This window comes from Sphaerisporangium fuscum (genome assembly GCF_018531465.1).
Classification (GTDB): Bacteria; Actinomycetota; Actinomycetes; order Streptosporangiales; family Streptosporangiaceae; genus Sphaerisporangium; species Sphaerisporangium fuscum.
The window spans coordinates 1-113,848 of the sequence record NZ_JAHDTF010000034.1; the positions used below are offsets into that span (position 1 = coordinate 1).

100 protein-coding genes and 3 pseudogenes (1 of these 103 cut by a window edge) are annotated in these 113,848 nt (G+C 72.2%); 57 read left to right on the forward strand and 46 right to left on the reverse strand.

Annotated features, from left to right (window positions below):
* Together KIK05_RS36215 and KIK05_RS36220 are read right to left on the reverse strand one after the other, a co-directional pair.
* Nucleotides 1–745: pseudogene (locus KIK05_RS36215) on the reverse strand (hypothetical protein); the annotation flags it as partial.
* 183 nt (nt 746–928) lie between these two features.
* Nucleotides 929–1,486, reverse strand: a complete 558-nt coding sequence (locus tag KIK05_RS36220) for a YbhB/YbcL family Raf kinase inhibitor-like protein (RefSeq protein WP_308250251.1) — start codon at nt 1,484–1,486, stop codon at nt 929–931.
* A gap of 113 nt (nt 1,487–1,599) precedes the next feature.
* Between KIK05_RS36220 and KIK05_RS36225 the strand changes: the two genes are divergently transcribed.
* Nucleotides 1,600–5,211 (forward strand): AfsR/SARP family transcriptional regulator, encoded by a 3,612-nt coding sequence (locus KIK05_RS36225; protein ID WP_214415374.1) that lies wholly within the window; start codon nt 1,600–1,602, stop codon nt 5,209–5,211.
* A 270-nt stretch (nt 5,212–5,481) separates the two neighbouring features.
* Here the strand turns inward: KIK05_RS36225 and KIK05_RS36230 are convergent, their stop codons facing one another.
* Together KIK05_RS36230 and KIK05_RS36235 are read right to left on the reverse strand one after the other, a co-directional pair.
* A complete protein-coding gene (locus KIK05_RS36230) occupies nt 5,482–6,294 on the reverse strand; it encodes an ABC transporter permease (protein WP_308250252.1) in 813 nt (270 codons plus the stop codon).
* The gene (locus KIK05_RS36235) at nt 6,291–7,268 is read right to left on the reverse strand and encodes an ATP-binding cassette domain-containing protein (protein ID WP_214415375.1); all 978 of its coding nucleotides are present in this window, start codon (nt 7,266–7,268) and stop codon (nt 6,291–6,293) included. Before KIK05_RS36235 ends, KIK05_RS36230 begins: the two co-directional genes overlap by 4 nt.
* 349 nt (nt 7,269–7,617) lie before the next feature.
* Here KIK05_RS36235 and KIK05_RS36240 point away from each other — a divergent pair, with 349 nt between their 5' ends.
* Both KIK05_RS36240 and KIK05_RS47520 read left to right on the forward strand, forming a co-directional pair.
* A complete protein-coding gene (locus KIK05_RS36240) occupies nt 7,618–8,130 on the forward strand; it encodes a PH domain-containing protein (protein ID WP_308250253.1) in 513 nt (170 codons plus the stop codon).
* On the forward strand, nt 8,127–10,136 hold the full coding sequence (locus tag KIK05_RS47520) for a PH domain-containing protein (protein WP_250564032.1): 2,010 nt from the start codon (nt 8,127–8,129) through the stop codon (nt 10,134–10,136). The genes KIK05_RS36240 and KIK05_RS47520 overlap by 4 nt, the downstream gene beginning before the upstream one ends.
* Before the next feature lie 458 nt (nt 10,137–10,594).
* Here the strand turns inward: KIK05_RS47520 and sepH are convergent, their stop codons facing one another.
* The 3 genes from sepH to KIK05_RS36260 form a co-directional block, all read right to left on the reverse strand.
* A complete protein-coding gene (sepH, locus tag KIK05_RS36250; protein ID WP_214415376.1) occupies nt 10,595–13,144 on the reverse strand; it encodes a septation protein SepH in 2,550 nt (849 codons plus the stop codon).
* Between the two features lie 324 nt (nt 13,145–13,468).
* Nucleotides 13,469–14,749 (reverse strand): D-arabinono-1,4-lactone oxidase, encoded by a 1,281-nt coding sequence (locus KIK05_RS36255; protein WP_214415377.1) that lies wholly within the window; start codon nt 14,747–14,749, stop codon nt 13,469–13,471.
* A gap of 64 nt (nt 14,750–14,813) precedes the next feature.
* Nucleotides 14,814–15,998 carry an MFS transporter gene (locus KIK05_RS36260; RefSeq protein WP_250564033.1) on the reverse strand — a complete coding sequence of 395 codons (1,185 nt, stop codon included), beginning with the start codon at nt 15,996–15,998 and terminating at the stop codon, nt 14,814–14,816.
* 164 nt (nt 15,999–16,162) lie between these two features.
* Between KIK05_RS36260 and KIK05_RS36265 the strand changes: the two genes are divergently transcribed.
* On the forward strand, nt 16,163–17,461 hold the full coding sequence (locus tag KIK05_RS36265; RefSeq protein WP_308250254.1) for a lytic murein transglycosylase: 1,299 nt from the start codon (nt 16,163–16,165) through the stop codon (nt 17,459–17,461).
* Nucleotides 17,462–17,505: 44 nt separating this feature from the next.
* On the opposite strand, the gene KIK05_RS36270 is transcribed toward KIK05_RS36265, so the two are convergent.
* Nucleotides 17,506–18,468, reverse strand: a complete 963-nt coding sequence (locus KIK05_RS36270; protein WP_214415379.1) for a ferrochelatase — start codon at nt 18,466–18,468, stop codon at nt 17,506–17,508.
* A gap of 73 nt (nt 18,469–18,541) precedes the next feature.
* On the opposite strand from KIK05_RS36270, the gene KIK05_RS36275 reads away from it, so the two are divergent.
* Nucleotides 18,542–20,518: a S9 family peptidase gene (locus tag KIK05_RS36275; RefSeq protein WP_214415380.1), complete on the forward strand. Its 1,977-nt coding sequence runs from the start codon at nt 18,542–18,544 to the stop codon at nt 20,516–20,518.
* Entirely contained in the window at nt 20,515–21,315 is an 801-nt protein-coding gene (locus KIK05_RS36280) for an inositol monophosphatase family protein (RefSeq protein ID WP_214415381.1), read from the forward strand. Before KIK05_RS36275 ends, KIK05_RS36280 begins: the two co-directional genes overlap by 4 nt.
* Nucleotides 21,316–21,379: 64 nt before the next feature.
* Here KIK05_RS36280 and KIK05_RS36285 read toward each other — a convergent pair whose 3' ends face one another.
* Nucleotides 21,380–21,541, reverse strand: coding sequence for a hypothetical protein (locus KIK05_RS36285; RefSeq protein WP_214415382.1), 162 nt, complete (start codon nt 21,539–21,541; stop codon nt 21,380–21,382).
* Nucleotides 21,542–21,854: 313 nt separating this feature from the next.
* Between KIK05_RS36285 and KIK05_RS36290 the strand changes: the two genes are divergently transcribed.
* From KIK05_RS36290 to KIK05_RS36310, 5 genes are all read left to right on the forward strand, one after another.
* Entirely contained in the window at nt 21,855–22,508 is a 654-nt protein-coding gene (locus KIK05_RS36290) for a response regulator transcription factor (RefSeq protein WP_214415383.1), read from the forward strand.
* Nucleotides 22,505–23,977: a sensor histidine kinase gene (locus tag KIK05_RS36295; RefSeq protein WP_308250255.1), complete on the forward strand. Its 1,473-nt coding sequence runs from the start codon at nt 22,505–22,507 to the stop codon at nt 23,975–23,977. The genes KIK05_RS36290 and KIK05_RS36295 overlap by 4 nt, the downstream gene beginning before the upstream one ends.
* Before the next feature lie 273 nt (nt 23,978–24,250).
* Nucleotides 24,251–24,550, forward strand: coding sequence for a DUF4193 domain-containing protein (locus tag KIK05_RS36300; RefSeq protein WP_214415384.1), 300 nt, complete (start codon nt 24,251–24,253; stop codon nt 24,548–24,550).
* 136 nt (nt 24,551–24,686) lie between these two features.
* A complete protein-coding gene (locus KIK05_RS36305; protein ID WP_308250256.1) occupies nt 24,687–25,370 on the forward strand; it encodes a hypothetical protein in 684 nt (227 codons plus the stop codon).
* A gap of 205 nt (nt 25,371–25,575) precedes the next feature.
* Nucleotides 25,576–26,955 (forward strand): alpha,alpha-trehalose-phosphate synthase (UDP-forming), encoded by a 1,380-nt coding sequence (locus KIK05_RS36310; RefSeq protein WP_308250257.1) that lies wholly within the window; start codon nt 25,576–25,578, stop codon nt 26,953–26,955.
* A gap of 24 nt (nt 26,956–26,979) precedes the next feature.
* Here the strand turns inward: KIK05_RS36310 and KIK05_RS36315 are convergent, their stop codons facing one another.
* Complete coding sequence (locus KIK05_RS36315; RefSeq protein ID WP_214415385.1) at nt 26,980–27,288, reverse strand: DUF4235 domain-containing protein; 309 nt, start codon at nt 27,286–27,288, stop codon at nt 26,980–26,982.
* A 78-nt stretch (nt 27,289–27,366) separates the two neighbouring features.
* Here KIK05_RS36315 and valS point away from each other — a divergent pair, with 78 nt between their 5' ends.
* From valS to KIK05_RS36345, 6 genes are all read left to right on the forward strand, one after another.
* Nucleotides 27,367–29,916 (forward strand): valine--tRNA ligase, encoded by a 2,550-nt coding sequence (gene valS / locus KIK05_RS36320; protein WP_214415386.1) that lies wholly within the window; start codon nt 27,367–27,369, stop codon nt 29,914–29,916.
* 147 nt (nt 29,917–30,063) lie between these two features.
* Nucleotides 30,064–31,263, forward strand: coding sequence for an AI-2E family transporter (locus KIK05_RS36325; protein ID WP_214415387.1), 1,200 nt, complete (start codon nt 30,064–30,066; stop codon nt 31,261–31,263).
* 85 nt (nt 31,264–31,348) lie between these two features.
* The gene (dut, locus tag KIK05_RS36330) at nt 31,349–31,783 is read left to right on the forward strand and encodes a dUTP diphosphatase (protein ID WP_214415388.1); all 435 of its coding nucleotides are present in this window, start codon (nt 31,349–31,351) and stop codon (nt 31,781–31,783) included.
* A gap of 58 nt (nt 31,784–31,841) precedes the next feature.
* Nucleotides 31,842–32,513: a DUF3710 domain-containing protein gene (locus KIK05_RS36335; RefSeq protein ID WP_214415389.1), complete on the forward strand. Its 672-nt coding sequence runs from the start codon at nt 31,842–31,844 to the stop codon at nt 32,511–32,513.
* A gap of 60 nt (nt 32,514–32,573) precedes the next feature.
* The gene (locus KIK05_RS36340) at nt 32,574–32,966 is read left to right on the forward strand and encodes an OB-fold nucleic acid binding domain-containing protein (protein WP_214415390.1); all 393 of its coding nucleotides are present in this window, start codon (nt 32,574–32,576) and stop codon (nt 32,964–32,966) included.
* 104 nt (nt 32,967–33,070) lie between these two features.
* Nucleotides 33,071–33,754: a DUF3159 domain-containing protein gene (locus KIK05_RS36345; RefSeq protein WP_214415466.1), complete on the forward strand. Its 684-nt coding sequence runs from the start codon at nt 33,071–33,073 to the stop codon at nt 33,752–33,754.
* 60 nt (nt 33,755–33,814) lie between these two features.
* Here KIK05_RS36345 and KIK05_RS36350 read toward each other — a convergent pair whose 3' ends face one another.
* Entirely contained in the window at nt 33,815–34,507 is a 693-nt protein-coding gene (locus KIK05_RS36350) for a potassium channel family protein (protein WP_214415391.1), read from the reverse strand.
* Entirely contained in the window at nt 34,507–35,175 is a 669-nt protein-coding gene (locus KIK05_RS36355) for a potassium channel family protein (RefSeq protein WP_214415392.1), read from the reverse strand. Before KIK05_RS36355 ends, KIK05_RS36350 begins: the two co-directional genes overlap by 1 nt.
* 265 nt (nt 35,176–35,440) lie before the next feature.
* Between KIK05_RS36355 and KIK05_RS36360 the strand changes: the two genes are divergently transcribed.
* On the forward strand, nt 35,441–37,453 hold the full coding sequence (locus tag KIK05_RS36360) for an APC family permease (protein ID WP_214415393.1): 2,013 nt from the start codon (nt 35,441–35,443) through the stop codon (nt 37,451–37,453).
* Between the two features lie 14 nt (nt 37,454–37,467).
* Nucleotides 37,468–38,715, forward strand: a complete 1,248-nt coding sequence (locus KIK05_RS36365; protein ID WP_214415467.1) for a class I SAM-dependent RNA methyltransferase — start codon at nt 37,468–37,470, stop codon at nt 38,713–38,715.
* 170 nt (nt 38,716–38,885) lie between these two features.
* Here KIK05_RS36365 and KIK05_RS36370 read toward each other — a convergent pair.
* Both KIK05_RS36370 and KIK05_RS36375 read right to left on the reverse strand, forming a co-directional pair.
* Nucleotides 38,886–39,143: pseudogene (locus tag KIK05_RS36370) on the reverse strand (IS481 family transposase); the annotation flags it as partial.
* A gap of 238 nt (nt 39,144–39,381) precedes the next feature.
* Nucleotides 39,382–40,383: a LysR family transcriptional regulator gene (locus KIK05_RS36375; protein WP_214415394.1), complete on the reverse strand. Its 1,002-nt coding sequence runs from the start codon at nt 40,381–40,383 to the stop codon at nt 39,382–39,384.
* Nucleotides 40,384–40,454: 71 nt separating this feature from the next.
* Between KIK05_RS36375 and KIK05_RS36380 the strand changes: the two genes are divergently transcribed.
* From KIK05_RS36380 to KIK05_RS36390, 4 genes and pseudogenes are all read left to right on the forward strand, one after another.
* Nucleotides 40,455–41,348, forward strand: coding sequence for an NAD-dependent epimerase/dehydratase family protein (locus KIK05_RS36380; protein WP_214415395.1), 894 nt, complete (start codon nt 40,455–40,457; stop codon nt 41,346–41,348).
* Complete coding sequence (locus KIK05_RS36385; RefSeq protein ID WP_214415396.1) at nt 41,339–42,220, forward strand: aldo/keto reductase; 882 nt, start codon at nt 41,339–41,341, stop codon at nt 42,218–42,220. Before KIK05_RS36380 ends, KIK05_RS36385 begins: the two co-directional genes overlap by 10 nt.
* A gap of 144 nt (nt 42,221–42,364) precedes the next feature.
* Nucleotides 42,365–42,421, forward strand: a pseudogene (locus tag KIK05_RS49570) (pentapeptide repeat-containing protein); the annotation flags it as partial.
* Entirely contained in the window at nt 42,422–42,571 is a 150-nt protein-coding gene (locus tag KIK05_RS36390) for a hypothetical protein (protein WP_250564034.1), read from the forward strand.
* Here the strand turns inward: KIK05_RS36390 and KIK05_RS36395 are convergent.
* Complete coding sequence (locus tag KIK05_RS36395; protein ID WP_250564035.1) at nt 42,546–43,427, reverse strand: NAD(P)-dependent oxidoreductase; 882 nt, start codon at nt 43,425–43,427, stop codon at nt 42,546–42,548. The genes KIK05_RS36390 and KIK05_RS36395 overlap by 26 nt on opposite strands.
* A 29-nt stretch (nt 43,428–43,456) precedes the next feature.
* On the opposite strand from KIK05_RS36395, the gene KIK05_RS36400 reads away from it, so the two are divergent.
* The gene (locus tag KIK05_RS36400; RefSeq protein ID WP_214415398.1) at nt 43,457–43,807 is read left to right on the forward strand and encodes a winged helix-turn-helix transcriptional regulator; all 351 of its coding nucleotides are present in this window, start codon (nt 43,457–43,459) and stop codon (nt 43,805–43,807) included.
* Between the two features lie 636 nt (nt 43,808–44,443).
* Here KIK05_RS36400 and KIK05_RS36405 read toward each other — a convergent pair.
* From KIK05_RS36405 to KIK05_RS36415, 3 genes are all read right to left on the reverse strand, one after another.
* Nucleotides 44,444–45,121, reverse strand: coding sequence for a hypothetical protein (locus KIK05_RS36405; RefSeq protein ID WP_214415399.1), 678 nt, complete (start codon nt 45,119–45,121; stop codon nt 44,444–44,446).
* Between the two features lie 145 nt (nt 45,122–45,266).
* Nucleotides 45,267–46,346: a serine hydrolase domain-containing protein gene (locus KIK05_RS36410; protein WP_214415400.1), complete on the reverse strand. Its 1,080-nt coding sequence runs from the start codon at nt 46,344–46,346 to the stop codon at nt 45,267–45,269.
* A 111-nt stretch (nt 46,347–46,457) separates the two neighbouring features.
* A complete protein-coding gene (locus KIK05_RS36415) occupies nt 46,458–47,411 on the reverse strand; it encodes a helix-turn-helix transcriptional regulator (protein WP_308250258.1) in 954 nt (317 codons plus the stop codon).
* Between the two features lie 115 nt (nt 47,412–47,526).
* Between KIK05_RS36415 and KIK05_RS36420 the strand changes: the two genes are divergently transcribed.
* Nucleotides 47,527–49,206 (forward strand): AMP-binding protein, encoded by a 1,680-nt coding sequence (locus KIK05_RS36420; RefSeq protein WP_214415402.1) that lies wholly within the window; start codon nt 47,527–47,529, stop codon nt 49,204–49,206.
* Between the two features lie 54 nt (nt 49,207–49,260).
* Entirely contained in the window at nt 49,261–49,449 is a 189-nt protein-coding gene (locus tag KIK05_RS36425; RefSeq protein WP_214415403.1) for a transposase, read from the forward strand.
* Between the two features lie 21 nt (nt 49,450–49,470).
* Here KIK05_RS36425 and KIK05_RS36430 read toward each other — a convergent pair whose 3' ends face one another.
* Nucleotides 49,471–49,857, reverse strand: coding sequence for a DoxX family protein (locus KIK05_RS36430; protein ID WP_214415404.1), 387 nt, complete (start codon nt 49,855–49,857; stop codon nt 49,471–49,473).
* A gap of 203 nt (nt 49,858–50,060) precedes the next feature.
* Nucleotides 50,061–51,053, reverse strand: coding sequence for a non-homologous end-joining DNA ligase (ligD, locus tag KIK05_RS36435; RefSeq protein ID WP_214415405.1), 993 nt, complete (start codon nt 51,051–51,053; stop codon nt 50,061–50,063).
* A gap of 85 nt (nt 51,054–51,138) precedes the next feature.
* Here ligD (KIK05_RS36435) and KIK05_RS36440 point away from each other — a divergent pair, with 85 nt between their 5' ends.
* The 3 genes from KIK05_RS36440 to KIK05_RS36450 all read left to right on the forward strand — a co-directional run bounded on the left by KIK05_RS36440 (nt 51,139) and on the right by KIK05_RS36450 (nt 56,160).
* On the forward strand, nt 51,139–52,062 hold the full coding sequence (locus KIK05_RS36440; RefSeq protein WP_214415406.1) for an LLM class F420-dependent oxidoreductase: 924 nt from the start codon (nt 51,139–51,141) through the stop codon (nt 52,060–52,062).
* A gap of 113 nt (nt 52,063–52,175) precedes the next feature.
* A complete protein-coding gene (locus KIK05_RS36445) occupies nt 52,176–53,651 on the forward strand; it encodes a 3' terminal RNA ribose 2'-O-methyltransferase Hen1 (protein WP_214415407.1) in 1,476 nt (491 codons plus the stop codon).
* On the forward strand, nt 53,599–56,160 hold the full coding sequence (locus KIK05_RS36450; RefSeq protein ID WP_214415408.1) for a polynucleotide kinase-phosphatase: 2,562 nt from the start codon (nt 53,599–53,601) through the stop codon (nt 56,158–56,160). Before KIK05_RS36445 ends, KIK05_RS36450 begins: the two co-directional genes overlap by 53 nt.
* 40 nt (nt 56,161–56,200) lie before the next feature.
* Here the strand turns inward: KIK05_RS36450 and KIK05_RS36455 are convergent, their stop codons facing one another.
* From KIK05_RS36455 to KIK05_RS36465, 3 genes are all read right to left on the reverse strand, one after another.
* Nucleotides 56,201–56,881 carry a DUF6879 family protein gene (locus KIK05_RS36455; RefSeq protein ID WP_214415409.1) on the reverse strand — a complete coding sequence of 227 codons (681 nt, stop codon included), beginning with the start codon at nt 56,879–56,881 and terminating at the stop codon, nt 56,201–56,203.
* A gap of 220 nt (nt 56,882–57,101) precedes the next feature.
* On the reverse strand, nt 57,102–57,605 hold the full coding sequence (locus KIK05_RS36460; protein ID WP_214415410.1) for a DUF1707 SHOCT-like domain-containing protein: 504 nt from the start codon (nt 57,603–57,605) through the stop codon (nt 57,102–57,104).
* A gap of 6 nt (nt 57,606–57,611) precedes the next feature.
* Nucleotides 57,612–58,358: a PadR family transcriptional regulator gene (locus KIK05_RS36465; protein ID WP_250564036.1), complete on the reverse strand. Its 747-nt coding sequence runs from the start codon at nt 58,356–58,358 to the stop codon at nt 57,612–57,614.
* Between the two features lie 286 nt (nt 58,359–58,644).
* Here KIK05_RS36465 and KIK05_RS36470 point away from each other — a divergent pair, with 286 nt between their 5' ends.
* From KIK05_RS36470 to KIK05_RS36485, 4 genes are all read left to right on the forward strand, one after another.
* Entirely contained in the window at nt 58,645–60,087 is a 1,443-nt protein-coding gene (locus KIK05_RS36470) for an MFS transporter (RefSeq protein ID WP_308250259.1), read from the forward strand.
* A gap of 66 nt (nt 60,088–60,153) precedes the next feature.
* Nucleotides 60,154–60,948 (forward strand): class I SAM-dependent methyltransferase, encoded by a 795-nt coding sequence (locus tag KIK05_RS36475; protein WP_214415411.1) that lies wholly within the window; start codon nt 60,154–60,156, stop codon nt 60,946–60,948.
* A 322-nt stretch (nt 60,949–61,270) separates the two neighbouring features.
* Entirely contained in the window at nt 61,271–62,002 is a 732-nt protein-coding gene (locus tag KIK05_RS36480) for a metal-dependent hydrolase (RefSeq protein ID WP_214415412.1), read from the forward strand.
* A gap of 213 nt (nt 62,003–62,215) precedes the next feature.
* The gene (locus KIK05_RS36485; protein ID WP_214415413.1) at nt 62,216–65,002 is read left to right on the forward strand and encodes an aconitate hydratase; all 2,787 of its coding nucleotides are present in this window, start codon (nt 62,216–62,218) and stop codon (nt 65,000–65,002) included.
* A 212-nt stretch (nt 65,003–65,214) separates the two neighbouring features.
* Here KIK05_RS36485 and KIK05_RS36490 read toward each other — a convergent pair whose 3' ends face one another.
* Genes KIK05_RS36490 through KIK05_RS36500 form a run of 3 tightly spaced genes read right to left on the reverse strand, consistent with a single transcriptional unit; the run spans nt 65,215 to nt 67,693 of the window.
* Nucleotides 65,215–66,228 carry a phosphotransferase gene (locus KIK05_RS36490; RefSeq protein WP_214415414.1) on the reverse strand — a complete coding sequence of 338 codons (1,014 nt, stop codon included), beginning with the start codon at nt 66,226–66,228 and terminating at the stop codon, nt 65,215–65,217.
* Nucleotides 66,229–66,269: 41 nt separating this feature from the next.
* A complete protein-coding gene (locus KIK05_RS36495) occupies nt 66,270–67,232 on the reverse strand; it encodes a hypothetical protein (protein WP_214415415.1) in 963 nt (320 codons plus the stop codon).
* Nucleotides 67,229–67,693, reverse strand: coding sequence for an RNA polymerase sigma factor (locus tag KIK05_RS36500; RefSeq protein WP_214415471.1), 465 nt, complete (start codon nt 67,691–67,693; stop codon nt 67,229–67,231). The genes KIK05_RS36495 and KIK05_RS36500 overlap by 4 nt, the downstream gene beginning before the upstream one ends.
* A gap of 242 nt (nt 67,694–67,935) precedes the next feature.
* On the opposite strand from KIK05_RS36500, the gene KIK05_RS36505 reads away from it, so the two are divergent.
* The gene (locus KIK05_RS36505; RefSeq protein ID WP_214415416.1) at nt 67,936–68,922 is read left to right on the forward strand and encodes an alpha/beta fold hydrolase; all 987 of its coding nucleotides are present in this window, start codon (nt 67,936–67,938) and stop codon (nt 68,920–68,922) included.
* A gap of 37 nt (nt 68,923–68,959) precedes the next feature.
* On the opposite strand, the gene KIK05_RS36510 is transcribed toward KIK05_RS36505, so the two are convergent.
* Genes KIK05_RS36510 through KIK05_RS36525 form a run of 4 tightly spaced genes read right to left on the reverse strand, consistent with a single transcriptional unit; the run spans nt 68,960 to nt 72,557 of the window.
* Complete coding sequence (locus KIK05_RS36510) at nt 68,960–70,531, reverse strand: ABC transporter permease (RefSeq protein WP_214415417.1); 1,572 nt, start codon at nt 70,529–70,531, stop codon at nt 68,960–68,962.
* On the reverse strand, nt 70,528–71,400 hold the full coding sequence (locus KIK05_RS36515; protein WP_214415472.1) for an ABC transporter ATP-binding protein: 873 nt from the start codon (nt 71,398–71,400) through the stop codon (nt 70,528–70,530). The genes KIK05_RS36510 and KIK05_RS36515 overlap by 4 nt, the downstream gene beginning before the upstream one ends.
* Before the next feature lie 14 nt (nt 71,401–71,414).
* Nucleotides 71,415–72,041, reverse strand: coding sequence for a TetR/AcrR family transcriptional regulator (locus KIK05_RS36520; protein ID WP_214415418.1), 627 nt, complete (start codon nt 72,039–72,041; stop codon nt 71,415–71,417).
* 60 nt (nt 72,042–72,101) lie between these two features.
* The gene (locus KIK05_RS36525) at nt 72,102–72,557 is read right to left on the reverse strand and encodes a winged helix-turn-helix transcriptional regulator (RefSeq protein WP_214415419.1); all 456 of its coding nucleotides are present in this window, start codon (nt 72,555–72,557) and stop codon (nt 72,102–72,104) included.
* A gap of 94 nt (nt 72,558–72,651) precedes the next feature.
* Between KIK05_RS36525 and KIK05_RS36530 the strand changes: the two genes are divergently transcribed.
* The 3 genes from KIK05_RS36530 to KIK05_RS36540 all read left to right on the forward strand — a co-directional run bounded on the left by KIK05_RS36530 (nt 72,652) and on the right by KIK05_RS36540 (nt 75,659).
* Nucleotides 72,652–73,884 (forward strand): MFS transporter, encoded by a 1,233-nt coding sequence (locus KIK05_RS36530; protein WP_250564037.1) that lies wholly within the window; start codon nt 72,652–72,654, stop codon nt 73,882–73,884.
* Nucleotides 73,885–74,055: 171 nt separating this feature from the next.
* Nucleotides 74,056–75,252: a cytochrome P450 gene (locus tag KIK05_RS36535; RefSeq protein WP_214415420.1), complete on the forward strand. Its 1,197-nt coding sequence runs from the start codon at nt 74,056–74,058 to the stop codon at nt 75,250–75,252.
* Between the two features lie 35 nt (nt 75,253–75,287).
* The gene (locus KIK05_RS36540) at nt 75,288–75,659 is read left to right on the forward strand and encodes a winged helix-turn-helix transcriptional regulator (RefSeq protein ID WP_214415421.1); all 372 of its coding nucleotides are present in this window, start codon (nt 75,288–75,290) and stop codon (nt 75,657–75,659) included.
* Nucleotides 75,660–75,699: 40 nt separating this feature from the next.
* Here the strand turns inward: KIK05_RS36540 and KIK05_RS48430 are convergent, their stop codons facing one another.
* Complete coding sequence (locus KIK05_RS48430) at nt 75,700–75,831, reverse strand: hypothetical protein (protein ID WP_284681534.1); 132 nt, start codon at nt 75,829–75,831, stop codon at nt 75,700–75,702.
* 511 nt (nt 75,832–76,342) lie between these two features.
* Here KIK05_RS48430 and KIK05_RS36545 point away from each other — a divergent pair.
* The 5 genes from KIK05_RS36545 (at nt 76,343) to KIK05_RS36565 (ending at nt 81,891) form a co-directional block, all read left to right on the forward strand.
* Nucleotides 76,343–77,032 (forward strand): sulfite exporter TauE/SafE family protein, encoded by a 690-nt coding sequence (locus KIK05_RS36545; protein ID WP_250564038.1) that lies wholly within the window; start codon nt 76,343–76,345, stop codon nt 77,030–77,032.
* Between the two features lie 230 nt (nt 77,033–77,262).
* The gene (locus tag KIK05_RS36550; protein WP_214415423.1) at nt 77,263–78,384 is read left to right on the forward strand and encodes a sugar ABC transporter substrate-binding protein; all 1,122 of its coding nucleotides are present in this window, start codon (nt 77,263–77,265) and stop codon (nt 78,382–78,384) included.
* A gap of 97 nt (nt 78,385–78,481) precedes the next feature.
* On the forward strand, nt 78,482–79,258 hold the full coding sequence (locus KIK05_RS36555; protein WP_214415424.1) for an ATP-binding cassette domain-containing protein: 777 nt from the start codon (nt 78,482–78,484) through the stop codon (nt 79,256–79,258).
* Complete coding sequence (locus KIK05_RS36560; protein ID WP_214415425.1) at nt 79,255–80,508, forward strand: sugar ABC transporter permease; 1,254 nt, start codon at nt 79,255–79,257, stop codon at nt 80,506–80,508. The genes KIK05_RS36555 and KIK05_RS36560 overlap by 4 nt, the downstream gene beginning before the upstream one ends.
* A 180-nt stretch (nt 80,509–80,688) precedes the next feature.
* Entirely contained in the window at nt 80,689–81,891 is a 1,203-nt protein-coding gene (locus tag KIK05_RS36565; RefSeq protein WP_214415474.1) for an ROK family transcriptional regulator, read from the forward strand.
* Nucleotides 81,892–81,955: 64 nt separating this feature from the next.
* Here the strand turns inward: KIK05_RS36565 and KIK05_RS36570 are convergent, their stop codons facing one another.
* Both KIK05_RS36570 and KIK05_RS36575 read right to left on the reverse strand, forming a co-directional pair.
* Complete coding sequence (locus KIK05_RS36570) at nt 81,956–82,771, reverse strand: neutral zinc metallopeptidase (RefSeq protein WP_214415426.1); 816 nt, start codon at nt 82,769–82,771, stop codon at nt 81,956–81,958.
* A gap of 234 nt (nt 82,772–83,005) precedes the next feature.
* Nucleotides 83,006–83,794, reverse strand: coding sequence for a neutral zinc metallopeptidase (locus KIK05_RS36575; protein WP_214415427.1), 789 nt, complete (start codon nt 83,792–83,794; stop codon nt 83,006–83,008).
* Between the two features lie 172 nt (nt 83,795–83,966).
* Between KIK05_RS36575 and dxs the strand changes: the two genes are divergently transcribed.
* From dxs to KIK05_RS36590, 3 genes are all read left to right on the forward strand, one after another.
* Nucleotides 83,967–85,922 carry a 1-deoxy-D-xylulose-5-phosphate synthase gene (dxs, locus tag KIK05_RS36580; RefSeq protein WP_372455641.1) on the forward strand — a complete coding sequence of 652 codons (1,956 nt, stop codon included), beginning with the start codon at nt 83,967–83,969 and terminating at the stop codon, nt 85,920–85,922.
* Nucleotides 85,923–86,140: 218 nt separating this feature from the next.
* A complete protein-coding gene (locus tag KIK05_RS36585; RefSeq protein WP_250564039.1) occupies nt 86,141–87,613 on the forward strand; it encodes an amino acid permease in 1,473 nt (490 codons plus the stop codon).
* 88 nt (nt 87,614–87,701) lie between these two features.
* Complete coding sequence (locus KIK05_RS36590; RefSeq protein ID WP_214415429.1) at nt 87,702–88,712, forward strand: LacI family DNA-binding transcriptional regulator; 1,011 nt, start codon at nt 87,702–87,704, stop codon at nt 88,710–88,712.
* A gap of 130 nt (nt 88,713–88,842) precedes the next feature.
* On the opposite strand, the gene KIK05_RS36595 is transcribed toward KIK05_RS36590, so the two are convergent.
* On the reverse strand, nt 88,843–90,090 hold the full coding sequence (locus KIK05_RS36595; RefSeq protein WP_308250261.1) for an HRDC domain-containing protein: 1,248 nt from the start codon (nt 90,088–90,090) through the stop codon (nt 88,843–88,845).
* The gene (locus KIK05_RS36600; protein ID WP_214415430.1) at nt 90,087–90,689 is read right to left on the reverse strand and encodes a DUF3000 domain-containing protein; all 603 of its coding nucleotides are present in this window, start codon (nt 90,687–90,689) and stop codon (nt 90,087–90,089) included. The genes KIK05_RS36595 and KIK05_RS36600 overlap by 4 nt, the downstream gene beginning before the upstream one ends.
* 797 nt (nt 90,690–91,486) lie before the next feature.
* On the opposite strand from KIK05_RS36600, the gene hemE reads away from it, so the two are divergent.
* Entirely contained in the window at nt 91,487–92,524 is a 1,038-nt protein-coding gene (gene hemE, locus KIK05_RS36605; RefSeq protein ID WP_214415431.1) for a uroporphyrinogen decarboxylase, read from the forward strand.
* 99 nt (nt 92,525–92,623) lie between these two features.
* Here hemE and KIK05_RS36610 read toward each other — a convergent pair whose 3' ends face one another.
* The gene (locus KIK05_RS36610) at nt 92,624–93,610 is read right to left on the reverse strand and encodes a DUF4349 domain-containing protein (protein WP_214415432.1); all 987 of its coding nucleotides are present in this window, start codon (nt 93,608–93,610) and stop codon (nt 92,624–92,626) included.
* A 125-nt stretch (nt 93,611–93,735) separates the two neighbouring features.
* Here KIK05_RS36610 and hemG point away from each other — a divergent pair, with 125 nt between their 5' ends.
* The 3 genes from hemG to KIK05_RS36625 all read left to right on the forward strand — a co-directional run bounded on the left by hemG (nt 93,736) and on the right by KIK05_RS36625 (nt 96,728).
* On the forward strand, nt 93,736–95,184 hold the full coding sequence (hemG, locus tag KIK05_RS36615; protein ID WP_214415433.1) for a protoporphyrinogen oxidase: 1,449 nt from the start codon (nt 93,736–93,738) through the stop codon (nt 95,182–95,184).
* Between the two features lie 115 nt (nt 95,185–95,299).
* Nucleotides 95,300–95,941: a hydrogen peroxide-dependent heme synthase gene (gene hemQ, locus KIK05_RS36620; RefSeq protein WP_214415477.1), complete on the forward strand. Its 642-nt coding sequence runs from the start codon at nt 95,300–95,302 to the stop codon at nt 95,939–95,941.
* 226 nt (nt 95,942–96,167) lie between these two features.
* Entirely contained in the window at nt 96,168–96,728 is a 561-nt protein-coding gene (locus KIK05_RS36625; protein WP_214415434.1) for a hypothetical protein, read from the forward strand.
* A gap of 444 nt (nt 96,729–97,172) precedes the next feature.
* On the opposite strand, the gene msrB is transcribed toward KIK05_RS36625, so the two are convergent.
* The gene (gene msrB, locus KIK05_RS36630) at nt 97,173–97,574 is read right to left on the reverse strand and encodes a peptide-methionine (R)-S-oxide reductase MsrB (protein WP_214415435.1); all 402 of its coding nucleotides are present in this window, start codon (nt 97,572–97,574) and stop codon (nt 97,173–97,175) included.
* A gap of 360 nt (nt 97,575–97,934) precedes the next feature.
* On the opposite strand from msrB, the gene ligD (KIK05_RS36635) reads away from it, so the two are divergent.
* On the forward strand, nt 97,935–98,939 hold the full coding sequence (ligD, locus tag KIK05_RS36635; RefSeq protein ID WP_214415436.1) for a non-homologous end-joining DNA ligase: 1,005 nt from the start codon (nt 97,935–97,937) through the stop codon (nt 98,937–98,939).
* A 21-nt stretch (nt 98,940–98,960) separates the two neighbouring features.
* Here ligD (KIK05_RS36635) and KIK05_RS48435 read toward each other — a convergent pair whose 3' ends face one another.
* From KIK05_RS48435 to KIK05_RS36660, 5 genes are all read right to left on the reverse strand, one after another.
* Complete coding sequence (locus KIK05_RS48435; RefSeq protein WP_214415437.1) at nt 98,961–100,223, reverse strand: C39 family peptidase; 1,263 nt, start codon at nt 100,221–100,223, stop codon at nt 98,961–98,963.
* A gap of 86 nt (nt 100,224–100,309) precedes the next feature.
* On the reverse strand, nt 100,310–101,113 hold the full coding sequence (locus KIK05_RS36645; RefSeq protein WP_214415438.1) for a carbohydrate ABC transporter permease: 804 nt from the start codon (nt 101,111–101,113) through the stop codon (nt 100,310–100,312).
* The gene (locus KIK05_RS36650) at nt 101,110–102,027 is read right to left on the reverse strand and encodes a carbohydrate ABC transporter permease (protein WP_214415439.1); all 918 of its coding nucleotides are present in this window, start codon (nt 102,025–102,027) and stop codon (nt 101,110–101,112) included. Before KIK05_RS36650 ends, KIK05_RS36645 begins: the two co-directional genes overlap by 4 nt.
* A gap of 9 nt (nt 102,028–102,036) precedes the next feature.
* Nucleotides 102,037–103,401 (reverse strand): ABC transporter substrate-binding protein, encoded by a 1,365-nt coding sequence (locus tag KIK05_RS36655; RefSeq protein WP_214415440.1) that lies wholly within the window; start codon nt 103,399–103,401, stop codon nt 102,037–102,039.
* Between the two features lie 60 nt (nt 103,402–103,461).
* Nucleotides 103,462–104,601, reverse strand: a complete 1,140-nt coding sequence (locus KIK05_RS36660) for a carbohydrate kinase family protein (protein ID WP_214415441.1) — start codon at nt 104,599–104,601, stop codon at nt 103,462–103,464.
* A gap of 177 nt (nt 104,602–104,778) precedes the next feature.
* Between KIK05_RS36660 and KIK05_RS36665 the strand changes: the two genes are divergently transcribed.
* On the forward strand, nt 104,779–106,143 hold the full coding sequence (locus KIK05_RS36665; protein WP_214415442.1) for a 6-phospho-beta-glucosidase: 1,365 nt from the start codon (nt 104,779–104,781) through the stop codon (nt 106,141–106,143).
* Nucleotides 106,144–106,156: 13 nt separating this feature from the next.
* On the opposite strand, the gene KIK05_RS36670 is transcribed toward KIK05_RS36665, so the two are convergent.
* Nucleotides 106,157–107,608, reverse strand: a complete 1,452-nt coding sequence (locus KIK05_RS36670) for an aldehyde dehydrogenase family protein (protein ID WP_250564040.1) — start codon at nt 107,606–107,608, stop codon at nt 106,157–106,159.
* Nucleotides 107,609–107,806: 198 nt separating this feature from the next.
* Here KIK05_RS36670 and KIK05_RS36675 point away from each other — a divergent pair, with 198 nt between their 5' ends.
* Nucleotides 107,807–108,541: an AfsR/SARP family transcriptional regulator gene (locus KIK05_RS36675; protein ID WP_214415443.1), complete on the forward strand. Its 735-nt coding sequence runs from the start codon at nt 107,807–107,809 to the stop codon at nt 108,539–108,541.
* A gap of 137 nt (nt 108,542–108,678) precedes the next feature.
* On the forward strand, nt 108,679–109,092 hold the full coding sequence (locus tag KIK05_RS36680) for a hypothetical protein (protein ID WP_214415444.1): 414 nt from the start codon (nt 108,679–108,681) through the stop codon (nt 109,090–109,092).
* A gap of 97 nt (nt 109,093–109,189) precedes the next feature.
* Here KIK05_RS36680 and KIK05_RS36685 read toward each other — a convergent pair whose 3' ends face one another.
* Both KIK05_RS36685 and KIK05_RS36690 read right to left on the reverse strand, forming a co-directional pair.
* Complete coding sequence (locus KIK05_RS36685; protein WP_250564041.1) at nt 109,190–110,293, reverse strand: ATP-dependent DNA ligase; 1,104 nt, start codon at nt 110,291–110,293, stop codon at nt 109,190–109,192.
* Entirely contained in the window at nt 110,290–111,012 is a 723-nt protein-coding gene (locus KIK05_RS36690; RefSeq protein ID WP_214415445.1) for a pyrimidine reductase family protein, read from the reverse strand. The genes KIK05_RS36685 and KIK05_RS36690 overlap by 4 nt, the downstream gene beginning before the upstream one ends.
* A 188-nt stretch (nt 111,013–111,200) precedes the next feature.
* On the opposite strand from KIK05_RS36690, the gene KIK05_RS36695 reads away from it, so the two are divergent.
* From KIK05_RS36695 to KIK05_RS36710, 4 genes are all read left to right on the forward strand, one after another.
* Complete coding sequence (locus tag KIK05_RS36695) at nt 111,201–111,581, forward strand: hypothetical protein (protein WP_308250262.1); 381 nt, start codon at nt 111,201–111,203, stop codon at nt 111,579–111,581.
* Nucleotides 111,582–111,769: 188 nt separating this feature from the next.
* Nucleotides 111,770–112,099: a helix-turn-helix transcriptional regulator gene (locus KIK05_RS36700; protein ID WP_214415447.1), complete on the forward strand. Its 330-nt coding sequence runs from the start codon at nt 111,770–111,772 to the stop codon at nt 112,097–112,099.
* A complete protein-coding gene (locus KIK05_RS36705) occupies nt 112,099–112,554 on the forward strand; it encodes a response regulator (RefSeq protein WP_214415448.1) in 456 nt (151 codons plus the stop codon). The genes KIK05_RS36700 and KIK05_RS36705 overlap by 1 nt, the downstream gene beginning before the upstream one ends.
* Nucleotides 112,555–112,650: 96 nt before the next feature.
* The gene (locus KIK05_RS36710; RefSeq protein WP_214415449.1) at nt 112,651–113,109 is read left to right on the forward strand and encodes a nuclear transport factor 2 family protein; all 459 of its coding nucleotides are present in this window, start codon (nt 112,651–112,653) and stop codon (nt 113,107–113,109) included.
* A gap of 4 nt (nt 113,110–113,113) precedes the next feature.
* Here KIK05_RS36710 and glgX read toward each other — a convergent pair whose 3' ends face one another.
* Nucleotides 113,114–113,848, reverse strand: partial view of a glycogen debranching protein GlgX gene (gene glgX, locus KIK05_RS36715; protein ID WP_214415450.1) — the final stretch only. It continues 1,398 nt past the right edge of the window; only the last 735 of its 2,133 coding nucleotides appear in the window; its start codon lies beyond the right edge, outside the window — the gene reads right to left on this strand; it ends in the stop codon at nt 113,114–113,116.

A 113,848-nucleotide genomic window follows, 5' to 3' on the forward strand; every position in this document is an offset into this window, starting at 1 on the left:
AGGAAGCCTGGGAGGCGCCGATGGCGCCGAGCACGTCGGCGGCGGAGGCGGCGGGCGCGGGCTGCGCCGGGGGCGTGGCGGGCGCCGCCGGGGCCGGCGGGATCGGAGCGGAGAAGGTGACGGTGCGGTCGGTGGCCGCCGCCGCGGAGGGGGTGGTGTTGGGGGCGGGCTCCACCAGGTCGGCGAGGCCGGACGGGCGCGTGGGAAGCGGTGCCTGGATCGTGGTGGCCGTCGCGTCGGCGTCGTCCGTCCTGCCCTTGTCCTCGGCGGGGGCGCCGGGGCCGGAGGACGAGGGGAGGTCGGGGCGGCTCGCCCCCACGCGCGCCGCGATCGTGCCCCCGAACGCGCCGTCGTCCTCGCGGACGCGGGTCCAGTACTCGTCGTCGTAGTCGTCGGCGCCCCACTCGTCGACGCCGCGCCGGCCGCGCGAGGACCCCTGCCTGCTGCTGCTGCGAGGGCCCGGCTTGCCGGCCGTGGCGGGCTTGCCGCCCCCCGGACGCAGGCGGGCGGTCACCCTCTCGGGCTCCTGGAAGGCGTCGAACCCCTCGGGGAAGCTGCGGAAGAAGGTCTCCTCGGCGGGACGACCGGGCTTCTTGGCGTTGGGGTCATCCGCCTGCTCGGCCATCTTGCGGATCCGCTCGGGGGGCAGGTTGCTCTCCCGGCGGCTCATCGAACGCATGCCGACGGCAACGACGCCCAGCACGAGCAGCACTACGGCCACAAGGCCGAAAATGACCGCTGTCATTGCACCACCTTCATGGCCATGGCCTTCCAGTGGCGCTGGTGAGACCGCGCGGCCATCGACGCGGTCTGCCCCCGTTGTCCACCTGCGCTCCGGGATTGCATCTGATTGTGTCCGACCACTATGACCGTTGTCACACCCTACGAGAAGATCCGGTATCGACTACTACCTCTGGTGCTCAGCATGTCACTCGATGTGGGTCGCCGAGAGGCGTCCGCGAGCGATCGTGTGCTGGGCGATGGCTTCCAGGGTCTCGCGAAGATCGCGGCCCTTGTTGCGCTCGAGCTTGGCGTTCAGGGCGTAGACGCTGAAACGGTAGGTGTCGTCGCGGCCGCACGGGGGCGAGTAGCCCGGCTTGCCGGTCGACGTGACGCCCTCCACGGCCCCCCTCGGCACGCTGTCCTGCGCCAGCTCCGTGGTGAGGGGGTCGATGTTGTACAGCACCCAGTGCACCTGCGCGGCTCCCTGGGCGTTGTTGGCGTCGACCACCAGGGCGATCGACTTGGCCAGCTTCTGCGGCACACCCGACCAGCGCAGGGGAGGGTTCCCGGACTTGCCGGCGCAGGAGTAGTCGGCCGGGAGCGGAGCCTCGTCGCGGAAGCGGGGGCTGGAGACGCTGAGCTGGTCGAGCGACTGGGCCGTGGGGGAGATCTGGCCGATGATGCCGCAGCCCGACACCGCCGCCGCGGCCACGGCGGCGGCCGTCGCCGCCCGCACGCCACGCCCCGCACGTCCAACGCGCACGGATATTCTCGCCTGCCCCATGGTCGCTGATGCTACGCGGATCTGGAGGGTGCGCCGACCTCATCGACGGAATGCGCAGCTCCGGAAAGCGGGAAATCAGCCAGAATCTAGGCATGGACGGGGCGAAGTCGGATAGGCAGGCGAGTTTCGCCGTCCTGGGTCCTCTGGAGGCCCGTCTCGGCGGCGGCCCCGTCGCGCTCGGCGGGCGGCGGCTGCGGGCGCTGCTCGCGTCCTTGCTGCTCACCCCGGGTCGTACGCTGCCCGTGGAGACGCTGGTGTCGGCGGTGTGGGAGGACGATCCCCCCTCCGGGGTCGGCAACGCCCTGCAGGCTCTGGTCTCCCGGCTGCGGGCCTGTCTCGGCCGCGATCTGGTGGCCGCGGACGCCACGGGTTACCGGTTGGTTATATCTCCGGATCAGGTCGACGCCCATCGCTTCGCCCGCCTCGCGGCGGCCGGCCGTGCGCAGCTGACCCGGGGGCACCCGGCCCCCGCCGCCGACACCCTCGGGCAGGCGCTGTCGCTGTGGCGGGGCGCGGCCTTCGCCGACCTCGGCGGCACGGGACCGTCCGCCGTCCCGGCCACCGGCGGCCGTGACCCCGCCGCCGTACCGAGCGCGGCCCCCGGCGCGGAGATCGTGCGGCTCGAACTGCTCCGCCTGGTCGCCATCGAGGACCGGGTCGACGCCGAGCTCCTCCTGGGGCGCCATCCCCAGGTCGCCGCCGAGCTCCCCGCGCTGATCGCCGCCCACCCCTTCAGGGAACGGCTACGCGGGCAGCTGATGCGGGCGCTGTACGAAGCGGGCCGGACGGTCGAGGCGCTCGCCGCCTACGAGGACGCCCGCCGGTACTTCGCCGGGGAACTCGGCGCCGACCCCTCACCCGGACTAGCCCGGCTCCACCTCACCATCCTCCGCGGAGAACCTCTCCCCCCACCGTCCCCGGCTCCGTCACCGGTTTCGGCTCCGTCACCGTCTCCGGCGCCGTTACCCGTTTCGGCGGCGGCGGCGCCGCCGGCCGGGGACGGGGCCGGGCCCTCCTCGCCGGACCAGGCGGGCGCGGGGGAGGGCCGGCGGAAGGGCGACCTGCGCGCCCGGCTGACCAGCTTCGTCGGCCGGGACAAGGACGTCCGGCGGACCGGGGAACTGCTGGCCCGGCACCGTCTGGTCACCATGCTCGGCCCGGGAGGCGCGGGCAAGACCAGGCTCGCCGTCGAGGCCGCCGAGGCCCTGCTGGACGGGGCCGGGGAGAGCGGCGCGGGCGGGGCGGCGGGTGGCGGGTGGCTCGACGACGGTGTCCGGCTGGTCGAACTGGCGCCCGTCGCCGAGCCGGACGACGTGCCGCAGGCCGTGCTGGCCGCGCTCGGCCTGCGCGACAGCGGTCGCGCGTCCGTACGCCCGGCCGGCGCCGCGCCCGCGGACCCCGTCGACCTCACCGACCGCATCGTGGCGGGACTCCGCGCGCGGCGGCAGCTCGTCATCATGGACAACTGCGAACACCTGATCGACGCGGCCGCGCTGCTGTCGGAGCGGATCCTGGCCGAATGTCCCGGAGTGCGCATCCTGGCCACCAGCCGCGAACCCCTCGGGATCACCGGCGAGCTGCTCTGGCCGGTGCAGCCCCTCGACCACGACCACGCCCGCAGCCTGTTCGCCGAGCGCGCCGCCACGGCCCGCCCCGGGTACGCCGCCGACCGGGACGCGGAGGCGATCGAGCGCATCTGCCGGGAGCTGGACGGCATGCCGCTCGCCATCGAACTGGCCGCCGCCAGGCTGCGCACCCTTTCCGCCAAGCAGATCGCCGATCGTCTGGACGACCGGTTCCGCCTGCTCACCGGCGGCAGCCGGACGGCGCTGCCCCGCCACCAGACGCTGCGCGCGGTCGTCGAGTGGAGCTGGGACCTGCTGGACGAGCGGGAGAAGGTGCTGGCGCGCAGGTTCGCCGTCTTCGCCGGCGGGGCCGCGCTGGAGGCGGTGGAGACCGTCTGCTCCTCGCCGGGCCTGCCTCCCGAGGACGTGCTGGAGGTGCTCGGCCGGCTCGTCGACAAGTCGCTGGTGATCTGCGAGAACGAGCGCTACCGCATGCTCGAGACCATCAGGGCGTACGCCGCCGGAAGGCTCGCCGAGTCGGGTGAGGAGGAGCCTCTGCGGCTCGCGCACGCCGAATTCTTCACCGGTCTGGCCGAGACCGCCGAACCGGAACTGCGCCGGGCGGATCAGGTCACCTGGCTCGCCGTCCTGGCCGACGAGCGCGACAACCTGACGGCGGCGCTGCGCTGGGCCGCCGGACGGGGGGATCGCGACCTCGGCCCGCGGCTGGTCGGAGCGCTCGGCTGGTACTGGTACCTCGCCGGGCGCCGCGCCGAGGGCGCCCAGCGCGCCGCCGAGGTCATCACCGTGCTGGAGGCGGGCGCGCCGGGGGTGGGGCGGGAGGAGGGCGGGGCCGGGGAGCCGGCGGTGGTGCTGGGTGCCGAGGGCGCCGCTGAGGTGGTCGCCGTGCTGGAGGCGGGTGCGCCGGGGGTGGGGCGGGAGAAGGGCGGGGCCGGGGAGCCGGCGGTGGTGCTGGGCGTCGAGCGCGCGGCCGAGGTGGTCACCGTGCTGGAGGCGGGTGCGCCGGGGGTGGGGCGGGAGGAGGACGAGGCCCGGAAGCTGGCGGTGGCGCTCTCGGTCCGCGGAATCCTCCTGGCGGCCGGCGCCGACCAGTGGGGGGAGGCCGAAGAGGTGCTGAACGAGGCGATGCGCCTGGCGAAGTCGTCGGTGCCGCGCCCCTGGCCCGCCATCATGACACTGGCCGAGCCTCTGCAGATGTTCTTCGCCGGCCCCACGCCGGACCCGGAGGGCTTCCTGACCGAACTGTTCGAGGACCCCGACCGGTGGGTCGTCGCCTGCGCCCACCTCCTGCGCGCCCACCTGCACTACTACAACGCCGGCCGGATCGCCGAAGGCGAGGCGGACGTCCGGACCGCGCTCGAACACTTCCGGGCGGTGGGAGACAGATGGGGCGTCGCCACCGCGATGGGGGCGCTCGGCGAGATGAGCATGCTGCACGGGGACGACGCCACGACCGTCGCGGTCATCGAGGAGGCCCTCACCCTGGCGGGCGAGATCGGCGCGGTGGAGGACACGCAGTACATGCGGACCCGGCTGGCCACGGCCCTGGGCGCCCTGGGCGACTGGGCCCGCGCCGAGGTGGTGCTGGACGAGGCGCTCGGCATCTGCCGGAGCACGGGGGACCGCATGGCGGAGTCGGGGGTGCTCGCCGTGTGCGGGGACCTGGCCCGCGAGCGGGGGGAGTTCGACATCGCGCGAGATCACTACGAGCACTCCCTCCGCCTGGCCGGGACGCCGCCGGTGATGCCGGGTCACTATCTGGCCATGCTGCATTCGTCCGTGGGCCTGCTCGCCGAGCAGGAGGGCCGCCTCGGCGCGTCGCGCGAGGCGCACGCCGAGGCGCTGAGGCTGGGGCGGGACACCGTCGACGGCCCGGCGTTCGGCCTCACCCTCATCGCCCTGGCCGGGCTGGTCGTGCGCGAGGGCGATCCGGCGCGGGCGGCGGCCCTGCTGGGCGCCGCCGCCGGCCTGCGCGGGATCGACAAGCCCGTGGGGTACGACCACGTGCGCATCACCGAGGCCACGACCGCCGCGCTGCCTCCGCAGGAGTACGCCCGGTGGTTCCGGCACGGCCGCTCGCTCTCCCGCGACGAGATCATCGCCCTCGCCGACCAATGACCCCGGCCCGCACGCCCCCCGGCGCGGTCCCCGGCTGGACGCCCTCCGCGCCGTCCCGCACGTCCTCCGCGCCGTCCCGGCCCGCACGCCCCCCCGCGCGGTCCCCGGCCGCACGCCCCCCCGCGCGGTCCCCGGCCGCACGCCCCCCGCGCCGTCCCGCACGTCCTCCGCGCCGTCCCGTCCCGCACGCCCCCCGCGCCGTCCCCGGCCGGACGCCCTCCGCGCCGGGGGATCCTATGACCGTCATGTGGGAGCCGGGCATGGGGGTGGTCAGACGCGGTTGCGGAAGGCGCGCAGGGACAGGGGGGCGAAGACCAGCGCGATGCCGAGGGCCCAGGCCAGGGAGATCGTGGCGTTCCCCGCGACCGGGCCGCCGCTCAGCAGGCCGCGAACCGCGTCGGCGAGGTGGGTGACCGGGTTGATCTCCACCCACTTCTGCAGCCACCCCGGCATCGTCCTGGTCGGGACGAAGGCGTTGGAGGTGAACGTCAGCGGCATCATCAGCGAGAAGGCCATGATCTGCACCTTCTCGGGATCGGAGGCGACCAGGCCGATCAGCACCGACAGCCAGGACATGGCGAGGGCGAACCCGACCAGCAGGGCCAGCGCGCCGAGCAGCCCGGCGATCCCGTTGTGGATGCGGAACCCGAGCACGGTGCCGAGCCCCATGAACAGGGCGAACGCCCACACCTGCTTGAGGGTGTCGGCCACGATGCGCCCGGCGAGCGGGGCGGAACGGGCGATCGGCAGGCTGCGCAGCCGGTCGAACACCCCCTTGGTGATGTCGGTGCTCAGGCCGATGGCGGTGGTCAGCGTGGCGAACAGCATGTTCTGCACGACCAGGCCGGGCAGCGAGAACTGGAGATACTGCCCGGTGGACCCGGCGATCGCCCCGCCGAAGACGTAGGTGAACAGCAGCAGGAACATGATGGGCTGCACCGACAGGTCGAGCAGCTCCATGGGGTTGTGCTTGATCTGGACGAGGCTGCGCCAGGCCAGCGTCATGGTGTGCCGCAGCGCGGCGACCGGGCCGACGCGGCCGGGGACGGTGGCCGCCGGCACGGATCCGGTGAGGGCGGTCACGCGGACACCTCCTGCTTCTCGGCCGTCTCGGCGGCGGCCGGCTCTTCGGCACGGTGGCCCGTCAGGGCCAGGAAGACCTCGTCGAGGCTGGACTTGCGCAGGCTCAGCTCCGCGGCCACCACCCCGAGGTCGTCGAGGCGCCGTACGATCGCGGGGACCACGGCGGGATCCTTGATGTTGACCGTCGCCTCACCTCCGGACAGCTGGGGACGGTCGCCGACGATCTCGGCGATGACCTCGCCCACCAGCGTGAGATGGCCCTCCCGCGTCGGGCGCACCTGCAGGACCTGCGCCCCGGTGGTGGCCTTCAGCTCGTCGGAGGTGCCCGCGGCGATGACCCGGCCGTGGTCGAAGACGACGATGTCGTCGGCCAGCTCGTCGGCCTCCTGGAGATACTGCGTGGTCAGCAGCACGGTGACGCCGTCGGCCTGCAGGTCGCGCACCACCTGCCACAGCTCGGTGCGGCTGCGCGGGTCGAGACCGGTGGTGGGCTCGTCGAGGAACAGCACCTGGGGACGGCCGACCAGGCTCGCCGCCAGGTCGAGGCGGCGGCGCATGCCCCCCGAATAGGTCTTGGCGGCCCGCCCTCCGGCGCCGGTGAGGTCGAACCGCGACAGCAGCTCCGCCGCCCGCGCCTTGGCGGCGGCACGCGACAGGCCGAGCAGCCGGCCGATCATCACGAGGTTCTCGACGCCGGTGAGCGTCTCGTCCACCGCGGCGTACTGCCCTGTGAGGCCGATCAGCGTGCGCACCTTGTGGGCCTCTCGGGCGACGTCGAAGCCGCCGACCGTCGCGCGCCCGCCGTCGGCCCTGAGCAGGGTCGCCAGGATGCGCACCGCGGTGGTCTTGCCCGCGCCGTTCGGCCCGAGAACCCCGAGCAGGCGCCCCTCGGGGACGACCAGATCGACGCCGTCGAGCGCCCGCGTCTCGCCATATCTCTTCACCAGGCCTTCGGCCTGGATCGCGTATCGCATCGTTTCGACTCCTCGGAGAGGGGGGTGACCGTGCACGCCCGACCCACGACCGAACGTGACACCCCGAGTCTGGCGGACGGCACTGACATTTTCCTGAGCCCGCGTCCGCGCGGTCCGTCAGCCGCTGACAGACCGCTGATACCGAGCGCGGCGGCCGCGTCCGGACGGCCCCGGAAGTCGAGGGAGTGGCGGTACGGGCGGCTGATGCTGAGCGCGGCGGCCGCGTCCGTGATGGGCGCGAAAGTCGAGGGAGTGGCGGCGCGGGCGGCTGATGCTGAGTGCGGTGGGTGCGTCTGGACGGGCCCTGAAGTCGAGGGAGTGGCGGCGCGGACGGCACTAGGCTGGTGGGGTGACTGTCCTGCGGGACCCCGCCCACCGGGTGTCACGCCGTGCGATCACCTTGTGGTCGCTGGAGGCGCTCTTCGGGCTCGCGCTCCTCGTGGGAGGGGCCGCCCTGGTGGCCGCGTGGGCGAGCGGCTCGGGCCGGGCCTGGCTGCCGGCGTGGGTCTCCCAGCACATCTGGTGGCTGCCGGTCGCGGTCGCCGTCGTGGAGCTCCCCTTCGTGGTCATCGAGCCGTTGTGGCGCTATGCCGTCCACCGGTGGGAGCTTTCCGGAGACGTCGTCTACGCCCGTTCCGGCTGGTTCAGCAGGCAGTGGGTCTTCGTGCCGGTGAGCCGCATCCAGACGGTCGACAACGAACAGGGCTGGTTCGAGCGCCTCCTGGGGCTCGCCACCCTCGAGATCCGCACCGCCTCGTACGCCGGCTCGTCGTCCATCAGGGGCCTGGACGCCGGCGTCGCGGCCCGCCTCGCCCAGGACCTCGCCCACCGGGCCCACCAGCTGCGGGACGACGCCACATGAGCGAGCCGGCGGACCCCGCCGGACCCGCGGCCCGGCCGGAGGGGATCGGGCCGTCGCGGCTGAGTCCGCTGGTGCTGCTGATCGACCCGGTCCGGATGCTGCCCTCGCTCTTCCTGCCCCTCGTCGGAGTGCTGTTCGTGGGCGGGTTCTCGCCGTCGTCGTTCCTCTGGGCGCTGCTCGGCGTGATCGGCTCGGTCGGGTACTCGGCGCTGCGGTGGGTCACGTCCACCTACCAGGTCACCGGTTACCACCTGGAGATCACCAGGTCGCTGATCCGCCGTTCGTCCCGCGCCGTCCCCCTCGATCGCATCCGGGGGGTGGACGTCACCACACCACCCCTGCACCGCCTGTTCGGCCTGGCGGTGGTGCGCGTCGACACGGGGGCGAACGCCGGTGACAAGCAGGAGGGTGAGCTCGACGGCGTCCCTCTCGCCGAGGCCGAGCACTTGAGGGAGCTCCTCCTGCGCCGCAGCCGTACCGTCCGGCGGCAGACGGGCCACCCCACCCCCGCCCCGGCCGCCCCGGAAGCACTCCCCCCGGCCGAGCCGGAGGTGCCGGGCACGCGGGTCGCCCCGGCCGTGCCGGAGGGGCTCACGCCTGCCGGTCCGGCGACGCCGGGCACACGGGTCGCCCCGGCGAAGCCAGAGGGGGTCGCCCCTGTCGGTACGGAAGCTCCGGGCACGTGGGTCGTCCCGGCCGAGCCGGCGGCGCCGGGCACGCCGGCCGAGCCGGGAGGACTCGCCGCTGCCGGTCCGGCGGTGCCGGTCGCCGGTGTGGGGCCTCCCGCACATGAAGACCTGGACGTACGGGTCCCCGCCCGCTGGCTCGTGTACGGGCCGCTGTCGGGTGCGTTCCTGTTCGCCCCGTTCGCCCTGCTGGGCGGCGCGATCGGCCTGGCCTTCCAGTGGGGCGGCCAGTTCGGCCTCGACGAGAGCGCGGCCATCACGCTGGGCGAGTGGCTGTGGCACCGCCCCGTCCTGCTGGTCGTCGCCGGGGTCGCGCTGCTGGCGGCCATGCCGGTGGCGGGCGTGATCATGTACGCCGTCTTCAACTGGGATTTCCGGCTCCACCGCCACGGCCCCTCGCTGGTCGCCGAAAGAGGCCTCGTCACGCGGCGCAGTGTGGCGCTGGAGCACGGCCGGATACGTGGGTACGAGTTCGCCGAGGGGATCCTGGAGCGCCGGGTGAACGTCGGGAGGCTGTGGGCGCTCGTCACCGGCCTCGGCGACTCCAGGACCAGGGGGCAGCTGCTGCCCGACACCCCGCGGGACTTCGCCCTTCGCGTGGCGGCCCAGGCGATCGGCCCCCTCGACGCCGCGCTTCGGCCGCATCCGCCCGCGGCCCGGCGCAGGCGGCTGTTCCGGGCCGTCGCGCCCGCCGTCGCCGTGGCCGCCGCCGCCCTGCTGCTCGGCTGGGCCTGGATCGCCCTGCTCGCGCTGGTCGCCGCCGCGCTCGGCGTCCCTCTCGGCCTCGACCGTTACCGTTCGCTGGGGCACACCTACGACGGCGCGCGGCTGTCGGTGCGGTCGGGGTCGCTGCCGCGTGCCCAGGCCGTGGTGGAACGCCGTGCCGTGGTCGGCTGGACGGTGCGCCAGACGTGGTTCCAGCGCCGTGCGCGGGTGCTGACGGTGATCGCGGGCGTCGGCGCCGGCAGCGGCGGCTACGCCGCCATCGACACGGGTGAGGAGCAGGGCGTGTGTTTCGCCGCCGAGGTCACCCCAGAGTGGATCACACCGTTCCTGCACCGGGAGAACCAGCCGGTTGCCGGAGCGGAGGATCGGCTGGTTGCGGGACGGGAGGATCGACCGGCTGCGAGACGGGAGGACCTGCTGGTGCCGGAACGGGAGGACCTGCCCGTTCCGGGACAGGAGGGGCGACCGGTTCCGGGAGGGGAGGACCTGTCGGTTCCGGGACAGGAGGGGCGACCGGTTCCGGAACGGAAGGATCGACCGGCTGCGGGACGGGAGGATCGGCCGGTTCCGGGACAGGAGGAGTGCTCAGGTTAGCCCGGCGGGGGGACGGGCAGGGGACTGGGCACCTTGGTGGTTCATGAGGGCGCCGGTGCGGCGGGATGACCGCCGCACCGGCGCCCTTTCTGTTTTGGGGCTGACCCTTCACAGGCGCCCCCTCCGTTTCGGGGGGCCGCCTCACGGGTGCCCTTTCGTCTCCGGGATGGCCGCCTTGCGGACAATCCCGATTGAGGGGACCGCCTTACGGGCGCCTCGGGATGGCCGCCTTATCGGCGTTCCCTCCCTTTGGGGGACTGCCTCACCCGCGCCCCTTCCGTTTCCGGATGGCCGCCTTGTGGGCGTTCCCTCCCTTTGGGGGACCGCCGCACTGGCGCCCTTGTCTGTTTTCGGGCTGACCGCTTTAGAGGCGCCCCTCTGTTCAGGGAGGACCGCCTCAGCGGTGCCTCTTCCGTTTTCAGTGGGCCGCCTTGCGGACCGGCTGGGTCCTTCGCTGATCAGTCCTGGCGGCGGGCTCCGAACATGATCTCGTCCCACGTCGGGACCGACGCGCGGCGGCCGCGGGACTTACGGGCCGGGCGGGCGGGTTTCGGCGGGGCCTGCGGTGGAACGGCGGGCTCGGCCGGCTTGGCCGGTTCCTTTTCGGGCTGCTCGGCCTTCTCGGGCTCGGCCGCCGCGGCGGGACGCTCGGCCGTCTCGCCGCTGGTGCGGGCCGCGGGGACGGCCACCGCCGCCTCCTCGGCTGCCTTCTTCGCGGCGGCGAACGCCGTCATCCTGACCGGCGCGGCTGCCGGAGCGGGCGCGGCTGCCGGAGCGGGCGCGGCTGCCGGAGCAGGCGTGGTGGCCGGGGCCGGAACAGACGCGGCTGCCGGGGCCGGGGCGGGCGTGGCAACCGGACGCGCGGGCTCCGCCGGAGGCGCCTGCGCCTCTTCGGCCACGGCGGGTGCGGAGGCGGCCGTGTCGGCGGAGGACGTGCCGTCGGCGGCGGAGGGCGCGGCCTCGGGGGCCGGGGCGCCTGCCGCCCGTACTTCCGCCGCGCTCTCGGCCGCCTGCCCCTGGGCCTCGGCCACGGTCGCCGTGCCGGAGGCGGGCCGGGTGGTCGTCCCGGTCTCGGGGGACGCGGGCTGGGCGTCCGCGGGCGCATGAGGCCGCACGGCGGCCTCGTCCGCGGAGCCGTCGGCCTGGACGGCGGGGGCCGCTGAGGCGTCCGCGGCCGCCTCGCGTGCCGCCCGTTCCGTGGCGTCCGGGGCCGTCTCGGCGGTGGCCTGCTCTGTGGCTGCCGGGGCGGTCTCGGCGGTGGTGGCCTCTGCGGCGGGGGCTTCGACGGCGTCCGAGGTCGCCTCGGGGGCGGTGGCCTGCTCTGTGGCTGCTGGGATCGTCTCGGCGGTGGCGGCGTGTGCGGCCGGGGCTTCGACGGCGTCCGGGGTCGCCTCAGGGGCGGTGGTCCGCTCTGTGGCTGCCGGGGTCGTCTCGGTGCCGGCTGCCTGAGCGGCCGGGACCTCCGCGGTGACCGAGGCGGCCTCGGCGGTGGCCGCGGCCGGGGCCTCCGGCTGTACGGCCGGGGCCTCTGCGACTGCCGAGACCTCCGCGACGGCCGAGACCGGCGGGGCTGCCGGAACCTCGGAGGTGGCCGGCTGGGCGGCAGCGGTCTCGTGAGAGGCCGCTTCGACCGCCGGGGCTTCCTCCGGAGCGGGCGCGCTGGTCCGGGTGAGGGCGGCGCTCGCCTCGTCCCCGGACGCCTGCTCGGCGCCCACGGCGGCAGGCGACCCGTCCGCGGCGGGGGCGGCCTGGGGTGCGGTCGGCGAGGTCTCCGCGGGGGCGGCGACCGGGGATACGGGCCCACCGGCCGGCTGAAGGGCGGGCGCGGGTTCGAACGCCGGCCGCGCGTCCCGGTCGGACGGCGGTTGCGAGACTGGCCGCGCGTCCCGGCCGGAGGGCGATTGCGAGACTGGCCGCGCGTCCCGGCCGGAGGGCGATTGCGGGACCGGTTGCGCGTCCCCGCCGGAGAGCGGCTGAGAGGCAGGGCGTGCGTCGCGGTCGGACGGCGGTTGTGAGACCGGCTGCGCGTCCAGGGCGGACGGTGGCTGGAAGGCCGGGCGTGCGTCGCGGTCGGACGGTGGCTGCGGGATCGGTCGTACGCCCTGGTCGGACGGGGCGTGTGCGACGCGTTCGAACGACGGCTGGGCGACGCCCTGCGGCGCCGCCTCGGAGTCGCCCCGGTAGGCCGGCGGGAGATCGCGCTCGAACGCCTGGGGAGCCGGAGCGTGCTGCCGCGCCGCGGGCTCGGCCTCCGGCCGCTCGACGGGCTCGGCGGCGCGCAGGGGCGTCGGCTGGGCGTAGGCGGCCGGCTCGGAGCCGGACAGGCCGGTGGGGCCCGACAGGGTCGTGGGGGGCTCCGCCAGGACGGGGGCGAGCTTGGCGGCGAGCCTCGGCACGAACGGCGTCACCGTCGAGTCCTCCTCGGGCTCGACGTACTCGGAGGCCGACAGGCGCATCGCCTCGTCGTCGTGCGGGGTGACGTGGCGGCGCCTGAGGTCGAACAGCCACTCCGCGTTACGCGTGTGACCGTTCCACACGAAACCGAGCTTGATGCGCCACAGGCCGTCGTCGCGCTTGCAGGAGTCCCAGTCGATCTCGTCGGCGGGGACGCCACGGCGGCTGAGCCGCTCGGCGACGAGCTCGCCGAGGGTGGGACCGGGGGTGGACTCACCGGGCAGGCGGACGGCGACCCGCTGGGCCTGCTGGGCGGTGTATTCACGTTCCTGGAGGACGGGTCCCTCGAACCAGCGGACACGCTCCACCGGGATACCCGCGGTGGCGGCGATCTCCTCCGCGGTCTCCCCGGCACGGATGCGGGCCTGGATCTCCTTGGGGCGCAACGGACTCTCCACTTCGATCTCGTACTGGCCGAGACGGGAGAAGTTGCCGCGGACCGCCGCTCGGAGCCGTTCGTCGACGGGAAGCGTGAACCGTGTGCCCCGGCCGGCCGTAGCCAGCACGAGGTATGTGCCGTCCTCGCTCACCGCGACGAGTCGGAGCTCCTGCATGCGAGTCCCTTCGTCGTCGTGCTCAACATTCCCCCGGACCCTTGAGTCTCTCGCGTGAGCCGGTTGCCTGCCAGCACCGTACCCGGCATGTCCGAACATCGCCTTCCTCAGGGGCGCGGGGACCGATGAGGGGCGGTTATGTATGTCGCATTCACCCTATCTAGCGCCTGGTCGATATGCAGCAAACGGGTTAGGCGTCCTTCCCGGATTCTCGCGAATCACGCGCGCTCGCGCCTCCGACTTACCCCAAGAGGTCCGGAAAACCGTCCGCGCGACCCCTCGGTCGCCCGGCGTCACCGGCCTCCGCCACGTCGTTCCCGGAAGTCAGCCGAGCACCGTGTCCAGGTAGTCGTTGGCGAACAGGCGGTGCGGGTCGAGTTCGTCGCGCAGGGCGGTGAAGTCCCCGAACCGGGGGTAGACGGTGGACAGGTAGGCGGCGTCCCGGGTGTGGAGCTTGCCCCAGTGCGGCCGGCCGGACAGCCGGGTCATGATCTCCTCGACGCCCTCGAAGTAGGCCGGGTTCGGGGTGGGCCGGTAGATGTGGCAGGCGATGTAGGCCGAGTCCCTGCCGTGGGCCGTGGAGAGCCAGGCGTCGCTGGGCGGGGTGACCCGCACCTCGATCGGGAAGGTGATCCGCCAGTCGTTCAGCTCGATCAGGTCGCGGGTCTCGCGCAGCGCCTGGCCGAGCCGCTCGCGCGGGACGGCGTACTCCATCTCCAGGAAGCGCACCGTGCGGACGCTGGTGAAGACCTTGTAGGCCGTGTCGGTGTGCGTGGACGCCGACAGCGCGCTCGCCGAGATCGCGTTCAGCGTCGGGATGGCGGCAGGGACGCGGCCGCCGACGGCGCACAGGGCGCCGAAGAGGGTGTTCTCCAGGAAGACGTTGTCGAGCCAGTGCTTGAACGCCCCCGGCGGGTCGGCGGGCCCGGGGGAGCGGTTGTTGGTCTTGGCCAGGCAGGTGTCGGTGTGCGGGAGCCAGAAGAAGTCGAGGTGCTCGTTGTCCGCGGTCAGCTCGTCGAGGGTGGAGAGGATCTCGCTGAGCGCCATCGGCCGCCGTACGCTGCGCAGCAGGAACGCCGGCTCGACGCGGAAGGTCACCGCGGTGAGGACGCCGAGCGCGCCGAGGCCCACGCGGGCGGCGTCGAACAGGTCCCCTTCCGACGCCGTGACGATCGACCCGTCGGCCAGGACCATCTCCAGTTCGACCACCTGGTCGGCCAGCCCGCCGACGTCCCGGCCGGTGCCGTGGGTGCCGGTCTGGATGGCGCCGGCCACGGTCTGCTCGGTGATGTCGCCCATGTTCGCCAGGGCCAGCCCGCGCCGGTCCAGTTCCTCGTTGAGCACGCGCAGCGGGGTGCCCGCCGCCACCCGTACGCGGCCGTCCCCGATCTCCTGGACGCCGGTCAGCGCCTCGGGGCGCAGCAGGATGCCGTCGGTGAGGGCGACCCCGGTGAAGGAGTGCCCGGTGCCCACCATGCGGACCCGCTGACCGCGCGCGGCGGCGTCGCGTACGGCCTGGGCGACCTCCGCGGCCGAGGAGGGCGAGCGGACCTCGGCGGGCGTGACGGACTGGTTGCCCGCCCAGTTCCGGAAGACGGGTTTCATGGTGGAGCACGATAAATGAGGAACCGGCCGATGACCAGAGACATGAGCCCGGCTCACGAAAATGTCAGGCGGCCGTGGAGGGGGCCTGGGAGGAGCCGGTCTCGGGGGTGCGGAGCCAGGAGTTGCCGGCGACCCCGACCGCCACGGCCAGCAGAGCGCAGGCGAACGAGAACGCGTAGGCGTTCGAGGGGCCGAACGCGTCGGTGAGCCGTCCGCCGGCCCAGGCGCCGAGCGCCACGCCGAACCCCACGGAGGTGGACACCCACGCCATGCCCTCGGTGAGCAGGTGCCCGGGCACGAGCCGCTCGATGAGGGAGTACCCCGTGATGATCGTGGGCGAGATGGCGAGACCCGCGCAGAACAGCGCCACGGCCATGACGCGGGCGTCCCCGATCAACAGGATGGGGACCAGCCCGACGGCGAACACGCCGAGCGCCCGGACGAACCGGTGACGCAGCGAGATCCGCCAGCGGTGGAAGCCGTACCAGATGCCCGACACCATGCTGCCGCCGGCGAACGACCCGAGCAGCAGGCCCGCCGCGCTCTTGGCGTCGTGGGCCTCGGCGAACGCGACGGTGATCAGGTCGACGGAGCCGAACACGGCGCCCATCGCCAGGAAGACGCACGACAGCAGCGCCACTCCGGGGATGGTGATGGGGCTGCCCGAGTGGGTCTCCGCCCGGCGCACGGGCGGCGCGCTGCCCCGCTGCAGTGCGAACGACACCGTGCCGATGACCGTGCACACCAGCGCCAGCACGAGCCCCGCGTAGAGGTTCACCGTCGTCGACAGCGCCGTGACCAGGGCCGGGCCGGCGACGAAGATCACCTCGTCGGCCACGGACTCGAACGAGAACGCCGCGTGCAGCTTCTCGGAGCCGCCGAGCAGGTGCGACCAGCGGGCGCGCACCATCGAGCCGAGCGAGGTCGAGGCGCCGCCGACGACCACGCCGCTCGCGAACAACGTCCAGGTCGGCGCGCCGTACCTGGCGCACAGCATCAGGGTCACCAGCGCGGCGCCGTGCAGGAGCACCAGCGGGATGAGTACTGTGGCCTGGCCGAAGCGGTCCACCAGCCGTCCCGAGAGCGGGGCTGCGACCGCGAAGGCCAGCGAGACGGTGGCCGAGATCGCCCCGGCGGTCGCGTACGAGCCCGTGAGGGCGGAGATGAGCAGCACGATGCCGATGCCCAGCATCGACATCGGCATACGCCCGAAGAATCCCGCGATCACGAAGCCTTTGACGCCGGGCATGCTGAAGAGCCCTCGATACGGCCCGACCACTTTTCCGCCCCTTTCGTGCGCCCCCCGGCGCACGTCGCACTGTCCCGCCTCACCTTTGCTCACGGCTCGCGGCCGGGCAAGTGATTTTCCGGCAACGTACCCGAATCCGGATTCCTAGGTTTAACGTGGGTCAAGTGTCCCAGCGTCCTCGGCTCGCGCCGACGCGTGCCGCCGTGGCCGGACTTGCCCTCGTCATCGTCCTCGGCGTCGCGGTCGGCGGCACCCTTCTGATCACCCGCGCGGCGGCCGACGACCCGGGCGGTGCGGCCCGTACGCCGCTCGCGGAGGTCCGTGACCTGACCTCGAAGGTCACCCCCTTCCCGGCCCTCACGCCGGGCGCCTCGCAACCGCCCGGTCAGCAGTCCGCACAGCCCCCGCAGGGGTCCCCGTCGCCCACGGCGCCGCCGCTCGCCCAGGCGACCGCCGAAGGACAAGTCGTGCTCGCCACGCCGCCCCGGCTGATCGCCGTCACCCGCCAGAGCGTGAGCCAGGACACCTTGCTGAAGGTCGCGGCGCTGAAGGATGTGACGAAGGTCACCCTCGCCGACGGCGGCGCCGTCCGCTTCTCCGCCGCCACGCTGAACCTCCTCGCGGTCGACCCCATGGAGTTCCGCACCTGGGCCCCGAAGGCCGTCGCCGAGGAGCCCGCGGTGTGGGACGCCCTGGCGCGCGGGGAGTTCGTCGCCGAGTCCGCGACCGCCGGGCGCTACATGCTGCAACTCGGCGGCGAGTACGACGCGGGCACGGGCTCCCGGCTGCGGGTCGCCGCCTCCGCGCCGTTCGGCCTGCCCGGAGTGGACGGGCTCGTGAGCAGGGAGGTCGGGCGCGCCCTCGGCCTGGTCCCGGGCGTCGCGGTCCTGGTCCACACCCCGCGGGCCAAGGCCTCCGACGTGGGCGCGCGGGTCAAGCGACTGCTCGGCAAGGGCGCGCAGATCATCACGATCGGTGCGAACCGGGTGACCAGGCCCCCGGTGCCCGTGCCGTCGGCCTCGCCGACCGCCGCGCCGGTGCCCGTGGCGGCGCGGGAGCGCAGCGGCACCTCGCTGGTGGGACGGCCGGGCAGCTACCTCGACCTCTACAAGATCTCCGCAGGGGTGTGCCCGGGGCTGTCGTGGACCGTCCTGGCCGCGATCGGGCAGGTGGAGAGCGGCCACGGGCGCAACAACGGCCCCTCGTCGGCGGGGGCGCTCGGCCCGATGCAGTTCATGCCCGCCACCTGGAAGGCCTACGGGGTGGACGGCGACGGCGACGGCAAGGCGGACATCTGGAGCCCGTACGACGCCGTGCCCTCCGCGGCGCACTACCTGTGCGCCAACGGCGGGGGCCAGGGCGGCGCCAAGCTGCGCTCGGCGGTCTTCCGCTACAACCACTCGTGGGACTACGTGAACAGGGTGCTCGGCATAGCCGAGGCCTACGCCCGCGCCTACCCCTGAGACCCGCACGCCCCCGGTGCCCCGCCGCTGGTGGTGCGGGACGGTCACTTGCCGCCGGGACGGCGGGGGGCGGGGCAGCAGGTGCCGGGACAGGGGGCGGGCTCGGGCTCGTCCAGGAGCTCGCGGACCATGGAGACGAAGCGCGGGTGGGTGCCCGCCGTGGCCGCCCGGGTCATGTGCATGCCGAGCTCGCGGGCGACGGCCGCCGCCTCGGTGTCGAGGTCGTAGACGACCTCCATGTGGTCGGAGACGAACCCGATCGGCACCAGCACCACCGCCTCGGTGCCGGCCTGGTGGAGCGCCCTGAGGTGGTCGCACACGTCGGGCTCCAGCCACGGCACCTGAGGGGGGCCGCTGCGGCTCTGCCAGACCAGGTCCCACGACCGGTCGCCCGCCACCAGCGCGGCCGTGGCGCGGAGCTGGGCCTCGTACGCCCCGCCGGACGGCCCCGCGGAGGCGGCCATCGACACCGGGATGCTGTGGGCGGTGAACACCAGCCGGGCGTGCTCGCGCCGCTCCTCGGGGAGCCGGTCGAGCGCCTCGCGGGTGTGGTCGGCCATGGCCGCGACGAACCCGGGGTGGTCGAAGTAGTGGCGCAGCCGGACGATCTCGGGGGCGCCGGGGACCTGCGCCCGCGCCCGCGCGATGTCGTCGAGGTACTGGCGGCAGCTCGAATAGGAGCTGTAGGCCGCGGTGATGAACGCCGCCGCGCGGCCGACCCCGTCGGCCGCCATCTTCTGCAGGGTGTCGGCCAAGAAGGGATGCCAGTTGCGGTTGCCCCAGTAGATGGGCAGGTCGATCTCGGGCCGCAGCGCGGCGATCAGGTCGCGGCACTGCTGGTTGATCGGGCTGACCCCGCCGAACCCCTGGTAGTGGGCCTCGACCTCGAGCAGCCGCTCGCGGGGCACCCCTCGCCCGCGGACGACGTTCTCGAGGAAGGGCATCACGTCCTCGGGCTTCTCGGGCCCGCCGAAGGAGACGACCAGCAACGCGTCGTAACGTGCCATGCCACCATCCAACCGCATGTTCCCGGGTGTGGGAGCTGTGGGACCGCCCGGTGCGGGGGGTAGGTTCGGGTAAGTGAGCCTCTTTAAGGACATTCGCCAATATGTCGGTGTGCCGCGGCTGCTGTCCCTGCGGCTGTCCCCGGACGGATCGCGGTTGATCTCCGTCGTCCAGTCGCTCAACCCCGACGGCAAGTCGTACGGCACCTCGATCTGGGAGATCCCCACCGAGCCCGGCGGCGAGCCGCACCGGCTGACCCGCTCGGCGAAGGGGGAGACGGGCGCGACGTTCACCAAGGACGGTGACGTGCTGTTCTTCTCCCGCCGGCCGGATCCCACCGTCAAGGAGCAGGACGACGAGGTGGCGGCCCTGTGGCTGCTGCCCCGCAGGGGCGGGGAGGCCCGGCGGGTGGCCGAGCGGCCCGGAGGCGTCACCGGCGTGGAGACCGGCGGCGGCACCGTCGTCTTCATGGCCGACGTGCTGCCCGGCGACGCCGCCACCGAGGCCGACAGGCGCAAGGCCCGCAAGGAGGCCGGGATCAGCGCGATCCTGCACGAGGGCTCCCCGATCCGGTACTGGGATCACGACCTCGGCCCCGGTCAGCCCCGGTTGTTCGCCGCCTCGCTGCCCGGGCTCGACGAGCCCCGCGACCTGACCCCCGGCGCCGGAGGCGCCCTGGAGGTGGGGTCCTACACGGTGAGCCCCGACGGCGCCACGGTGGTCGCGACCTGGCGGGTGCCGCTGCCCGGCGGCGAACAGCACTCCGAGCTGGTGGCGATCGACGTGGCGACCGGGGAGCGGCGGACGATCGCCTCCTCCCCAGGGCACGACTTCGGCGGCCCGCTCGCGATCTCCCCGGACGGCCGGTACGTCGCCTTCTCCCGCGAGTCGCACGGCGACCATGAGAAGGCCGCCGCGTACTGCCTGTGCGTCGCCGACCTCGCCACGGGCGAGAACACCGAGCACATGAACGGCCACGTGCCCGTGGAGGCCGTCTGGGCGCCCGACTCCCGCTCGGTCTATGTCATCGCCGACCTCGAGGGGCGCCGTCCGATCTTCCAGGTCCCGCTGGCGGGCGAGCCGGCGCGGCTCACGCGGGACGACCACGCCTACCTGTGGACCTGCCCCTCGCCCGACGGGCGCCATCTGTACGCGCTGCGCAGCTCCATCGCCGGGGCCGCCGCCCCGGTGCGCATCACGCTCGACGGCGGGGAGACCACCGAGCTGCCCTCGCCGGCCCCCGCGATGGAGGTCCCCGGGACGCTCACCGAGATCACCGCCGTCGCGGACGACGGCGTGGAGATCCGCTCCTGGCTGGTGCTGCCCGCCGGCGCCTCCGAGGCCGCTCCGGCGCCGCTGCTGGTGTGGGTGCACGGCGGCCCGAACAGCAGCTGGAACGACTGGTCCTGGCGGTGGAACCCGTGGATCATGGCCGAGCACGGTTACGCCGTCCTGCTGCCCGACCCCGCCCTGTCCACCGGCTACGGGCAGGAGATGCTGCAGCGCGGCTGGGGCGACTGGGGCCCGCGCACCCACGCCGACGTGATGGCGATCACCGACGCCTGTGTCGCCCGTCCCGACATCGACGCCGGGCGCACCGGCATGATGGGCGGGTCGTTCGGCGGGTACATGGCCAACTGGATCGCCGGGCACACCGACCGGTTCCGGGCGATCGTCACCCACGCCTCCCTGTGGTACCTGGACCAGTTCGCGGGCACCACCGACTTCCCGCCCTTCTGGATGCGTCAGTTCGGCCCGCCCGGCTCCGAGCGCCTCGAGCGGCTCTCCCCGCACCGGTCCCTGGACCGGATCAGTACGCCGATGCTCGTCATCCACGGCGACAGGGACTACCGGGTGCCGATCGGCGAGGCGCTGCGCCTGTGGTGGGACCTGGACAGATCGTCGGTGGAGGCGAAGTTCCTCTACTTCCCGGACGAGAACCACTGGATCCTCAAGCCGGGCAACGTCGTCGTCTGGTACGAGACGGTCCTGGCCTTCCTCGCCCAGCACGTGCTCGGCGAGGAGTGGGAGCGTCCGGAGTCCCTGGGATGAGCGACCTTCTCGAACTCGCGGTGGGCATCGCCCGCGAGGCGGGCGAGATGCTGCTGGCCAAGCGTCCCGCCCGTCCCGAGGTCGTGCAGACCAAGTCCAGCGGCACCGACGTCGTCACGGCGCTGGACCGCGCCTCCGAGGACCTGATCAGGCAGCGGATCCGGGCCGCCAGGCCCGGGGACGCCATCCTCGGCGAGGAGGGCGGCGAGACCGGGGAGGGGCGTGTCCGCTGGGTCGTCGACCCCATCGACGGCACCGTCAACTTCCTGTACGGCCTGCCCGAGTGGGCGGTGAGCATCGCCGTCGAGGTGGACGGCGAGGTCGTCGCCGGCGTCGTCAACGCCGTGCCGCGAGGGGAGCTGTTCGCCGCCGAGAAGGGCGGCGGCGCGGAGCTGCTCAGGGACGGCGCGCCCGCCGAGAGGCTGCGGTGCAACGGCGAGGTGCCGCTGTCCGAGGCGCTGATCGCCACCGGGTTCGGCTACCTGCCCGCCCGCCGCGCCGTGCAGGCGCAGGTGCTCGCGCACGTGCTGCCGAAGGTCCGCGACATCCGGCGGGGCGGCTCGGCGGCGTGCGACCTGTGCTCGGTGGCCGCCGGGCGGGTGGACGGCTACTACGAGCGGGGCGTCAACCACTGGGACGTGGCGGCGGGCGGGCTGATCGCCGCCGAGGCGGGGGCGCGGCTCGGCGGCCTGCGCGGCCGTCCCGCCGGTTCGGACATGACGGTGTGCGCCGCGCCCGCCCTGTTCGAGGAGCTGTGCGACCTGCTCGAACCCCTCGACCCCGAGCGCGACGCCTGATCGGGGACATGAAAAGGGCCCACCCTTCAGGGTGGGCCCGAGGTCGTGGCGGAAGAGATCGTGACTACTGGATCGCGACGCCGTTGTCGACCGCGATCCGCCGCAGGTCCTCTATCTCGGCGGTGAGAGTGTCGGCGAGGAAGTCGTCGCCGCTGGTGCGCGCCTCCTGGAGACCCTTGTAGGCCTGGTCGAGCCGGTGTTCGATCGTGGAAGTGAACTCGCCCATCTCACCTTCTTTCTCGAGGGGCGAAGGAATGTTCGGTCTGCCACACGGAGCCTGGGGAGGGGCCGAAACCTTCCCCGGCCGCGGGTCTTGCGGGTCTACCCACCGTCCTGTCGGCCTTAAACCACCTATCCCGAATGTCCGGGGTGTGCTTTATGTCACCTGTCGGACGCATCGTTGGCGGGTGCTTACCATGCGCTTAAGCCGAATATGGCAACAATGACCTGCGAGCTGTGACGCCGGGGCGTGCGCCGCCGAGGGCCGGGGAACAGAGCTGATCGCGTGATGGGTCGGGACTACGGGAGGTGCAGGGGCCGTGCGGGTGCTTGTTGTTGAGGACGAGCGGGTGCTCGCGGACGCGATCGCGACGGGGCTACGCCGGGAGGCCATGGCCGTCGACGTCGCCTACGACGGCGCGGGGGCGCTGGAGCGCACCGGGTACATCGACTACGACGTGATCGTGCTCGACCGTGACCTGCCCAAGGTCCACGGCGACGAGGTGTGCCGCCGGCTGGTCGCCGACCGCACCGCCTCGCGCATCCTCATGCTGACCGCCTCCGGCGAGGTGGACGACAAGGTCGAGGGCCTGGAGCTCGGCGCCGACGACTACCTGGCCAAGCCCTTCGCGTTCATGGAGCTCGTGGCCCGGGTGCGGGCCCTCGGCCGCCGCTCGGCGCCCGCGCTCCCGCCGGTGCTGGAGAGGGCGGGCATCCGCCTCGACCCCGGCAAGCGGCTGGTCACCAGGGACGGCACCGAGATCGCCCTCACCAAGAAGGAGTTCGCCGTCCTGGAGGAGCTGATGCGCGCCGAGGGCGCCGTGGTCAGCCAGGAGGATCTCCTGGACAAGGCCTGGGACGAGAACATCGACCCGTTCACCAACGTGGTGCGGGTGACGATGATGACGCTGCGCAAAAAGCTCGGTGAGCCGCCGGTGATCGAGACCGTGCCCGGAGTGGGATACAAACTGTGAGCGGCGAACCCGAGGCGCGTGGCACCGGGCGCCCGTCCTTCTCCTCACCCCCGCCCCTGATCGTCCCCCCGGAGGCCGCTCCGCAGGAGGCCGCGCCCTCCCGATCGGAAGGACCGGCGGCAGCGCCCGCCGCGCCCGCGGGCACCTCCGGACCGTCCGGCGCGCCGGACACCGGTTGGCGCAGCGAACAGCTCACGGTGGAGAGCACGCGCAAACCGCCGCGTCCCAAGGCCTCGCCGCCGCCCCCGACCGGCCCGCCCGCCTGGGACGGTCCGCCGCCGTTCGCGCCCGGCCCCGTCGGGCAGCACCTCATCGAGCGGCTGATGCGGCTGCCGGGGCGCATGAGCATCCGCATGCGGCTCACGATCACCTACGGCTCGCTCTTCTTCGCAGCCGGGGCGCTCCTGGTCTTCGTGATCTACTCGTTCGTCGGCAAGGCGATCTGGGACTCCTGGCCGGACTTCCCGTCTTTCCTGCTGGACGGGTACCCGCCGAGCTTCGTGGCGGGGATCCAGGACAGGTGGGCCTCCTTCCGGTCCGACACGATCGAGGCCGCGCGGCACCAGCTGCTGATCCGGTCGCTGCTGGCGCTCGGCGGCGTCGGCATCCTCGCCCTGCTGTTCGGCTACTTCGTGGCCGACCGGGCGCTGCGTCCGATCCAGCGGATCACCACCACCGCCCGGCGCCTCTCGGAGACCTCGCTCGCGCACGAGCGCATCGACCTGCAGGGGCCCGACGACGAGCTGAAGGAGCTGGCCGACACCTTCGACGCCATGCTCACCCGGCTGAACCGCGCCTTCGACGCGCAGCGGCGGTTCGTGGACAACGCCTCCCACGAGCTGCGCACCCCGCTGGCGATCAACCGCACGGTGCTGGAGGTGGCTCTCGGCGACCCGCACGCCTCGGAGGACCTGCGGGTGCTCGGCCGTACGCTGCTCGGCACCAACGCCCGCAACGAGCACCTGATCGAGGGCCTGCTGCTGCTCGCCCGTAGCGAACGCGAGCTCGCGGTGCGCAAGCCCGTCGACCTCCTCGACGTCGCCCAGACCGTGGTCGAGCAGCACTCCTCCTTCGCCAAGGAGAGCGGCGTCACCGTGACCGTCGACCTTCGCCCCTCACCCACGATGGGCGACCCCGTGCTGCTGGAACGGCTCGTCGCCAACCTCGTCGAGAACGCGGTCAAGTACAACGTTCCCGAGTCCGGTCAAGTCTGGCTGCGGACGGGAATGGTGGACGGCGCCCCCGTTGTTCAGGTGGCCAACACCGGGCCGCATGTGCCCGCGTACGAGGTGGACGACCTGTTCGAGCCCTTCAGAAGGCTCAACTCCGACCGCGTGGAATCCGCGCGCGGCACGGGGCTCGGGCTGTCCATCGTCCGCGCGGTCGTCCGCGCCCACCAGGGGAACGTTCACGCCGTTCCGAGGGAAGGCGGGGGACTGGTGATGACGGTGCGACTTCCGGCGGGCTGATCCGGCGGGGGGCGTCTCGTTCACGCCAGACATGTGGTTGGATGTGCCGTCGAACGCGATGGATCCTGTGGCCAATGCTGAGGTTTTCGCCATATTTGGCTAACCGGTGGCGAAGGCGGCAAGGCCGTCACGTGTCGGGAGGTTCGCCGACCGTTCCCACGGGGTACCGATTGCAAAATTCCCCGAGAGAAACGGGCACAAGATGGACCGCCCAGACGTTACAGACGCGCGACGCCCACGCGCACGCCATAGATGAGGGGGATGACTACGTAAATGGCCACTGACTACGACAGCCCACGCAAGACCGACGACGACCTGAGTGAGGACAGCCTTCAGGAGCTTCAGGCCCGGCGGACCGACAAGTCCTCCGGCAGCATCGACATCGACGAGACCGATCTCGCCGAGTCCCTCGAGCTGCCGGGTGCCGATCTGTCCAACGAGGAGCTTTCGCTCCGGGTGATCCCCCGGCAGGCGGACGAGTTCACGTGCTCGCGTTGCTTCCTGGTGCACCACCGCAGCCAGCTTGCCTCTGACAAGAATGGGCAGCAGATCTGCAGGGAATGCGCCGCCTGAGAATCAGGGAGGCTCCGTGACATCTGGAGCGGATCGACCATCGCAGGATCAGCCCGGCCCTCTGGAGCCGGCGCGGTCGGCCTCGGCCGACGCTGAGGTAGCCGAACTCGTCGGAAAGCTTTCCGAGGCGGGTGAGATGGATGGGGCCGAGCGGCGTCGGCTGCTCGGCCGCCTCAGCGTGTCGCTCTCGGCCGCCCGCAAGAAGGCGCGGGCCACCGGCGCCGCACGGGGCCGGTGGCTGGCCGACGTCTTCGCGTCCATCGCCCCGCGCCTGCCCATCCGCGATCTCGCGACGCTTCAGGAGCATCATTACGGCCTGTCCGGCGACGCGCTCGCCGACGACCTGATCCGCACCGCCGGCAAGGCGACGATGGCGGTCGGGGCGATCGGCGGAGCCCTGGCGGCGGCCGAGTTCGCCGCTCCGCCCCTCCTGTTGTCGGCGCCCGCCCAGCTGGTCGCCGAGACCCTCGTGGTCGCCGCGATCGAGGTCAAGCTGATCGCCGAGCTGCACGAGGTGTACGGCGTCCACGTCCCCGGCACCGGCACCCAGCGCGCCATGGCGTTCACCACGGCCTGGTCCAGGCAGAGGGGGGTCGACCCGCTGTCACCGGCCTCCGTGCAGATGGCCCTCGGAGCGGCCGCCAAGGCGGCGTTGCGCAAGCGCCTGATGCGCACGCTCGGGCGTCACCTGACCACTCTCGGCCCCTTCCTCACCGGCGCCGTAGCCGGGGGAGCGCTCAACCGGGCCGCCACCAGGAAGCTCGCCCATGTGGTGCGCGACGACCTGCGCCGGCAGCGAGGGCTCGACGCCGCCGACTGATCCACGGCCCCGTCCTGGCATCCCTCTCATCCCAGGACGTTCACGGCATCTTGTGATCTTTGTCATAGATTAAAGCCTCTTGTCCGGTTCAATACCTAACAGGGTGCACGGGCCGGAAGTGCGTACTCTCCGGACCCAGGCCGTTCACAGAGAGCTGCACCCCGTTTCGTATGGTGGTCCTGAACCGATCACGAGGGAGGAACGCGTGCGCAGCCCATTCCTGATCGTCGCGAACCGGTTGCCCGTGGACAGGACCGTCGGCCCGGACGGCGCCGCCTCCTGGCGACGGAGCCCCGGCGGCCTGGTCACCGCGATAGCCCCCGTGATGCAGCGCCGCGACGGCGCGTGGCTCGGCTGGCACGGAGCCCCCGACGAGGAGCTCAAGCCCTTCGAGCACGACGGCATGAACCTCATCCCCGTCCCGCTGTCGGCGAGCGAGGTCGAGCTTTACTACGAGGGGTTCTCCAACGCCACCCTGTGGCCCCTGTACCACGACGTGGTCGCCCCGCCGGTGTTCTCCCGCGTGCTCTGGGACGCCTACCGCGCGGTCAACGAGCGCTTCGCCCGCGCCGCGGCCGACGCAGCCGCCGAGAACGCCGTGGTGTGGGTGCAGGACTACCAGCTGCAACTCGTCCCCGCCATGCTGCGGGCGCTGCGCCCCGACCTGAAGATCGGCTTCTTCCTGCACATCCCCTTCCCGCCCGCCGAGCTGTTCTGGCAGCTGCCGTGGCGGCGCGAGATCCTCGAAGGCCTGCTCGGCGCCGACCTCGTCGGTTTCCAGCGGCCCGGCGGCGCCTCCAACTTCATCCGGCTGTGCCGCCGCCAGCTCGGGCTGCAGAACCAGCGGCAGGAGCTGTTCCACGAGGGCCGCACGGTGCGGGCCGAGGCCTTCCCGATCTCGGTCGACTTCGCCGAGCTCGACACCCTCGTCCGCGAGCCGCACATCATCGCCCGCGCCAAGGAGATCCGCGCCGAGCTCGGCGAGCCCGAGCACGTCCTGCTCGGCGTCGACCGGCTCGACTACACCAAGGGCATCGGCCAGCGGCTGAAGGCGTTCGGCGAGCTGCTGGCCGACAAGGCCGTCAGCCCGGGGGAGGCGGTCTTCGTCCAGATCGCCACGCCCAGCAGGGAGCGCGTGGAGACCTATCGCAACCTGCGCGACGACATCGAGCTGCGGGTCGGCCGCATCAACGGGCAGTACGGCGTGCTCGGCGTGCCGCCGGTGAACTACTTCCACCAGTCGTACGACCGCGAGGAGCTCGCCGCGATGTACTGCGCCGCCGACGTCATGGTCGTGACGCCGCTGCGCGACGGCATGAACCTCGTCGCCAAGGAGTACGTCGCCTGCCGGCACGACCTGGGCGGGGCGCTGGTGCTCAGCGAGTTCGCCGGGGCGGCCGACGAGCTGAAGCAGGCCTACCTGGTCAACCCCTACGACGTCGAGGGCCTCAAGCGGGCCATGGTCGCGGCCATGCGGGCGACGCCGCACGAGCTGTCGCGCCGCATGCGCTCGATGCGCCGCCGCGTGGCCACCTACAACGTCGACAGGTGGGCGGGGGACTTCCTCGCCGCCCTGGAACGCTGACCCGCCGCCCCGCGGCGGCCCGGTTCAGGACTTGACGATCCGCTCGGCCTTGGCGGGCAGGGCCTTCCAGGCGCGGTACCGCCTGTGGGCCGAGCGGGTGGCGACGATGCGGGCGACCTCCATGCCGACGCCGAGCACCACCGCGAACCCCACGGCCTCGGCGAGGCCGGTCTCCAGCGAGTCGGAGTCGGCCGGGGGCTTCTTGCCCGTGGCCTTCTCCCAGCCGAACTCGATGGCCTTGCGTGTGACGAACCCCACCCCGAGCGCGACCACCGCGCCGATGAGCCGCCACGCCAGATCCGGCTTCTCCGTCTCCTCGGAACCGCCCGCCATGATCTCTCCCCTCGTCGATCTACCAGAACCCTAGTCTGCCGTGCCGGGCGGCACCGTCACGCCATACCATAGGGCGCCATGACCCAACAGCGACCGCGCCATGCCACCGTTCCCGAAAGACCCTCCCTCGACGGTCTGGAGCAGGTATGGGTAGCCCGCTGGGAGTCGGGCGGCACCTACCGGTTCGACCGCTCCAAGACGCGCGAGCAGGTGTACTCCATCGACACGCCGCCGCCCACCGTCTCCGGATCGCTGCACGTCGGCCACGTCTTCTCCTACACCCACACCGACACGATCGCCCGCTTCCAGCGCATGCGCGGCCGTGAGGTCTTCTACCCCATGGGCTGGGACGACAACGGCCTGCCCACCGAGCGGCGCGTGCAGAACCACTTCGGCGTGCGCTGCGACCCCTCCCTGCCGTACGACCCCGGCTTCGAGCCGCCCGCCAAGCCCGACCCCAAGCGGCAGGTGCCCGTCTCGCGCCGCAACTTCATCGAGCTGTGCGTGCGGCTGACCCAGGAGGACGAGAAGGCCTTCGAGGCGCTCTGGCGCCACCTCGGGCTCTCGGTCGACTGGTCGCTCACCTACGCCACCATCGACGACGCCTCCCGAGCCGCCTCCCAGCGGGCCTTCCTGCGCAACCTCGCCAGGGGAGAGGCCTACGTCTCCGAGGCGCCCACCCTCTGGGACGTCACCTTCCGCACCGCCGTCGCCCAGGCCGAGCTGGAGGACCGCGAGTGGCCGGGCGCGTTCCACCGCGTGCGGTTCGGCGGCGTCCCCGGCACCGACCACGCCGGCGGCGTCCACATCGAGACCACCAGGCCCGAGCTGATCCCGGCCTGCGTGGCGCTGGTCGCCCACCCCGACGACGAGCGCTACCGGCCGCTGTTCGGCTCCACCGTCACCACGCCGATCTTCGGCGTCGAGGTGCCCGTGGTGCCCCACCACCTCGCCGAGCGCGACAAGGGCTCCGGCATCGCGATGATCTGCACCTTCGGCGACCTCACCGACGTCGTGTGGTGGCGTGAGCTCGACCTGCCGACCCGCCCGGTGATCGGCTGGGACGGCCGCCTGCTGCCCGAGCCGCCCGACGGCGTCCCCGCCGGGCCGTACGCCGAGCTGGCCGGCAAGACCGTCCACAGCGCCCGCGAGCGCATCGTCGAGATGCTCCGCGAGTCCGGCGACCTCGACGGCGAGCCACGGAAGATCTCCCGGCCGGTCAAGTTCTACGAGAAGGGCGACCGGCCCCTGGAGATCGTCACGACCCGCCAGTGGTACATCCGCAACGGCGGGCGCGACGCCGGGCTGCGGGAGGCGCTGGTCGGGCGCGGCGAGGAACTCGTCTGGCACCCGCCGCACATGCGCGTGCGCTACGAGAACTGGGTGCGGGGCCTGGCCGGCGACTGGCTGATCTCCCGCCAGCGGTTCTTCGGCGTGCCGATCCCCGTCTGGTACCCCCTCGACGCCGAGGGGCAGCCGATCTACGACAGTCCCATCCCCGCGTCCGAGGAGACCCTGCCGGTCGACCCCTCCAGCGACGTGCCGCCCGGCTACGCCGAGGACCAGCGGGGCAAGCCGTTCGGCTTCGCCGCCGACCCCGACGTCATGGACACCTGGGCGACCTCGTCGCTGTCGCCGCAGATCATCTCCGGCTGGGAGCGCGACCCCGACCTGTTCGGGCGGGTCTTCCCCATGGACCTGCGCCCGCAGGCCCACGAGATCATCCGCACCTGGCTGTTCTCGTCGGTGGTCCGGTCCCACCTGGAGCACGACGTGCTGCCCTGGAGGCACGCCGCGATCTCCGGGTGGATCCTCGACCCCGACCGCAAGAAGATGTCCAAGTCCAAGGGCAACGTCGTGACGCCGATGGGGCTGCTGGAGGAGTACGGCTCCGACGCCGTCCGCTACTGGGCGGCCAGCGGGCGTCCCGGCACCGACACCGCCTTCGACACCGGGCAGATCAAGGTCGGCCGCCGCCTGGCCATCAAGATCCTCAACGCCTCGAAGTTCGTCCTCGGCCTGGGCGAGGCCGAGGGCCCGGTCACCGAGGCCCTCGACTCCTCCATGCTCGCCCGGCTCGCCGGGGTCGTCGACGACGCCACGGCCGCCTTCGAGGCCTACGACTACACGCGGGCCCTCGAGGGCGCCGAGAGGTTCTTCTGGGAGTTCTGCGACGACTACCTGGAGCTGGTCAAGGCGCGGGCGTACGGCGAGGGTGCCGGGGCGCACTCGGCCCGCGCCGCGCTGCGCCAGGCGCTCGACGTCCTGCTGAGGCTGTTCGCGCCGTTCCTGCCGTTCGTCACCGAGGAGGTGTGGTCGTGGTGGCGCGACGGTTCGGTCCACCGCGCCGCCTGGCCCTCGGCGGCGGAGCTCGCCTCCTCCGGCGACCCGGAGGTGCTCCCGGCGGTGTCGGAGGTGCTGCGCGAGGTCCGCAAGGCCAAGTCGTCGGCGAAGCTGTCCATGCGCGCCGAGGTGTCGCGGCTGGTCGTGGCGGGCGCCGGGGCGGGCCTGGTCCGGCACGCCCAGGACGACCTGTGCGCGGCCGGGGTGGTGGAGGAGTTCGTCGTCTCCCCGGGCGGCGGCGAGCTCGCGGTCGAGGTCACCCTCGCCGCGGCCACGCCCGCGTAAAGCCCGCAGGTAGCATACGGATAGTTCCCCCATTTCTCTGCGAGCGGGACGAATCCGCTGGCAGGGGAATGGGGAGAAAACAGACCGGGGCTTGAACCCGCGCGTAACGTGCGCGCGTTCGGCCGCCTGACGTGCCAGTCTGGAGGGGTGATCGCGGAAAAGGAGAGCGACGAGCGGAACGTGCCACGGGTGCTTTCGGTGCTCGCGGCGTGGAGCTGGCGGCTGATCGTCATCGGCGTGGTGGTCTACTTCACCAGCCAGATCATCGTCCATCTCAGCTTCGTCGCGCTGCCGGTGGCGGTCGCCCTCCTCCTCACCGCCCTGCTGTTCCCGCTCACCCGGCGGCTGCGCGAGGCGGGCCTTCGCCCGATCTGGGCGACGTGGATCACGATGCTGTTCTCCTTCGCCGTCCTGGTCGTCGTCGGGTTCATCATCGGCAATCGGGCCAACGAGGAGTTCCCGCGGCTCGCCGAGCAGGTCAGCAAGACCTCCCGTGAGGTGCAGAACTGGCTGCTGACCGGGCCCTTCCACCTCAAGGAGGCCCAGCTCGGCGACATGGCCGACGAGGTGGTCCGGCAGTTCAACGCCCAGCGCAGCGCGATCACCAGCGCGCTGCTGTCCACCGCCGCCACCTTCATCGAGGTGCTCACCTCGATCGTCCTGCTGCTGTTCATCACCTTCTTCCTGCTCAAGGACGGCGAGCAGATCTGGTCGTGGTTCCTGCGCGCCTTCGGCTCGGCCGCGCCGCGCGTCGACCGCGCCGGCCGCGCCGCCTGGCACACCCTCTCGCAGTACATCCACGGCACCGTCATCGTCGCGGCCATCCACGGACTGGTCATCGGCGTCGTGCTGTTCGGCATGGGGGTGCCGCTGTGGGCGCCGCTGGCGGTGCTGATCTTCCTGGCGAGCTTCATCCCGATCGTCGGCATCTTCATCGCCGGCGGCCTCGCCACACTGGTGACGCTCGGCGCCAAGGGCCCCATCCTCGCCCTGGTGTTCCTCGGCATCCTGGTGGTGGAGCAGCAACTGGAGAACCACGTGCTCCAGCCGCTCATCGTCGGCCGCGCCGTGAAGTTCCACCCGCTCGCGATCATCATCGTGCTCGCCGTCGGGGGCATCCTCGGCGGCATCGCGGGCGCGGCGATCGCCGTCCCCGTCGCGGCGGTGGTCTACCGCGCCATCCCCGAGCTGCGCAGAAAGCCCCCCGAGCTGCCCCCCGGCGCCCCGCAGGAGCCCGCCTCCGAGGAGCACCCGGCGACCGCCCCGGGCGGTCCGCCGCGCCCCCGTTCACACGAGGGGAACGCCGCTGACGCCGGGAAGGACGTGTCGGCCCAGCACAGCGGGTAAGGTCTCCCTTCGTGACTCGTTGCGCACCCGTCCGTCCCCGGCCGAGCCGAGGGCGTAGCTTGAGGCTGAGGGCCGAGGTGAATCGATGATCGAGGTGCTGATCCAGCGACTCGACCCCGGGCTGCCGCTCCCGTCGTACGCCCATCCCGGCGACGCGGGGGCCGACCTCTACGCCGCCGAGGACGTCGAGCTCCTGCCGGGCGAGCGAGCCGTGGTGGGCACGGGGGTCGCCATCGCGCTGCCCGACGGGTACGCCGCGTTCGTGCACCCCCGCTCGGGCCTGGCGGCGGCGTTCGGGGTCACACTGGTGAACGCCCCGGGCACCGTCGACGCGGGCTACCGCGGCGAGATCAAGGTGACCCTGCTGAACACCGACGCCAAGGACGCCGTACGTCTGCGCCGCGGCGACCGGATCGCCCAGCTCGTCGTCCAGCGCGTCGAGAAGGCGGCTTTCTACGAGGTGGAACGGCTCCCCGGGTCCGTGCGCGGCGCCGGCGGGTTCGGTTCCACCGGCCGATGATCTAGTGCGTCGCCCTCGGGACGCCCGGGGGCCCGCAGCGATAAGGAGTGTGAAGGACGTGTTCCGACGCCGCCGTCATGCCGAAGCGGAGGAGACGGCACCCGCCACCGGCACCGCGCCGGTTCCTCAGCGCGAGTCGGGACCCTGGGACGCCGAAGAGCCCCACCCCGACACCGAGCGGGTCGACCTCGGCGGCCTCCGGCTGCCCATCGGCCCCGGCTTCGAGGTGCAGCTGAACGTCGCCGGCGACCAGATCGTCGGCGCCGTGGTGCTGGTCGACGAGAGCGCCCTGCAACTGCACGCGTTCGCCGCCCCGAAGAAGAGCGGCATCTGGGACGAGGTGCGCGCCGAGCTCGCCCGCGAGCTGAGTGCCGCCGGCGGATCCTGCGAGGAGCGCGAGGGGCCCTTCGGCACCGAGCTCGCCGCCGAGATCCAGCAGGAGGGCACCGCCCAGCCCGTCCGGTTCATCGGCGTCGACGGGCCGCGCTGGTTCCTGCGGTGCGTCATCAGCGGCCGCGCCATCGCCGACCCCGGGGCCGCCGAGATCCTCGAGGGCGTCGTCCGCGACGTCGTGGTGGTGCGCGGCGACCAGCCGATGGCCCCCAAGGACCCCATCGAGCTGCGCCTGCCCGCCGAGGCCCGTCACGCCGTGGACCAGCACGCCGAGGGGGAGCAGAAGCCCGACCTGAACCCGTTCGAACGCGGCCCGGAAATCAGCGAGATTCGCTGACGTAAGCTGCGGGTGTGGAGCGCAGGCATCCCCACAGGGCTCCCGAGGAGTGAGCGAGAGATGAGTACGGCAGAGCCCGTCAAACGCCGCGGGCTGCGCGGCTTCCTACGGCGGCTGACCGAGAGCCAGGCCGAGCTGGAGGCCGAGGAGCTCCAGGAGGACCTCGACCGGTACGGGGCGACGCCCATCGCCTCCTGTGGCCAGCGCAAGAGGTTCTGCGTCAAGGGCACCCTCCGGACGGTGACCCTGCGTCCCAGGGGCGGCGTGCCGTCCCTGGAGGCCGAGCTGTACGACGGTTCGGACGTCATCGACCTGGTCTGGCTCGGCCGCCGAAGGATCATCGGCATCGAACCCGGCAGGGTCGTGCGCGCCGAAGGGCTGGTCAGCATCCAGGACGGCCGTAAGGTGATGTTCAACCCCCGCTACGAACTGCGGCCGGCGAGCGGCCAGTGACCGCGGTCCCGTCCGGCGAGGAGGCCGATCAGCATGAGGCGTCGACGCGCCACCGAGTCACCGGCGACGAGGTCGCCCCTGCGGACCGGCCCGAGGGGGCCGAGGTGAGCGGGGTGCCGTCCGACGCCGTGGCCGCCGAGGAGGCCGCCCACGACACCGTGGAGGCCGCCGTCCGGGCCCAGCTGTCCAAGGCGCTCGGCGGCGTGCGCGGCATCGTCGAGGCGGCCGTGCCCACGGTGGCGTTCACGATCACCTGGATCGTCACCGAGCAGCTCAAGACCTCGCTGATGATCAGCATCGGGGTGGCGGTCCTGCTGCTGATCGTGCGGCTGGCCCAGCGCTCCACGCCGCAGTTCGTCCTCAACAGCCTCGTCGCGATCGGCATCGGCGCGTTCTTCGCCACCCGCTCCGGCGCGGCCAAGGACGTCTTCCTGCCCGGCATCCTCTACAACGGCGCCTACGCGGCGGCCATGGTGCTGTCGGTCGTCGTGCGCTGGCCGGTGGTCGGGTTCCTGATCGGCTCCATGACCGGCGACCCCACCGGGTGGCGCAAGGACCCCGGCATCGTCCGGCTGTGCTCGCGGCTCACCTGGCTGCTGATCCTGCCGTGCCTGCTGCGGGTGGTCGTCCAGCTGCCGCTCTACTACGCCGACCAGGTGGCCGCCCTCGGCGTCGCCAAGGTCGTGCTCGGGTGGCCCTTCCAGGTCGCCGCGCTCGCCGCCATGGTGTGGGTGCTGGCCAGGGGCCGCACCCCGATCACGGCCAGGACGCCGACTCCGGGCGCCTGAGCCCCTCCTTCAGCACGAACGGCCCCGCGCGATGCGCGGGGCCGTCGCCGTTCTCGCCGGTCAGGTGGCGGAGCCGCGCGGCTCCGACGGGCGCGAGTGCGGGGCGAGCAGGTGGGCGAGCTCCTGCTCGACCTCCTGGCTGGCCACGAACAGCAGCTCGTCGCCCGCCTCCAGGGGGTCGTCGTCGGACGGCACGAGGACGCGGCCCTCGCGGAGGATCGCCACCAGGGCGGCGTCCTGCGGCCAGGGCACCGACCCGGCCCGCTGCCCGACGACGGGGGCGTCCTCGGGGAGGGTGAGCTCGACGAGGTTGGCCTGGCCCTGCCGGAACGTCATCAGGCGCACCAGGTCACCGACGCTGACGGCCTCCTCGACCAGGGCCGACAGCAGGCGCGGCGTGGAGACCGCCACGTCGACGCCCCAGGACTCGTTGAACAGCCACTCGTTCTTCGGGTGGTTGATGCGGGCGACCACCCGGGGGACGCCGTACTCGGTCTTGGCCAGCAGCGACACCACGAGGTTGACCTTGTCGTCGCCGGTCGAGGCGATCATGACGTGGCAGTTGTTCAGCCCGGCCTCGTCGAGGGAGGAGATCTCGCAGGCGTCGGCCAGCAGCCACTCGGCCCGCGGCACGCTGTCGATCTTGATGGCCTTGGGGTCGCTGTCGATGAGGAGGACCTCGTGGCCGTTCTCCAGAAGCTCCTGGGCGATGGAACGGCCGACAGCCCCCGCGCCCGCGATCGTGACGCGCATCAGTGAGACTCCTCTTCGGGTGCGCCGGACAGCACCTTGTTGATGCGGTCCATGTCGTTCTCGGCGGCGATCATGTGCAGGATGTCGCCCTCCTGCAGCACGGTGTCGTCCTTGGGCAGCAGGGCCTCGCCCATCCGGTTGATGAAGGCGGCCCTGGCGCCCGCGGCCTCCTCGATCGCGCTGACCAGGCTCCCGATCCAGCCCGGGTGGTAGGCCACCTCGGCCAGGACCACCGCGCCCGTGGGGTCGCGCCACAGCGGCTCGGCGCCCTCGGGGAGCACCCGGCGGAGGATCTGGTCGGCCGTCCACCGCACCGTGGCGACCGTCGGGATGCCGAGCCGCTGGTAGACCTCGGCCCGCCGGGGGTCGTAGATGCGGGCGACCACGTTGTCGACCCCGAACGTCTCCCGCGCCACCCGGGCGGAGATGATGTTGGAGTTGTCGCCGCTGCTGACCGCGACGTAGGCGCCGGCGGACTCGATGCCGGCCTCCTCCAGCACGTCGCGGTCGAAGCCGATGCCGGTGACGCGGCGCCCGCGGAACCCCGCGCGCAGGCGGCGGAACGCCTGCGGGTCCCTGTCGATGATCGCGACCGAATGGCCGCTGTCCTCGAGGATGTGGGCGAGGGTCGAGCCGACCCGGCCGCATCCCATGATGACGATATGCATGCTCCCCCGCCGTTGGCTCTGAGGCGGCAACTTCTGGACGTTATACAGCTACCAGCCCAAGTATGGACTGTTCTGGCGATGCCCTCGGATGTCATCGGGCGAGTGCCCCGTTTTGCCCCCTGATATGCGTGATCTGCGCGGCGCTTCCGATCGTGTGCCCCGCTCGGCGGACCAGGAAGGTTCCGGCCTGCCGAAAACCGAGGAGTGGCGTAGGGAGCACGGTGGGCGACGACTAGCATCGTCCTTCGTGGCCAAGGTTGCAGATATGGTGAAGCGACTACTCGTGGGGCGTGCCCTCCGAAGCGCGCAAGCACACGAGCAGTTGCTCCCCAAGCGCATCGCGTTGCCGGTGTTCGCCAGTGACGCGCTCTCCTCGGTGGCGTACGCTCCTCAGGAAATCCTGATCACGCTCGCCGCCGCCGGCCTGGCGGCCTACCACTTCACGCCCTGGCTCGCCGCCGCCGTCGTGGTGATCCTGCTGACGGTCGTCGCGTCCTACCGGCAGAACGTCCGGGCGTACACCAGCGGCGGCGGTGACTTCGAGGTGGCCACGACCAACCTCGGCTCCAACGCCGGACTGACCGTCGCCAGCGCCCTGATGGTCGACTACGTCCTCACCGTGGCCGTGTCGGTCTCCTCCGGCATCGAGAACATCGGCGCGGCCATCCCCTTCCTCGCCGAGCACAAGGTCGGCGCCGCGCTGGCCGTCGTCGTCCTCCTGACGGTCGTCAACCTCCGGGGCATCAGGGAGTCGGGCGTCGCCTTCGCCATCCCGACCTACGCCTTCATGATCAGCGTGTTCGCGATGATGATCTGGGGTGGCCTGCGGCTCGCGTTCGGCGCCGACCTCAGGGCCCCCACGGCCGACTACCAGGTCGTCGGCCAGAGCAGCGGCCTCGCCGGTTTCGCGCTGGTCTTCCTGCTGCTGCGCGCCTTCTCCTCCGGCTGCGCCGCGCTCACCGGCGTGGAGGCCATCAGCAACGGCGTGCCGGCCTTCAAGAAGCCCAAGGGCAAGAACGCCGCCAACACGCTGCTGGCCCTCGGTGTGCTGGCGGCCACGATGTTCGCCGGCATCACGGCCCTGGCCTACATCACCGGCACCAAGCTCGCCGACCCGTCCCAGGGCAGCCGGCTCGTCGACCCCAGCGGCCGCACCGTCGACCACCCCGACCCGGTGATCGCCCAGGTTGCGCACACCGTCTTCAGCAACTTCACCCCGGCGTTCTACGTGATCGCGGCGATGACCGCGCTGATCCTGATGCTGGCCGCCAACACCGCCTTCAACGGCTTCCCGGTGCTCGGCTCGGTGCTCGCCCAGAACCGCTACCTGCCGCGTCAGTTGCACACCCGGGGCGACCGGCTGGCGTTCAGCAACGGCATCGTCATCCTCGCCGCCATGGCCGGCGTGCTGATCTACGTCTTCCAGGCCGAGACCACCCGCCTGGTGCAGCTGTACATCGTCGGCGTCTTCGTGTCGTTCACGATCAGCCAGGTCGGCATGGTCCGCCACTGGAACAGGCTGTTGCGCGCCGAGACCGACCCCAAGAAGCGCGCGCAGATGATGCGTTCCCGGGGGATCAACACCTTCGGCGCCATGCTGACCGGGCTGGTGCTGGTGGTCGTCCTGGTCACGAAGTTCACCCACGGCGCCTGGATCGCGTGCGCCGCCATGGCCGTGCTGTTCATGATGATGCGCGGCGTCCGGCGCCACTACGACAAGGTGGCCACCGAGCTGGCGGTGCCGGAGGACTCGCACGTCGACGAGTCGATGATGCCGGCGAGGAACCACGCCATCGTCCTGCTGTCGAAGATCCACAAGCCGTCGCTGCGCGCCCTGTCGTACGCCAAGGCCACCCGCCCCTCCACCCTGGAGGCCGTCACGGTCAGCGTCGACCCTGAGGAGGCCAGGCAGCTCCAGCAGGAGTGGGAGAACCGCGGCATCCCGGTGCCGCTGAAGATCCTCGACTCGCCGTACCGCGAGATCACCCGACCGGTGCTCGAATACGTCAAGAAACTGCGCCGCAAGTCCCCCCGGGACGTCGTCACGGTGTTCATCCCGGAGTATGTCGTCGGCCACTGGTGGGAACACCTGCTGCACAACCAGAGCGCGCTGCGGCTGAAGGGGCGGCTGCTGTTCCAGCCGGGTGTGATGGTCACGAGCGTGCCGTGGCAGCTCGAATCCTCCGACAGGCTCAAGGGGCGGCAGGAGTCGTTCGCCCCCGGCTCGGTGCGCCGGCCGTACGCTGAGGCGCGTAAGGATGACCACGTCAAGACGTGAGCGGGGGGACCGGAGTGCCGATCGAACTGAACGTTGAGCGCGTAGCCAACGGTGGCTGGTGCGTGGCCAGGCACGAAGGACGGGTGGTCTTCGTCCGTCACGCCCTGCCCGGCGAGCGCGTGCTGGCCGAGGTGACCGACGAGACCACGCGTTTCCTGCGGGCCGACGCGATCGAGATCCTCGACGCCTCGCCCGACCGGGTCACGCCGCCGTGCCCGTTCGCCGGGCCCGGACGGTGCGGCGGCTGCGACTGGCAGCACGCCACCCTCGAGGCCCAGCGCCGCCTGAAGGGCGAGGTGGTGGCCGAGCAGCTCCAGAGGCTGGCCGGTCTCGAGATGAAGGTCGACGTCGAACCGGTGCCCGGCGACCGGGGCGGCCTCGACTGGCGGACCCGCGTGCAGTTCGCCGTCACCCCCGAAGGGGTGCCGGGCCTGCGCCGCCACCGCTCCCACGAGATCGAGCCGGTCGACGCCTGCCTGATCGCCCACCCGGAGGTCGAACGCGTCGGCGTCGAGGGCGGCAACTGGCGTGGCGCCGCGAGCGTGGAGGCGATCGCGACCTCCGCCAAGGAGCGGGCCGTCGTGGTGTCCCCGAAGGGCCACCGCACGGTCGCGGTGCCCGAGCTCGGCGCCGAGGCCGGCGTCCTGGTCGACGAGGGCCGGGGCCACGTCCGGGCCGTGCGGGGCCGTACCGCTCTCACCGAGCGGGTCGGCAAGCGGGAGTTCCAGGTCACCGGCAGCGGCTTCTGGCAGGTACACCCGGGAGCGCCCGCCGTGCTGCTGGACGCCGTCCTGGAGTTCGCCGCCCTGCGTCCCGGAGACTGGGCCCTCGACCTGTACTGCGGCGTCGGGCTGTTCGCCGCCGGCCTCGCCGAGGCGACCGGCGCCGAGGGGGCGGTGCTCGGCATCGAGTCCGACGCGCGCGCGGTGCAGGACGCCCGCCACAACCTCCGCGACCTTCCGCAGGCGCGGGTCGAGCGCGGGCGGGTCGAGGACGCCCTCGACCGCTTGGGCGTCGAGCGGGCCGACGTGGTGGTCGCCGACCCGCCGCGCACCGGGCTGGGACGGGACGTGGTGAGCCGCGTCGCGAGCCTGGACGCCGCCCGCATCGTCTACGTCTCCTGCGACCCGGCCACCCTGGCCCGCGACCTGGCCTGGTTCGCCGGACGCGGCTACCCCCTGGCCGACCTGAGGGCCTTCGACGCCTTCCCGATGACCCACCACGTCGAATGTGTGGCGCTCCTGGTCAAAGAGGCGATCTAGGCCCTGACCAGCAGTTATGCCACACGTGATGGGACACGGTCGGTCAGCGTGGGCCAGGGTCTTCCAAGATCTTTGCGCATACTCTGCGCACGATCATGGCCCTGGCCCGTGTCACGCTGCGCATGGGCACCTGCCTGCACGTAAATGCGAACGCCCCGCCGATCGGGTGTCGCCCGTTCGTAGCGGCGGATCGCGGTGCTGGTGGCGCCGAGCAGGTGGGACATCCGGGCCGGCCGGTAGCGGACCAGGACCCGGTGCACGGTGGATGAGGTGCAGCAGGTAGGCGATCCGGGCTGGTCCCCAGTGGCGGCCAGGCGGACTTTGATGATGCGTCGTTCGGTACGGGTGGCGGTACGCCGGGGACTGTGGTGCGGGCGGCTGGAACGATCGGCCATGCCGGCTGCGCCGTAGCGAGCTCGCGCTGGCCATGAGCGGCGGAGATGGCTACCGGTCCGACACAGGATCTCCGTGGCGACACTGACCATCTAAGTATCCCATACAGGCATTAATCGGGCGCTGGGCCCCAGCCTGTCGGCTCGGACGAAGGTCGTCGCCTGGGCGGCGAAGACCGCGGCGCGTCCCGAACGTGCCCCATGGATCCTGGCGGATCTCAAGGCCAAGCAGCCGCAGTTCGATTCGATCCAGGATCAGATCGCGGACGTCGAACTACTGCGACGGCGCGGATACCGCGAAGTCTTCTCCCGTGACGGATACGTCGTCCTGTGCGATCCCTCCTCGGGCAGGTCGGCGAGCAGCGAGGACCGCTGAACTCTCCTCGGGGGTGGTCAGAAGCCGCAGGAAGGCGTCGACGTACGGCTGTGTGGCGCCGCGGTGGCGGCGGGTGGTGGCGACGCCGATGTGGCGGGACGGGCTCGGCGGCTCCAGCGGGACGGTGACCAGATCGGGGGCCTCCATCAGGGCGATCTCGGGGATGAGGGCGACGCCGACGCCCGCCGACACCAGCGACTGGGCGAACATGTAGTCGGTCGCGCTGCAGGAGACGCGCAGCTCGAACCCCGACAGGGTGGCGTAGTGCCCGAGCAGGCCGACCGTCTTCAGGCAGCCCAGCACCCAGCGTTCGTCGGCCAGTTCGGCCAGGTGGAGGCTCGGGCGGCCGGCCAGCGGATGGGCGCGGGGCATCACCACCCGCAACGGATCGGGCCGCAGCGCCGTCCAGTCGAGGCCGGACCGGTCGCCGGGACGGGCGGGCGGCGGGCCGTCGAAATGATAGGCCAGCGCGATGTCGGCCAGGCCCTGCCGCAGGAGCGGCAGGCTGTCCTCCGGCTCCCGCTCCAGGATCGTCAGGTCCACCTCGGGGTGCTCGGCGGCGAACCGGGCCAGCGCGGAGGGCAGCAGCCGCCGCCCGCCGCTGGCGAACGTCGCGACGGTGAAATGGGCACGGTCACGGGAGAGCCGGTCGATGCGTTCCTGGGCGTCGGTCAGCTCCGCCGCGATGGCCTCCGCGGTCTCCACCAGCATGCGGCCCGGCTCGGTGAGCGTCACGCCCCGGGTGCTGCGCTCGACCACGGCCAGGCCGAGGCCCCGTTCCAGCGCGGCGATCTGCTGTGAGACGGCCGAGGGGGTGAAGCGCAGCGCGGCGGCGGCCCGGTTGAAGCTGCCGTGCCGGGCCACCTCGCGCAGCACCCGCAGGCGCTGGACATCGATCATCAGCTCTCCTAACGACGGCCTAAGCAAGTCATCACTACCACTGATGACCATAGGCCCGCCAGGCTGTCCTCATGAACAGCGTGTGCGTCATCGGCGGCAGCCGGTACTTCGGAAGACGAGTGGTCGAGCGGCTGCGGGACGAGGGCGTCGCGGTGACCGTCGTGAACCGGGGGTCCTCACCGGCCCCCGAGGGGGTGACCCACCTCCTCGCCGACCGCGACGACGAGGAAGGGCTGCGCGCCGCCCTCGCGGACCGCGCCTTCGACGTGGTGCTGGACCAGGTCTGCTACACCCCGCGCCAGGCGGCCGTCGCGCGGCGGATCTTCGCGGGCCGCACCCGGCGGTACGTCATGACCTCCACCATCGAGGTGTACTCCTCCCTCGACGCCTCCACCGGCACGCCCCTGGCCGAGGACGCCGTCGACCTCGCCGCCCAGCCGGTCCGGATGGACCTGCCCTGGGACGACCCGGCGTTCCTCGACGAGCACTACGGCGAGGGCAAGCGCCAGGCCGAGGCCGTGCTCGCCGGTGAGCCGGCGTTCGGCTTCGTGAGCGTCCGCGCCGGCCACGTCCTGGGTGGTGAGGACTTCACCGGCCGGCTCGCCCACTACGTCACCCGCGTCGCGGAAGGCCTCCCGATCGTGGCACACCCCGCGCCGCGCCCCTCGTCGTTCATCAACGACCAGGAGATCGCCGACTTCCTCGTGTGGGCCGCGCGGTCCGCCTTCACCGGGCCGGTCAACGCCTGCTCCGACGGGCCGCTCGACGTCACCGGCCTGTGCGAGGCGCTGGCGGCCGCCGGGGTCGGCCACGCCGTCCTCACCACGGACGGACGGCCCTCGCCGTTCTCCTTCGACCGCGCCTACGGCATGGACAACGGACGCGCGGCCCGGCTCGGATTCACGTTCTCGCACACCGCGGACTGGCTGCCGCGCGTCGTCTCGGAGGCCCTGGCATGCGTCTGATCGGAAACGTCCCCGCCGGCCCGGTCGGGCTCGGCGCCATGCCCCTGTCCATCGAGGGCAGGCCGGACGAGACCCGGGCCGTCGCGACGATCCACGCGGCGCTCGACGCCGGCGTCACGCTCATCGACACCGCCGACTCCTACCACTGGCACGCCGGGGAGGCCGGGCACAACGAGCTCCTCATCGCCCGCGCGCTGGCGAGGTACGGCGGCGACACCACCGGCGTCCTCATCGCCACCAAGGGCGGCCGGGGACGTCCCGGCGACGGCTCGTGGACGGTGAACGGCGACCCCCGGCACCTCAGGGCCGCCTGCGAGGCGTCGCTCAAGCGGCTCGGCACCGACGCCATCGGGCTCTACCAGTTGCACAAGCCCGACCCGGCGGTCCCGTTCGCCGAGTCGGTGGGCGCGCTACGCGACCTGCTCGACCAGGGGAAGATCCGCATGGCGGGGGTGTCGAACGTCGACGCCGCGCAGATCCGGCTGGCGCGGCGGGAGCTGGGGGAGGGGCTGGTCTCGGTGCAGAACCGGTACTCGCCCGCCGTCCGCGACGGCGAACCCGAACTGCGGCTCTGCGCCGAACTCGGCCTCGCCTTCCTGCCCTGGAGCCCTCTCGGCGGCATCGCGCTCAGCGCCCTGGAGAAGGGCGAGCCCGCTCCGGCTCAGGCGGCCGGGCGTACCCCCTTCCACGAGATCGCCCGGGAACGGGGCGTCAGCCCGCAGCGGGTGTGCCTCGCCTGGCACCTCGCCGCCGGCCCCCACGTCATCCCGATCCCCGGCGCCACCCGCCCCGAGTCCGTCCGCGACTCGGCGGCGGCGGGCGACCTGACGCTCACCCCCGAGGAGCTCGCGAGGCTGAACCGCAGGCCCTGACCCCGTCATCGAGCTCCACGGCCTCGAAGACCTGGGCCGGCTCGGCGGGCAGGCGCGGCGGGCCCGGCGATCGACCGGATTCGGCCGCCCCCAGGATCCTTGACAGGAGAGGCCGCCGGCTGCGTCCGCTTCGAACGCTGAGACCTGACCGGCGCCCAGTTCTCCGGCGCCCGGCTGGAGGGGGCGAGGTTCAGCGACTGCGTGCTCCTGGGGATCGGCGGCGTCACCAGCCTCAGGGGCGCGACCCTCAGCAGCCGCGACGCGCAGAGCCTGGTGCACACCCTGGCGAGCGCCATGGGCGTCACCATCGAGGAGCGACCAGGGCTCAGCGGGGGGCGAGGATCTCGGTGATCCGGAGGAAACCGTCGGTGCCGTGCCCCCGGCCGATGGCGCGGCGCGCCAGGCCTTCGGCCGCGCGCATCACGCCGGCCTCGATGCCGTGGCCCTCGGAGGTGTGGACGATGTGGGCCATGGACGACACCGCCGAGGTGATCGGGTTGCCCTCGCCCGAGTACCTGCCGCTGTCGACCTCCTCGGCGCCCTGCTGGAAGATCGGGGGAAGGATCGCCCCGATGCCCCTGGCGAACGGCGCCAGCTCCCGCGCGCTGATCCCCTCGGCCCTCGCCACCGCCAGCGCGTGCGCGTACCCCGCCATCGCCGTCCAGAAGATGTCGAGCAGCGCGATGTCGTAGGCGGCCGCCCGGCCGATCTCCTCGCCGAGGTGGGTGTGGGTGCCGCCCAGCGCGTCCAGCACCGCCCGGTGCTCCCGGTAGAGCTCGGCCGGGCCGCTGTACAGGAACGCCGCCGCCGGCGTCCCGATGGTGGTGGCCGGCGTCATGATGGCGCCGTCCAGGTACCCGATGCCGTGCTCGGCGGTCCAGGCCGCGGTGTCCCGGGCCCGGTCAGGGGTGTCGGCGGTCAGGTTCACCACCGTGCGCCCCTTGAGCGCGCCGGTGACCGCCTCGTCCCGCAGGACGGCGTCCGCCGCGTCGTAGTTCACCACGCAGACGACGGTCAGCGGGCTCGCGGCGACGGCGGCCTCGGGTGATCCGGCGCCGGCCGCGCCTCGTTCGACCGGTTCCCGGTCCTTGCCCGGCGTCCGGTTCCAGACCGTGGTGCGCAGGCCGGCGTCCAGGAAGGCGCCGGCGAGCGCCCGGCCCATCGGCCCGAGGCCGAGCACGGTGACGGCAGACTGTTCGGTGTGCATGACGACTCCTTGCATGGATGGAGGGGGAAATGACGCGCAGCCGTGCCCAGGACCGGAACGTGTGCGGAGTGACCGCCGCCATCGCCGTGATCGACGGCAAATGGAAGACGGTGCTGCTGTGGCTCCTGCAGACCCGCCCGCACCGTCCCGGTGAGATGCGCCGGCGGCTGCCGGGCCTCACCGAGAAGGTGCTGACTCAGACGCTGCGGGAGATGGAGGCCGATGGACTGGTCCACCGGGAGGTGCACGATGAGCGGCCGCTCAAGACCGTGTACTCCCTGACCGCCTTCGGCCGCGAACTCTCCGCGGCGTTGGAGCCTCTCTCCGACTGGGGCCACCGCCGCCTGGAGAAACTGGCCGAGGCCGAGCAGGTCTCCTGAGACATCCCCGGCCTCCCATCTCCGCGGACCCGACCGCCACGACCAAGCTTCACGCCGCCCCGCTCTCCCCGACAAGTACGCACAAAAAGGTGGCCATCCCCGGCAGGGGTGCGCGGCGTCCCGGCGAGCCGTGATCGGGGTTCCCGGAAGTGTCCATCCGGCCGGTTCTCGTTCGTCGTCCGGGTGAGGCCGCCTACGAGGGGCGGTGTGGTGAGAGGTGGGAGTGGAGATGGGCCGCCAAGCTGGAGCGGATGGCGGTCGAGGAGCCGGACGGGGACGGCGGCACCGGTCTCCCCGACGACCGGCTGCGTCTGCTGTTCACCTGCCGTCATCCGGCCCTGGCGCTGGAGGCCAGGGTGGCGTTGACGCTGCGCACCGTCGCGGGCATGAGCACGGCGGAGATCGCCCGAGCGTGCCTGGTGCCGGAGGCGACCATGGCCGCGCCGCCTCGGCCGCCACACCGAGGCGGCCGACGCCTACCGTTCGGCGATCGGCCTGGCCGGCAGCGACCCGGTGAGCGAGTACCTGACCCGCCGCCTGTCGGAGCTGCCGGTGTGAGCGGCCCGGCCCGCGTTCGCCGTCCCGGTGGCCGCCGGACGTGGCACGGCCCGTCCGGGCGGTCGACGAGCCCGGCGGCTACTGGTTCTCCGGGGAGACGGCGTCCCAGACGGTCGCGGTGGCCTTGTAGGCCTCCCTCGAATCGTCGAACGACTTGACGGTGACGAAGGCGGTGCGGCCGCCGGCCGTCCTGGCGCAGAAACGAGTGCCGCTGGTGATCCGCAGGGTCTCCGTCCCCTGGGTGGAGATCATCTCCGTGCACTGTTCCCGGGTGGGCTTGGCCGCGGTCTCCCAGAGGGCGACGGTGGGGTTCGTCGTGAAGAGCGCGCCCCTGAGCCCGTAGACCTCGTTCTTGTCCGAGCCGTAGTTGACCCAGACGCTGGCCCGGTCGTTGCTGGACAGCACCGTGGGCGGGACGGTGTCGAGGTCGACGTAGGTCAGGATCAGGGGACCGGACCACCGGATCTCATCCCCGGACGCGCGCGACGGGGACGGGGAAGGGGTGGCGGGGGGCGTCCCGTCGGTCCCGGAGCCGACCGGAAGGGGCGCACTGTGCTGGGCCTGCGACGGGGGAGCCGCCGGGGCCGATGACGGGGGATCGTTGCTCAGCCCGAGCATCGTGCGTATCTCCGGCACGACGATGAGGGCGGCGAGAGCGCTGACGACGGCGACGACCAGGCCGGCGACGGTCAGGACGAGGGATGAGCGGCCTGAACCGCCGGAGTTCCCCTCGCCTTGCGGCGTCTGCTCTGACATCGCCCTCCTCGCTGCCGTGTGATCATCATAGATCGCACCGGCCGGCCGGATGGGCGGTTCCTCCCGCGGGCGGGGCCGGTGCACGGGCGGCGTGAGCGGCTGGATGCCTCAGGCGGACGGTGAGCAGAGGCGGAGAACAGATGCCTCAGGCGGATGGTGCGCAGAGGGCGGTGTCGAGGGCGGAGAACAGGTGCTGGTCGCTCTTCGGGGTGCCCGTGACGTAGACGGTCGCGGCCCTGCCGTTCCGGACGCGTCCGCTGAGCACCCGCACGCCGGGCAGGCCGCCGTCGTGCATCCAGGCGGTTCCGCAGCTCAGCGGATAGGTGTAGAGGCCGAGGCCGTAGTGGCTGCCCTTGGGGTCCGAAGCGGGGACCGCGCCGGCGAGCATCGTGCGCAGCGTCCGGTCCGGGACGGCCTGCCAGAAGCGGTTCAGGTCGTCAGGGGTGGTGACCAGGCCGCCGGCCGCTCCGAAGACGTGGCCGGGGAGCCGGGTGAGGTCGGTCTCCCCGGCCTTCGGGTTCAGCGGGCTGACGCCGTACGTGTGGGCGTGCTCGCCGCGGATGCCGAGCTCGCCGTTCTTCGGCCAGTAGGTGCCGCGCAGGCCCTTGAGCACGCCGTCCTTGGTGACCTGCCGGAAGTCCTTGCCGGTCACCTTCTCGATGAGCATGCCCGCCACCAGGTAGTTGGTGTTGGAGTAGAACCACCGCTCGCCCGGCTTGCCGACGGGCTTGCGGGTCAGGGCCAGGGCGAGGTGGTCGGCGGGGGTGGCGGGCTTGCTCCAGTCGACCAGGTCGAAGTACTCGGGCAGGCCGCTGGTGTGCTGCAGCAGCTGGCGGACGGTGACCCGCGCGCCGTGGAGCGAACCGGGCAGGTAGTGCTCGACCCGCTCGTCCAGGTCCACCTTGCCGTCGGCGACCAGGCGCATCACCGTCACCGCGGTGACCGACTTGGTGACGCTGGCCGTGCGGAAGCGCCCGTCACCGCCGACCATCGGCTTGCCCGTGCCACGCTCGGCGGTCCCCGAGGTCCACGTCCTGGTGCGGCCGTCACGCTCACGCACCGACAGCACCGCGCCCGTCAGGCCGTCCTGGGTGGTCAGGCGATCCAGCTGCCGCTGCACGCTCTCGTGCGCGCCGGCGGAAACGGACGAGGCGGCCGCGACGGGCGAGGCGGCGGCACCCAGCAGGACGACGGCGGCGGCCGCGGCGGCAAGATACTTCTTCATGTTCACATCTCCATGTACTCGCTGGTGATGTGAACATTCTTCGGCCGACGGGCCCGCAAGATCAGTAACGCCTACCGGCTTCTCGAGGTAGGGACAGCCCTACCATCACGACTACGGGAGCAGGCCGGTGCGGCGGGCGGTGGTGACGGCTTCGAGGCGGGTGTGGGCGCCGAGTTTGCGCATCGCCGAGCGCAGGTAGCTCTTGATCGTCTCCGGGAGCAGGCCGAGCTGGCGGGCCGCCTCCGCGTTCGTGCAGCCGATCGCCACGCAGGCCAGCACGTCGGTCTCTCTCGGGGACAGGCGAAGGGCGGGCGGCGTGGCCGAGCCGGCCGGGCGGGACGCCGCGGCCAGCCGGTCGGTGAGGCCGCTCAGCCGCTGCCTGAGGTCCGGATCGGGGACGCGCTGGGCCAGGGTGCGCAGCTCGGCGTGGACGTGCCGGACCTCCTCCCACTCGGCGCTCCCGGGAGACTCGGCGCCCGGCGGAGAACCGGCCGTCCCGGCGGATCCGCCGTCCCCGGGGTGGACCCCGGCCTCGAGGAGATCGGCTCTCCGGGTGGCATCGGTGTCCCGGTGCGCGGCGAGGGCCGCGAGCATGCGCCGGGCCTCGTCGCGGACCACGAGGTCCTGCTCGAGCTGCCGCGCCCCCTCGATCGCCGCCGAGATCACCCGGTCGCCGAACGCCAGCGGCTCCCGGGTGGCACCGTAGAGGACGGCGCGGACCACCCGCCGTACGACGACGGGCACGGCCAGCACCGACCGCAGCCCCTCGGCCGAGACGGCGCCGTCGTACTCGTGGCTGATCGTGCGGGCGGCCTGGTAGTCGGACACGGCCAGCGGGCGTCCCAGCGCGAACGCCTTGCCGCCGAGCCCGAACCCGGAGGTGACGACCAGCCCGCGCAGCGACCCGGTGGTGGTGCCGATCAGCTCGCCGAGCCGCATCTGGGCCCCGCCTCCGAGGACGGCCCCGGCGAAGGCCACCGGCAGTCCGGTCGCCCGGCGCAGGGTCAGGAGGGCGTCGCGGACGTGGTCGGATTCGCTCGGGGGAATGGCGGGAACGAGGGGCACCACATCATCTCCTCCCCCCATCCGGGGGTGGTGAGACGTCGCTCACGGACGTGAAAATCACGTGAAAATCACCCTACAAGAGCCGTAGCCGTGCGGCTACCAGGAGGAATACGCGATGGCCGGCGCCGAGGCCTTCAGGGCAGCCCGTGACTTCCTGCTCGCTCACCGGGAGGACTACGCCATGGCGTACGAGAAGTTCCGGTGGCCGGGCCTGACGGAGTTCAACTGGGCGCTCGACTGGTTCGACGTGATCGCCCGCGGCAACGACCGGACGGCGCTGTGGATCGTCGAGGCCGACGGATCCGAGCGGCGGTGGTCGTTCGCGGAGCTGTCGCGCCGCTCCGACCAGGTGGCCGGTCACCTGCGCGCCCAGGGCGTACGGCCGGGGGACCGGCTGCTGCTGATGCTGGGCAACCAGGTGGAGCTGTGGGAGACGATCCTGGCCGCGATGAAGCTCCGCGCCGTGATCATCCCGGCGACGCCGCTGCTCGGCCCGGCGGACGTCGCCGACCGCCTCGAGCGGGGCGGTGTCCGGCACGTGGTGACGGCGTCCGGCGAGACCGGCAAGTTCCCGGCCGGCGACTACACCCGGATCGTCGTGGGGGAGCCGGTGGACGGCTGGGTGGGCTACGCCGAGGCGTACCGGGCGGAGGGCGCCTTCGAGCCCGACGGTGTGACCAGGGCGGACGACCCGATGCTGCTCTACTTCACCTCGGGCACGACCGCGCGGCCCAAGCTGGTGGAGCACACCCACGCCTCCTACCCGGTGGGGCATCTGTCCACGATGTACTGGATCGGCCTGCAGCCGGGGGACGTCCATCTGAACATCTCCTCGCCGGGCTGGGCCAAGCACGCCTGGAGCAGCGTGTTCGCCCCCTGGAACGCCGAGGCGACCGTCTTCGTGTTCAACTACGCCCGGTTCGACCCCGCCCGGCTGATGGCCGAGATGGACCGCTGCGGCGTGACGAGCTTCTGCGCCCCGCCCACGGTGTGGCGGATGCTGATCCAGGCCGACCTCACCCTGCTGCGCACGCCCCCGCGCAAGGTCGTCGGCGCGGGGGAACCGCTCAACCCGGAGGTGATCGAGCAGGTCTCGGCGGCGTGGGGGGTGACGATCCGCGACGGATTCGGGCAGACGGAGACGACGGCGCAGGTCGGCAACCCGCCCGGCCAGCCGGTCAAGCCCGGCTCCATGGGCCGTCCGCTGCCCGGGTACACCGTGGTGCTGGCCGATCCCGTGACCGGCGCCGCCGGCGACGACGGGGAGCTGTGCCTCGACCTGTCGTCCGGGCCGCTCGGCCTCATGACCGGGTACCACGGCGACGCCGGGCTCACCGGCGCGGCCATGGCGGGCGGGCTGTACCACACCGGCGACCTGGCCTCGCGGGACGCCGACGGCCACCTCACCTACGTCGGCCGCACCGACGACGTGTTCAAGGCCTCCGACTACCGGATCTCGCCCTTCGAGCTGGAGAGCGTCCTGCTGGAGCACGAGGCGGTGGCGGAGGCGGCGGTGGTGCCGTCCCCCGATCCGGTGCGCCTGGCGGTGCCCAAGGCGTACGTCGTGCTCGCCCCCGGGTGGGAGCCGGACGCCGCGACGGCGGCGGCGATCTTCGCGCACAGCCGCGAGCACCTCGCGCCGTTCAAGCGGATCAGGCGGCTGGAGTTCGCGGACCTGCCGAAGACCATCTCGGGCAAGATCCGCCGGACCGAGCTGCGCGGCCGCGAGGAGCACGAGCACGACGGCCCGCGGACGCGCCCGTCCGGCGAGTACCTCGAGGAGGACTTCCGGTGAACCCGGCGGAGTGACTTTGCTGGCCTTTGACGTGCGGTTTCCTATTCTTCCCGCATGTCGCGGTGGGTGGGGAGCAGAGGGTTCGAGGTCGAGGCGATCAGGCTGGACGGACGGGCGCTGCTGCGGGTGCGGCAGTACGGCTTCCTGGTCGCCTACTGCGGTTCGGTGACGGAGGTCGCCCGGCACGTCGACCTGGACGACCTCGTCGAGCTGATCCCCTTCCCGCCCGGCACCGCCTGGTAGGCCGGTCGGTGCGGGGGCCGATCAGGCGGTGGGGACCACGATCAGTGCGGGGTCCAGGGCGAGCGTGGCCACGGCCAGGGCGAGGAACACGATCGCCAGGTAGAACTGCGGCGAGAAGTCGCCGACCCGCAGGTGGGTGTAGAGGGCGCAGACGAAGTAGAGGACGAGGCCGGCCGCGGCGGCGGTGCCGACCAGCGGTACGCCGAGCAGCCCGAGCGCCACCCCGAGGGCACCGGCGGCCTTGAGCGCGCCGATCGGGAAGACGAGCCAGGTCTCGGGCACGCCCGCCTTCCGCAACGAGGGGCGTAGCGTCCGCATGATCGGCTCGAGACGGGTCATCGCGGCGAAGCCGGAGAAGCTGTTGGCCGCGGCGGTGACGAGGGCGGTGACGATGTAGGCGATCGACATGCGAACTCCGGGAGTGGACGCCGTTGGGCCCGGGGCCACGGCCGTGGAACCGGTCAGGTCCGCGGGACGGCCCCGTGGCCGCACGCCTGGAGGGGCGTGGCCGGCGGTGCCGCCCGCTTCACCGATCCCTGAGAGCCTCCCGGGCCGGGAAGTGTGACATGCCGTGCGAAGCGGACCGCCTGGAGTGTCACCCCGCCGCCGGCTCAGCCGGCGAGCTGGGGCGGTTCGCCCTCGCGGGTGATGTTCTCGGGGGACTTGTCGTCGCGCAGCCCCCGCCAGGAGGGGTGGCGGAGGCGGCCGTCGGGGGTCCACTCGGCGTACTGGACCTCTCCCACCAGCGCCGGATCCACCCAGTGGGCGTGACGGGCCTGCTCACGCGGCACGGGGCCGTCGAACGGCGAGGCCGGGCGCTCCAGCGGGGCGAGGATCTCGCCGAGCTCGCGCAGCGTCTCCTCGGTGAACCCGGTGCCGACGTTGCCCGCGTACACCAGGCGGGTGTTCTCGTGGACGCCGAGCAGCAGCGAGCCGATCGTGGACGACCGGCGGCCCTGCCCCGGGGTCCAGCCCCCGATCACGACCTCCTGCGCGCGGAAGTTCTTGACCTTGGTCCACTCCGGTGTCCTGCGGCCGGGCCGGTAGGGCGACTGGAGGCGCTTGGAGACGATCCCCTCCATCCCGAGCCGCCGGCTGAGCTCCATCGCGTGCGCGCCGTCGTCCTGGAACCAGGCCGGGATCTGCCACCGGGCGCCGGTCGACACGACGCTCTCCAGCAGTTCCCTGCGCCGGACGTACGGCAGGGCGATCGAGGGCTCCGAGCCGATGTGCAGCACGTCGAACAGCATGTACGTCACCGGCACCGTCCGCGCCAGCCGCCGCACCCGCTCCTCGCGCCGCTGGTGCATGCGGGGCTGCAGGGCCGAGAAGCTCGGGCGGCCGGCCTCGTCGAAGGCGACGATCTCCCCGTCCAGGACGACGTCGTGGCCGCCGACCGCGCCCGCCAGGGGGTACAGCTCGGGGTAGGCGACGGTGACCTCCTTGCCGTTGCGCGAGATGAGGCGCAGGGCGGCGTCCTCGATGTACGCCAGGGCGCGCACCCCGTCCCACTTCATCTCGTGTCCCCACGCGTCGTCCTCGCCCGGCGGCGGCAGCGGCCCGAGCTGGGCGAGCATCGGAGAGTAGGTAGGAAGTCCCCCCATGGGCGTTTTCTTACCCGCTGCCGGGGTTCTTACGAACCCCTACGGCACCCCGGAGAAATGTCCGGGCTGACGGGATAATGGCCATATGAAACTAAGGATCTTCACCGAGCCCCAGCAGGGGGCTTCTTACGAGGACCAGCTCCGGGTGGCGCAGGCCGCCGAGCGGCTGGGGTTCGACGCGTTCTTCCGCTCCGACCACTACCTGCACATGGGCGGGGTGGACCCGGAGCCGGGGCCGACCGACTCGTGGGTGACGCTCGGGGCGCTGGCCCGCGAGACGGAGACGATCCGCCTCGGCACGCTCGTCACGGCGGCGACGTTCCGTCTGCCGGGCCCGCTCGCCATCAGCGTCGCCCAGGTCGACCAGATGAGCCGTGGCCGAGTGGAGTTCGGTTTCGGCACGGGCTGGTTCGACGCCGAGCACAAGGCGTACGGCATCCCGTTCCCGCCGGTCGCCGAGCGCTTCGCCCGGTTCGAGGAGCAGCTGGAGATCATCACCGGCCTGTGGACCACCAAGCCGGGCGACACCTACTCCTTCGAGGGCGCCTACTACCGGGTGGCCGACTCGCCCGCGCTGCCCAAGCCCGCGCAGAGCCCGCGTCCGCCGGTGATCATCGGCGGCACCGGCGCCAAGCGCACGCCGCGGCTCGCGGCGAGGTTCGCCGACGAGTACAACGTGCCGTTCAATCGCCTGGACGACACCGCGGCCGCCTACGGGCGGGTCCGCCAGGCGTGCGAGGCCGCCGGCCGCGGGTCCATGGTCTACTCGGCCGCTCAGGTGGTCTGCGTCGGCGCGGACGAGGCCGAGATCGCCCGCCGCGCGGCGGCCATCGGCCGCGAGGTGACCGAGCTGCGCGGGAACGGCCTGGCCGGCACGCCGCAGGAGGTCATCGACAAGATCGGGAAGTTCGCGGAGATCGGCTGCGAGCGCGTCTACCTCCAGGTGCTCGACCTGTCCGACCTCGACCACCTGGAGCTCATCGCCTCCGAGATCCTGCCGAACGTCTGAGGCGGGGCGCGGGGAACGGGGCCCCGCGCCCGGGAGGTGACGGCGAGCCGAGGGCCCGGCCACACGCCTAATCCGGTGGCCGTGGTGATCCGGTTAGGGAAAAATCGGGCAACGTGCTCCTGACCATCTCGACGACCACGCGACCCGCCACCGATCTCGGCTTCCTGCTGCACAAGCATCCGGACCGGGTGCAGGAATTCGGCCAGTCCTTCGGCACGGCCAGGGTGCTCTACCCGGAGGCCTCCGAGGAACGCTGTACGGCGGCGCTCATGCTGGAGGTCGACCCGGTCCGGCTGGTCCGCTCGCGCGGCAGATCGTCCCCGGACTTCAGCCTGGGCCAGTACGTCAACGACCGCCCCTACGCGGCCTCCTCGATGCTGGCCGTGGCGCTCGCGGACGTCTTCAGGACCGCCCGGGCCGGCATCTGCAAGGCCAGGCCCGAGCTGGCGGCCGGGCCGGTCGAGCTGGAGATCACCGTGCCCGCCCTGCCGTGCCGGGGCGGTCCGGAGCTCGCCCACCAGCTGTTCGAGCCGCTCGGCTGGCAGGTGGAGGCGCGGGCCGTACCGCTGGACGAGGGGTTCCCCGAGTGGGGCGACTCGCGGTACGTACGGCTGGTGCTGCGCGGCGCGGTCCGGCTGGCCGACGCGCTCAACCACCTGTACGTCATGCTCCCGGTGCTGGACGACGCCAAGCACTACTGGATCGCCTCCGACGAGGTCGACAAGCTGGTCCGCGCGGGGGAGGGCTGGCTGGCGTCCCACCCGGAGCGCGGGCGGATCACGCGCCGCTACCTCGGCCGCCGCCGGAGCCTCACCCACGAGGCGTTCGCCCGGCTGGCCGAACTGGGCGACGACGTCGAGGAGGAGCTGGAACCTCCCATCGAGGAGGAACCGGGCGCCCAGGCCGAGCCGGAGGCCCAGGAGGCCGCGGCCGAGGCGGTCGTGCCGCCCGGGGGCGAGCCGCCCGCGCAGCAGGAGGGCGGGCCCGAACGGCGGCCGCTCAACCTGCTGCGCAGGGACGCCGTCGTCGCCGTGCTCGCCGAGCTGGGGGCGCGCAGCGTGATCGACCTCGGCTGCGGCTCCGGCGGGCTGGTCGGCGAGCTCCTGCGCGACCCCGCCTTCACCAAGGTCACCGGCGTCGACGTCTCGGCCCGCGCGCTCGCCCTGGCGGCCCGCCGCCTGAAGCTCGACCGCATGCCGGACGCCCGCCGGGAGCGCCTGGAGCTGTTCCAGGGCGCCCTGACCTACACCGACGAACGGTTCGCCGGGTACGACGCCGCCGTGCTGATGGAGGTGGTCGAGCACGTCGACCCGCCCCGGCTGCCCGCCCTCGAGCGGGTGGTCTTCGGCGACGCCAGGCCGGGCACGGTGATCGTCACGACGCCCAACAGCGAGTACAACGTGCGCTACGAGTTCCTGACCGGGATGCGGCACCCCGACCACCGCTTCGAATGGACCCGCGCGGAGTTCACCGCGTGGGCGGAGAGGGTCTGCCGCGAGTACGGCTACCGCGTGGCGTACCGGCCCGTCGGCGACGATGACCCCGAGGTGGGCCCGCCGACCCAGATGGGGGTGTTCAGTCGTGGCTGAGATCAGGGTTCCGGCGATGTCGCTGGTCGTGCTGGTGGGGGTGTCCGGCAGCGGCAAGTCGACCTTCGCCCGCAAGCACTTCCGGCCGACCCAGGTCGTCTCCTCCGACTTCTGCAGGGGGCTGGTCGCCGACGACGAGAACGACCAGGCGGCGACCCCGGACGCCTTCGACGTGCTGAACTACATCGTGGGCACGCGGCTGCGGCGCGGGCTGCTCACGGTCGTGGACGCCACCAACGTCCAGTGGGAGGCCCGCAAGAAGCTGGTCGAGCTGGCCAGGAGCCACGACGTGCTGGTGGACGCGATCGTCCTCGACGTGCCCGAGGAGGTCGCGGTCGCCCGCAACGCCCTGCGCCCCGACCGGGACTTCGGCTCCCACGTCATCACCCGGCAGCGCAAGGACCTGCGACGATCCCTGTCGAAGATCTCCAGGGACGGCTTCCGGCGCGTGCACGTGCTGCGCGGCGACGAGATCGACCAGGCCACGATCGTGTACGAGAAGGCCTGGACGGACCGCCGCGAGCTGACCGGGCCGTTCGACATCATCGGGGACGTCCACGGGTGCCTCGGCGAGCTCACCACCCTGCTCGGCGCGCTCGGCTGGGAGGTGCGCCGCGACGAGACCGGCAGGCCGGTCGGCGCCGCGCACCCCGAGGGCCGCACGGCCGTCTTCGTCGGCGACCTGGTCGACCGCGGGCCGGACTCGCCGGGCGTGCTGCGGCTGGTCATGGGCATGGTCGCGGCCGGCACGGCGCTGTGCGTGTCGGGCAACCACGAGCAGAAGCTCGTCCGCGCGCTCAACGGGCGCAAGGTCACGGTCGCGCACGGCCTCGAACGGTCCCTGGAGCAGCTCGCCCGCGAGCCCGAGGAGTTCCGCGAGGCGGCCAAGGCCTTCATGGACGGCCTGATCAGCCACTACCAGCTCGACGGCGGCGCCCTGGTCGTCGCGCACGCGGGCCTGAAGGAGGCCTACCACGGCCGCGCCTCAGGGCGGGTGCGCTCGTTCGCCCTCTACGGCGACACGACGGGCGAGACCGACGAGTACGGCCTGCCCGTCCGCTACCCGTGGGCCAAGGACTACCGCGGCCGGGCCATGGTCGTGTACGGCCACACGCCGGTCCCGGAGGCCGAATGGGTCAACAACACGATCTGCCTGGACACCGGCTGCGTGTTCGGCGGGAAGCTGACCGCGCTGCGCTACCCCGAGCGGGAGCTGGCCTCCGTCCCGGCCGAGCGGGTCTGGTACGAGCCGGCCCGCCCGCTGGCGGCGGCGCCCGTCGAGCGCGACCCCGGCGTGCTCGACATCGGGGACGTCCGGGGCACCCGGTACGTCGAGATCCGTGCCGGCGGCAGAGTGAAGATCCGCGAGGAGAACTCCGCCGCCGCGCTGGAGATCATGAGCCGGTTCGCCGTCGACCCGCGCTGGCTCGTCTACCTGCCGCCCACCATGGCACCGACGGAGACCTCCTCACGGGAGGGCTACCTGGAGCACCCCGACGAGGCCCTGGAGGAGTTCCACCGGGCGGGCGTCGGCGAGGTGGTGTGCGAGGAGAAGCACATGGGCTCGCGGGCGGTGGCCGTGCTGACCCGCACCCCGGAGGTCGCCGCGGCGCGGTTCGGCGTACGGGACGGCAGCTGCGGCACCGTGCACACGCGCACCGGGCGGCCGTTCTTCGACGACCCGGCGCTGACGGCGGAGCTGGTCGACCGGCTCAGGGCGGCCGTGTCGGAGGCGGGATTGTGGGACGAGCTCGGCACCGGCTGGCTGGTGCTCGACGGCGAGCTGCTGCCATGGTCGGCCAAGGCGGGCGGGCTGATCCGCGAGCAGTACGCGTCCGTGGGCGCGGCGGCCCGTGCCGCGCTCCCCGAGGCCCTCGCCGTACTCGAAGCGGCGGCCGGGCGCGGTCTGGGTGTGGAGGACCTGGTGGATCGCACCCGGCGCCGCGCCGGCAACGCTGCCCGATTCCGCGACGCTTACGCACGGTACTGCTGGCCGGTGTCCGGTCTGTCGGGGGTGCGGTTCGCGCCGTTCCAGATCCTCGCGGCGGAGGGACGGGCCACGGCGGGGGAGGAGCCGCACTCCTGGCACCTGTCGACGCTGGCGCGGCTGTCGTCCGACATCATCACCCCCACCCGGCACCTGTTCGTGTCCCTCGGCTCGCCGGAGTCGCGCGCGGCGGCCGTCGAGTGGTGGACCTCCCTGACCGAGGCCGGCGGCGAGGGCATGGTCGTCAAGCCCGCCGCCCCGGCGGCCGGGCGGGTGCAGCCGGGTGTCAAGGTGCGGGGGCGGGAGTACCTGCGCATCATCTACGGCCCCGACTACACCGAGAGTCTCGCCGACCTGCGGGGCCGCTTCCTGGGCAAGAAGAGATCGCTGGCCCTGCGCGAGCACGCGCTCGGCCTCGAATCGCTGGCGAGACTGGCCGCGGGCGAGCCCCTGTGGCGCGTCCACGAGCCCGTCTTCGCCGTCCTCGCGCTCGAGTCCGAACCCGTCGACCCTCGTCTCTAGGCCTGTTCTCCGTACGAGCCCGGATCTCCCTGGCGGCGCGCTACATGTGCTCCTGCGGGGATGAGGGCGATGTGCGGAGAACGGGGCTGAGGGCCGGCGGAGCCGGCAGCGGGACGACCTCGCGGCGGACGTAGCCGGGCAGGTCCTCGCCCTGCTCGTACAGCCGGGCCAGGGCGGCCAGGCACGACTCCACGGCGGCCGGGTCGGTGATGCGGCGCCCACCGAGGTGGGCGCCGCCGGCGTCGTACAGCACCTCGTACATCAGGCCCGACTCGAAGACCAGCAGCTCGGGCAGCGGGCGGCCCGGGCGCTCGTAGCGCCGGACGGCGGAGGCGGGCACGACGCGGGCCCGCTCCCCGGCATCGGCGCGGGCGGCGAGCACCAGCAGCTCCCACTGCATGTACGGGGTGAGCGGCGGCTCGACGACGCGGACCCTGCGGAACTCCGCGTAGCCCGCGTAGTCCCTGACCAGGGAGTCGCGCATCTCGTCGATCAGCCGCAGGGAACGTTCCCAGTCGCCCTCCGCCATCGCCACCCAGCTCGGCTCGTACGGCTCGTGGAAGTGCTGGGCCCGTTCGAGCTTCCACACCACCCCGTCGGCGCTCTCGTAGGCCTGGCGGAACTCCGGGCCGTACAGCTCCGGGGGGAGGACCGCCGCGTCCAGCCCGCGCACCCGCTCGAAAACATCGGGATCAAGCCGACTGTCCGTGGCCGGGACCATGGAAACTCCTCGTCTTCGGGGGCGGTGCCCACAGGGCTGGCGGCGCGAAGTACTCGCGGACAACGTGCGCCACCATGCCCGGACACGCGCGAGCCGAAACCCGGGAATGGCGACGGTCGGGACGACAGGCCGATCATGAAACGGCTGACTGGCACCGTCAAGGCCCAAATACCGCCCCTCCGCCCTTCCCGGCGGCCCCTTTCCCCCTCAGACGGCGAGATCAGTAGCGGCGTCCCAGGCGGGGACGGTGGTGATGGTGCCGGTGGTGGACCAGGCCCAGCACGGCGAACACCACCCACCCGAGGAACAGCAGCTTCAGCGCCCCGAACACCGGCATCAACGAGCCGGACACGAGCGACGCGATCGCGAGGACCGCCAGCACCAGGACGACCGGATGCGGCCTGCCGTGGTGCCCGCGCCGGCGCCGGTGACGCTCCCCGCGCGCGGCGGCCAGGTGGTGCCCCCAGGTGGCGAGGTCCGCCTGCGGCGGGGGCGCCCAGCCGCCCGGCGGGCGCCACGCGTGATCCACGGGACGTGCCTGCGGCCCGGGAAGGTCGGCCGTCACCCGGCCCAGATCGCCGGCCGTGCGGGCGGCGAGGACGGCGTCGAGCCGTTCGTCGAGTTCGTCATGGGTGAGACGGCCCTGCGCGAAGTGCTCGCGCAGGGCGTTCATCACCTCGTCGCGTTCCGCGTCACCGATCCGCAGATCGTCCCGCGAGGTCATCGACCGTCACTCCTCCGAGGTGTCGCCGTCGGCCAGGATCTGGTACAGCTTGCGGCGGGTCTCGGTCAGGATCTGCTTCGCCTGCCTGATCTGCCCGTCACTGCCAGTCTGCGCCACCTGGAAGAGCGCTGCGGCGGCCTGACGCGACAAATCGAACAATTCGTAGACGCTCTCGTCGACGTTCGGCGTCATCTCCTCCCACGGGGAGCCCACCTCGTCGGGGTGCTCGGTCACGTAGGCACGGCCGGCCTCGGTGAGGTCGAAGGTCTTGCGGCCGTCGGCCTCCTCCGAGCGCACCAGCCCCTCGTCGGTGAGCTGCTGCAGAGCCGGGTAGACCGCGCCCGGGCTCGGCTTCCAGCCCCCGTGGCTGCGCTCGGCGATCTCCTGGATGATCTGGTAGCCGTTGCGCGGCTCCTCGGCGAGCAGGGCGAGGATGGCGGCGCGGACGTCGCCTCGCTTGGCCTTGCGCCCGCCCCTGCCGAACGGCGGCCGCCCGCCTCCCCAGCCGAAGCCGGGACCGAACGGGCCTCGTCCGAAGTCCCAGGGGAAGGGGCCGGGGCCGCGCCTGCCGCGATACCGGCGCTCGCCGCGGGCCTCGTCGTCGTGCTCGCCGTGCGGGCCGCGGTGGTGCCCGTGCGGACCGTGGTGGCCCTGCCAGCCGGCGGCCATCGTCCCGAGTGCGGCCAGCGCCGCCCCCTTGAGCGCCCGCGGGTCGGGCCACGGCATCTCTCTCATGGTGTGTGCGTGTGACATCTCTGCCTCATCTCTTCTTTCCGAACGATCGTCCATCGACCGCTCTCGATGCCTCAAAGATATATCGATAGTGTTCCAAGAACAACCCACATGCCAAGAAGGCCGCCACTTCCGACGTGGCGGACGTGTGGCTCGTTCTTCGGCGCCGACGCGGTGAGACGTGGGGCGGGGGCGGCGCCGCTCGCGGCGGGAAACCGCGCGTGTCCGCGGGTCGCCACCTCTGGCCGCCGGACCGCCTCGCCGCTAGCATGTAACCGGCAAAAGCCTTTTGGTGGTTGGAGTGGGTGTGACGGAGACGATCGTCGCGATCGACGAGGGTGCGCTCGGGCGGCAGGCCGAGCGGGTGCGGCAAGGGCCTGAGACGGTCGCCGAAGCGGGCGGCGCTTCGAAGAGCCGGACGAGGCCTGCCAGGGCGGCCGAGGACGGTCGCGGGCGGCGGAACGAGGTCGTGCTGGTGGCCTTCACCGGCGTCACCAATCTCGCCGACGGGATCGCGAAGGTGGCGCTGCCGCTCCTCGCGGTACAGCTCACCGCGTCGCCCGGCCTGGTCGCCGGGGTCGCGCTCACCCTCACCCTGCCCTGGCTGCTGATCTCCCTGCCCGTCGGGGTCCTGGTCGACAGGAGGGACCGGCGCCGCCTGGTGGCCGGCGCGAACCTGGTGCGCCTCGCCATAATGGCGGCCGTCCTCGGCATGGGAACGGCCGGCGTCCTCGGCCTGCCCGCCCTCTACGCCGCCGGGCTCGGCATCGGCGCCGCCGAGGTGGTGGCCAACACGGCCGTCGGCGCGCTGGTTCCCGCAGCGATCCCCCGCAACCGGCTGGGCAGGGCCAACGCCTGGATCGCCGGAGTGGAGACGCTCGCGAACGAGTTCTGCGGGCCGGCGGTCGGCGGCCTGCTGGTCGGCGCCGGCGCGGCCGTCGCCCTGGGGTCGGCGGCGGCCGGGTTCGCCTTCGGCGGCGTGCTCCTCGCCCTGCTGGCCGGACGCTTCGTGGCCAGGGTCGACGCCGCCCCCGCCGCGGACGGCCCGGCCGCGGCGGAGGTCGCGTCCCCCTCTTCGGAGACGCGGGCGGGCGGTTCGTCCTCGGTCGTGGCGGAGATACGGGAAGGGCTGGCGTTCGTCTGGCGGCATCGGCTGCTTCGCACCATGTCCCTGACCATCGCGGCGCTCGCCGCCTGCTGGAGCGCCTGGCTGGCGCTGCTGCCGACGTACGCGGCGGACGTGCTGTCTCTCGATCCGGCCGGGTACGGCCTGCTGATCAGCTCCATCGGGGTCGGCGGGCTGGCCGGCGCCCTGGCCGTCACCGTCGTGAACCGGCTGCTCGGCGTGCGGTGGGCGCTGTTCACCGACCTGGTCGGGACGTTCGTCATGATGCTCGTCCCGGCGGTCCTTCCCGTGGCGTGGGCGGTGGGCGCGGCGGCGTTCGCGGGCGGCATGGGCGGCACGCTGTGGACGGTCAACTCCCGCACGATCGCCCAGACCGTCGTCCCCGGCCGCCTGCTCGGCCGGTACGGGGCGGCCTCCCGGCTCCTCGGCTGGGGCACCCTCCCCGTGGCCGCGGCCCTCGCCGGGGTGATCGCGGAAGTGGTGGGGACCCGCGCGTCGTTCGCGGCCTTCGCGGTCCTGGCGGCCGCCACGGTCGTGCCGTTCCTGCGGACCGTAACCGGCAAGGAGCTGACGGCGGCGGGCCACGGCACCGCCCCCCTCCCGGCCGCCGGCGACCGGTCCTAGTCCCGCGGAGCCCGCGCGGCCGGGAATCCAGTTGCCCCGGGGGCGCGACGGTCCGCATGATCAGGTATGACGGTGACACGGGAAGTCCTCGACTACTACGAGCGGGACGAGGAACACCGGCGGCTGCGCGAGGGACGCGACCGGCTGGAGTTCTGGCGGACGCAGGACGTGCTGCGGCGGGTGCTGCCACCGGCCCCGGCCCGGGTGCTGGACGTCGGCGGTGGCACGGGGGTGCACGCCGAATGGCTGGCCGCCGACGGCTACGAGGTGGAGCTCCTCGACCCCGTCCCCCTCCACGTCGAACGGGCGGGGCGGCTGCCCGGCGTGCGGGCGCGGCTCGGCGACGCGCGGGAACTGCCGGTGCCGGACGAGAGCGTGGACGCCGTGCTGCTCCTCGGCCCGCTCTACCACCTGCCCGACCGCGCCGACCGGCTGCGGGCCCTGGCCGAGGCCCGCCGGGTGGTACGGCCGGGCGGCCCCGTGGCGGCGGCCACGATCAATCGCCACGCCGCCGTGCACGACATGATCTACCAGCGCCTCTACCTCCAGGAGTCGTACCAGGAGGCGGCGCACGCCGCGGTGGCCGACGGCACCCTGCTCGGCCCGAACGGTTTCACCGCCTACCTGCACGATGCGGAGGAGGTTCCCGGTGAGTTCGCCGACGCCGGCCTTCCCGGCGCGGTGCGGTACGGCCTGGAAGGCGCCTTCTGGCTCTACGGCGACATCGAGGACTGGCTCGACGACCCCGGACGCCGTGACCTCATCCTCCAGGCGCAGCGCTCGATGGAGTCGGTCCCGAGCCTCATCGGGGTCAGCGGCCATGTGCTCACCGTGGCCCACCGGCCGGCGCCGGCCGCGTGAGCGTGGAGCGGGTGCCGCCGGAAGATCTACCCGCGAAGTGACGCAGATCACGCTGAGCGGGGAACAGAGGCCGAGACCCGAGCGTTATCCGCTGTGGAACGGGATCGTTCTGCTCTGAGAGGGCTGGGGGGTGCTCTTGGAGCGGAACGGTCCCGTCTTCCTTTTCCCCGCTTCTCCGCCCGCCGGGAGCGGCCCGTGTGCGGGGCCGCGGCGCTCCCATCGGCCGGAAGCCCGGACGGGAGGCGACACGCCGGACGGGTGACATAACTCTTCCGCCGCATTGGAGCGTTTTTGCCATAGGGTGCCCGAACGTGATCTACGCATGATGGGGCACACGCACGCGCTGAGCGGGGCGGCCGTCTGGCTGCTCGTCGCACCGGGGCTCGCCGCGCTTCCGGCCGCGGGGGGCCTGGCGGGTGACCTGGCGCCGATGGTGGCCAACATACTCACCCCGAGCGAGCTGATCGCCGGGGCCCTGGTGTGCGCGGGCGCCGCGATGCTCCCCGACCTCGACCACCCGAGCGCGACGATCGCCCAGACGTTCGGGCCGGCGACCTGGGTGCTGAGCAAGTTCTTCAACTGGGTGAGCGGCGGGCACCGTCACGCGACGCACTCCCTGCTCTTCGCGGCCGCCGCCGGGGTGGGCACCACGCTGCTGGCCGAGCACTACTCCATAGGCCGGGACATCGTGGTCATCCTGATGATCGGCCTGGCGCTGCGGGCGATCGGCATCGGCATCCCCGACAAGACGATCACCTCGGCGTTGATCAACATCGGCCTGACCGCCGCCGCCTTCATCATGTTCCGCTCCCGTGACGTGGAGTACCTCTGGCTGGGGCTCGCGATCGCGATCGGATGTCTCACCCATGTCGTCGGCGACTGCCTGACCGAGCGCGGCTGCCCCGTGCTGTGGCCGCTGAAGCACCGGTGGCTGCTGCCGTGGAAGATAGGCATCAAGACGGGAAGGGCGTTCGAGGTGAAGTTCCTCGGCCCGGCGCTGTCGGTGGTCGTGATCGGGTTGTTCGCGATCCGCCTGATGCCCGCGTCGCTCTGAGGGGCGCCACCTGAGCTACTGGCGAGTAACTTGATGTCGAGATACGTGGCCCGATATCTTGATATCGAGACATCCGCGGCAACCGGGCGTGGTAAGGGCAGCCTAACTGGCGACGGCACTCCACCGGTGCGGCAGGATCTATGGGCGAACCCGGCACAATGTGGCGGCCCATCATCAGTGGCGATGAGCGTGAAATGAGGGAGGCGAGTCTCCGTGTCCGCGAACAGCTTCGGCAGCCGTGACACACTCCGCGTCGGTGACGCGGCATACGAGATCTACCGGCTGGACGCCGTCGAGGGGTCGGCGCGCCTCCCGTACAGCTTGAAGATCCTCCTTGAGAACCTGCTGCGCACCGAGGACGGCGCGAACATCACCGCCGACCACATCCGCGCGCTCGGCGGGTGGGACCCGACGGCGGCGCCGAGCGTCGAGATCCAGTTCACCCCGGCCCGCGTGATCATGCAGGACTTCACCGGCGTGCCCTGCGTGGTCGACCTCGCCACCATGCGCGAGGCCGTACGCGACCTGGGCGGCGACCCGGCCAAGATCAACCCGCTGGCCCCGGCCGAGATGGTCATCGACCACTCGGTCATCGTCGACTTCTTCGGCGGCCCCGACTCCTTCCAGCGCAACGTCGAGCGCGAGTACGAGCGCAACCGCGAGCGCTACCAGTTCCTGCGCTGGGGCCAGACCGCGTTCGACGAGTTCAAGGTCGTCCCGCCGGGCACCGGCATCGTCCACCAGGTCAACATCGAGCACCTGGCCCGCGTCGTCATGATCCGCGACGGTAAGGCCTACCCCGACACCTGCGTCGGCACCGACTCCCACACCACCATGGAGAACGGCGTCGGCGTCCTCGGCTGGGGCGTCGGCGGCATCGAGGCCGAGGCGGCCATGCTCGGCCAGCCGATCTCGATGCTCATCCCGCGCGTGGTCGGCTTCAAGCTCACCGGGGAGCTCCCGGCCGGCGCCACCGCCACCGACCTGGTGCTGCGCATCACCGAGATGCTGCGGCAGCACGGCGTGGTCGGCAAGTTCGTCGAGTTCTACGGCGAGGGCGTCGCGGCCGTCCCGCTCGCCAACCGCGCCACGATCGGCAACATGAGCCCCGAGTTCGGCTCCACCTGCGCGATCTTCCCGATCGACGACGAGACCGTGAAGTACCTCAAGCTGACCGGCCGCAGCGAGGAGCAGGTCGCGCTGGTCGAGGCGTACGCCAAGGCCCAGGGCCTGTGGCACGACCCCTCCCACGAGCCGGTGTTCTCCGAGTACATCGAGCTCGACCTGTCCACGGTCGTCCCGTCCATCGCCGGCCCCAAGCGCCCGCAGGACCGCATCGCGCTGTCCTCGGCCAAGGAGACCTGGCGCCGCGACGTGCGCGTCTTCGTGCCCGATGACGGCGAGGTGGACGAGGCGATCAAGGAGTCCTTCCCCGCCTCCGACTCGCCGGCCTCCAACGCCCAGGCCGACGGGCACGACAACGCGAAGGACCATCCGCGCGCCGCGCCGGCCGAGCCGGCCCTCGGCCGCCCGCACGACCCGATCCCGGTCACGCTCGCCGACGGCACGTCGTTCGAGCTCGACCACGGCGCGGTGGTGATCGCCGCGATCACCTCCTGCACCAACACCTCCAACCCCTACGTCATGATCGGCGCCGCCCTGCTGGCCAGGAACGCCGTCGACAAGGGCCTGTCGCGCAAGCCGTGGGTGAAGACCTCCCTGGCCCCCGGCTCGCAGGTCGTCACCGGCTACTTCGAGCGGGCCGGCCTCACGCCCTACCTCGACAAGCTCGGGTTCAACCTCGTCGGCTACGGCTGCACCACCTGCATCGGCAACTCCGGCCCGCTGCCGGAGGAGATCTCCGCGGCGATCCAGGCCAACGACCTGGCCGTCACCGCCGTGCTGTCCGGCAACCGCAACTTCGAGGGCCGGATCAACCCCGACGTCAAGATGAACTACCTGGCCTCGCCGCCGCTGGTCGTCGCCTACGCCCTCGCCGGCACCATGGACCTCGACCTGAACACCGAGCCGCTCGGCGTCGGCGCCGACGGCGAGCCGGTGTTCCTCAAGGACATCTGGCCCTCCGGCGAGGAGATCGCCGAGGTCGTCAACTCCTCCATCGGCGAGGACATGTTCAAGCGTGACTACGCCGACGTGTTCAAGGGCGACGAGACCTGGCAGTCGCTGCCCATCCCGACCGGCGACACCTTCGAGTGGGACCCGGCCTCCACCTACGTCCGCAAGGCGCCGTACTTCGAGGGCATGCCCGAGAAGCCCGAGCCGGTCACCGACATCCACGGCGCCCGGGTGCTCGCGCTGCTCGGCGACTCGGTCACCACCGACCACATCTCCCCGGCCGGTTCGATCAAGGCCGACTCGCCCGCGGGCACCTACCTCAAGGAGCACGGCGTCGCGCTGAAGGACTTCAACTCCTACGGTTCCCGCCGGGGCAACCACGAGGTGATGATCCGCGGCACCTTCGCCAACATCCGCCTGCGCAACCAGATCGCGCCGGGCACCGAGGGCGGTTTCACCCGCGACTTCACCCAGGACGGCGGCCCGGTCTCGACGATCTACGACGCCTCGGTCAACTACCAGGCCGCCGGGACCCCGCTGGTCGTCCTGGCCGGCAAGGAGTACGGCTCGGGCTCCTCGCGCGACTGGGCGGCCAAGGGCACCGCGCTGCTCGGCGTCCGCGCGGTGATCGCCGAGTCGTACGAGCGCATCCACCGGTCCAACCTGATCGGCATGGGCGTGCTCCCGCTGCAGTACCCGGAGGGGGAGAGCGCCGCCTCGCTCGGCCTGACCGGCGAGGAGACCTTCGAGATCACCGGGGTCGAGGAGCTCAACTCCGGCAGCACCCCGGCGACCGTCACCGTCAAGGCGGGCGACAAGGAGTTCCAGGCCGTCGTGCGCATCGACACGCCCGGCGAGGCCGACTACTACCGCCACGGCGGCATCATGCAGTACGTCCTGCGCTCCCTGCTCGCCAAGAGCTGAGCGGGGCGGGGCGGAGCCTCCGGCTCCGCCCTTCGGGGGTCCACGACTCCTACAACAGAGCGGTCCGGCGGAACACCCACCCGCCGGGCCGTTCGGCGTTCCCGGGCCCTGTTCTCCGCACGAGCCCGAATCTGCCTGGTCAGCGCTGTTTGCGGTCCGCGTCAGTGACCGGCCCAGCTCGATGAGGGCGATGTGCGGAGAACAGGGGCCGGCTAGCCGGACATGCCCAGGGGGCCGTACTCGGCGTCCCCGGTCAACTGTCTTAGAAGGCCGCCGTAGAACCCCCACGCCTGTTCGGTGTCGGTCGTCCGCCCATGGGGTGCGCGGAACTGGCCGACGTAGACGCCGAGGTCCTCCAGGTCCCAGCGGAGGCGGTGGAGCGTCAGGGCCGACGGGTCCGGCGCCTGCCCGGTGGCGTCCGCGTAGCGCGCGAGGTCGCCGGCGTCCTCGGCGACCTGCCACAGATCGCGTTCGGGCTCGGCGACGCCCACGGTGTCCCAGTCGACCAGCAGGAGCCGCTCCCCGAGCCGCAGGAGGTTGCCGGGATGCGGCTCCCCGTGCGTCAGGACCGGCTCCCCGGCCTTCCCGTCGAGCTCGGCGACCCGCCGGTCGAACTCCTCCAGCCGCCGGCGCAGGCCCGGGGCGTGCTCCGCCAGCAGGGCCCTGGCCGGCCCGGCGTACGGCCCGCCCTCCCAGGGGCGGTCCAGCTCGCCGAGGCCCTGCTCCAGATGGGCGCGGGTGGAGAGCTCCGGCCGCAGGAGCGGGGCGTGGGACGGCGGCTTCGCCCGGTGCAGTTCGGCGAGCAGGTCGATGATCGGGGCCCGCTCCGCGGGGGTGAGCGCCCGGCCGAAGTCGCCGGCGACGCCGTCCACGAACGGGAAGACACTGACGGCGTACCGCTCCCCGAGGCGGCGCAGGGTCTCGCCGCCGGCGTCCGGCAGGGGCGCCACCACGAAGTCCAGCCCCGCCTCGTCGCGCAGCGCCGCGGCGGTGTCCATGGCGCGGCGCAGCCCGTCGAAGGCGGCCTCCGCGCCGACGCCGCAGTGCGTCTTGTGCGCCAGGTCGGCCACGGTGACGAACCACCGCCGGTCCCCGTCGCCGGCCGCCGTCCAGTGGTAGTCGCCGAAGCCGACCGGCGCGTACTCCAGCCGGGCGTCCGCCACGCCCCAGGCGGCCAGGCCGTCCCGCAGCTCGGATTCGCCGAGCCCTTCGGGTAAATCGTTCATGCCGGCCAAGGTATACGGCCGCGCCTTCGCCGGGCACGTGGTTATCTGTCGCGCTCCAGGTCGTAGGTGACGTCCGCGACCCGCACCGTCGCGACCCGGGGATCCTCGATGATCTTGCGGAGTTCCTCGACGGTTGCGACGGTGTCGACGTAGGCGTAGGTCTGCCCGCCGGCGGCGGATTCGCGCAGGCGCTTCAGGTTCACGCCGAGCCTTCTCAGGTTGGCGTCGTCGTACTCCCGCAGCGAAGCCACCCAGGCGCGAAAGTTCGCCAGCTCCTTCGGCACCAGATCGTGGCACGTGCCGCCGTCCATCCCTGAGGTGCTGGGGGACATGTCCCATCCCCAAGTGATCGGGGTGGCACGCGGGCGGTTCTCGTACACCACCAGATCAGGGCACGAGTCGTACTGTCTGCCGAAGGCGGCGAGCTGATCGGTGCCGAGCGGCGCGGCGAACTCCACGACCGCGAGCGCGTTCATGGTCCGGGGCAGCCGGGCCAGCACCTTGCGCATGCGGTCCTTGGGCTGGTTGCCGGTCCCGACGTTGTAGAGCGCGTAGGTCAGGGGGGTCTCGGTCGCGTACCCGAGCGGTGAGTGCAGCACGCGGCCGAAGAAGTCCTGGGTGATCTCGTCCTTGGTGTCCCCGAAGGCGGCCCCGGTGGAGAACGAGCCCTGCGCCCGCAGCGGGGTGATACCGACGTCGAGGGAGAGTGACAGCGGAGAGGCACTGATGCCGCCCAGCGTGATGCGGTAGCCCGGGTTGGCGATCTGCAGCGCTGTCCCCAGGACGTCCCGCATGCGCTTCTCCCGGTCGCCGCGCCGCTGGACCCATTCGGAGCCCGCGGTCGCGGCCACGAAGAGCAGCACCAGGGTGACGGCGGCCACGAGGCCGGTCCGCAGGACGCCCCTGCGCACGGCCCTGCGGGTCCTCCTGGGGTCGAACTCCGGGATCTCGAAGGCGTCCTCGCCGGGTCCGGCGGGGTCGTCCGGGGTGGTCGTTCCGGTCATCGGGAGGCTCCGTACATCTCGGCGAAGGCGGCGCGGGCCCGCCACACGGCGGTCTTGATGGAGGAGGTGGAGCGGCCGGTCATCGCGGCCACCTCCACCAGGGAGAACCCGTCGAAGTAGACGAGGGTGAGCAGGCGTCGCTGCGGGTCCGGCAGCCGTCCGAGCACGTCGCGCACCGCGACGGCGTCCGTGACGAGCTCGGGCACGCCGAGGGCCTCGGCGTCGGGAAGGGGCAGTTCGGCGTGTCCGCGACGGAAGTGGTCGGCCAGCACGTTGCGGGCGATGCTGAGCAGCCAGGCGACCGGCGACTCACCGCGCCAGCCCAGCAGCGCCCGCGTCGCCCTGACGAACGTCTCCTGGGCGAGGTCTTCGGCCAGGTGCGGGTCACGGGTCCGGCGGAGGAGGTAACCGCAGACCAGGGGCCAGTGCTCCCGGTAGAGGTCTTCGATGCGGGTGCCGATGGTCGCCTCCGCGTCCGTGGTGGAATCTTCACACCCTGGGAGACGGAGCTCCGGCCCCCTTGGTCACATCTCTCCTGCCGGGGAGGTTACGCCGCCGGGAGGAGAGCGGGCCCGGCGGGTGCGACCTCGGTAGCAGGGCGGGATCGGACGTGCGGGCGAGGCGGGCGGGCCGGTGCGGCCCGTAGCGTGATCCGCATGAGTTCGATCTTTGATGTCGCGTGAGGCGGCGGGGGACCGGTGAGGTGCCGGCGCGTCCGGGCCGGCGCCGTTGGAGGCGGGCGCTGGCGGGGGCGCTCGCCCTGGTCGCGGTCGTGAGCGTCTGCGGGTGGGCGTACGAGACCCTGGCCCGGCGCGGCGACCCCGCCCGCTATCCCGCGCCGGGACGGCTCGTCGACGTGGGCGGGCACCGGCTGCGCCTCGACTGCACCGGCCCACGGGGGAGCGGTCCGACCGTGGTGTTCGAGGCAGGGCTGGGGGAGTCCGGTCTGACCTGGGCGCGGGTGCAGCAGGAGGTCAGCGGGCCGTCGTCCGGCGGTGGCCTGCGGGCCTGTTCCTACGATCGGGCGGGGTACGCCTGGAGTGAGCCGGGCCCGGGGCCGCGGGACGCGGGGAGGCTGGCGGGGGAGTTGCACGCCCTGCTCGGCGCGTCCGGCGAGCGCGGGCCGTACGTGCTGGTGGCGCACTCCTACGGCGGGAACGTGACACGGGTGTTCGCCGACCGGTGGCCCGCCCTCACCGCCGGCCTGGTGCTGGTCGACGTGACCGACGAGCAGGGCGTCGGCGAGCTGCGGATGGCGGAACGGCTCCTCGGCGTGCAGACGGCGGTCTACGGGGTCGCGGCCCGGGTCGGCGTCGTACGGCTGTTCGGGAGCCGTCTGGTGCCCGGCGGCACGCCAGAGGTCGCGCGGCGGCAGGCCGCCGTCGTCTACGGCGCCGGCACGATCGCCACCTCGGGCGCGGAGGGGGCGACCTCGGTGGACAGCGCGCGCCAGGTCCAGGCCACCGTACGGCCCGGGGCGTGGGGGGCGCGGCCCGTGGTGGTGATCGCCTCCTCCGGCCAGCCGGAGGAGGCGTATGACCACTACGCCGCGCTCGCCCGGCTGAGCAGCAGGGGCCGGTTCGTCAGGGCCGCCACCGCCGACCACTACGTGCACTACGCCCAGCCGGACCTGGTCGCCGACGCGGTCCGGGACGTGGTGGCCGGGGCGTTCTCACCTCCACCGAGGTGACTCTACTTTGTAAAGGACGGCGGACCGGTTCCCGCGCTCAGGCCGAGGGCGCCAGGTCGCGGCGGCAGAAGGACGCCAGCCCCGCCGCGGCCAGGGCCCCGGCCGCGAGGGTCAGGCCGAGGAGCGGCACCGCCGGCGAGGAGGCCTCGCCCAGCAACGTCCCCGGCACGTGCACGAACGGCGACAGATCCTGCACGAACCCGCCCGCCAGCTTGAACTCCGCCAGCAGGTCCACCAGCAGGATGAGGCCGAACACGGTCCAGCTCACGGCCGCCGCCGGCCGGGGCAGCACGCCGAACAGCAGCGTCGCGAGCCCGACCACGGTCCACACCGCGGGCAGGTAGGCCAGCGTGGCGCCGGTGACGCGGACCACCTCGCCGTCGTAGGCGAGGCCCGCCGCCGCGCCCAGGGCGGTCAGCGACAGCGCGGGGCCCGCGACGGCGAACAGCAGGTGGCTCAGCGCCCAGCGCAGCCGGCCGACCGGGGTGGCCAGCAGTATCTCCGCCCGCCCCGCCGCCTCCTCGCCCCGGGCCCGCAGCGCCGACACCAGCGCCGCACCCGTGACGAGCTGGCTGAGGACGTAGATCATGAACGTGAAGAACACGTCCGAGATGCGGGCGCCGGAGCCGCCGATCGTGGTGGCGAACTCCCGGAACTGCGGCGTGTCCAGCTGGGCGTCCAGCCCGTGCGCCGCCGCGCCGAGCAGCGCGCCCAGCAGCCCGAACCCGATCGCGAAGCCCGCCAGCGTGCCGCGGTGCAGCCGCCCGGCCAGGCCGAACGGGCCCCGCAGGGTTCCGGCGGCGGGTCCGGGGCGGGCGGGCATCAGGGCGCCGGCCACGTCACGCCGGGCCGACAGCGCGAACGCGGCCGCGGCCAGGGCGGCGGCGAACGCCCCGAACAGCCCCAGCACCCACCACTGGTCGCCGGCGTAGGGCCTGGTCAGCCGGGCCCACCCGAACGGCGACAGCCACGCGAGCCAGGGGACGCCACCCGCGTCGCCCACCGAACGCAGTGCGAACAGCAGGCCGCCGGCGGCGATCGCGGTGCCGCGCGCCGTGCCGGACGAGGCGGAGAGCTGCGCGGTGACGGCGGCCACGGCCGCGAACGCCGAGCCGCCTCCGGCGGTGGAGAGCCCGAACAGCAGCGACGATCCCGCGGGCAGCCCGGCGGCGGCCAGGCCGGGAACCGACAGCAGGGCCGTCAGCAGGCCGGCGGCGACCACGACCGCGAGCGCGGCGGCCAGCGGGGCATGGCGGCCGACGACGCCCGACGCCAGCAGCTCGCGCCGGCCGGTCTCCTCCTCGGCCCGGGTGTGCCTGATCACCAGCAGGGCGCTGACCAGGCCCGCGATCAGCACACCGGACGAGCCGAGCGTCCAGGCGGTCAGGCCGCCGACGCTCGCGTCGTAGATGACGCCGCGGGTGGCGAGCTGGGCGGGGTTGTCCATGGAGGCCGCCGCGAACGCCTCGCGGGCCGCCTGGTCGCCGTACAGGCGGGTGGTGGCGGACGCGACGGCCGCCGGGAGCAGCGCGCTGATCGCGATCCACACCGGCAGCAGGACGCGGTCCCTGCGCAGGATGAGCCGGATCAGCGTCCAGGTGCCGCTCATCTCGCGGCTCCCTCGTAGTGGCGCAGGAACAGCTCCTCCAGCGTCGGCGGCTGCGTGGTCACCGCGCGCACGCCGGCCCTGGCCAGCTCGGCGAGCACCGGCGTGAGGGCGTCGGCGTCCACCTGGCAGTGCAGCCGGGCGCCGTCCACGGTGAGGTCGTGCACGCCGGGCAGCGCGGCCAGGCCGTGGGCCGGTCCGGCCAGCTCGGCCGTCACCGAGGTGCGGGTGAGGTGGCGCAGGTCGGCCAGGCTGCCGGACTCGACGGTACGGCCGGCGCGGATGATGCTCACGCGGTCGCACAGCGTCTCCACCTCCGAGAGGATGTGGCTGGACAGCAGGACGGTGCGGCCGCCGCGCTTCTCCCGCAGCACGCACTCGTTGAAGACCGCCTCCATGAGCGGGTCGAGGCCCGAGGTCGGTTCGTCCAGCACCAGCAGGTCCACGTCGGAGGCGAAGGCGGCCACCAGCGCCACCTTCTGCCGGTTGCCCTTGGAGTAGGTGCGGCATTTCTTGCGCGGGTCGAGTTCGAAGCGTTCGAGCAGTTCGGCGCGCCGCCGGGGGTCGAGGCCGCCGCGCACCCTGCCCAGCAGGTCGATGACCTCCCCGCCGGTCAGCGAGGGCCACAGGGTGACGTCGCCGGGCACGTAGGCGAGCCTGCGGTGCAGTTCGGCGGCGTCCCGCCAGGGGTCTCCGCCGAGCAGGTCGACCCGGCCGCCGTCGGCGCGCATCTGGCCCAGCAGGATGCGGATGGCGGTGGTCTTGCCCGCGCCGTTGGGGCCGAGGAAGCCGTGTACCTCGCCCGTCCTGACGACGAGGTCGAGCCCGTCGAGCGCCCTGGTGGGGCCGAAGGTCTTGACCAGGCCCTCCATGCGTACCGCCGCCTTCACTGCCGGCCCTCGAATCGTTCGAGGCCCGTCCGTGCCTGCTCGAACAGCTCGCGGCCCAGGAACTCCGGCCTGATCAGGTCGAGCTGGGCCCTGCCGGTGCGCAGCGCGCCCTGCGGGCTGTGGAGGTCGGTGCCGAGAGCGCGGGAGACGTGCTCGTGCAGCACGGTGATGCCCAGTTTCATCGCCGTCAGCACGGTCGCGCGGGCGCGGTGGTCGGCCTGCGGGTCGTCGTCGCGGGACAGATGCTTCTCCGTCACGCTCACGAGCTCGTCGAACATGGCGGCGGCCCCGGGGGAGCCGTCCACCAGTGCGCGGCCGAGGTACTTCATCAGCGGTGGCGCGGTGCGGTGGACGCTCTCGACGAACTCGGGCTTCTCCAGGTTGCGCCCGGTGATGCCCGTCTCGACCTGCTCGCGCACGTAGCTGAGGACGTATTCGTCGCAGGCGTGCCTCAGCTCCTCCTTGGAGCCGAAGTGGTGCTGCACCAGGCCGGGCGAGACGCCGGCCGCCTCGGCGATGCCCCGGATCGTGGTGGCCTTGACCCCCCGCTCGGCGAACAACGCCATCGCGACGTCGCGAATGCGGGCTCGCGCCGTGAGGTCCTCTTCAGATACTGGTCGCATGTCCAAGGATTTAAACACCTGTATGGGTGCCAATACAAGTGTTCAATGAGCTCATCGGTGCTACGCGCCGGGGACGACCTTCCTGACCTCGGTGTCGGCGGGGTCCAGTCGCCGGCCGTCGGCGGAGTGGACCTCCAGCGTGCGGAGAGGCCGGCCGTGCCGGCGGTCGACCATCTCGGAGTGCGGTTCGTCCGGGGCGAAGAAGTGGGCCTCACCCCACTGCCGCAACGCCACGATGACGTTGAAGAGATCTTCGCCTTTGGGGGTCAGGACGTACTCGTTGTAGGCGCTGCCGTCGGAGGCCGGGACGACCGCGAGGATGCCGCCGTCGACGAGCGTGCGCAGGCGCGCCGCGAGGATGTTCTTGGCCACGCCCAGGCTGCGCTGGAAATCGCCGAAACGGCGGCTGCCGTCGAAGGCGTCGCGCACGATCAGCAGGGACCACCAGTCGCCGATGGCGTCGACCGACCGGGCGACCGGGCAGTGATCCTCGTTGAGCCGCGTCCGCCTGACCATCGCGCATCTCCCTCACCATCGTGGTTGCAACATGCTACCAAATCCGGCTAGCGTCTGTCTGGTAGCAACTTGCAACTGATTTTCGGGAGGATCGATGGCCGTCCGGCCGAGGACGACGACCGCCGACCCTGCGGCGGAGGCGCCGGAGATGTCGCGCGGCACCACGCTGCTGTTCGCCGCCGCCTGCGGGACGGCGGTCTCCAACGTCTACTTCGCGCAACCTCTCCTGGCGACCCTGGGAAGGGACTTCGCGATAGGGGAGGGGGCCGTCGGCGCCGTCGTCACTCTTACGCAGGTCGGTTACGGGCTGGGGCTGTTCCTTCTCGTGCCGCTGGGCGACCTCCTCGACCGGCGCCGCCTCATCGTGACGCAACTGCTGCTGCTGGCCACGGCGCTGGTCGCGGTGGCCACCGCCGTCACCGCGCCGATCCTGCTGGCCGCCCTGGCCGCGGTGGGGCTCCTCGCGGTCGTCACCCAGGCACTGGTGGCCTTCGCCGCGTCCCTCGCCCGCCCCGAACGCCGAGGGCGCGTCGTGGGCCAGGTGACCAGCGGCGTGGTGGTCGGCATCCTGCTCGCTCGAACGGTGTCCGGAACGCTCGCCGACCTCGCCGGCTGGCGGTCGGTCTACCTCACCTCGGCCGTCCTGACCCTCGTCATCGCCCTGGCCCTCCTGCGCGCGCTGCCGCGGTACGACAGGCCCAGGGACACCATGAGCTACGCGCGGCTGTTGTCCTCGACCCTCGCCCTGTTCGCCCGGGAACGCCTGTTCCGCGTCCGTGCCCTGCTCGCCCTGCTGGTCTTCGCGGCGTTCAGCACCTTGTGGAGCTGTGTCGCGCTGCCCCTGAGCGCCCCTCCGCTGTCGCTCTCCGAGACCGCGATCGGGTCCTTCGGGCTCGTGGCCGCGGCCGGCGCCCTGGCCGCCGCCCCCGCCGGGCGCCTGCACGACCGCGGCCGCGCCCAGTGGACCACGGGCGTGGCGCTGGCCCTGCTGGTCGTCTCGTGGCTCCCCTTGGCCTTCACCCGGGAGTCGCTGTGGGCCCTGGTCGCCGGGGCGGTCGTTCTGGACCTCGCCGTGCAGGCCGTCCACGTCACCAGCCAGAGCATGATCTACACCCTGCGCCCGGAGGCGGGCAGCCGGCTGATCGGGGGGTACATGATCTTCTACTCCGCCGGCAGCGCGATCGGGGCCCTCGCCTCGACCTCCGTCTACGCGATCGCCGGATGGACGGCCGTGTGCGTCCTGGGGGCGGCGATCAGCCTGTCCGCGGTCGTCCTGTGGGCCTGCACCGCCCGCGACAGGAAGGGCGGGACGAGAATCTCGAATTGATCGGGGTTACCGTGACCGCGTTTCACGGAGTTCGCGGGGAGGACGGCGCCGATAAGCGGCGGCGGCCCGGGACGCCGGGGGTATGCGGGAAATTTACTGCACCCGATAACTCCCTTAATTCACTGAAATTTCAGGGCTTGTAAGGTCTGGTGGAAAAGGGAGGAGCGCATCATGACGCATGCCATGTCGAGCCCCGTGGCCCTTCCCCTCGAACGCCGGAACCCCTTCGACCCGCCCCCGGATCTGCGCGCCTGGCGCGAGGAGGGCCCGATCAGGCCGCTGCTCTACGCCGACGGGCACGTGGGCTGGCTGGTGACCGCCTACTCCACCGCCCGCGCCGTGCTCGCCGACCCCCGTTTCAGCAGCGACCCCGACCTGCTGCACCCTCCGGTGGGGCAGCGGATCACCCAGCAGCTGCTCGCCGAGGTGCCGGGATTCTTCCTGCGTGAGGACCCGCCCGAGCACACCCGCTTCCGCCGCCGGCTGACCGGTCACTTCACCGTCCGCCACATGCAGCGGCTCGCGCCGAGGATCGCGGAGATCACCGCGGCCCGGCTCGACGCCATGGAGGAGACCGGCGCCCCCTGCGACCTGGTGCAGGAGTTCGCGCTGCCGGTCCCGTCGCTGGTGATCTGCGAGCTGCTCGGCGTGCCGTACGCCGGGCACGAGCGGTTCCAGCGGCGGTCGGCGGTGATGCTGAACCTCGACTCGACGCCCGACCAGGTGCGGGAGGCGATGTACGACCTGCTGGACTTCATGCGTGAGCTCGTGGACCACAAGCGCGCCGAGCCGGGCGACGACCTGGTCAGCCAGCTCGTGGCGGGACGGCAGCTGACCAAGGACGAGATAACGGGTGTGTCGATGCTCCTGCTCGTCGCGGGCCACGAGACGACGGCCAACATGCTGGCCCTCGGCACCTTCACACTGCTGCGGAACCCGGCGCAGCTCGCCGCGCTGCGCGAGGATCCTCTCCTGGTGGGAGCCGCGGTGGAGGAACTGCTGCGTTACCTGACCATCGTCCACCTCGGCCCGGTGCGCGCCGCCCGGGAGGACGTCGAGATCGAGGGGCACATGGTCAGGGCGGGAGAGTCGGTGACGCTGTCCCTGGCCGCCGCCAACCGCGATCCGGCCCAGTTCGAGGATCCCGACACCCTCGACATCACGCGGCGGCCGGTCAACCATCTCGCCTTCGGCCACGGCATCCACCAGTGCCTCGGGCAGCAGCTGGCGCGCATGGAGATGTGCGTCGCCTATCCCGCGCTGCTGCGGCGCTTCCCGGACCTGCGCCTGGCGATCCCGGCCGAGGACGTCGCCACCCGGACGCACATGGCGATCTACGGGGTGCACCGTCTCCCGGTCGCCTGGTAGCCCACGGAGGCGGGCTCGGGGCTAGATTCGACATCATGCAGCCGCTAGATCCGGACATGTTCGATCCCGCGTGCCCTTCCAGCGTGTCGCCGATCCGCATCGGCGACAAGTGGGGCGGCATGGTCATCCTCTGCCTGACGCAGGGGCCGCGCCGGTTCTCCGAGCTCCGCGTCCCGTTGCGCCGTGTCACGCCGAAGGTGCTGGCCGAGACGCTGCGCGCGCTCGAACGCGACGGGTTCGTCACCCGGACCGCCTACGCCGAGATCCCGCCCAGGGTGGAGTACGAGCTGACGCCGCTCGGCCGCACCCTGCTGGAGCCCATCGCGGCCTGCCGGGAGTGGGCGAGCAGGAACCTGCCCGCCCTGCTCCAGGCCCGCGAGGCCTACGAGAGCCGCGCCTCGGCGTGACCCGCGAGGCCGTGACCGCGCTCCGGTGTGGGCGGTCCGGTCAGTGGACGGCGTTCCACACCGCGAGCGCGGTCCGCCACACCAGCAGGGTCATCTCGGCTCCCAGCCGCAGCCATTCCCGCCGTTCGCGGTCCCCGCACCGGCGGCCGTGCCTCTTTCGCCTGTCGGACATCGTGCCCCCTTCCCGCCTGTCTGCCGAGGCGGAACGTCGAAAGCGGGCGCCGCCTCATTGCCGTGTTCGTCGAAGCCTGCGCGGGATGGAGGAACTCGCGGCGGGCGACCGGGGGGCGGGTCGTGAGCCGTTTCGCACTGCGACCATGCCGGCGCGTCGGTGAACGTGAATTGCCGTGGTGTTCCGGCGCGTAGGGTGCGGGTCCCTCCGGCCGGCGGAGGGGAAATCGCCTCATCCGCGCACGACTATCAGTGGCATGATCGTACCCAGCGGTAATAAGGATGTAACCCGCAGGAATCCAGGTTGGTGATACATCCCGATATGTCGGCTCGATAAGTCCTGATTTGGGAAGCTCCCGGCCCAGAGGAAGGCGATCGGGAACCAGCGGCACCGGAGCCGCGCGGGAACGGCCGCCCCCGAGCCGCTCCAATAACCCGTTGCGGCCGGTGGACGCCCGCCCTCTAGCGTGCCGTGCATGACACATGAGCTTTTTCTCCTCTTTCTGGGTGGTTTGGCGGTATTTGTCGGCGCGGTCGTCCAGGGCGGGGTGGGGTTCGGGCTGGGACTGGTGGCCGCGCCGCTGATCACGGTGCTCGACCCCACGGTGATGCCGGGCGCCGTCCAGATCGTCAACGTCACGCTGCCGCTGCTCACCCTCGCGAAGGAGTGGCGGGGGGTCGACTGGCGCGGCCTCGGCTTCGCCCTGCTCGGCCGGCTCCCGGGGAGCGCGGTGGGGGCGTTCGTCGTCGTCTACGTCAGCACCCGGACCCTCGGGGTCTTCGTCGGCCTGATGGTGCTGGTGGCGGTGACGGTCACCGCGGCGGCGGTGGCGATCCCGAGGAACGGCGCGACCCTGACCGCCGCAGGGTTCCTGTCGGGCGTCACCGGCACGGCGACCGGGATCGGCGGCCCGCCCATGGCGATCGTGTACCAGCACGCCAAGGGCCCGCAGATCCGCGCGACCCTGGCCATGTACTTCTTCCTCGCCGCCGCCCAGTCGATCGCCATCCTCGCCGCCGTCGGCAAGCTGCCCGGCCGGTCGGTCGTGGCGGGCGCGGTGCTCATCCCGTTCATGGTCGCGGGCTTCGCCGCGTCGGGGCCGCTGCGGCGCTTCCTGGACGGCGGGCGGGTGCGCGCCGGCGTGCTCGTGGTCGCCTCCGCCTCCGCCTTCGTCCTGATCGCCCAGAGCCTCGCGGGTTAATCTTGCGTTTCCTGATTGTTACCGGCGACAACAAACTTTGCCCTCCGGGGGTCTGGCGTCCCGGCGCGGGACGGAATACGTTGCCGCAAACAACATTCAAGAGGGCGGCCGGGCCCGCGACCCGGCGAAGGTCGTCCTCTCCCCGGTCAGAGCTCGGCCGGGCACCTCCCACCAGACCCCCACGGCCACGACTTCCGTGGCCATCTCTGCAGAAAGGACCCGGTGCACTCATGCGCAAGGGGATCCTCGGCCTGACCGCCGCCGCCGCGGCGCTCTCTCTCGGTCTCACCGCCTGCGGGGGCGACGGCGGTGGCACCAGCACGGCCCAGAACTCCGGTGGCGCCTCCGCGTCGTCGGCCGCCAAGCCCGGCAAGATCGGCGTCATCCTGCCCGACAGCAAGTCGTCGCCCCGCTGGGAGACCGCCGACCACAAGTACCTCGAAGAGGCGTTCAAGGCCGCCGGTGTGGCCTACGACATCCAGAACGCGCAGAACGACAAGTCGGCGTTCCAGACCATCGCGGACCAGATGATCACCAACGGCGCGACGGTACTGATGATCGTCAACCTGGACAGCGGCACCGGCAAGGCGGTCATCGACAAGGCCAAGGGGCAGGGCGTCCCGGTCATCGACTACGACCGGCTGACCCTCGGCGGCGGCGCCTCGTACTACGTCAGCTTCGACAACGTGAAGGTCGGCCAGCTGCAGGGCGAGGGCCTGGTGAAGTGCCTGGCCGACAAGAAGGTCGAGAAGCCGATCATCGCCGAGCTGAACGGCTCGCCCACCGACAACAACGCGACGCAGTTCAAGCAGGGCTACGACGGCGTGCTGAAGCCGAAGTTCGACTCCGGTGAGTACACCAAGGGCCCGGACCAGTCGGTGCCCGAGTGGGACCCGGTCAAGGCCGGCACGATCTTCGAGCAGATGCTGACCTCCCAGCCCAAGATCGCCGGTGTGCTCGCGGCCAACGACAACCTCGGCAACGCCGCCATCACCGTGCTGAAGAAGCAGAAGCTCAACGGCAAGGTGCCGGTGACCGGCCAGGACGCCGGCGTCCAGGGCCTGCAGAACATCCTCGCCGGCGACCAGTGCATGACGGTCTACAAGGCGGTCAAGAAGGAGGCGGACGCGGCGTCCCAGCTGGCCGTCGCCCTCGCCAAGGGCGAGAAGCCCTCGGTCGGCGGCACGACCAAGGACACCCAGACCGGCCAGGACGTCCCCGCGGTCCTGCTGGACCCGCTGTCGGTCACCTTCGACAACGTCAAGGACGTCGTCGCCGACGGGTTCGTCACCAAGGACGAACTGTGCAAGGGCGAGTACGCCGACAAGTGCACCAAGGCCGGAATCCAGTAGCCGAGGTCCCAAGCGGCACGCGCCTGAGGGGAGGCCTCCGGAAGGGGGCCTCCCCCTCGGGACGTGCGTGGCGTACCTTCAGTCTCTGAGGAGCAACGTGTCACCCCATCCCGTCCTGGAGATCCGCGGGCTCGACAAGAGCTTCGGTCCCGTGCAGGTCCTGCACGACGTCGCCTTCTCGGCCTACGCCGGTGAGGTCACCGCGCTGGTCGGCGACAACGGCGCGGGCAAGTCCACCATGGTCAAGTGCATCGGCGGCACCTACACGGCCGACGCCGGGGAGTTCCTGTTCGACGGCGCGCCCGTCCAGATCACCAGCCCCCGCGACGCCGCCGAGCTGGGCATCGAGATCGTCTACCAGGACCTCGCCCTCTGCGACAACCTCGACATCGTCCAGAACATGTTCCTCGGCCGCGAGAAGCGCAGTGGCCTGGTGCTGGACGAGGCGACCATGGAGGAGATGGCGGCGAAGACGCTGGAGAGCCTGTCGATCCGCACCGTCAGATCGATCCGCCAGCTCGTCTCCAGCCTCTCCGGCGGCCAGCGCCAGACGGTCGCCATCGCCAAGGCCGTGCTGTGGAACAGCAAGGTCGTCATCCTGGACGAGCCCACCGCCGCGCTCGGCGTCGCCCAGACCGCCCAGGTGCTGGAGCTGGTGCGCCGCCTGGCCGACAACGGGCTCGCCGTCATCCTCATCTCCCACAACATGAACGACGTCTTCGCCGTCTCCGACCGGGTCGCGGCGCTCTACCTCGGCCGCATGGCCGCGCAGGTGAGGACGGCCGACGTCACCCATTCGCAGGTCGTCGAACTGATCACCTCAGGGCGCAGCGGCGAGCTCGGCCTGCAGAACGTCAACGGAGTGACCGCATGAGCACGACGACGCTCCCCGGCGAGAAGACCGCCGCGCCGCCCAGAAGCCTCGGCGGCAACTTCCGTGATTACCTCGGACGCGTCAGGGGCGGCGACATCGGCGCCCTTCCGGCCATCCTCGGGCTGCTCGTGCTGTGCACGGCGTTCGCCGTCCCGCGGCCGGTGTTCCTCTCGGCGACCAACTTCGCCAACCTGTTCACCCAGGGCGCCGCGATCAGCCTGATCGCCATGGGCCTGGTCTTCGTCCTGCTGCTCGGCGAGATCGACCTGTCCGCCGGCTACACCAGCGGCGTCTGCGCGGCCGTCCTCGCGGTCACGATGACCCAGCACGGGTTCCCCTGGTACGTGGGCGTCGGCGCGGCGATCCTCACCGGCATGGTGATCGGGCTCGTGCTCGGCACGCTGGTCGCCAAGCTCGGCATCCCGTCGTTCGTGGTCACCCTGGCCGCCTTCCTGGGGTTCCAGGGCCTGCTGCTCGTCCTGGTGAACGAGGGCAACAACATCGCGATCCGCGACCCGGTGATCATCGCGATCGAGAACAAGTACCTCCCGCCGGCTCTGGGCTGGATCCTGTACGTCGTGTGCGTCCTGGCGTACGCCGCTCTCCAGGTCGTGCGGGCGCGCCGGCGCGCGGGACGCGGCCTCGCGGCCGACCCCGCCGGGCTCATCGCCGTCCGGGTGGGCTCCCTCGCGGTCCTCGGCGGGCTCGCGGTCTACGTCCTGAACCTGGAGCGCAGCCGCAACGCCCTGCTCGTGTCGCTCAAGGGCGTGCCGATCGTCGTCCCGATCGTCCTGACGCTGCTGATCCTCGGGACCTTCGTGCTGCGCCGCACCTCCTTCGGCCGGCACATCTACGCCGTCGGCGGCAACGCCGAGGCGGCGCGCCGCGCGGGCATCAACGTCGACTTCATCCGGGTGAGCGCCTTCGTCATCTGCTCCGGCATGGCCTCGATCGGCGGCATCGTCCTGGCCTCCCAGGCCAGTTCGGTGGACCCCAGCACCGGTGGCAGCGACGTGCTGCTGTTCGCGGTGGGCGCCGCGGTCATCGGCGGCACGAGCCTGTTCGGTGGCAAGGGGCGGGTGCTGGACGCGGTGCTCGGCGGAGCGGTGGTCGCGGTGATCAACAACGGCATGGGCCTGATGGGCTACAGCGCGAGCGTGAAGTACATCGTCACCGGCTGTGTGCTGCTGCTGGCCGCCGGGGTCGACGCGCTCTCCCGCAAGCGGGCCGCCGCCTCTGGTCTAAGGTGATCTGCGGCCGGGGCAGGGGGACCACCCCCGTCCCGGAGCCGCTGATTTGCCAAAGGAACGTCCAAGATGTTCACATGAACGCCGACGGTGTTCCCAGCCGGCGCGCGCCGGGGCGGTTCCCGTCCCGGGCGGCGTACGCCACCCTCCTGGTCGCCACGAAGAACCCTAAGGACAGCGATGATGCGCGCGGGCCCCTCACAGGAGGAGATCCGGCGCCACAACCTCGGGGTGCTGCTTCGCCACGTCCACCTGGGCGGTCCCACCTCCCGCGCCGAGCTGACCACGCGCATGGGGCTCAACCGCAGCACGATCATGGCGTTGACCGCCGACCTCACCGCCGCGGGCCTGGTGCGCGAGGAACTGCCCAGGGAGACCGGCCGCGCCGGGCGGCCGTCCCTGGTGGTCCGGCCCGAGTCGGCGCGGGTGTACGTGCTGGCCTTCGACATCGGCGTCGACCGGCTCGTCGCCGCGCGGGTGGGGCTCGGCGGGGTGATCCTCGACCGCCGTGAGGCCATCCGCAGGCGGGGGCCGCTCGTCCTGGACGAGGTGACCGCGCAGCTCGGCTCCTTCGCCCGGCAGATTCTGAAGAAGACGCGTTCCGACACCATCTGCGTCGGCGTCGGCGTCTCCTTCTCCGGCGGCGTGCGCAGCGGCGACGGCATGGTGCGCTACGCCCCCAACATGGGCGCCGACGACACCCCGCTCGGCGAGGCGCTCGCCGAGCGCCTCGCCCTCGGCGTCCCCGTCGCGGTCGGCAACGACGCCAACCTCGGCGCGCTCGCCGAGCAGGCCCGCGGCGTCGGGGTCGGCTGCCGCGACCTCATCTACCTGCACGGCGACGTCGGCATCGGGGGCGGCATCATCGCCGGGGGCCAGTTGCTCGGCGGCCGGGACGGCTACGGCGGTGAGGTCGGCCACATGGTGGTCAACTCCGGTGGCCGGCCCTGCGGGTGCGGGGCGCGCGGCTGCCTGGAGGCCGAGGTGGGGGAGCGGGCCCTGCTGGAGGCGGCCGGGCGCTTCGGCCGGCAGGTGGGCCGCGACGCCGTACGGGCCGTCGTCGACGCCGCCGACCGGGGCGACGTCGTCGCGCAGGACGCCCTGGCCCGGGTGGGCGACTGGCTGGGCCTCGGCGTCGCCAACCTCGTCAAGATCTTCAATCCCGAGATGGTGATCTTCGGCGGGATGCTCCGCGAGATCTACCTCGGCGCGGCGGCCCAGGTGCGCAGCCGCGTCGCCACCGACGTCATGCCCGCCTCCCGCGAGGGGCTGCGGCTGCGCACCCCGGTGCTCGGCGACGACACCACCCTGGTCGGCGCCGCCGAGCTGGCCTTCGCCCAGGTGCTGGCCGACCCCCTCGACACCCTGGCCCGCGTCGGCGCCTGACCCGCCTCCCACCGGGGCGGGCCGAGGCGTCCCCGTGCCCGCCGGCGGGTCCGGGTCCGGGACGTCAGGTGGCCGGGGTGGCGGCGACCATCGCCGCGCCGGCGGACCAGGTGTTGCAGGCGGAGGGGGAGGCGGCCTTGTAACCGCGGCTGAGCCAGTTGGCGATGTTGCGCCCCTTGCCGTGGTCGCGGATCTTGGTGTACTCGTCACCGCTCTCGCGCGTGGCGTCGATCAGGTAGTCCCAGTCGTCGGTGGTGCGGTCGAGGGAGTCCCAGACGCTGCCGATGAAGGCCCCGGCGAAGCACTCGGCCTGGAGCTCCAGCCGCCGGTACTGCTCGTAGTACTCCTTCTTGTCGCGGTACTGCAGCCTGTTGAAGGCGCTCTCGATGCCGGCGAGGTTCTGGATGTGGTGGCCGTACTCGTGGGAGATCACGTCCATGAGGAACAGGCTCTCGGCCTGCTCGACGATGTCCTTGTCGAGCAGGATGACCATCTTGCGGTACGACGGGCAGTACAGACCCTGGGTCTTCTTCGGCCACTTCTCGCCGCACACCCGCTGGGGCCGGGTGATGAACTGGATGCGGGGCTTGGAGAACGCGATCCCCGCCTTCTTCAGCTGCTGCGACCACGACTGGTTGAGGCAGTTGAGGAGGGGCATGACGTACTTCCTGGCGGAGGCCACGCTCCCGGCGGTGACGGGCTGCTCCGGGCAGTCGGCGGTGGGGAGCGCGCCGGAGGTATAGAGAGTGCTCTTGGTGAGCGCCGGGGCTTTGACGGGGTAGGCGGCGGCGGAGGCGGGGGCCGCGTAGGCCGCTCCGGCCAGGAGGGACGCGGCCAGCAGCCCGGCGGGCAGCGCCACGGAAGAGGGGGAAACGATCACAGCAGAGCAGGTTAGCCGGTATGTCTCCCTAAAGACGATGATTACGCCAGTTGCCGGATTTAGGACGGGCATACCGGGTGGTTACGGCCCGGGTCCGCCGCCCACGCGGTCCCGGGCCGCTGCGAAAGGTTCTCAGGCCCGCTTTCCGCACATCGCCCGCGTCTGTCTTGGCCGACCACGCACAGCGCAGGACCGTGGACGGCGTCCGGATTCGGGCTCGTGCGGAGAACAGGCCTAGGCGACCGTGGCCGAGCCGGCGCTCCAGGTGTTGCAGCCGGAGGGGGAGACCGCCTTGAAGCCCCGGTCGAGCCACTCGGCGATGTTGCGCCCCTTGCCGTGGTCGCGGACGTCGGTGGTCTCGTCGCCGCTCTCCAGGTCGTCCCGCAGCAGGGTCTTCCAGTCCTGGCCGGTACGGTCCAGGGAGGTCCAGATGCTGCCGATGAACACCCCGGCCAGGCACTCGGCCTGCAGCTCGTGGCGGCGCGTCTGCTCGAGGTACTCGGCCTTGCCGCGGTTGGGCAGGCGGTCCAGGGCGTGCGACATCCCGGCCATGTTCTGCACGTGGTGCCCGTACTCGTGCGCGATCACGTCCATGAGGAAGAGGTCCTCGGGGTGGTCGACGACGCTCTTGTCCAGCATCACGGTGATCTGGCGGGTCTCGTCGCAGTACAGGGCCTGGACGTCCTTGCCCCACTTCTCGCCGCAGACGCGCTGTGGGGTGGTGATGAATTTCACACGCGGCTTGACGAAACCGATGCCCGCCTTGGCGAACTGGGCGCTCCACGCGGTGTCCAGGCACTTCAGCAGCGGGGTGAGGTAGTTGCGGACCGAGGCGACGTCGCCGGCCCGGACGGCGGGCTCGGGGCAGTTGGTGCCCGCGAGGCGGCCGGAGGCGTACAGGGCGTTGTGCGTGAGGACCGTGGCGTTCTCGACCGGGTAGGCGGCCGGGGCGGCCTGGGCGGTGCCTCCCAGGAACAGGCTTCCGACCAGGGCAAAAAGCAGGGCAAACGTGGGCTTTCGCATGGTTCCGTGAGGGTATGCGAGTGGAGCGCTTGCCGTAAAACGGATCTAATGTGGACAAGTCGTGGAGGTTTGGCGAGGGCGGCCCACGAGCCCCGCAGGGGTGGGACGCTTGGGGTAAATAAACTCGGGCTGGCCGGCGACCGGTCGGTCAACGGGCGGAGGAGATGATTCCGTGAGTGAGCGGAGCCGGTGGACCGAGGGTCCGGGCGAGGGGCGGGCGGGTCTGCTGGAGTCCATGAAGGGCCCGGGGGACGTGCAGCGCCTGGAGGCCGGCGAACTGCCGGCGCTGGCCGCCGAGATCCGCGACCTGCTGGTCTCCACCACCTCCCGCTTCGGCGGGCACCTCGGCCCCAACCTCGGCGTCGTCGAGCTGACCATCGCCCTGCACCGGGTCTTCGACTCCCCGCGCGACCGCATCCTGTGGGACACCGGCCACCAGGCGTACGTCCACAAGATGCTCACCGGCCGCGCGGCCGACTTCACCGCCCTGCGCCAGGAGGGCGGCCTGTCCGGCTACCCCAGCCAGGCCGAGTCCGAGCACGACATCATCGAGAACTCCCACGCCTCCACCGCCCTGTCGTACGCCGACGGGCTCGCCAAGGCGTACAAGCTGCGCGGCGAGCACGACCGCACCGTGGTCGCGATCATCGGCGACGGCGCGCTCACCGGGGGCATGGCCTGGGAGGCCCTGAACAACATCGCCGGCCACGCCAAGGACCCCGACCTCCCCCTGGTGATCGTCGTCAACGACAACGGCCGCTCCTACTCCCCGACGATCGGCGGCCTCGCCTCCCACCTGGCGTCGCTGCGGATGACGCAGAACTACGAGCACATGCTCGAGTTCGTCAAGCAGAACCTCGGCCGCGTGCCCGTCGTCGGCCCCCCGCTGTACGAGACGCTGCACGGCGTCAAGAAGGGCATCAAGGACGTCCTCGCGCCCCAGGTGATGTTCGAGGACCTCGGACTGAAGTACGTCGGCCCCATCGACGGCCACGACGAGCAGGCGCTGGAGGCGGCGCTGCGCAAGGCGCGCGACTTCCGCAGGCCGGTCATCGTGCACGTGCTGACCAAGAAGGGCTACGGCTACTCACCGGCCGAGAACCACGACGAGGACTGCTTCCACTCCCCGGCGCCGTTCGACCCGCTGACCGGCGAGGAGCAGCCCAAGCCCCACAGCTGGACCAACGTCTTCAGCCAGGAGCTCGTCCGGCTCGGCGCCGAGCGCGACGACATCGTCGCCATCACCGCGGCCATGCTCCATCCCACCGGGCTCGCCGCGTTCGCCGAGGCCTACCCCGACCGCACCTACGACGTCGGCATCGCCGAGCAGCACGCCCTCACCAGCGCCGCGGGGCTCGCCCTCGGCGGCCTGCACCCGGTCGTCGCGGTCTACGCGACGTTCCTCAACCGCGCCTTCGACCAGCTCCTCATGGACGTCGCGCTGCACCGCCTGCCCGTCACGGTCGTGCTCGACCGCGCCGGCGTCACCGGCGACGACGGGGCCAGCCACAACGGCATGTGGGACCTGTCGATCCTCCAGGTGGTCCCGGGGCTCGCCATCGCCGCGCCGCGCGACGCCGTTCGCCTGCGCGAGCTGCTGGCCGAGGCGGTCGAGGTCGACGACGGCCCCACCGTGGTCCGCTTCCCCAAGGGCGCCGTCGGCGCCGACATCGAGGCCGTCGGCAAGATCGGCTCGATGGACGTCCTGCGCGGCGGCCTCGACGGCGCCGACGTCCTGCTGGTGGCCGCCGGTCCGATGGCGCAGGCGTGCCTGGAGGCCGCCGCCCTGCTCGACGCCCACGGCATCTCCTCCACGGTGATCGACCCCCGCTGGGTCAAGCCCCTCGACGCCGCGCTCGTCGCGGCGGCGGCCGGGCACAGGATGGTCGCCGTGGTGGAGGACAACGGCCGCGTGGGCGGGGTCGGCGACGCCGTGGCCCGCCTGCTCAGGGACGCCGACGTCGACGTGCCCGTGCGCACCTACGGCATCCCGCAGCGGTTCCTCGACCACGCCAAGCGGGCCAAGATCCTCTCGGAGGTCGGGCTGACCGGGCAGGACATCGCCCGCGAGATCACCGGCGCCATGGCCAAGCGCACCGCCCCCCTGGAGGGCGACCCCGCGCGCTGACCCCCGTCCCGCCGCGCGCGCCGCCGACACGGCGGTGGCGCGCACGGCCACGGGCCGCCGTGATCGCGCACGGGCGCCGCGGGACCGTCACCAGGGCGGTGCCGCGGGATCGCCGCGCCAGGGCAGCCGAATGTTTGCCTTATGGTGAAGGTGCGCATGACCTGCGTTTTCTCGGGCAGGCGCCCGGTGCGAACCACGGCGAACAGGGAGGCGTGCCCATGACGATCTTCCGCACCAAATCCGTCGAACAATCGATCCAGGACAGCGAGGCGCCCGAGCATCGGCTCCGGCGTAACCTCAGCGCGCTCGACCTGACCGTGTTCGGCGTCGGAGTCATCGTCGGCACCGGCATCTTCGTCCTCACCGGCCAGGTGGCACGGGACACCGCCGGTCCCGCCGTCGCCCTGTCGTTCGTCGTCGCCGCGGTCGTCTGCGGGCTCGCCGCCCTCTGCTACGCCGAGTTCGCCTCCACGGTGCCGGTCGCCGGGTCCGCCTACACCTTCTCCTACGCCACCATCGGCGAGTTCCCCGCCTGGATCGTCGGCTGGGACCTCATGCTGGAGCTCGCCCTCGGAGCCGCGGTGGTGGCGGTCGGCTGGTCGGGCTACTTCAGCGAGCTGCTCACCTCGCTGGGGATCCACCTGCCCGCGTCCATCGCGGGCGACCACGCCGTCTTCAACGTCCCGGCCGTCGTCGTGGTGCTCGCGCTGACGGCGGTGCTGGCGGCCGGCATCAAGCTGTCGGCCAGGTTCAACCTCGTGGTGGTGGCGATCAAGATCACGGTCATCCTGCTGGTCATCGTCGCCGGGCTGTTCTTCATCAAGACCGGCAACTACACCCCCTTCATCCCGCCGGCGCAGCCCACCGAGGCCGTCCACGGGCTCAAGGCGCCGCTGATCCAGACCCTGTTCGGGATCACTCCCGTCGCCTACGGCGTGTTCGGCGTCTTCGCCGGCGCCGCCGTCGTCTTCTTCGCCTTCATCGGGTTCGACGTCGTCGCCACCGCCGCCGAGGAGACCCGCCGGCCGCAGCGCGACCTGCCGATCGGCATCATCGCCTCGCTCACCATCTGCACGATCCTGTACGTCGCGGTGTCGCTGGTCGTCGTCGGCATGCAGCCGTACAACCGGCTCAGCCGGTCGGCGCCGCTGGCCGGCGCGTTCCGGGTCGTCGGGCAGGACTGGCTCGCCGGCATCATCAGCGTCGGCGCGCTCGCCGGGCTCACGACCGTCGTCATGATCCTGATGCTCGGCCAGAGCCGCGTGTTCTTCGCAATGAGCCGTGACAACCTGCTGCCCCGCCGCCTGGCCGCCGTCCACCCCCGCTTCGGCACGCCGTACATCATCACGATCGTCATCGGCGCGGTGACCGCGCTGCTCGCCGGGCTGATCCCCCTGTCGGCGCTGGCCGAACTGGTGAACATCGGCACGCTGTTCGCGTTCATCCTGGTCTCGATCGGCGTGGTGATCCTGCGCCGGACCCGCCCCGACCTGCCCCGGTCGTTCCGCACACCGCTGGTGCCGCTGGTGCCGATCCTGTCGGTGCTGGCCTGCGTCTACCTCATGCTGAACCTGCCGGTCGAGACCTGGCTGCGGTTCCTGGTCTGGATGGCGATCGGCGTCGCGGTCTACTTCCTGTACGGCGTGCGGCACAGCCGGGTCGAGGAGGAGCCCCGGGTGGCGGTGCGCTGAGAGCGCCGGTCGCCGCGCCAGGGTGAGAGCACGCCCCGCGCGGCCCCACAATGAGGAAGAAGCCGTGAGGGGCTCGGGGAGGGCGATCATGGTCACGCTGGAAGACGTCGCCAGGCACGCGGGGGTGTCGCTGGCGACCGCCTCGCGCGTGCTCAACGGCAGCAGCCGCCAGGTGGGGGCGGCGATGCGCGCGAGGGTCGAGTCGTCGGCCGCCAAGCTCGGCTATCGTGCCGACGCGACCGCGCAGACCCTGGCGCGGGGCGCGAGCAACGTCGTCGGCGTCGTCATCCAGGACCTCACCGACCCCTACTTCGCCGCCATCGCCGACGGCGCCATCCGCGCGGCCGACACGCACAACATGGTGGTCACGCTCGGCACCACCTACCGCGACCCCGAGCGCGAGATCGCGCTGGTCGCCACGCTGAACGCCCAGCGCGCCCGCGCCGTGCTGATCGCGGGGTCCCGCCTGGCCGACGAGGTCATGCTGCGGCGGCTGCGCGCCGAGCTCGACGTCTACCGCGCCTCCGGCGGACGGGTCGCGATCATCGGGCAGGACCTCCTCGGCACCGACACCGTCGCGCCGCTCAACCATGAGGGCGCCCGCGATCTCGCCCACGCGCTGGCCGGGCGGGGGCACCGCCGTTTCGCCGTGCTCGCCGGGCCGCCCGGCCTCTACACGGCCCTCGACCGCGCCTCGGGTTTCGCCGCCGGGCTGGCCGAGCTCGGGCTGCCCGCGCCGGTCGTCGTGCACGGCGGGTTCGACCGGGACGGCGGCCACACCGCCGCCGTCGAGCTGCTGCGGATGGGGACGGACGCCACGTGCGTGTTCGCGGTGAACGACGTCATGGCGACGGGGGCGCTGTCCGCCATGCGCGAGCACGGCGTCGACGTGCCCGGCGCCATGTCGCTGGCGGGCTTCGACGACGCGGCGTCGCTGCGTGACGTGGTGCCCTCGATGACGACGGTTCGACTGCCGCTGGCCCGTATGGGAACCCTCGCGGTCGACCTCGCCCTCTCGTCCGACGGGCAGCCCCGCGTCGAGCACATCGAGGGCGAGGTCGTCCTCCGCGACAGCGTGCGCACCCTCCCCGTCTCCTGAGGGCCGGCGGCCCTCCCCTTACCCGCTGGGGACGGTGTGTCCATCGGCGCCGGGTCGGCGAAGTGGAGTACGGCGAAGCCGGCGCCCCCGTACGGCGAGCGGCCGGTGGAACGCCGCACGGGAACGCCGCTCAGCCGAGGAGGTCCTCCTTGCCGGCCAGGCGGATCAGGGCCTTCGACAGCGGGCGCGCGGTCAGGCCGATCTGCCACTCGCGGGCGCCCAGGGCACGCAGGCGGGCCGCCACCGACTCCTCGCCGAGGTCGTCCGGCGGCTCCCAGGTCAGGCGGCGGATCGCCTCGGGCTGCAGCAGGTTCTCGGTCGGCATGCGGTGCTCGTCGGCCAGCGCCGCGACGGCGGCCCGCGCCGTCGCCAGGCGCCTGGCGGCCGCCGGATCGCGGTCGGCCCAGCGGTTCGCCGGGGGCGGTCCCTCGCCGGGGCCGGTCGGCTGCGGGAGCTGCCCGTCGGGCAACGCGCGGGCCTTGTTGACGGCGTTGAGCCAGGCCCGCAGATGGCGGCGCGCGCTGCGGCCGGTGAACGGCGTGATCTCCGTCAGGGCCTTCGTCGTGCGCGGCTGCTCCAGCGCGGCCGCCACGATCGCCGAGTCGGGCAGCACCCGCCCCGGCGCGAGGTCGGCCTCCCGGGCCAGCTCGTCGCGCAGCGTCCACAGCTCACGCACCACCGCCAGGCCGCGCAGGGAACGCACCTTGTGGATGCCGGAGGTGCGCCGCCACGGGTCGGTGCGCGGCGGGGCCGGGGGAGCGGCCAGGATGGAGGCGAACTCCTCCAGCGCCCACTCGAGCTTCCCGCTGTCGGTCAGCTCGTCGTACAACTTGTCGCGCAGCTCGATCAGCACCTCGACGTCGAGCGCGGCGTAGCGCAGCCAGGCCTCCGGGAGCGGGCGGTGCGACCAGTCGGCCGCGGAGTGGCCCTTCTCCAGGCGCAGGCCGAGGACGTTCTCGACCATCGTGCCGAGTCCGACGCGCTCGTAGCCGAGGAGCCGGCCGGCCAGTTCGGTGTCGAACAGCTTGCGAGGGGTGAAGCCCAGCTCGGCCAGGCAGGCGAGGTCCTGCGTGGCGGCGTGCAGGACGACCTCGGCGTCGGCCAGCACGGCGTCGAGCTCGGAAAGGTCGGGGCAGGCGGTGGGGTCGATGAGGGCGCTGCCGGCTCCGGCGCGGCGCAGCTGCACGAGGTAGGCGCGCCCGCTGTAGCGGTAGCCCGACGCGCGTTCCGCGTCGACGGCGACGGGGCCGGTGCCCTTGGCGAACGCGCGTACGGCCGCCGCGAGCGCGGCGGGGTCCTCGATGACCGGCGGGATCCCCTCTCGGGGCTCCAGGAGCGGCACTATTTCGGATGCGGGGATGATTTCGTCGTCGGTCACGTCCTGAAGGACTCCGGGTCTTCGCGACGCGCGGACCGCGGCGGGAGGGCCGCGACGTCGGGTGGCAGGGGTGGAATGCCCGCCGCGAGGCAGATCAGGTCGCACCAGGCGGCGACGTGCGCCGAGAGGTCCTCCTCCAGGGGGGACCAGGAAGCGCGCAGCTCCAGCTCGGTGGTGACCGGGTCGTCGGCCTTGTTGCCGAACCCCTCGGACACCGCCCGGGTGACCGTGCCGCCGGCGGCGGCGTAGCGTGCGTGGTGGGAGTCGAGGGCCTCGGTGAGCCAGCTCCACGCCACCGGCCCCAGCATGGGGTCGGAGGTGATCTCCGGCTCCATGTCGGCGCGGACGTAGGCGACCAGCCGGAACGGGCCGTCCCAGCCGCGTTGCCCGTCGGGGTCGAAGAGCATGATCAGGCGGCCGACCGCGAGCTCGTCGTCGTCGCGGTAGACCGAGGCGCCCACGGCGCCGGAGTAGGGCGCGAGCCGCTGGGGAGCGGGGATGTCCTCCAGCTCGATCTCGGGCCTGACCTGGGCGGGACGCAGGCTCGCGAGGGCCCGCCGGAAGGCGGCGGGGGCCGGCGGCGCGTCACCGATGGTCATGATGGCAGCGTAGGCCGGGGCGGGCGGTGCCGGAAGCAGGGGGGTATGCGCTTGGGACATCGATGGTGATCAATCCGCCATCACCGGGGCGTCGCCACGCTTCCCGTAGACCCTGTGGCCGTGATGGTCGTACCCGTCGAGGCGCGGTCGTCGCCCGGACTCCGGTTTGGCGGCACGGAGCGCACAAGGCACAGTGCGGTGCTCGGAGGAACTCCACATCGCGGTCATCGCGGGCCTTTCGTCGGGTCCCATGATCGAGAGTTCGCACGGACAGGAATGCGCGTCGCCTGGCCGGCGCTCCCCGTCGCGCGCCTTGTCCGTGAACTCGACGGCTGGTCCGACGTTGACACGTCACGGCGACATTTCCCCGCAACGCGCTCGGCGTGTCCCGAAAGTGGTCACCGAATCGGTGCCGCGCGGTGATTTGACCAACGTTTGAGCCAGCCGCGACATGAGCCCGGACCTAACGTGAGACGTACTGTACCTGCGCTTTCCGACCCGTTGACACCGGCGACCGGCGCACGGGGCTCCCGCTTGCTCTATCGAATCAGACATAGTGTACGTATCACACCCCGCAAGGCCGTGACCGGACATGATTCGGGTAACCCGCAATTCCCGCCAGCCCAGCCCTCGCCGTACGCCGGCCTCACCCCTCGCCGTACGCCGGCGCCGGACCGCCCCCGGCGTGCCGCCCGGCGGACGTCGGCGCGGCGACGAAGAGAGGCCGAGGTCGTGGTGCGGGTGGAGGGGGTGTACGCGGTGCGCCGACCGGTCCTGCCGCGTGGCACCCTGGTTACGTGAATCCCGAGACCGCCGAATCACCCTTCATCCGCGCCTGCCGGGGCCTGTCCGTGCCGCACACCCCGGTCTGGTACATGCGCCAGGCGGGGCGCGCGCTGCCCGAATACCGGGCCGTCCGCGCCGACGTGCCGATGCTCACCGCGTGCGCCACCCCCGACCTCATCGTGGAGATCACGATGCAGCCCGTGCGCCGCTACGGCGTGGACGCGGCGATCTTCTTCAGCGACATCGTCGTGCCGCTGAAGGCCATCGGGATCGACCTCGACCTCAAGCCCGGCGTCGGCCCCGTGATCGCCGACCCGATCCGCGACGCCTCGGGCCTCGCGCCCCTGCGGCCCCTTTCGGCCGAGGACGTCCCCTATGTCACCGAGGCCGTGCGGGCGCTGGTCAAGGAGCTCGGGTCCACGCCCCTCATCGGCTTCGCCGGGGCGCCGTTCACGCTGGCGTCCTATCTCATCGAGGGCGGCCCCTCGAAGAACCACGACCACACCAAGGCCATGATGTACGGCGAGCCCGAGCTGTGGCACGCCCTGATGGACCGCCTCACGGGCATCACGATCACCTACCTCCGCACCCAGATCGAGGCCGGCGCGTCGGCGATCCAGCTGTTCGACTCCTGGGTCGGCGCGGTCGCCCCCGACGACTACCGCGAGTTCGTCCTGCCGTACACCAGCCGCATCTTCGCCGGCGTGGCCGACCTCGACGTGCCGCGCATCCACTTCGGCGTGGGCACCGGCGAGCTGCTCGGCCTGCTCGGCGATGCGGGGGCCGACGTCGTCGGCGTCGACTGGCGGGTCCCGCTCGACGAGGCCGCGCGCCGTGTCGGGCCGGGCAAGGCACTGCAGGGCAACCTCGACCCGGCCGTGCTGTTCGCGCCCTTCGAGGTCGTCGAGCGCCGCGCCCGCGACATCCTGGCCCGGGGTCGCGCCGCCGAGGGGCACGTGTTCAACCTCGGCCACGGCGTCCCGCCCTCCGCCGACCCCGACCAACTCACCCGCCTCACCGACCTCGTCCACGAGGCCACCACCTCCTGACCCGCCCACGGGGACGGATCCCTCCGGTGTCGGAGGGAAGGGCGATGGTTCCGGCGCCGGTCGCGGTGGGTGACCCGCCGGGGCGAACGGCGGGGCCGGTCAGTCCTCGGAGGCCGCCGGCGCCGGGCGTTCCGGCGCCTGTGAAGCCGGTTCCCCCGTTGCCGGTGGCTGCGGTGCCGCAGGCGGCCGAGGGACCGTGGTCGTGGTACGGCGGGTTCGCCGGCGTAGCAGGCGGAAGGCCAGCACCATCAGGGCCAGGGGGATCGCCCAGGGCAGGAGCACGCCGGCGCCGGTCACGGCGACCTTGACGCTGGTCACCAGGGCGTGCCAGCCGGTCTTGAGGCCGCCCAGGAAGCCCGACGGCTCGTCGTCCGTCTCCGGGAGTACGGCGGCGGGCCCGACCAGGCGCAGGGTCAACGTGGCGGCGGCCGTCTGCGCGGCCAGCACCTTCTGGCGGGCCTCCAGCGACTCCAGGTCGGCCTCCCTGCTGGAGATCTCCCGCTCGATGGACAGCACCTCACCGATCGTCTTGGCCTTGCCCAGCAGCGCGCGGAGCTGGTCGAGCGACGAGCGGGCGGACTTCAGCCTGCTCTCCACGTCGGCGACCTTCTCGGTGACGTCCTCGGTGCCCTGCTGGAGCGCCTCGCGCTTGCCGAGGACCTTCCCGAGCTGGTCGAGGACCGCCGGGTAGCGGTCCGGCGGGATCTTGAAGACCAGGGTGGCGCTCTCCTCCCCGCTGCCGGAGGCCGACTCCTCGTGGTCGAGGCGGCCCCCGGCGCCGGTGACGATCTGCTTGGCCCTGTCGGCGGCCGCGGCGACGCTCTTGGCGCGCACCGTCATGTCGCCGGTGTAGATGATCGCCCGCTCGGGCTGCCGTATCCGCACCTTGGACAGGCCGCCGGGCGACCTCATGGGCACCGTGTCGCCGTTCTGCGGGGACGGGACGGCACCCTCGTCCCGCAGGGGCGCGGGCGCGCCGGCCGCCGAGCCCTCCGTCTTGACCGCCCCGCCGGCGCACCCGGAGACGACGAGGACGACCGCCGCCAGCGCCGCGGCGAGCGGCGGACCACACCGTGATCTGCTCATACCCTGTTGACGAAAGCCGGGAGGCGCGGGTTTGGTGACCGCCGTCACGATGCGGTCACGTTCTCGCCCACATTGATCGAGGTCGGCGGAGCGACCGCCTACCTGGGCGGGTAACGTCTGAAGGCATGGAAGGGACTCGCCCGCACGTCGTGGTGGTCGGCGCAGGCATCGCCGGTCTGGCCGCGGCGTGGCACCTCCGCCAGGAGGACGACCGCCTCGCGGTGACCGTGCTCGAAGGCTCCCCGCGCATCGGCGGCAAGCTGCACGCCTCCGAGGTCGCCGGCATACCGGTCGACGAGGGCGCCGAGGCCATGCTGGCCCGCCGCCCCGAGGGCAAGGAGCTCGCCCGCGTGGCCGGGCTGGGCGACCGGCTGGTGCACCCCGCGCCCGTGGGAGCGTCGATCTACAGCAGGGGCGCGCTGCGGGCGATGCCCAAGGGGCACGTCATGGGCGTCCCCTCCGACGTGGCCGAGCTCGGGCGTTCGGGCATCCTGTCGCCCGCGGGCTTCGTCCGGGTTCCGCTCGACCAGATCCTGCCCGCCACCCTCATCAGCTCCGACGTGTCGGTCGCGGCGTACATCCGCGCCCGCATGGGTGGCGAGGTCGTCGACCGGCTGGTGGAGCCGCTCCTCGGCGGCGTCTACGCCGGGCGGGCCGAGTTCCTGTCGCTGGACGCCACGATGCCGCACATCGCGACCGCGGCCCGCACCGAGCGGTCACTGCTCAGGGCCGCGCGCGAGATCTCCCAGGACGCCCCGAAGAACGCCGGTCCGGTGTTCACCACGATCGAGGACGGCATGGGCGCCCTGCCCGGCGCGGTCGCCGCGGCGTCCGGCGCCGACGTCAGGACCGGCGTCATGGTCCGCGAGCTCAAGCGCACCCGCGACGGCTGGCGCCTGGTCACCGGGCCGGCCCGCGCCCCCGAGACGATCGAGGCCGACGCCGTCATCGTGGCGGTCCCCGCGCCCGCGGCCGGGCGCCTGCTCGCGGACGAGGTGCCCAAGGCCGCCGCCGAGCTGGCCCGTGTCGAGTACGCCAGCATGGCCATCGTCACCCTCGCCTACCCTCGCTCGGCGTTCCCCGAGCAGCCCTCGGGCAGCGGCTACCTCGTGCCCTCGGTCGAGGGGCGGGCGGTGAAGGCCGTGACGTTCAGCACGGTGAAGTGGCCCCACCTGGCCGCGGCCGACCCGGGTCTGCTGGTGCTGCGCTGCTCCATCGGGCGCCTCGGCGAGGAGTACCTCCTCCAGCGCGACGACGGCGAGCTCGTGGCGATGGCGATGGCCGAGATGGCGGAGGTCATGGGGGTCCGCGGGCTTCCGGTGGACAGCCGGGTGACCCGCTGGGGCGGCGCCCTGCCGCAGTACGACGTGGGCCACCTCGACCGGGTCGCGCGCGTGCGGGCCGCGGTCGCCGTGCAGCCCGGCCTCGCGGTGTGCGGCGCGGCGTACGACGGGGTGGGTGTCCCGGCGTGCGTGGCCACCGGCCGTACGGCCGCGGCGAAGGTCCTGGCGTACCTGGCGGAGGACCACGGAGGAGAATGGCACGAGGACAGGCGGACGGCGGGCACCCGCTGAGCGGCCGGCCGTGCCGAGTGATCGAAGCCGTCGATTGGGAAGGCGAGTACGACCAGTGACCGAGAGCAACGCGAAGCCGAAGGCCCGCGATCTCAACCAGGTGATCCGCTACACGATGTGGTCGGTGTTCCGGGTGCGTGAGCCGCTGCCGGGCGACCGCACGCAGGTGGCCCACGAGGTGCAGGCCGTGCTCTCGCAGGCGGCCGAGAAGGACGTCGTGACCCGGGGCTCCTACGAGGTGGCCGGCTTCCGGGCCGACGCCGACTACATGTTCTGGTGGCACGCCTCCACTCCGGACGACCTCCAGGAGGTCTACGGCCGCTTCCGGCGCACGTCGCTGGGGCGGGCGAGCGAGCCGGTGTGGTCGGTGATGGCGCTGCACCGTCCGGCGGAGTTCAACAAGTCCCACATCCCCGCGTTCCTCGCCGAGGAGGAGCCGCGGGGCTACGTCTCGGTCTACCCGTTCGTCCGGTCGCTGGAGTGGTACCTCCTGGACGACTCCGAGCGCCGCGCGATGCTGGCCGAGCACGGGCGCATGGCCCGGGGGTACCCCGACGTGCGGGCGAACACGGTGGCGTCGTTCGCGCTGAACGACTTCGAGTGGATCCTCGCCTTCGAGGCCGACGAGATGCACCGCATCGTCGACCTGATGCGCGATCTGCGGGCGGCGCAGGCGCGCCGGCACACCCGTCTGGAGATCCCGTTCTACGCCGGCACCCGCAAGCCGCTGGAGGAGCTGGTGGCGGCCCTGCCGTAGCCGCGCCCAACCGGACAAAGCCCTTCGTTCATCACTTCAGTCGCAAACGCCACCACGGCTGGTTTTCCGGGAACAAGTCACCTCAGTTTCCGATCTCTGGCATACTCGGTGTGATTCCCGTGTCTACGTGAGGCAGAGGGTGAACAGGGGCAGAAGTCTGGCGCGTTCCAGGCGAGGGGGGCAACACCGGCGGCGCAAGTCCGGCCGCCGACGGGTTCTCGAGTATGTGGCGGGGCTGGCCGCCGTGGCGGTGCCCGCCGTGGCGATCGGCGCGGTGTTCGCGAGCCCGGGTGGCGGTTCGGCCGCCTCCGGGGCGGAGTGGGCGCCGCCCAGCGTGGCCGCGGCTCCGGCGACGACCGGTGCCGCCCAGGCCATGGGCGATCCCGCCGGTGACGGCGGCAAGGTCTCGACGGCGAGCAAGCGCGTCAAGAAGGCGCGCGACCCCGCCGATACGGCGTCGGGCCCGTCGAAGCACACCGACACCAAGGCCGTGACGTATTTCAAGCAGCGCTGGGCGAAGGACAAGGCCGTCAAGCGCATCACCGACATCAGGACGGTGGGCAAGTACCTCCGGATCTACACCAACCTCCCGGAGAACGCCCACAACTCCAAGTCGGCGATCGACCTGTGCAAGCGGGGCCTCGAATACCTCTCCAAGGAGGTCGGCGAGCAGAGCCCGGTGGTGTTCGTCCAGGCGCAGTTCGGCCAGAACGGCAACCCGGTGCTCGCCAACGTCATCGGCCCCGGCGACCACTCCTGCCGCCTCAGCGCGCCCGACCCCAAGTAGGGCTCCTAGGCCTGTTTTCCGCACGAGCCCGAATCTCCCTGGTCGGTCGCTACATGCGGTCCGGCACTATCAGTGATCACCGCAGGTCATTGAGGGCGATGTGCGGAAAATGGGCCTACGGGGTGGGTGGCCGGGGCGCCGGGTCCGGCGGGCGGGGCGGACGGCGCCCCACCCGCACCCGGGTCTTGCCGCACACTTCGCATCGCTGGGTGACCACCTGGCCGATGGCCTCGATGGTCTCCCATCTGTGGCGTATGTGCACCGCGGCCCCCAGACCGGGCTGCCCTGCTCCGCCGACGCGGGTGGCGCGGAGGACCCCATGGCTCATTACCCACTCAGGGTCGTGACCATACCGGTCCGGTGACCGTGCGCGTGCTTTCCGTTACCATCGGCGTGGGCGCGCTCGCGCTGCGGCGGGCGCGCCCACGAAGGCGGGTCGTCCGGTCACTCCGCCGGCACGAGGCGCAGCGAGATCGAGTTGATGCAGTAGCGGTCGTCGGTGGGGGTGGGGTAGCCCTCGCCGTGGAAGACGTGGCCGAGGTGGGAGTCGCAGCGGGCGCAGCGGACCTCGACGCGTGACATGCCGAGCGAGTGGTCCTCCACGAGGGTCACGGCGTCCGACTCGCTCGGCTCGAAGAACGACGGCCAGCCGCAGTGCGACTCGAACTTCGTCTCCGAGCGGAACAGCTCCGCCCCGCAGGCCCGGCAGGCGTAGACGCCCACGGTCTTGGTGTCGACGTACTCCCCGGTGAACGGCCGCTCGGTGCCCGCCTGCCGCAGCACCCGGAACTCCTCGGGCGAAAGCTGCACACGCCATTCGGCGTCACTCTTGACCACCTTTTCCATGCCCCAAGCCTATGCGGGCCCGCCCGAACCGGCGGCGGCCCGTCCCGCCGGCCGAATTTTTCCGGGGGCAGGCATCCTTCGGGGCCGCTTTCGGCGTCTTCCCAGGCGGAGGGTTGATCACCTCCGCGTGAGGGAAGATCGCTGGTTCGTCCTCGTTTCAGGCGATGTCCGGGTCAAGGCCGGGCGCCGTCGTACGGTCGGGGACGGCGCCGGACGGGTGGCACGTCAGCGCCCGCGCCGGTGCCCGTGACCAGCGGTCTTCACCAGGTCCGCCCCGTTCGAGCGCCGGTCCGCCACCGGGGGCTCCGGGGCGGGCCTTCCTCCCGGTTTCTGTCGGCGGCGGGGGGTACGGTCGAAGGCATGGCGTCGCCGTACATCGAGCTCAATGTCGAGGGCCGGGTCGTGAAGGTCACCAACCCGGACAAGATCTATTTCCCTGAGATCGGGGCCACCAAGCGCGAGCTTGTCGAATATTACGTCGCGGTGGGCGAGGGCGCCCTGCGCGCCCTGCGTGACCGCCCGACGTATCTCAAGCGCCACCCGGACGGCGTGCAGTCCGAGGCGATCTACCAGAAGCGCGTGCCGCCCCGCCACCCCGACTGGCTGGAGACGGTCACGATCCGCTTCCCCAGCGGGCGCAGCGCCGACGCCCTGAGGGTCACCGAGATCGCCTGCCTGGCCTACTGCGCCAACCTCGGCACCATCGACTTCCATCCCTGGCCCACGCGGGCCGACGACGTCGAGCATCCCGACGAGCTGCGCATCGACCTCGACCCGCAGCCCGGCACCGACTTCGACGACGCCAGGCGCACCGCGTTCATCGTGCGCGAGCTGCTCGACGAGCTCGGCATGCGGGGGTTCCCCAAGACCTCCGGCACGCGCGGCATCCACATCAACGTCCGCATCCAGCGCCGCTGGTCGTTCACCCAGGTGCGGCAGAGCGCGATCGCCCTGGCCCGCGAGGTCGAGCGGCGCCGTCCCGACCTCGCCACCTCGGCCTGGTGGAAGGAGGAGCGCGGCGAGAAGGTCTTCATCGACTACAACCAGAACGCCCGCGACCGCACCATCGCCAGCGCCTACTCCGTGCGAGCCCGGCCGCACGCCCCGGTGTCGACCCCGGTGACCTGGGAGGAGCTCGCCGACGTCGATCCGCGCGACTTCGACATCCGCACGGTGCCGCAGCGTTTCGCCCGCCTCGGCGACGTCCACAAGGAGATCGACGACGAGGCGTTCTCGATCGAGCCCCTACTGGAGTGGTACGCCAAGGACGAGCGCGGCGACATGCCGTACCCGCCCAACTATCCCAAGATGCCCGGCGAGCCCAAGAGGGTCCAGCCGAGCAAGGCCCGGCCCTCGGAGAGCTGAGGGCCGAGCCCGGGGCGCCTGCTACCAGTTGGCGGGCAGGCCGGGAGTGGTGGGCGGGAGCCGGTGGCCGGCGGGGTGGATGATGTAGGCGACGCCGCCGCTGCCGGTGCTGCGCAGCCAGACGTTCTCGAAGTTCGCGCGCGGGTAGACCCGGCGCACGGCCTCGTCACCGGGGGAGGCGGGGTCGTTGGCGATCACGTCGCCGGTCGGGGTGAAGCCGATCACCACCATGAGGTGGCCGTTGGTGCTGTACCCCGCGCCGGGCAGCTCGCCGGCCTGGAACGACTGCGAGGTGATGACCGGGATGCCGGCCTTGATCAGGCGCTCCACCTCGGTCAGCGAGCGCAGCCGGGTGATGAAGCCGTCGAGCCCGTAGCGGCCCGCGTAGGCGGTGTTGAACGGCCAGTTCCCCGCGCCCTGGTAGGCGTAGTCGTAGGTGTACCTGGCGGCGTAGTCGACCTCCGGGTCGGCGTAGGACGGGTCGACCCAGGAGGTGTCCTGCGCGCTCGGCCACCTGCCCCAGTAGCCGAGCACCATGGTCGTCGAGGTCGGGCTGCACCACGCCTCTCCGCCGCCGTCCCACTCGGGGTACTGGCCCTGGTGGATGCTCTGCGAGCGGCGCGGTACGTTGAGCTCGATCCCCCAGGCGCGGCCGCCGGGGCTGACCGGGACGGTCGGCCGGTCGGGCACGGCCGACGCCATCGCGCCGAGGGTCCGCACGACGGGGGTGACCGCCGAGCCGGGGGTGCGGTGCAGCGTGACGCGCAGCTGGTAGGCGGTGATGGGCTTCCCGGTGGCGGCGACGAAGGTGTCGACGGAGACGGTGCCGTCGGCGTCCCGCTGACCTGGCAGGGAGGTGCGCTGGATGTCGCCGTCACCGTACGCCCAGCGGCCGAGCACGTACCACTTGGTCAGCCCGGCGGCGTTGCGGCCGCGCATCTCGATCTGCACCCAGCTGCCGGGCGGGGTGTCGGCGGTCCAGGAGGCCACGAGCTCGGTGGCGGCGAAGCCGATGCGCTGCTCGGCGCCGGTCCAGCGGGCGTACTCCCAGTCCTTGGTGCCGAGCGCGTCGGTGTAGGTGGTGGTGCCGGCGGGGGAGGCGAAGGCCAGCCTGTCGTGCTTGGCCGTCACCCCTTCGGGGGTGCCTGTGGTGAACGAGGTCCGCTTGTAGACGACGTTCACGGTGTCGGGCGAGGTCGCGGCCTCGGCGGAGGCGGGGCTCACGACGGACGCCGCGAGCGTCGTACTCATGACGATCGAGAGGAACACGGTCAGCACGCGCATGGCTCACCTTGCCTGTGGGGTTGTCGACGTCGCCGACGGTAGATCGCAGGTGCGCTTCCCGCATCGGCCGTTTTACGTATGGCGGGTCACTCGCGGACGGAGCCTTCGAGCATCCCCCGGATGAAGTGCCGCTGGAGGAACAGGTAGAACACCACCACGGGGGTGGCGACGATCACCGCGCCCGCGGCGAGCAGCGTGAAGCCGGAGGTGTACTGGCCCTGGAAGAACGTCAGCCCGAGCGGCGCGGTGCGCAGTGACTCCTTGGTGACCATGATGAGGGGGATGAGGAACTCGTTCCACGTCCACATGAACACCAGCACCGTGAGCGTGACGATGGCCGGGCGGGCCGGGGGCACGAGCACCTGCCACAGGGTGCGCCAGTGCGAGGCGCCGTCGATGCGGGCCGCCTCGACGATGGCCCGGCTGCTGGAGCGGAAGTAGGCACGCATCCAGAACGTGCCGAAGGACACCGACATGGCGACCTGCGGCAGCGCGACGGCCCAGAACGTGTCGGTCAGGCCGATGGTGCGCAGGTCGAAGAACAGCGGCACCGCGACCGCCTCGCTCGGCATCATGATCCCGAGCAGGAGGAGGTTGAACAGCACGCCCTGCCCCCGGAAGCGCATCGTGCCGAAGGCGTATCCGCTCATCACCGACAGCACCACGGCGAGCACGACCACGAACGCCGAGATGGCGAGGCTGGTGCGCAGGTAGCTGCCGAACCTGCCGATCTCCCAGGCGCGGGCGAAGTTCGCAAGGCCGGCGGACCCGCCCTGGGCGTCGTCCGGGCCGAGGGCGGCCGACAGGATCGACACGATGGGGAACAGCGCGAAGGCGGCGAAGACGATGAGGACGGTGTAGTTCGCCGCGCGCTCGGCCCGCGAGATCATCGGCTGCCGCCCCGGTCGGCCAGGCGGTTGACCGCGAAGGACACCACGAAGATGATCGCGGTCAGCGTCACGCCGACGGCCGCCGCCGAGCCGACCTGGCCGAGCTCGAAGGCCCGCCGGTACACCTCGAACGACGGCACCGACGTCGAGTCGCCCGGCCCGCCGCGCGTGGTGACGTACACCAGGTCGAAGGTCCGCAGCGCCGCGATCACGGTCAGCGTGAGCGCGACGGCGATCTCGCCGCGCACCGAGGGCAGGGTGACGGCGAAGAACTCGCGGACCGCCCCCGCGCCGTCCAGTCGCGCGGCCTCGTACAGCTCCAGCGGGACGCGGCTCATCCCGGCCAGCAGCAGTACGGTGACCAGACCGCTCTCGAACCACGTTCCGACCACCCCGACGGCGGGGAGCGCGAAGGTGTAGTCGCCGAGCCAGCCGCGGGTGAGGGCGTCGAGGCCGACGGCCCGCAGGACGTCGTTGAGGCCGCCGTCCGGGGCGTACACGCGGCGCCAGGCGACGGCGACCACCACCATGGCGATCACCTGCGGGAGGAACACCACGGTGCGGAAGAAGCCGAGCCCGCGCACCTTGGCGTGGTTGAGGACGGCGGCCAGGATCAGTCCGACGGCCAGCGGCAGCAGGGCGTAGAACGCCACGAGCACCGCCGCGTGGCCGAAGGCGGCCCGCAGGCCCTCGTCGGCGGCGATCGCCGCGTAGTTGCCGAGCCCGATCCAGCGGCCCAGGGTGAGGCCGTCCCAGTCGTACAGCGAGAACTGCACGGCACGGCCGATGGGGAAGAGGAGGAACGCCGCGTAGACGGCGAAGGCGGGCAGGATGTAGAGGTAGGCCACCCGCCGAGGCTCGCCCGGAGGCGTTCCCGCGGGCCTGCGGCCGCGGGTCGAGGACGTCAGGGCCATCGCCCGGCGCTACCCGTTGCTCTCGGCGAAGGCGTGGTAGTCCTTCTCCAGCCGGTCGAGGAACTGCTGGGGCGTGGTCCTCCTTGCCAGCAGGTCCTGCAGCGCCGCGCCCAGGGTGTCGTACATGGTGGGCGTGGCGTAGTCGAGGTAGGGCAGCAGCCCGCCGGCCGTGCTCACCTGGCCGAACGCGCTGTAGACCTGCTTCTGCGCGCCCTCGGCCGCGCCCTGCCGCGCGGTGTCGACGACGGGCAGGTTGCCCGTCTCGGCGAGCACCTTCATGGCGTCGGCGTCGGTGATGAAGTCGATGTACGCGGCGGCGGCGTCGGGGTTGGGGCTCTTGGCCGTGACGGCGAACGGCAGGCCGGTGCCGCCCGTGGCCACCGGCGGCGCCCCCGCGGTGGTGCCGGGCGGGAGCATGAAGCCGAGGTCGGCCCCGAGCGCCTTGGACAGGTCGGCCAGCAGCCAGGTGCCCGCGATGAGGAAGACGCCCTGGCCCTTGCCGAAGGCCTGCCACGCCGGGTCGTAGCCCTGCCCGTTGAAGCCCTTCTCGAAGTAGCCCTTGTCCACCCAGCCGGCCAGCTGCTCGGCGGCCTTGGTGTTCTCGGGGGTGTTCCACGAGGCGCCCCTGCGGCCGAAGGCGAGGGTGCGGATCACCTCGGGGGTGACCGCGCGTCCCTGCACGGTGCCGAAGACGTGGATTGCCGGCCACTTGTCGAGGTTGCCGAGCTGCATCGGCACCTCGCCCGCCTGCTTGGCCTTCTCCAGGGCCGTCTGGAAGTCGTCCCAGGTGGCGGGGGGCTGGAGGCCGAGCTTGCGGAGCTTGGCGGCGTTGTAGTAGATGCCGACGACCTCGCCGACCTGGGGCAGGCCGAACAGGTTGCCCTCGCCGAAGATCTTGCCGTCGGCCGTGTAGCGGGAGTAGCTCAGGACGGAGGCCGGATAGCGCCTGACCCAGCCGTACGCCTCGGCGTAGGCGTCGAGCGGGCGCAGCTGGCCCGCCTTGACGAAGGCGCCCATGTCGGAGCGGCCGTTGTTGGCCTCGACGACGTCGGGGGGCTCGTTGCCGGTGAGGGCCAGCCGCAGGGTGGTCTTGAGGTCGTCGAACGACCGGGAGACCCGTTTGATGGTGATGTTCGGGTATTTCGCCATAAAAGCGGCGTTGAGCCGCTTCATCTGGGCGTCCTGGCCGCCGCGGACCTCCTGGTCCCACACGGTCAGGGTCACCTTGCCCAGCGCGGCGACGTCGGTGCGCACCGCCTGAGTCGGTGCGGGGCTGGAGGCCACGGGCGCGCTCCCCGAGCCGGGGGCGCAGGCGGCGGTGAGCGCGACGAGACCGGCGGCGAGCGCCATGGCGCGGCGCGGGCGGGAGGTCATGGGCCTGTGACGGACGGTCGGGGGGCGGTACCGGGGGTCATGTCGGCCCTGTCCTTTCTCCTAGTCCGCGAGCTCGGTGGCGCCCGCTTCGACGTCGGCGTGCCGGGACATGGTGGCGGCGGCGCGGCGCACGGCGCCGACCGGCACGGTGGGGACGAGAGTGTCGAGAAAGGCGTAGCGGCGCAGGAGCGACTCGATGTACGCCCCGCCCCGCCCCTTGGCGGCCCGCACGTCGTGCCACCAGTCGGCGATGTCGCCCCAGCCGGGCGCGGCGAGCGAGCCGCCGAACTGCTGGACGGCGAGCGCCGAGCAGACCCCGGCGAACGCCAGCCGGTCGGTGAGCGGCCAGCCCGACAGCGTGCCGAGCACCAGCCCCGCCCCGAACACGTCACCGGCCCCGGTGGGGTCGAGGGCGGTCACCCGCAGCGCGGGGACGTACGCCTCCTCGCCGGTGGTGGAGTCGATGGCCATGGCCCCGTTCGCACCGTCGGTGACGATGGCGAGCGGGACGCGGTCGGCGATGGCGTACAGGGCTTCGCGCGGGGTGTCGGTGCCGGTGTACGCCATGGCCTCGACGGCGTTCGGCATGAAGCCGTGGCAGGTGGCGAGCTGTTCGAGCACCGACGACGACCACGTCTCGGAGGGGTCCCATCCGACGTCGGCGAAGACCAGCGCCCCGTCCTTGCGGGCGAGGTCGGCCCAGCTGCAGCCGTCGGGCTCGCCGAGCGGCTCCTCGGGGGACAGCGTCACGATCACGGCGCTGGACCGCGGGGGGTGGCCGATCATCTCGGTGGCCGCCATGGGCGGCGGGTGGCCGTGGGTGACCATGCTGCGGTCGCGGTTGACCGCCATGGAGACGGTGACGGGGGAGTGCCAGTGCTGGAAGCGCCGCGAGCGCGACAGGTCGACCGACTCCTGCTCCGACAGGATGCGCCAGTTGAAGTCGGCGTAGTCGTCGTCGCCGAAGGCGGCGGCCATCGAGGTGCGCAGGCCGAGGCGGCTGGTGGCGATGGCGAGGTTGGCGATGCCGCCGGGGCACGAGCCCATGCCCTCGGCCCAGACCTCGGTGCCGGCCGCCGGCATGGCCTGCAGCCCGGTGAAGACGATGTCCAGGAACACCGTTCCCGCGGTGAACACGTCGAACTCTGGACCATCGGGGCTGCGCTTGTCGGCGAGCGGATCGTAGGCCTGGGCAGACAACGGAGTGGATCCTCCTCGACTGTGCGAAGATGTGCGCACTCTTGCACGTTTCGGTTGCCCATATCAAGCGTTGACGGGCTTCGGTGCTCATTCTTGCTTAGTTGCGCCTGCCGATGATTGGTACGATCCTGCCGTGCTGCAGCACGTCCGGAACGGCGAGATCGCGAGGCGGCGGCCATGAGGCTGACGATTCTCGGGGGCGGCGGATTCCGCGTCCCCTTGGTGTACGGCGCGCTGCTGCGCGACCACGGGCGGCCCAGGGTCGAGGAGGTCGTGCTGCACGACATCTCCGCCGAACGCCTCGAGGCCATCCGTCACGTGCTCGTCCAGCTCGCCGCCGGGCACGCCGACCCGCCCCGCGTCCGGGTGACCACCGACCTCGACGACGCGCTGCGCGACGCGACGTTCGTCTTCTCGGCGATCCGGGTCGGCGGCCTCGAGGGCCGCACCGCCGACGAGCGGGTGGCGCTCGACCTCGGGCTGCTCGGGCAGGAGACCGTCGGGCCGGGCGGCATCGCGTTCGGCCTGCGCACGATCCCCGTGGCGATGAGCGTGGCCGAGCGCATCGCCGTGCTGGCCCCCCGCGCCTGGGTGATCAACTTCACCAACCCCGCCGGCATGATCACCGAGGCGATGCAGCGGGTGCTCGGCGAGCGCGTCGTCGGCATCTGCGACTCGCCGCTGGGCCTGATCCGCAGGGCCGCCCGCGCCCTCGGCCTCGACCCCGTCCGCACGGCCCCCGACTACGCCGGGCTCAACCACCTCGGCTGGCTGCGCGGCCTGTCGTACGGCGGGCGTGACGTGCTGCCCGACCTGCTGGCCGACGACACCGCGCTCAAGCGCGTCGAGGAGGCGCGGCTGTTCGGCCCCGAGTGGGTGCGCTCGCTCGGCGCGCTGCCCAACGAATATCTCCACTACTACTACTTCACCCGCGAGGCGATCGCCGCGATCGGCGGCGCCGCGCAGACCCGCGGGGAGGCGCTGCTCGAACAGCAGAGCCGGTTCTACGCCACCGTGGCCCGGGAGCCGCACGGCGCCCTGGCGGAGTGGCAGCACACCCGCAGGGAGCGGGACGCCTCCTACATGGCCGAGACCCGTGAGAGCGCCCAGGCGGGCGAGCGCGAGGCGGCCGACCTCGCCGCCGGGGGGTACGAAGGCATCGCCCTCGCCCTGATGGCGGCCATCGCCCGCGGCGGCACCACCACCATGATCCTCAACGTCCGCAACGGTTCGGCGGTCGCCGGCCTGCCGCCCGAGGCCGTCGTGGAGGTCCCGTGCGCGGTCGACGCGGGCGGCGTACGGCCGCTGGCGACCCGCCCGCTGCCGGGCCAGTTCCTCGGGCTCGTCCAGCAGGTCAAGGCGGTCGAGCAGCTCACCATCGAGGCCGCCGTCACCGGCTCGGCCGGTGTGGCCCTGCGGGCCTTCGCCACGCACCCGCTGGTCGACTCGGTCTCCGTGGCCCGCCGGCTCCTCGACGGCTACCGCGCCCGCATCCCCGAGCTGGCCGCCGTCCTCCCGCCCGCCTCGGCGTCCGGGTTCTGATCAGCAGACCCCCTCAGGTCTGGATGATGGCGGCCTTCTCGCGCGTATAGGCGAGGACGGCGTCGTGGCCGTAGCCGCTGTCCTTGACGCCGCCGAAGGGGAGGCCGGGGGGCATCTGGCGGAAGGTGTTCACCCACACGGTGCCGCTCTCCAGGTCGCGGACGAAGCGGTGGGCGCGGCCGAGGTCGCGGGTCCAGACGCCGGCGGCCAGGCCGTAACCGGAGTCGTTGGAGATGGCCAGCGCCTCCTCGTCGGTGTCGAACGGCAGGGCGACCGCGACCGGGCCGAAGATCTCCTCCTGGCAGATCCGCAGGGAGTTGTCGGTGGTGGTGTAGAGGGTCGGGGCGACCCAGTAGCCGCCGGGCATCGACGGGACGACGCAGGCGCCCGTCGCGCCGCCGAACACCAGCTCCGCCCCTTCCTTCTCCGCGATCCGCAGATAGCCGGTGACGCGCTCGTACTGGCCGGCCGAGACGATGGGGCCCATCGTGGTGGCGAGGTCCAGGGGGTCGGCCAAGGTGAGCCCGCCGGCGATCGCGGTGATGCGGCCGATCATCTCGTCCCAGACCGGGCGCTGGATGAGGATGCGGGACCCCGCCACGCACACCTGACCGGCGTTCCCGGTGTAGATGGAGTTGACGGTGACGCCCGCGGCGGCGGCGGCGAGGTCGGCGTCGGCGAAGACGATGTTCGGCGACTTGCCGCCGAGCTCGAAGGTCAGCGGCTTCAGCGAGTCCGCGCTGGCGCGGGTGATGGCCCGGCCGGTCTCGGTGGAGCCCGTGAGGCTGATCTTGTTGACGCCGCGATGGCGTACGAGGGCGTCCCCGGCCTCCTCGCCGAGCCCGCTGACGATGTTGAGCACGCCCGGCGGCAGCACCTCGGCGAGCAGTTCGCCCAGGCGGAGCACCGACGCCGACGCCTGCTCGGCCGGCTTGACGATCACGGTGTTGCCGGCGGCCAGCGCGTACGCGGCCTTGGCGGAGAACGTCGAGATGGGGGAGTTCCAGGGGATGACGCCGAGCACCACCCCGTACGGCTCGCGCCGGGTCATGCCCAGGGTGTCGGGGCCGAGGATGACCGTGTCGCCCTTGACCGCGTCGATGACGTCCCCGGCGGCGATCTGCCACAGGTAGGTCATGCCGGGCAGGTCCTTGTTCAGCGTGTCGCGCAGGATGCGGCCGTTGTCGCGGGTCTCGATACGGGCGAGCTCCTCGGCGTTCGCGGCGAAGACCTCGGCGACCCGGCGCAGGAAGTGGGCGCGGCCCAGGGCGGGCATCGCCGACCAGGCGGGGAAGGCCTTGCGCGCGGCGGCCACGGCGGCCTCGGCGTCGGCCCGTCCGCTCGCGGGGATCCGTGCCCATGGCTCACCCGTGGCGGGGTTGACCGAGTCGATGGTGCGGCCGTCCGCGGCGGCGACCAGCCTGCCCCCGATCAGGTTGCGGTATTCCACGATGCTCTGCGCCATCCTCAACTCCCGCGTCGGGCCGCGTCGAACCGTACCAAGCGTACGCTTGCTTGAGCGTGGAGTGGAAGCGTCCGTGTCCCCGCACGCGGAGCGAAAGGGGACAAATCGCCATCAACCGGGTACATAGCGGGCAGGAGAACGGCGACGGGAGGGCTGCTTACCAGGGACTCGCTTTCCACGCGGGAGGCAGCGGAAAATATGGAGCGCGGTGACCGGCCCGCACTGCGGGTCGTTCTTCTGGGCGGCTTCCGGCTGCTGGCCGATGAGGAGCAGATCGTGGTCTCGGGCGGGTCCGAGCGGCTGCTCTCCTTCCTCGCGCTGTGCGGCCCGGTCGTGTCCCGGACGTTGATGGCGGGCACCCTCTGGCCCGACCGCCCCGACCGTCAGGCGTACGCCAGCCTCCGCTCCGCCCTGGCGCGGGTGGAAGGGGCCGGACGCCTGTTCCTCGACATCGGCGGGACCGAGGTACGGCTGCGCGAGGGCACCGAGGTCGACCTCGAGGAGGCACGGGCCCTCGCCCGCCGCGTCCTCGACCCGGCCGAGCCCATCAGCGACCACGACCTCAGCGCCTTCTCGGTGGAGGCCCTGTCGATGGACCTGCTGCCCGGCTGGTACGACGACTGGGTGGTCCACGTGGCCGAGGAGTGGCACCAGCTGCGCCTGCACGCCCTGGAGGCCCTGGCCGAGGAGTTCACCCGGGAGGGGCGCTTCGCCGACGCGGTCACCGCCGCCGGGGTCGCCGTACGCGCCGAGCCGCTGCGCGAGAGCGCCTACGCCGCGCTGATCCGGGCCCACCTGGCCGAGGGCAACCAGGCCGAGGCGCTGCGCGACTTCGAACGCTACGAGCGCCTGCTGGACACCGAGCTCGGCCTGCGCCCGACCCCGCGTCTGGAGGAGCTCGTCGCCGACCTGCGGGCCCTGCCGCACCGCTGAGATCGGCCCTCACGGGCGGGCCGTCACGACCGGCGTCACGGCGGCGTCACGGCGGCGTCACGCCGGTGTCGCGTGGCGGTCGCGGGCGTCCGGTCATGATGCGGGAGACGGAAGGGCACAGCTCGAAGGAGGAGTGCATGTCCGGTAAGACGTATCTCGCACTGCTGGGCCCGGCGCTGGCCACGGCCCTCACTCTCGGTTCCGCCGGAGTCGCCGGGGCCGCGACCGTCTCCACCGCGCACTCGGCGACGGCCACGACCTCGTACGGCCTCCCCTACGACAAGACGGAGTACAAGAACGGCTACCGGGACGGCTTCAAGGACGGTCTGGCCGACTGCAAGTCCGCCTCGAAGAAGAAGAGCATCCAGGGCCTGGCCGCGCCCAGCGACTACGAGCGCGGTTACGGCGAGGGCTACGACCATGGCTTCACCAACTGCGGCAAGCACGAGAAGTCGTCCAAGGGCTCGGGGAAGACGAAGAAGTCCGAGAGGGGACAGATGGGCCGGATGGACGGCATACAGGAGAGCGGGGACATCCTGCCCGGCATGTGATCGCCGGCCCCACCCCGTGAGCGCCACATGAGAACCCCCGGAAGGGGTACGGGCCCGGCCCGTACCCCTTCTCCGCGTCCCGGCGAAGACGGGTGGGTCAGCGGGCGAGGATGTCGTCGAGGTTGTAGCCGATGGGGCGTTCGAGCTGGTCGTAGGTGCACGACTCGGGGGTGCGATCGGTGCGCCAGCGGCGGAACTGCGCGGTGTGGCGGAACCGGTCGCCCTCCATGTGGTCGTAGGCGACCTCGACGACCAGCCGGGGGGTGAGCGGGACGAAGGCGAGGTTCTTGCCGGCGCTCCAGCGGGAGATCGCCCCGGGCATGCGCTGGGTGGTGGTCTCGTCCTGCGACATCCACGACCCCCATGGGTGGTCGCCGAGGTCCTCCAGGAGGTAGGGCTTGAGCTCGTCGACCAGCTCGGCGCGCCGCTTCATCGGGAACGACGCGGCCACCCCGACGTGGTGGAGCACGCCGGCCGAGTCGTAGAGCCCGAGCAGCAGCGACCCCACCACCGGCCCGGACTTGTGCTCGCGGTAGCCGGCCACGACGCAGTCGGCCGTGCGCTCGTGCTTGACCTTGAACATCGTGCGCCTGTCGGGCTCGTAGGGCTGGTCGGTGCGCTTGACGACGATGCCGTCGAGCCCGGCCCCCTCGAACATCTCGAACCACTCGCCGGCCCGCTCGTCGTCGGCCGTGACGGGGGTCAGCCGCACCATGTCGCCCGCGCCGGCGAGCGCGGAGGCGAGGCGGGCGCGGCGCTCGCCGAAGGGCGTCTCCATGAGGTCGTCGTCGCCGAGGGCGAGCAGGTCGAAGGCGACGAACGACGCCGGGGTCTGCTCGGCCAGCAGCTTGACCCGCGAGGCGGCCGGGTGGATGCGCTGCTGGAGGGCGTCGAAGTCGAGGACGTCGCCGCGGCGCAGGACGATCTCGCCGTCGACGACGCACCGCTCGGGCAGCTCGCGCCTGACCGCCTCGATGAGCTCGGGGAAGTAGCGGTTGAACGGGCGCTCGTTGCGGCTGCCCAGGTAGACCTCGTCGCCGTCGCGGAACACGATGCAGCGGAAGCCGTCCCACTTGGGCTCGTACAGCAGGGTGCCGTCCTGGCGGGGCAGCTCCTTGACGGCCTTGGCGAGCATCGGCGCGACGGGCGGGCCGACGGGGAGGTTCATCCGGGGCGGCTCGGACTCGACGGGCACGGTCATGCCTGCTCCCTTGTGTATCTGCAGAACAGGAAGCCGTCTTCCTCGAGGATGTGGGAGACGGCGAGGTTGGTCAGGGAGGCCGGGCCGTTGAGGACGCGCGCGGCGTCGCCTCCGATCAGCAACGGGCTGACGGTGAGGCACAGCTCGTCGATCAGGCCCGCCGCCGCCAGCTGGGCGTTGACCCGCGGCCCGCCCTCGCAGAGGATGCGGCCCAGGCCGCGCTCGCGCAGCACCCTGACGGCGGTGGCGAGGTCGACGCGGTCGTCACCGGCGACGATCACGTCGGCGTGCTTGGCCACCTCGTCGCGGCGGTCGCCTGGGGCGCTCCCGGTAGTGATCACGATGGTGCGGGCGCCCGGCTCGGCCTCGGTGAACAGCGGGCTCGCCAGGTCGAGGTCGAGGCGCCGGGTGACGACGGCGACCGGCGGCACGGGCGGCCGCCCCTGCCGCGGCTCGGCCCAGGAGGCGCGCGGGCGGACCGGGCCGTACCCCTCGGTGCGGACCGTGGCGGCGCCGACCAGCACGACGTCGGCCAGGCCGCGCAGGACCCCGAACACCCGCCGGTCGGCCTTGCCGGACAGGCCCTCGGACAGGCCCTTGAGCCATGCGCCGCCGTCGACGCTCGCCACCATGTTGAGGCGGAGCCACTCGCGGCTCGGATAGGCATAGGCCTCGGCGAGGTCGACCTCGTCACCGGGGCTGGGAAGGATCCGTCGCACGTTCCTACCTTGGCACAGGCCCCCGACAGTTCCACGGCGCGGGGCGGCGCGCGCCGTTGCAGTACCACTTCCGCATATATGGCGAGATGTGAGATAAGGAATGCGTAGCGTTACCTCGCCGGGCGGAGATGTAAGGGAGAACGGAATCCGGCGCGGACACCGGGAGGACACGGGTGCGGTGGGTCACTGTGGCGACATGGCTCGTCACCGCGGGATTCGGCGCGTATCTGCTGTGCCTGTGGCTGGCCGGGGGAGGGCTACGCCGGCAGAAGACCAAGGTGACCCGGTTCCCGACCGCGCTGATCTTCGTGCATCCCGTGCTGGGGCTCGCGGGCCTCGCCTCCTGGCTGGCCTTCGCCTTCTCCGCCGGGCGCGGGTACGGGTGGCTGGCCCTCGGCCTGCTGTCGCCGGCGGCCCTGCTCGGCTTCGTGATGTTCACCCGCTGGCTGGGCGGCGGAAGGCATGAGAAGGGCGCCGAGCAGGGCTTCCCCCTGCTGGCCGTGATCATGCACGGCGTGCTCGCGGTGGTGACGTTCGTCCTGGTGCTCCTCGGCACGACGACCCTGTAGACGCCGGCGCGACGGCCTCTCTCGGCGCGGCCGGACGACCCTCCGGGTGCGGCGCGACGACCCGTGCCCGTGACCCGCGGTGTCCATAGTGACGACGAGCGATTCATGAAATACACTTCGGTAAAAGTTCATCGGGTGTGGCCGGCTCCCGGCCGCACCGTTGCCGTGAGGAAGGCGGGGGAGCGGGGTTGAGCGACAGTGTGGCGGGTGACAGGAGCTGGACGTTCCTGACCAACCACGCCCGGGTCCTGGTGGAGATCGCCCGGCACCCCCACTCACGCCTGCGCGACATCGCCGCGACGATCGGCATCACCGAACGCGCCGCTCAGACGATCGTGACCGACCTGGAGCAGGCGGGTTACATCACCCGCACCAGGGTGGGGCGCCGCAACCACTACAGCGTCGACCCCAGCCGGCCCTTCCGCCACCCCGCTGACGCCAACCACAACGTCGAGGCGTTGCTGGCGGTCTTCGCCGGGGAGGACCAGGAGGACCGGCCGCAGGATGAGGAGCGGTGATGAGCCCGACGCGGCGGCCCCCGCTGGTCCTGGTCGTGGAGGACGACCCGGGCGACCAGGTGCTGATCCAGGAGGCCTTCGCCGAGCAGGCGATCGACCCGGCCCCGCGGCTGATCCTGGCCGGCGACGGCCAGGAGGCGCTCGACTTCCTCCACGGGCGCGGCGCGCACGCCGGCGCGTCCCGTCCCGATCTGGTGGTGCTGGATCTGAACCTGCCCCTGTGCGACGGGCGGGCGGTGCTGCGGCAGGTCAAGTCCGATGAGGGGCTGCGGTCGATCCCGGTGGTGGTGTTCACCACCTCCACCCTGGCCGAGGACATCGCCGAAACCTACCTGCTGCACGCCAACGCGTACGTGGCCAAGCCGCTGGACTTCGCCGACTTCACCGCCGCGGTCCGCAGCATCGGCGAGTTCTTCACCCGTACCGCCCGCCTGCCCGGCCTCACCGCCGTCTGACCTTGCGCGAGCCCTGCGATGTCAGGGCGTGCGGCCCCGACAAGGACGTCCGATTTCCGCCGACGGTGCGCCGTCCTGACAGGACACCATGGGCTCATGACCACGGAGACGAGGTTGAACGACGAGAGCAGGCGCTCACTCGAAGTCCTGGAGAGGTTCTACCGGGCGGAGGCCGTCTACATCGGCGCCGGCGGCCCGGGCAAGGCCGACTTCGGTGTGATGGCCGAGTGCCTGGATCCCGAGGTGGTGATGTACCAGGCGGACTCCCTGCCGTACGGCGGCACCTGGCACGGGCCGAGCGGCATCGAGGGGTTCATGGCCGGCATGAGCGAGGCCTGGGAGTCCCTGGAGTTCCTGGAGCAGAGGTACGTGGTCGACGGCGGCAGCGTGGTGGTCTGGAACCGCGGCCTCCTTCGCGCCCGTGCCACCGGGCGTGAGCTGGAGACAGAGGTGATGCAGCTGATGACCATCAAGGACGGCCGCATCGCCGAGATCCGTCCGTTCTACCTGGACACCGCCGCGGTCCTCGCCGCCCTGCGCCCCGGCGGCGCGTGACGGGTCACCGGCCCGGGGATCTCTCCCTGGACCGCAGGATCTGCATCGAGCGGCTGGTGACCGCCACCAGCGACCCCGGCTCCCAGACATCGTCCTCGTAGCGCTCGGGGCCGGGCCCCTCGTCGGTGGTGTCGAGCACCGTCCGCCAGCCAGGCCCGAACTCCGGGCCCGGCAGGGAGAACGTGATGTTCTCGTGGTGGGCGTTGACCAGCAGCAGGAACGAGTCGTCGGTGATGCGCTCGCCCCGAGGTCCCGGCTCGCTGATGGCCTCGCCGTTGAGGAACACCGCCATCGCCTTGCCGAAGCCGCTGTGCCAGTCGTCGGCGATCATCTCCTTGCCCGAGGGCGTGAGCCACACGATGTCGCGGATGTCGCCCTCGGGGACCCGGCCCTGGAAGAAGCGGCGGCGCCGGAAGACGGGGTGCTCCCTGCGGAACCTCGCCAGCGCGCGGACGAAATCGAGCAGCTCCGGCTCGGACTTCACCAGCGACCAGTCGACCCAGGAGATCTCGTTGTCCTGGCAGTAGGCGTTGTTGTTGCCGCCCTGGGTGCGGCCCAGTTCGTCGCCGTGCAGCAGCATCGGCACGCCCTGCGACACGAACAGGGTCGTCAGGAAGTTGCGGCGCTGGCGGCGGCGCAGCCGTACGACCGCCGGGTCCTCGGACGGGCCCTCGGCCCCGCAGTTCCACGAGCGGTTGTCGTCGGTGCCGTCGCGGTTGTTCTCGGCGTTGGCCTCGTT

Coding starts and splice junctions, on each gene's coding strand:
- KIK05_RS36225 (WP_214415374.1), top strand. CDS start 1,600: ATGGACGGGGCGAAGTCGGATAGGCAGGCGAGTTTCGCCGTCCTGGGT.
- KIK05_RS36235 (WP_214415375.1), bottom strand. CDS start 7,268: ATGCGATACGCGATCCAGGCCGAAGGCCTGGTGAAGAGATATGGCGAG.
- KIK05_RS47520 (WP_250564032.1), top strand. CDS start 8,127: ATGAGCGAGCCGGCGGACCCCGCCGGACCCGCGGCCCGGCCGGAGGGG.
- sepH (WP_214415376.1), bottom strand. CDS start 13,144: ATGCAGGAGCTCCGACTCGTCGCGGTGAGCGAGGACGGCACATACCTC.
- KIK05_RS36255 (WP_214415377.1), bottom strand. CDS start 14,749: ATGAAACCCGTCTTCCGGAACTGGGCGGGCAACCAGTCCGTCACGCCC.
- KIK05_RS36260 (WP_250564033.1), bottom strand. CDS start 15,998: ATGCCCGGCGTCAAAGGCTTCGTGATCGCGGGATTCTTCGGGCGTATG.
- KIK05_RS36270 (WP_214415379.1), bottom strand. CDS start 18,468: ATGGCACGTTACGACGCGTTGCTGGTCGTCTCCTTCGGCGGGCCCGAG.
- KIK05_RS36280 (WP_214415381.1), top strand. CDS start 20,515: ATGAGCGACCTTCTCGAACTCGCGGTGGGCATCGCCCGCGAGGCGGGC.
- KIK05_RS36285 (WP_214415382.1), bottom strand. CDS start 21,541: ATGGGCGAGTTCACTTCCACGATCGAACACCGGCTCGACCAGGCCTAC.
- KIK05_RS36300 (WP_214415384.1), top strand. CDS start 24,251: ATGGCCACTGACTACGACAGCCCACGCAAGACCGACGACGACCTGAGT.
- KIK05_RS36305 (WP_308250256.1), top strand. CDS start 24,687: ATGGATGGGGCCGAGCGGCGTCGGCTGCTCGGCCGCCTCAGCGTGTCG.
- KIK05_RS36315 (WP_214415385.1), bottom strand. CDS start 27,288: ATGGCGGGCGGTTCCGAGGAGACGGAGAAGCCGGATCTGGCGTGGCGG.
- valS (WP_214415386.1), top strand. CDS start 27,367: ATGACCCAACAGCGACCGCGCCATGCCACCGTTCCCGAAAGACCCTCC.
- dut (WP_214415388.1), top strand. CDS start 31,349: ATGATCGAGGTGCTGATCCAGCGACTCGACCCCGGGCTGCCGCTCCCG.
- KIK05_RS36340 (WP_214415390.1), top strand. CDS start 32,574: ATGAGTACGGCAGAGCCCGTCAAACGCCGCGGGCTGCGCGGCTTCCTA.
- KIK05_RS36350 (WP_214415391.1), bottom strand. CDS start 34,507: ATGCGCGTCACGATCGCGGGCGCGGGGGCTGTCGGCCGTTCCATCGCC.
- KIK05_RS36355 (WP_214415392.1), bottom strand. CDS start 35,175: ATGCATATCGTCATCATGGGATGCGGCCGGGTCGGCTCGACCCTCGCC.
- KIK05_RS36360 (WP_214415393.1), top strand. CDS start 35,441: ATGGTGAAGCGACTACTCGTGGGGCGTGCCCTCCGAAGCGCGCAAGCA.
- KIK05_RS36375 (WP_214415394.1), bottom strand. CDS start 40,383: ATGATCGATGTCCAGCGCCTGCGGGTGCTGCGCGAGGTGGCCCGGCAC.
- KIK05_RS36380 (WP_214415395.1), top strand. CDS start 40,455: ATGAACAGCGTGTGCGTCATCGGCGGCAGCCGGTACTTCGGAAGACGA.
- KIK05_RS36385 (WP_214415396.1), top strand. CDS start 41,339: ATGCGTCTGATCGGAAACGTCCCCGCCGGCCCGGTCGGGCTCGGCGCC.
- KIK05_RS36395 (WP_250564035.1), bottom strand. CDS start 43,427: ATGCACACCGAACAGTCTGCCGTCACCGTGCTCGGCCTCGGGCCGATG.
- KIK05_RS36400 (WP_214415398.1), top strand. CDS start 43,457: ATGACGCGCAGCCGTGCCCAGGACCGGAACGTGTGCGGAGTGACCGCC.
- KIK05_RS36405 (WP_214415399.1), bottom strand. CDS start 45,121: ATGTCAGAGCAGACGCCGCAAGGCGAGGGGAACTCCGGCGGTTCAGGC.
- KIK05_RS36410 (WP_214415400.1), bottom strand. CDS start 46,346: ATGAAGAAGTATCTTGCCGCCGCGGCCGCCGCCGTCGTCCTGCTGGGT.
- KIK05_RS36420 (WP_214415402.1), top strand. CDS start 47,527: ATGGCCGGCGCCGAGGCCTTCAGGGCAGCCCGTGACTTCCTGCTCGCT.
- KIK05_RS36425 (WP_214415403.1), top strand. CDS start 49,261: ATGTCGCGGTGGGTGGGGAGCAGAGGGTTCGAGGTCGAGGCGATCAGG.
- KIK05_RS36430 (WP_214415404.1), bottom strand. CDS start 49,857: ATGTCGATCGCCTACATCGTCACCGCCCTCGTCACCGCCGCGGCCAAC.
- ligD (WP_214415405.1), bottom strand. CDS start 51,053: ATGGGGGGACTTCCTACCTACTCTCCGATGCTCGCCCAGCTCGGGCCG.
- KIK05_RS36440 (WP_214415406.1), top strand. CDS start 51,139: ATGAAACTAAGGATCTTCACCGAGCCCCAGCAGGGGGCTTCTTACGAG.
- KIK05_RS36450 (WP_214415408.1), top strand. CDS start 53,599: ATGACCCCGAGGTGGGCCCGCCGACCCAGATGGGGGTGTTCAGTCGTG.
- KIK05_RS36455 (WP_214415409.1), bottom strand. CDS start 56,881: ATGGTCCCGGCCACGGACAGTCGGCTTGATCCCGATGTTTTCGAGCGG.
- KIK05_RS36460 (WP_214415410.1), bottom strand. CDS start 57,605: ATGACCTCGCGGGACGATCTGCGGATCGGTGACGCGGAACGCGACGAG.
- KIK05_RS36465 (WP_250564036.1), bottom strand. CDS start 58,358: ATGTCACACGCACACACCATGAGAGAGATGCCGTGGCCCGACCCGCGG.
- KIK05_RS36475 (WP_214415411.1), top strand. CDS start 60,154: ATGACGGTGACACGGGAAGTCCTCGACTACTACGAGCGGGACGAGGAA.
- KIK05_RS36480 (WP_214415412.1), top strand. CDS start 61,271: ATGATGGGGCACACGCACGCGCTGAGCGGGGCGGCCGTCTGGCTGCTC.
- KIK05_RS36490 (WP_214415414.1), bottom strand. CDS start 66,228: ATGAACGATTTACCCGAAGGGCTCGGCGAATCCGAGCTGCGGGACGGC.
- KIK05_RS36495 (WP_214415415.1), bottom strand. CDS start 67,232: ATGACCGGAACGACCACCCCGGACGACCCCGCCGGACCCGGCGAGGAC.
- KIK05_RS36510 (WP_214415417.1), bottom strand. CDS start 70,531: ATGAGCGGCACCTGGACGCTGATCCGGCTCATCCTGCGCAGGGACCGC.
- KIK05_RS36515 (WP_214415472.1), bottom strand. CDS start 71,400: ATGGAGGGCCTGGTCAAGACCTTCGGCCCCACCAGGGCGCTCGACGGG.
- KIK05_RS36520 (WP_214415418.1), bottom strand. CDS start 72,041: ATGCGACCAGTATCTGAAGAGGACCTCACGGCGCGAGCCCGCATTCGC.
- KIK05_RS36525 (WP_214415419.1), bottom strand. CDS start 72,557: ATGGTCAGGCGGACGCGGCTCAACGAGGATCACTGCCCGGTCGCCCGG.
- KIK05_RS36530 (WP_250564037.1), top strand. CDS start 72,652: ATGGCCGTCCGGCCGAGGACGACGACCGCCGACCCTGCGGCGGAGGCG.
- KIK05_RS36535 (WP_214415420.1), top strand. CDS start 74,056: ATGACGCATGCCATGTCGAGCCCCGTGGCCCTTCCCCTCGAACGCCGG.
- KIK05_RS36540 (WP_214415421.1), top strand. CDS start 75,288: ATGCAGCCGCTAGATCCGGACATGTTCGATCCCGCGTGCCCTTCCAGC.
- KIK05_RS48430 (WP_284681534.1), bottom strand. CDS start 75,831: ATGTCCGACAGGCGAAAGAGGCACGGCCGCCGGTGCGGGGACCGCGAA.
- KIK05_RS36550 (WP_214415423.1), top strand. CDS start 77,263: ATGCGCAAGGGGATCCTCGGCCTGACCGCCGCCGCCGCGGCGCTCTCT.
- KIK05_RS36560 (WP_214415425.1), top strand. CDS start 79,255: ATGAGCACGACGACGCTCCCCGGCGAGAAGACCGCCGCGCCGCCCAGA.
- KIK05_RS36565 (WP_214415474.1), top strand. CDS start 80,689: ATGCGCGCGGGCCCCTCACAGGAGGAGATCCGGCGCCACAACCTCGGG.
- KIK05_RS36575 (WP_214415427.1), bottom strand. CDS start 83,794: ATGCGAAAGCCCACGTTTGCCCTGCTTTTTGCCCTGGTCGGAAGCCTG.
- KIK05_RS36585 (WP_250564039.1), top strand. CDS start 86,141: ATGACGATCTTCCGCACCAAATCCGTCGAACAATCGATCCAGGACAGC.
- KIK05_RS36590 (WP_214415429.1), top strand. CDS start 87,702: ATGGTCACGCTGGAAGACGTCGCCAGGCACGCGGGGGTGTCGCTGGCG.
- KIK05_RS36600 (WP_214415430.1), bottom strand. CDS start 90,689: ATGACCATCGGTGACGCGCCGCCGGCCCCCGCCGCCTTCCGGCGGGCC.
- KIK05_RS36610 (WP_214415432.1), bottom strand. CDS start 93,610: ATGAGCAGATCACGGTGTGGTCCGCCGCTCGCCGCGGCGCTGGCGGCG.
- hemG (WP_214415433.1), top strand. CDS start 93,736: ATGGAAGGGACTCGCCCGCACGTCGTGGTGGTCGGCGCAGGCATCGCC.
- hemQ (WP_214415477.1), top strand. CDS start 95,300: ATGTGGTCGGTGTTCCGGGTGCGTGAGCCGCTGCCGGGCGACCGCACG.
- msrB (WP_214415435.1), bottom strand. CDS start 97,574: ATGGAAAAGGTGGTCAAGAGTGACGCCGAATGGCGTGTGCAGCTTTCG.
- ligD (WP_214415436.1), top strand. CDS start 97,935: ATGGCGTCGCCGTACATCGAGCTCAATGTCGAGGGCCGGGTCGTGAAG.
- KIK05_RS48435 (WP_214415437.1), bottom strand. CDS start 100,223: ATGCGCGTGCTGACCGTGTTCCTCTCGATCGTCATGAGTACGACGCTC.
- KIK05_RS36645 (WP_214415438.1), bottom strand. CDS start 101,113: ATGATCTCGCGGGCCGAGCGCGCGGCGAACTACACCGTCCTCATCGTC.
- KIK05_RS36650 (WP_214415439.1), bottom strand. CDS start 102,027: ATGGCCCTGACGTCCTCGACCCGCGGCCGCAGGCCCGCGGGAACGCCT.
- KIK05_RS36655 (WP_214415440.1), bottom strand. CDS start 103,401: ATGACCTCCCGCCCGCGCCGCGCCATGGCGCTCGCCGCCGGTCTCGTC.
- KIK05_RS36665 (WP_214415442.1), top strand. CDS start 104,779: ATGAGGCTGACGATTCTCGGGGGCGGCGGATTCCGCGTCCCCTTGGTG.
- KIK05_RS36670 (WP_250564040.1), bottom strand. CDS start 107,608: ATGGCGCAGAGCATCGTGGAATACCGCAACCTGATCGGGGGCAGGCTG.
- KIK05_RS36675 (WP_214415443.1), top strand. CDS start 107,807: ATGGAGCGCGGTGACCGGCCCGCACTGCGGGTCGTTCTTCTGGGCGGC.
- KIK05_RS36680 (WP_214415444.1), top strand. CDS start 108,679: ATGTCCGGTAAGACGTATCTCGCACTGCTGGGCCCGGCGCTGGCCACG.
- KIK05_RS36685 (WP_250564041.1), bottom strand. CDS start 110,293: ATGACCGTGCCCGTCGAGTCCGAGCCGCCCCGGATGAACCTCCCCGTC.
- KIK05_RS36705 (WP_214415448.1), top strand. CDS start 112,099: ATGAGCCCGACGCGGCGGCCCCCGCTGGTCCTGGTCGTGGAGGACGAC.
- KIK05_RS36710 (WP_214415449.1), top strand. CDS start 112,651: ATGACCACGGAGACGAGGTTGAACGACGAGAGCAGGCGCTCACTCGAA.